The sequence below is a fragment of the Streptomyces clavuligerus genome (genome assembly GCF_005519465.1).
Taxonomy (GTDB): domain Bacteria; phylum Actinomycetota; class Actinomycetes; order Streptomycetales; family Streptomycetaceae; genus Streptomyces; species Streptomyces clavuligerus.
Window position 1 is genome coordinate 1,033,242 of the sequence record NZ_CP027859.1, and the last position, 115,343, is coordinate 1,148,584.

A 115,343-nucleotide genomic window follows, 5' to 3' on the forward strand; every position below is an offset into this window, starting at 1 on the left:
GGGACAGCAGTCTTCCGCTCTATGAGCGTGCCATTCAGGAGATCGAGAAGATCCGTTCGGCCGTTCACTGGTTCCCGGCCTTCGAGAGGGAACTCCCTCCCGAGGCCGTGTACAGCAGCCTTATATCCGCACTGGGGAAGGCAAGAGACGATGGTGCGCTCCCGGCGGGGCTTGTCCACCGTCTTGCCGACTTGCCGGAGAATATCCGCCTTGTGTATTTTTCGGGAGATCCCGGTGAACTGTCGTCACCCCGTCGAATCGGTCTCCCTCCTGAGGGAAAACCCGCCGGACAGGTGCATGTGGTGGTGCCCTTCCGGGCGCGTCACTCCACTCTGCGTCTGCGGAACATCCTGGCCTGCCTGCACTCTGTCCGCTCGCAGTCCGATGCGAACGTAAAATTCTATGTGACGGTGGTGGAGAGCGATGAAAGTCCGGTACATCGGGACCGTCTGGAACCCTGGGTGGACAATTATGTCTTCCAGTACCAGCCCGGACCCTTCAACAAGTCTGCTTCCCTTAATGCAGGTGTGGCTTGCACCAAGGAGGACAGCGATGTCCTGTGCCTTTTGGATGCAGACATAGTGGTGGACCGGGAGTTTGTCTCACGTATATTGTGCGAGTCACAGAATGCAAGTGCTTTCCTTCCCTATGAAGATGCGTTCTACCTCGATCTCGAATCGTCCTCCCGTGTGGTCGACGGCCTCGATGCCGACGGGGCGGATTTCGTGGGAACCCTGTCCGGGTGTCTGCTGCGCCGTCCCCCCGGTGGGTGTGTCGTCGTATCGAGCGAACGATTCCGCTCCGTCGGAGGGTTCGATCCCTCTTTTGTGGGCTGGGGTGGTGAGGACCGAGATTTCATCACTCGCCTTGAACGGGAAAGCCCCGTTCCGAGAACGCCTCACACCCTGCTCCATCTGATGCACGAACGCCCGGAGATGGCCAACGCGGCACCGAGGGCGACGCATGATCCGCAGGCACCGGGTGCCTTGGCGTAGACCGAACAACAGGAAGACTTCATGGAGCCCCACATGACTTCGCAGCCTGTAGGACGACCCCGCGTCTCGGTGGTCGAAACCGTCGAACGCATGGCCCGCGACGCGTCCACGGCGATCGCACGGCATATCGGCCAGACCCTTGAACAGCGAGATATCTGTGTCCTCGCACTGACGGGCGGCAGCACCCCGGCGGCGACCTACGAACAGCTCGCCCGTATGCCCGTGCCGTGGGAACGAGTGCACATCGTGCAGACGGACGACCACATCACCGATGAGGCGCACGGGCCGTCATGGCAGGTCATCCGGAAGCATCTGCTCGATCCTGCCGCGGTACCCGCGGGGAACCGGCACCCCATGCCCACGGGGTCACGTCCGGACCCTGGTGACGCAGCCGAGTCCTACGCCCGTCTTCTCGGTCTCCTCCTGGTCGGCGGCGCCCCCGATGTCGTGGTCGCGGGCTTGGGGGAGGACGGCCACACTGTTTCCCTGTTCCACGGCGACCCCGCGCTGGAGACGGACGACTGGGTCGCTGTCACCCAGCCCTACCAGAACACCGTCCGCATGACGCTCACCCTTCCCGTCCTCAGCGGGGCCGGTCTCCGTATGGTGCTCGCCGCCGGTGGAGGCAAGGCATCAGCTGTGCGCGCGCACCGCCAGGGAGACGATCCCCGACTGGCCGCCCTTCGGGGGCTGTTGGGGCCGGACGGGACGTTGCTGGTGGACAGGGCGGCATTCGGCCCGGAGGCACCGGTGGCGGACCCGCACGCTCCGCCGCCGCGGTGAACTCCACCGACGGCTCGGCGGGGCGCGTCCTCTGCCTCGATCTCGGTGGAACCTGGTTCCGGTCCGCGGTACTGGACGGGAACAACGAACTCCATCTGCTGACGCGCACGCCCGCGCTCTCCGTCCACACCCATGCCCAACCGCCCGAAGTCCTCCAGGAACTGCTGGTCGAGCACATCGTGGCAGCGGCCCGTACGGCCCGGACGGACCACGACTGCTCGGCCGTCGCGATATCCCTCGGCGCCGCGATGAACGGGCGTTCCGGCCTGGTGCTCGGCAGCGGCCCGCTCTGGGGGCCGGGCCGGTACCCCCTGCCCCTCGCGGAGATCCTGCGGGCCCGGCTGCCGGGCCTGTGCGTAGGTGTGATCAACGACGTCTCCGCACTCGCCCACGCGGTCCGGTCACAGGGCGGACACCCGCCCGGTACCCGCAAGGCCGCCGCCGTCACGATCAGCAGCGGAATCGCCAGTCGCACCATCCACCTCGACCGCGGGACCATCCCTCTCGATGAACGACACGGAATGCAGGGGGAGATCGGCCATCTGCCTGTTCCGGTCCGATGGCGTGACCGTGTCCTCCGGACCGTTTGCGACTGCGGTGGTGCCGACCATGTGAGCGCGGTCTCCTCAGGGCGGGGAATCGCCGCACTCCTGAACTCCCTCCCCGAGGCGGCCCCCTTCCGCGTCGGTGATCCCCGCACCACCCTCGGCCTCTTCACCCGCCGGGTCTCGCAGAGCGACCCGCTCGCGAGGGAGCTGCTGGACCTGTTCACCCTCCCGCTGGCGCACGTACTGCTCCACCAGGCCACGCTCGACCCCGAAGTCTCCGCCACCTATCTGTTCGGCGGTGTGGTCGAAGGTCTGGGCGATCCATACCTGCACAGCCTGCTCAGAAACCTGAACACCCTGGGTCTGTACGAGATATCCACCGAGGACGACACCTATTTCGCCCGACGGGTCTTCCGCGGAGCCGACGACGGTCTGGCGGCGCTCCGAGGCGCAGGGCTTCATCTGCGGCGGACCCGGGTCACATATAACCCGTGAGGAGTCATTATGGCCTGGACGGTGCGATCCACACAGGACGTCACCTACCGAGTACAGCAGACCGATTCGATCTTTGACCCGGGCAACAGCACCCTGGCCGATGTGGCCGGCCTCCAGCAGCGCAGCCGTCGCCTCGTCGTCGTCGACCGCAATGTGGACCGGCTGTTAGGCAGGGCGATACGCGGCTACTTCACCGCCTGGGGGCACGACCACGCCACCTTCCTCGTCCTGGAGCCGAACGAGGCGGCGAAGTCCAGCGACGCCCTGCTGTCGATCGCTCAGGCCGCCGACCGCGCCGGCATCAAACGACGGTCGGAACCGATTGTCGCGATCGGCGGCGGGGTGGTCACCGACCTCGCGGGACTCGCCGCCAGCCTCTACCGGCGCGGCACGCCTTTCGTACGTATCCCGACGACACTGATCGGCCTGGTCGACGCCGCCGTCGGCGCCAAGACGGCGATCAACTTCAACGGCCACAAGAACCGGCTGGGCACCTACTTCCCAGCCACCCACACACTGCTCGACCACTCACTGCTCAGAACCCTGCCCGAGCGGCACATCCGCAACGGGCTTGCCGAGATCATCAAGATGGCCGTCATGAAGGACAGCACCCTGTTCTCCCTCGTCGAGCAGGACGCCGACCAGCTCGTCGACCGCCGATTCGACACCCCCCTCGCACAGCAGGTCATCGAGCGCAGTGTCTCCGGCATGCTGGAGGAGCTCGAACCGAACCTGTGGGAGCACGACCTCAAGCGACTGGTCGACTTCGGCCACACCTTCAGCCCCGTGATCGAGATGCGCGCGGAACCCCAGCTTCTGCACGGCGAAGCCGTCTCGATCGACATGGCCCTGTCCTGCGCCATTGCCCACGACCGCGGAATCCTCGGGCGCGAGGCGACGATGCGCGTCATCGGGCTGCTCCACAGGGTCGGCCTGCCCACATGGCACCCCGTGTGCGACCTCAGTCAGCTGTGCAGCGGTCTTGAGGACTCCGTCCGGCACCGTGACGGCCACCAGCACCTCCCCGTTCCCACCGGGATAGGACGGGCCCGCTTCCTGGAGGACGTCACCCCCGAGGACCTCGGACGCGCCACCACCCTGCTGGCGGACCTCGCTCTGGAATCGGCCGGCCGGTGAGCCCCGAAGCCACCAGGGCCGACCTGCGCATCCTGCGCGCCGGGGTATGCGGCACCGACCTTCAGATACACCGCCGGGTCCGGTCCGACCAGGCCCGGATACTGGGACACGAAGGCGTGGCCGAGATCCGCGGGGAACCCGGCACGCCTCGCCGCTTCGCCCTCTTCAACCCGGTCGACCCGACCGACCAGGAGCGCATCCTCGGACACAGCTACGACGGGATCTTCCAGCGGACCTACTCGGCGGACAGCGCACCGGGGGAGGGGCCGGACCTGTGCCCGGCGGCACCCGAACTCATCGCGGACCTGGCCGCTCTGACGGAACCGCTGGCAACGGTTCTGTACGGCTGGGACCTGGTCTCCGCGGCGGGGCGAATCCAGACCGTGGCCGTCTGGGGCGCGGGGACCGCTGGGCTCCTCGCCGCCCTCGTGGCCGAACTCCACGGCTGCGCGGTGGAGGTGATCCACCACCGCCCTGCCCGGCTGGAGTATGTCGAACGCCGGGGCCTGCTCCACCGGAGCAGGCTCAGAGGGCCCCGGCGCGGGGTGCCCGCGGCGGACGGTCTCTTCGACGCGGCCTTCCTCTGTCTGCCCAGGGAAGCGGCGGGCGCGGGACTGGCCGAAGCGGTCGGTGCCGTGCGCGCCGACGGGGTCATCGACCTGTTCGGGGGCTTCGGCCCGGGGGACACCCACGAACGGCTGCCCGGCTGCGACCTCGGCTCGATCCGCCGGGGCAATGTGTGCGGACACCCGGCTGCCGGAGCCGTGCGCGACACCAGGAGCGACGACGGCAAACCACTCAGGCTCACCGGGCACCGGGGCACCTCCCCCGCACATCTGGAACGCGCACAGCGGCTTCTGCTCCAGGAACCGGAGCGATTCGGCGCCCTGGTCACCCACGTGGTCTCCCTCGACGGTCTGGAAACGTGCCTCGCCACGATGTCGGCCGCCAGCGGACCGTCCACCCTTCTCGGGGAGTACATCAAGGTGGTCGTCGACCCCACCCTTGACCATGCCTTCTCCCGGTCCCCCGATCTCACCACCCCACTGGGCGCACTGAGTGAGGTGACCACCGCATGGTGAGCACCTATCGCCGACTGGAACACCGTGACGCCACGGTGCGCCTGACCCACGCGGAGATCGGCTCCCACCCGGAGGCCGAGACCACCGTGCTGCTGGCTCCCGACGCCATCGGTGTGTGCCGATCCGATCTGCGGGAGATCAACGGGACCCGGCACCTGCGGAGAGACTTCGGACACGAGATCGTCGGCACGGTCGTGTCCAGCGATCCACCAGGAACCGTCCCCACGGGACAGCGGGTGGTCCTCGATCCCCATCCGGCAGTGGGCCGCACCTCAGGATTTGCCGATCTGGTCGAGATCTGGGGCAGCCGGAGCGACGTCACGGCAGCGCTGGTCCCCCTGCCCGAAACCAGCGGGACGGTCCGCTCGGTGTTCGTCGAACCCCTGGCCTGTGTCTGCCACTGTCTGGGACGCCTGGACAGCGCGACCCAGGAGGCCGGCGCGGACCCGATCGGACCTGTCGCGATCCTCGGCGCCGGTATGGCGGGCACCCTGATGGCCACCGTGCTCGACACGAGCTCGGTACCGGTGACACTGATCAACCGCAGCCGTGGACGTCTGTCGTTCCTGATCGACCGCGGAGTGCTGCCACCGGCGGCGCTCCACACCGCGGACGGCCCGCTGGGGCCGGCGGTGCCACGTGTCATCGTCGCCACCGCGGCCACCGACACCGGCCTCCTCGACCTGGCCGCCGAACGCGTCACCCCCGGGGGCGTCGTGCTGCTCTACGCGGGAACCCGGCCGGGACAGACCTACGCGGGCGTCGACCTCGACAGCCTGCGCAGGGAGGAACGGACCGCTCGCATCACACGGGCAGGGAAGAGCTTCCACATCGTCGGGTCGCACGGAGCGACCCGCGAGGACTTCGTACGGGCCATACATCTGCTCGATCCACGCACCCCGGGCCGCCAGGAGCTCCCACGGCGTCTCGACCGCATGGTCACCACCGTGCTCTCCCTCGACGAGAGCGCCGACCTGCTCAACCGACTGGCCCGGGGCCCCTTCATGGGCAAGGCCGTCATCCTGCCAAGCCCATCCCCGGACTCGACCAAGGGACTCGGTCAGTGATCGTCACCAAGTACCACCACGAAGGTCAGTTCCCCGACCTCCCCGCCCTTCTCACCCAGCTCGACGGGCTGCTGCGCTCGGGGGAGTACATCCTGAGCGCCCCGGTGGAACAGTTCGAGGAAGACTTCGCCGCGTATGTCGGAACCCGCCACACCGTGGGCGTCAACTCGGGAACGGACGCCCTCGTCCTCGCCCTGCGCGCCCTGAGCGTCGGCCCCGGCCATGAAGTCATCACCGTCGCCAACACCTTCCACGCCAGCGCGCTGGCCATCACCTCGGTCGGCGCCCGACCCGCCCTGGTGGACTGCACACCGGACGACTTCCTGATGGACCTCGATCGTGTCGAAGCGGCCATCAACGAGAAGACCAGGGCCATCCTCGCCGTCCACCTGTTCGGCAAAGCCCTGGACATGGACCGCCTGCGGGACATCGCGGACCGCCACGGACTGGCCGTGGTCGAAGACTGCGCGCAGGCCGTCGGAGCACGCTGGGCCGGGCGGCGCGTGGGCTCCTTCGGGGACGCGGGCTGCTTCAGCTTCCACCCGTCCAAGAACCTGGCGGCGGCGGGAGACGCCGGAGCCGTCACCACCGACCGGGCCGACATCGCGGACGCCCTGCGCGTACTGCGCGGACTCGGCCAGCGGACACAGAACAACCACGTGGTCCGCGGCTACAACTCAAAACTCGACGCCGTTCAAGCCCTCGTCCTGCGGCACAAGCTCAGCAGACTGGACGCGTGGAACGACCGCCGCCGCGAACTGGCGGCCCGCTACTCCCAAGATCTGTCGCCCCACGCGGCCGTCCCGCCGCCGGCGGGCGAAGAACACGTCTTCCACCTGTACCAGGTCGCCGTACCCGGGCGGGACGCCGTACTCGCCGGACTGACCGCGGCCGGTATCGAAGCCATCGTCCGCTACCCGGTACCGATCCACCGGCAACCGGCCTTCGCCGACCTGTCACTCGGACAGAGCTTCCCCAACGCCGAACACCAGGCCGCGAACACCCTGTGCCTGCCCATCCACCCCGACCTGACGACCGCCGAACTCACCTATGTCATCGACCGGTTCAACGAGGCCGCCGCCACAACCCGAGGAGCACACCGATGACCCAGATACTTCCCGCCCTTCTCGGAGCCGACCCCCTCGCTCTGGGCGAGGCCATCGACGCGCTGGCCGACACCCGGGCGGACCTGCTGCACCTGGACGTCATGGACGGCGCCTTCGTCCCGGAGATCAGCTACGGCACCCGCACGATCGCCGCCGTCCGACGGCGGACGACCCTCCAGCTCGACGTGCACCTCCAGGTCGAGCGGCCCGAGACCTACCTGGACGCCCTCATCGAAGCCAGGACGGACCTCGTCACCGTCCACGTCGAGACCACACCTCACATATCGCGGCTGCTGCGCACGGTGACACAGGCCGGACTCCAGGCGGGAGTCGCCCTCAACCCGGGCACCCCCCTGGCACAGGTGGAAGAGGTCCTGGAGCAGGTCGTCCAGGTCACCGTCATGACGAGCAGCCCCGGCACCAGCGACTTCATGCCACACGTCCTGGACAAGATCCGCCGCCTGCGGACCCTCCTGGACTCGCGCGGCCTGAACCACCTGGCGATCGCGGCGGACGGAGGCGTGACCGTGGCCCGTGCCGGTGCGCTCCGCGCGGCAGGGGCGGACCGCCTCATCGCCGGCTCCGCCGTGTTCCAGGCGACCGGCGGGGTGGCCGCGGGAATCGAAGCACTCCGAGAGGCAGCTCAGTGATCCGCCTGACCGTCGGCGCCGTGCTCTTCGACCTCGACGGGGTACTCGTCGACAGCACCGAGGGCAACCGGCGGGCCTGGCACACCTGGGCGGCCTCCCACGGGATCGACGGCACAGCCACCTTCAGCGTGGGCCATGGTCTCCAGACCGTGGATCACATCCGCCTCGTCGCCCCCGGTCTCGCCACCCGGACGGAAGTGGAACGCCTGGACGCACTGGAGGAAGAGCATTCTGCCGCCGTCACCGCGCAGCGAGGCACCGAAGACCTGGCCTCCCGGCTGGCGGGGATGGACTGGGGGATCGTCACCTCCTGCTCCTCGCGCGCCGCCGCCCAGCGACTGGCGACCGCCGGACTGCCGTACCCCCCGACCCTGGTGTGCGCCGATGACGTCTCCGAGGGCAAACCCTCGCCCGAGGGCTACCTCCTCGGCGCGCGGCGGCTGGGGGCCGACCCTTCGGCGGTCGTCGTGTTCGAGGACGCACCGGCGGGTGTGACGGCGGCCAAGAAGGCGGGCATGCGCGTCGTGGCACTGACCACCACCCACGCCTCGGCCCGGCTGACGGCTGCCGACTGGCAGGTCGAAGACCTGTCCGGCGTGGGTTTCGACACCAGGGTGAACGGCCGCGAACACACCCTCACCCTCCACGCGCCAGGGGAACGCGCGTGATCGAGCGAGGAACGCTGACCGACGAGTTCGTCCGCTTCAACAAGGCGTCGCTACGCCTGCACTACGGCATCCACCACAGTGACGCCACCATCCAGACCAAGCTGGGCCTGGCGGAACCGAAAGGCTTTCTGACCGTCCACGACCAGGAGATCGTCGCGGGAGCGGTCGGCTATCGGTGGCCCATCACCCTGCGACGGCACCGCGCGCTTCCCGCGGCGGGGATCGGGGAGATCGCGGTCCTGCCGTCCCATCGGCGGCGCGGGCTGCTGCGCGCGCTCCTGCGGGAACACCTCCGGGAGTCCGCGGAGGAGGGCTGCGCCGTCGCGGTGCTCAACGCCAGCGAAGGAGGTATCTACGGCAGGTTCGGATATGCCCCGGTGACCGCGGACTGCACCCACTCCTGGGACACCCGGGGTGCGGGGCTGAGGCCGTCACCGTCCGGCCCGGCACCGGGGTACACCGTCGACATGCCCGGCGCGGAGCTCCTTCGGACCGTCCTCCCGGGTCTGTTCGCCGCGTACCAGCGAGCCACCCCCGGGGAGCTGGAACGATCCGCTCCGTGGTGGCGCGCCCGCTGGGACAGCCCGGAAGCGGTCGGCGCCGCGCAGGACACACACCATGTACTGGTGCGCGCCCCGGACGGAACCGCCTCGGGTTACGCCTGCTGGCACCGGCCCACCGCCTGGAGCCTCGGTTCCGGCGCGGGGCCGGTCGTCGTGGAAGAGCTGGTCGCACTCGACCATCACACGGTGCGGGCCCTTCTGACCTGCTTCGCGGAGCTGGATCTCTGCTCCGAGGTCATCTTGCGGCGCAGACCACTGGCGGACCCGGTACGCCGACAGCTCGACGACCCCCGGCGCATGCGCGTGGCCGAGGTGAACGACCGTCTGTGGGCCCGGGTCCTCGACGTACCGGCGGTGGCGGAGGCATGCCTCACCCTCCTCGACGCACCGCTCACCCTCCTGGTCCATGACACGGACGGACGCCCACCCGCGCAGTGGGACATCGTCCCGGGCGCGGACGGTCCGCGGTGCGTCGGCTCCGTTCGGCGCGCCGTGGACCTGGAGCTGGCGATCGACGACCTCACCGCCGTCCTGCTGGGTGCGGCGACCGCGCCCGAACTCGCCGCAGTCGGCCGGGTGGTGGAGCACACCGACGGCAGCACCCTCATCCTGGCCCGTGCCCTCGCCGCGAGCAGCCGACCACACTGCTCGACGGCCTTCTGAGCGGGCCCGGCACCGACCTCAGCGACCCATCGACAGGGAGAGAGCCTCTCTATGTCCATGACTTCCGCCATCACGCACACACCTACCCGAGCCTGCCTCGCCGGGGAGGATCTTGACTGGCTGGGCCATCGATCCGTCTGCGTGGCGGCCGATCTGCCCACCCGGATTCAGGTGGCGGCGAGCGGTGCCCAAGATCCTCACCCGGAGGTCGAAGCCACCGCCACCGCTGTGTGGAACCATATGCGTCGCTCCCTGCCTGGTCCCACCGTCACACGACGGCCCGCGGTGTCGGTCGACGCGTCCGCGCCACTGGCGAGCGGCCTGTCCTCGTCCTCGTCCCTGGTGATCGGGCTCCTGCGGGCTTTTGCCCGGTATCTGGGGGTCGAGGTCGACGGGGCCGCGCTGCTGGAGTGGTCCTACACCTATGAGTACGAGATCTACCACGGAGGAGGCATGGACCAGACGTCGATCATCGCGGGCGGCGCGGTCCGTACCGAGGGCCGTGACGGCTCCGTGCCGGTCCTGACCGGCTGCGTTCCCTTCCCGGAGGAGTGGCGGATCGTCGTCGTCGACTCGGCCACACCCAAGTCGACCGTCCGGCACCTCGCCGACGTGCGCCGTCAGAGCCAGGAAGGCGATCGCCGTCTCGACGACTACATCACCGCGGCGGACCGGTGTGCCGCTCAGGTCTGGTCGGCGATCGCGGACTCCGACCTGACGCTGCTGGGGTCGGCCATGGAACAGGCCCACACCGCCATGCGGGACATCCAGCACATGTCGTCCTCCGTTCTGGAGGACATCCGGCAGATCACCCGGCGAACGGTCGGGCTGCCGCTCAAGGTGACCGGTGCCGGTGGCGGCGGCTCGATGATCGGCGTGTGCCCGAGGGGGGACGCGGGGGAGATCCAGCGGTCGCTCTCCCGGAGCCTGAAGGAGGCGTACCCCCGGGCACAGGTCCTGATCGCCGATGCCGTGCCGGTCACGGGGGAACTGGAGGTCGCGCGGCCGCACACCCGGTCCGGGGCCACCGGCTTGATCCTGAAGTGATCGTTTCGGGGGTGTTGTCCCTGGCGGTCGGTGAGGTGGTCTGCCCGTTCGGGCGGGTCGGGCGGGTCTGCCCGTTCGGGTGGGTCGGGCAGGTCCGGCGGGGCGGGCAGGGAAGGTGAGGCCCCCATGTGCCGTGTTCCGCCCCTGCCCGTCCATAAGACATCTAAGGTGTGATCGCATGACCACCCCTGAATTCATCCTGCGGCTCCGCGAATTCATCGGCCACGATCCGCTCTGGCTGTCCGGCGTTACCGCGGTCGTGCTCGACGGAGAACGCGTGCTGCTGAACCGGCGTACGGACACCGGGAGGTGGGCGCTTCTGCACGGCATCCTGGAGCCGGGCGAGCAACCGGCCGCGGCTGTGGCCCGTGAGGTGTACGAGGAGACCGGCATCGTGGTGAGCCCCGAGCGGATCACCAGCGTCTACACGCTTCCGCCGATGGTGTGCGACAACGGCGACCAGGCCCAGTACCTCGACATCACCTTCCGCTGCCGCGTGGTCTCCGGCACGGCGCAGGTCAACGATGACGAGTCCCTCGACGTGGCGTGGTTTCCCCTGGACGCGCTTCCTGAGCTTCCCGAGAACGACAGACTCCTGCTGTCCAAGGCGACCGGGGACGGCGCCGAGCCGTGGTTCGACGGCCTGTCCCCGGCGACCGCCGGGCAGAGCTGACCCGGCCCTGAGACACCCACCCGGCGGGCAAGAGATCCGCCCCGTCCTGGGAGCAGCCGTGATCACAAACCTGATCGTCATCTACACCGACCAGCTCGAAGCCTGCCGGGACTTCTACTCCCGTCTCGGCCTGGACCTCCAGCGGGAGCAGCACGGCACCGGCCCGGAACACTACGCCGCCGAACTCGACGGCGGAACGGTGTTCGAGCTGTACCCGGCTGGCCGTCGCCCCGCCACCGGTTACCTCCGTCTCGGCCTCACCGGAACGGGGCGGAGCGGCCACGCCCCCGGCCGGAGCACCCTGACCGACCCCGACGGCCGCACCGTCGTCCTCGCCGTCTGAGACCACAGGAGCAGCGCACATGCCCGCCGGCCACGAAGAGTTCGACATACCCTTCCCGTCCCGAGTGAACCCCTTCCACGCCCGGGCCGAGGACCGCCATGTGGCCTGGATGCGCGCCATGGGTCTGATCACCGGCGACGCCGCCGAAGCGACGTACCGCCGCTGGAGTCCCGCCAAGGTCGGAGCCCGCTGGTTCTATCTCGCACAGGGTGAGGACCTGGACCTGGGCTGCGACATCTTCGGCTGGTTCTTCGCCTATGACGACCACTTCGACGGACCCACCGGCACCGATCCCCGGCAGACCGCCGCGTTCGTGAACCGCACCGTGGCCATGCTCGACCCCCGCGCCGACCCGACCGGCGAGCACCCCCTCAACATCGCCTTTCACGACTTATGGCAACGTGAGAGCGCCCCCATGTCCCCCCTCTGGCAGCGGCGTGCCGTCGACCACTGGACGCAGTACCTCACCGCCCACATCACCGAGGCGACCAACCGCACCCGCCACACCAGTCCCACCATCGCCGACTACCTGGAGCTGCGCCACCGCACCGGCTTCATGCCCCCGCTGCTCGACCTGATCGAACGGGTCTGGCGCGCCGAAATCCCCGCCCCCGTCTACACCACCCCCGAAGTGCAGACCCTTCTCCATACGACCAACCAGAACATCAACATCGTCAATGACGTCCTGTCCCTGGAGAAGGAAGAAGCCCACGGCGACCCGCACAACCTCGTCCTGGTCATCCAGCACGAGCGGCAGAGTACCCGACAGCAGGCCCTCGCCACCGCCCGGCGCATGATCGACGAGTGGACCGATACCTTCATCCGCACCGAACCCCGGCTCCCCGCCCTCTGCGGCCGCCTCGGCATTCCTCTCGCCGACCGCACATCCCTCTACACCGCCGTCGAAGGCATGCGCGCCGCCATCCGCGGCAACTACGACTGGTGCGCCGAGACCAACCGCTACGCCGTTCACCGCCCCACCGGCACGGGGCGGGCCACCACCCCTTGGTGACCCGCCCGTCCCTCCGCCCCCAGGGCCCCGCCGACCGCTGCCGCAGGGCTCCGGCTCCCCCGGGAGGGAATCCCCGCCCACCCCGATATGAAGAGAAACTGATGATGTGTCAGGGGCTGGCGCGACTCCCGATTGGCGAGAATGGCGTGTTGCCCACCGGCCCCGGGGTGCGGCAGCGTCCCGGGGTATGGACAGTGAACGGAGCACTCACGCCCTTCCCTTCCCTCTCTCCCGCCGGGGGCTGCTCACCGCCGCCGGAGCGGCCTGCGCGCTCGGCGCGGTCCCCACGGGAACAGCCGCGGCGACCGGAACGGCGGCCGCCACCTCGTCCGCCGCGGCGACCGGGAGAGCAGCGGCCGGGACGGCGACCACCGCCGTCGCGCTGCGCCTCACCGAGGCCACCAACGGGGCCGCGAGCCTCGCCCCCGGCGGCGGAGGGCTGATCGCGGAGGTGCAGAGCACCCTGTGGTCGCTGCCGGCCGACGGGGGCCGCGCGACCCCGCTCACCCCCGCCGACCTGGAACCCGCCCGGCCCACACACTCCCCGGACGGGGAACTCGTCGCCTTCAGCGCGTACCGGGACGGCAACCACCACCTGTGGACGGTACGCCCGGACGGCACCGGACTGCGCCGCCGCACCGAGGGCCCCTGGGACGACCGGGGCCCCGCCTGGTCACCCGACGGCACCCGGATCGCGTTCGCCTCCGAACGCGGCGGAGACCCCGCCACCGGCGCCCCCTACCGCATTCACGTCCTCGATCTGCGCACCGGCAACCTCACCCGTCTCACCGGCCTCTCCGGACAACAAGGCCCCCTCCAGGACGGACCCTGGGAGGACTACGACCCCACCTGGTCACCCGACGGCACCCGGATTCTCTTCGTCCGGGGCCAGGGCGTCACCACCGCCACCGGCCCCGCCCTCGACGCCCGTACCGTCGCCGCCGTATCCGCCACCGGCACCGGAGCCGTCACCACCGTCCACACCGGAACCGCCGACGGCCAGATCATCGCCCCCGCCCTCGCCCCCGACGGCCGACGGCTCGCCTATCTGCGCACCACCCCCGCGCCCCGCGCCGGGTGCGTCCTCGTCCTCGACGGCGCACCCGTGCCCGTCACCGGCGACCTCGCCGCCGTACCCCCGCGCTGGACCGCCCGGGGAGAGCTGCTGCTCACCGTCGATGGATGCTTCACCCTGCTGCGCCCCGACCGGCCGACCGCCCCGAGGACCCTCCCCTTCGACGGCACCCTCACCGCACGACGGCCCCGCTACCGCGTCAAGGAGTACGACCTCGGCGAAGCCCGCGTCCAGCCGGTGCGCGGCATCCATCTGCCCGCCCTCTCCCCGGACGGCGGGAGGATCGCCTTCGCCGCCCTCAACTCCCTGTGGCTCGCGCACACCAACGGCGAACGCCCGCCCCGACGACTGCGCACCGCTCCCGCCACCCGCTATCTCCTCGGCCCCGTCTGGGACCCCGCGGGCCGCTCCCTCCTCTACGCCGACGACCGCGACGGACTCCTCGGCATCCGCCGCCTCGACCTCGCCACCGGCGCCGAGCAGACCCTCGCCGCGGGCGGCCGGGCCTTCCCCGCCCTCTCCCCGGACGGCACCCGGCTCGCCTGCCTCGACACCACCGGCCGACTCCTCGTCCGCGACCTCGTCACCGGCGCCGAACGGGTCCTCGCCACCCCCCTCAGCGGCGGCGGGCTCCCCGGCCGCCCGAGCTGGTCCCCGGACGGCCGGTGGATCGCCCTCTGCGACCGCAACCGGATCAGCCTCCGCTTCCGCGAGGGCTACAACCTGCTGCGGATCGTCGACGCCGGGACCGGTGCCGACCGGCTGCACACCGTCGCCCCCCACACCTCGATCTCCGACCGCCACGCCTCCGGACCCGTCTGGTCCCCCGACGGCGCCTGGCTCGCCGTCGTCGTGGAGTCCGCGCTCTGCCTGCTGCCCGTCGCCCCCGACGGCACCCCCACCGGGCCCCTGCGCCCCCTCACCGACGAACCCGCCGACCACCCCTCCTGGTCGGGCGACTCGTCCACCCTGCTCTACCTCTCCGGCGCGAGGCTCCGCACCATCCCCGTGACCGGCGGCGCGCCCACCACCGTCCGCGTCCCCCTCGATCTGCGCCCGCCCACCCCCGCCGACACCGTCGTCCACGCGGGCCGGCTCTGGGACGGCACCGGCGAACACGTCCGCGACGACGTCGACATCGTCATCCGCCGGGGACGGATCACCGCCGTCGAACCCCACCGGTCCGGCCGTACCCCCGCCCTCCGCCGGATCGACGCCTCCGCCCGCACCGTTCTCCCCGGGCTGTGGGACACCCACACCCACCCCTGGCCGAGCAGCTACGGAGGCCGCCAGACCACCGGGGCCCTCACCTACGGTGTCACCACCACCGTGTCCTTCGGCGGCTTCGCCCATGAACAGGTCAGGATCCGCGAGGCCGTCCACTCCGGACAGCTCGCCGGACCGAGGCTGCTGACCTGCGGGGAACCCCTCGACGGCAGCCGGGCCGCCTACAGCATGTGCCGCGTCCACCGCACCCGGGCCGGGCTCCGGCGCACCCTGGAACGCGGCGTCGCCCTCGACTGGGACACCGTCAAGACCTATGTCCGCGCCCCCGCCTGGGTCATGGAGGAAGCCGCCCGCTTCGCCCACGAGCGCCTCGGGGTGCGCTCCGGCAGCCACTTCCTCACCCCGGGAATCCTCCTCGGCCAGGATCTGACCACCCACCTCCAGGCCACCCAGCGGGCGGAGGCGGGGCACGCCACCACCGCCTCCGGCCGCGCCCACCAGGACGTCATGGCGGTCTACAGCGCCCGGGGCGCCGACTTCTCGCTGGTCGCCACCCCGTTCACTGCGGCCCCGCTGATCGGCTCGGCGCCCGAACTCGCCGACGACCCCCGTGTCACCGTGGTGATGGCGCCCTGGGACGCGGCCCTGGTGAGACTGGCCGCCGCCCAGCCGCCCACGGCGGACCAACTGGCGACCCTCGACACGGAGATCGACGTCTACCGGCGCGTCCTCGCCGCCGGAGGGGCGGTCGCCCTCGGCACCGACGCGCCCCTCGGCCCGGCGGGCCTCTCCCTCCATCTGGGGTTGCGCGCCCTGCGCCGTTCCGGCCTCTCCGCCGCCCGGGCGCTGAGCACCGCCACCGTCATCCCCGCCCGCGTCTTCGGCCTCGGACAGCACCTCGGCACCGTCGAACGGGGTCGGCTCGCCGATCTCGCCATTGTCGACGGCGACCCCTTCGAGGACTTCGACACCCTCATCCGCACGGTCTCCTGCCTGCGCGGCGGGGTGGTGTACGAGACCGACGACCTCATCGCCGCCACCGCCGCCCCCACGACCGCCGCCGCCGAACCCCTCGCCGCCGACCGGACCGACTGGCTCTCCGTCGGCACGCGGATGCACCGCGACGGCTGCTGCGACCCCGGCGTCTGACCCGTCGTCCGGCACCCTGTCGTCCGGCGTCTGTCGTCCTGCCCGCCGTCCGATCCGCCGTCCGATCCATCGGAGGAGGGGGCGGGCCCTCCCCCCGGCAGCCGCCGAACGGGGAGGGCCCGTACGGGCCTCGCGGGAGAGTGCGTCAGCCATCCGCTGACGCGGCCGGGTTCGCCCCGGCCGGACAGTCCGGCAGGGGCACGGTGCCGCTGACCCTCCCGTCCGGCCTGAGCATGCCGTTCGCGGACAGGGAGCGCGCGAACAGGGTGCTGCGCAGGCGCGCGCCTGACGCAGGTCCACTGTCGGCCACGGCCGGACCGCGTACTGTACGCCGCGGCCCGGCGAAAGTATCGTCGGTCTCCCCGGGCACAGGGGTGCGATGGCGGCACAGCCGCCTCACCCGCTGCTTCCGTCTCCGGCTCGTCGAACCGAGCCGCCGACGGCGGCCCGCTCCCGGGGACGGACATGGTCGGTGGGCTGCTCCCGGAATGTCCCACGTGCCTGTCCGGCGATCTGTCCGCCGCGGTCGTGAGGAGTGAACCCTGTGGTCCGGTTTCCCGAGTTCTTCATGCCGTTCCCCGCCCGCCCGCTGAACGCGGGAATGGAGCAGGCCAGGCAGCGGATGTGGGCATGGATCGACCACTTCGGCCTCGGCCCTTCCGAGGCGTCCCACCAGCGCCTGTCACAGCTGCGGTTAGAGGTGATCACGGCCCGCTACTACCCCTTCGTGGAGCCGTCCGCCCTGCCCCTGCTCGCGCTGCACATGGCATGGGCCTGGTGTGTCGACGAGCAGTTCGACGACGGGCCCGCCGGTCGTGATCCGCGCTGGTGTCTGACGGCCCTCCGCGGTCTGCGGGACGCCGTACTGGGCGGGAGCCACATACCGGGCAACCCCCTCGAAGCCGCCGCCGCCGACTTCCACCGGAGACTGGGAGAGGTCCATTCGCCCCGGTGGGTCCGGGACTACACGGACGTCACCACCCGCTGGCTGTGGAGTTACTACGCCGAGAGCCTGGACCGGGCCACCGACCGGCACCAACCGCTGCCGGACTACCGGCGCCATCGGCAGGTCACCAGCGGCGAGCACATGTTCTTCATGCTCGCCGAGCACGGAGCGGGCAGGGAGCTTCCCGACAGTGTGAGCAGGCTCCCGGCCTACATCGCGTTGCAGGACGCGGCGGCGGAGCACATGGGACTGCTCAACGACATCGTCTCCCTGCCCAAGGAGGAACCCATCGGCGACGTGCACAACGCGGTCACTCTTGTGTCGCGCCACTCCCGTGTGCCCGCCGCGGAGGCGGCCGAGGCCGTCAACGACATGCTGACCGACTGCGTCCACCGGATGCTGGCCGCGGAGGACGAACTCCCGGGACAGCTCGACGCCGTGGGCGTCACGGAGCGGACCCGGGCGGACGCGCTGGCCATGGTCGAGGCGATCAAGGCCCATACCCGGGGAAACTTCGACTGGCACTTCGAGGTGAGCCGCTACGCGGGGCCAGGACAGCTCGACGAAGCCGGAAGCCCCGCGTATGTGGCCGATGTGCTGGGCGGCGCACGCACCGGTGCCGACTGACCGCGCCGCCGCGCCGATGTGCCGCCGCGGTGTCCGGGCACGCGGTGTCCGGTCGCGCCGCCGCCCCGCCCGCCGAGGTCCGGGAGCCGGCCCGGTCGCCGCACCCGGGACCGCGCCTGCTGCCGGCCCGGCGGCGTGACCTGCCCGCCGGGATACGGGACGTGCTCGCCGCCGCCCCCGACGCGAAGGTCGTCACGGCCGTGGCCTCCCACCCGGGGCTCTCCGGGGAGCTGCCGCGCTCCCTGCTGCACCGGCACGCGCCCGGGTCGCCGCGGGGGTGGCGGCCGATCCGGACACCCCGCCCGCGCTGCTGGAGGAGCTGACCCGGTGGGACCCCCGGCCCCCCGGCCCGCCGGGCCCGCCGGGCCCGCCTGGGGGTGGCCCGGCCCGCCGGGGCGCCCCCGGGAGCCCTCCCCGGCTGCCTCGCCGACGAACAGGCCCGCCGCGCCGCCGACCCTGACCCGGCTCCTCACCGACGACGACCACGAGACCGCCGAGGCCGCCGCGACTGCGGAGACCGCCGAGGCCAACCCCGCGCTGCCCACCGCCGCCATGGCCGGACTCATCGCGGAACACGCAGCGGAACGTGTCGCCCGGCGCGCCACGGGCCCGTCACAGCGCCGGGCCCGGAAGCGCTCCGGGGTCCGCCGGGCCGTCCGGACGGGGGCTGCCGCCGGAGGGGGCGGTCGGGGCCTCTCCCGGGGCCTCCTCCCCGACCGGGAACCACCGTCCGGCGCGGGTGTCATACAGATGGGCGGGCCCGTCCTGGACACCGCTCGTACGGAACGGCCGCCCGGCGTCGTCGATCCGCGCGGTCCCCGAACGGTCGCCGCTGCTCCACTCCAGCTCCAGGTACCAGTCGCAGTCGCATGCCACGGTGCGGCCGGTGACGAGCAGGACCTCCGGGTCCCGGACCGAGACCCGGTACGGGAACGAGAGGGCGGGGATCTCCACCCCGGCGTCGTTGCCGGGCATGGGACGGGCCGCCGGGCGGGCGGCGTCGAGGTCGACGTCGAACGTCCGGGGGGTCATCGTGCCTCCGCAGCTCATGCCCATGCCGTAGACGTTCCGGCGCAGCGGCGGGCGCTGGGCGACCACCCGGACGCGCAGCCCCTGAAGCACCACCGCCTCCTCACCGCGGCCCTGAAGGGTCACCCTGAGCAGGGTGTCGCCTCCGTGCACCGCGTCCAGGGAGCGGGCCCAGGGCTCGGCGTCGGACACCGAGGGCGGCGGGGGGACCGCCGCCGGTGCGCGGTCGACGATGTAGGAGTGGTTGCAGTCGCCCGCCCACAGATGCTGGTCGACGTCCCAGGCGAACGGCAGCGGGCCCGCTGGGCGCCCCGGGGCGCCGCCGGGCTCCGGGGATACGGCGGGGCCGCCGGTGCGGCTCGGACCCACGGAGCCGGAGGGACCGGCCGACGGCCCGGAAGCAGCCGTTCGCGACGGAGCGGACGGAGCGGAACGAGCGGCCGGTGAGGACAGGGCGGACGGGGCGGACGAGGCGGACGGGGCGTGCGGCGCGGACCGCGAGGGCGGAGCCGATAAGAAGGGCGTGGGCCCGGTGACCGCGAACGGGACGGCGCCGTCCGGGTACCGGGGGGCGGCGGCGCGCTCCGGGCCCCCCGGGCCTCCCGTCCCGCCCGAAAGGAACGGCGAGTGCTCGAACGCGGGCAGGACGAGGAGCGCGAGGACGGACGCGACGGCGATCAGTCCAGTCGCGCGAGCGGTCCGGTGCCGACGCCGCAGCACCCCCGGCGGCACGGTGTACCCGGCCGCCTCCGGCCGCTCCTCCGGGACGGTGCCGGCCTCGCGGGAAGCCCTCACGGCGGCGGTCCCCGCACTCCCCGAGGCTCCGGCGACGGCTTCGGTGATTCCGACCGCTTCGGTGATTCCGGCGACTTCGGGGGCTTCGACCGCTTCGGCGGCTTCGGGGGCTCGGGGTTCTTGGGATCTTCGGCGCGCTTCGGGCACCGCCGCCGCAGCGCCGTCCCCCGGCGCGACCCCGCCGCGCCCCGCCCCTGACGACATCTCCGGTGATGTGCCCGAGCCCCCGGCAGCCGCCGCCTGACGTCTGCGGCGCTCCCCGTCCGCCAGCACCCAGAGGCGGTGCAGCGGGACGAGTTCCTGGTCCCGGCAGCCGCACAGCCGGGCCAGCCGTTCGACCGGGGCGAACTCCAGCGGCACGGTCCGACCGGAGCAGTAGCGGTACAGCGTGGCGGGGCTGACCCCCACCCGGCGGGCCAGAGCCGCATAGCTGCGCCCCGACGCCTCCCGCATCTCCCGCAGCCGACGTGCGAACGCCTCGGTGTCCGATTCCAGCGCGCTCAACCGTTCCAGCCCCCCGGCGTTTCAGGGCGGCGTTCCACCCTTGTTGAGTATTCCCACGTCAGTAGGGGTGGAATGGTTCCACCGTTACACCAGTGCCCCCAGCGCTTGTCGTGTTCCGCCGGGCTCCCGAAGCTGTTGATCGTCAAGCCGACCACTCGGCAGAAGCGACCATCGAGGAGTCCCTGTGGCCCGCTCGTCCCTGAGTTCACTGTGTTCCCCGCGGTCTCTGCGTTCTCCGCGGTCTCTGCGTTCCGTCGCGGTGGCTGTCACCGCGACGGCATGCCTCGTCGGAGGCGCAGCGTCCGCCCAGGCGGCCCCGGCCGGGGCCGCCCCGCAGAAGTCCGTCGCCGTGGCCGAGGTGCGGACCTTCACCGGCTCCGCCATGGGCGTCTCCCAGAGCCAGGCGGTGAGCGCGGCGGTCGGCATGGCCTACGGGGTCGCCCAGTCCTCCGGCTGGCAGGCGAACCAGTGCTATGTCCGCGCGACCAGCGTCAGGGCGGTCGGCGGAGGTCTGTACTCCGCGGTCGCCGAGTTGTTCTGCCAGCGCTGAATCACCCTGTATCACACCGATTTTCACCAAGAAGGAGATATCGATATGACCTCGACACTCATCCGGGGCGGCGTCACCCTGGCTCTCGCGGGCCTCGCCGCGTTCATGCCGTCCGTCGCGCACGCCGGTTCCGGTGCGAGCGCCGGTGCTGGCGTCGGCGTCCAAGAGACGCAGACCTTCACGGGCTTCGCGTACGAGAACAGCCCCAAGGAAGCCAAGCGGGAAGCCGAGAACATGGCCCGACGGTCCGCGCTGATCAGCGGATACCTCCATGAGCAGTGTGTACTGCTCTACGCCGAGTCCTACCGGCTCGCACCCGGCTACTACGGGGGCAACGCCGCGATCCGATGCACCCGCTGATCCATTGATCCATTGATCCGCTGAGATCGCGCAGGGGCCATGACTCCGCCCAGGAGGGGGGAGTGGAGCCGGGACCCCTGTCCGATCGCCCATGTCCTCCGACAGCCAGGCGGCTCCGCCGCGGCGAGGCTTCCGGAGGCCATGCAAAGGGGTGTCCGACCGGCGCGCACCGGTCGGACACCCCTTCGCGTGCGAAGGCCGGTGGCGGCCGGGCGGATCGCTCGACCCGACCGCTCTCCCGTACCGCTGTCAGGGCACGGGATGACGGGTCAGGGCACGGTGATGACGATCTTGCCGCGCGCGTGGCCGGTGGCGCTGGCGTCATGGGCCGCGGCGGTCTCCCCGAGCGGGAACACGGCGTGCAGCGGGACGGTGAGGCGGCCCTGGTCGGCGAGGCCGGCGGCCAGCGGCAGCCCCGCCCAGCCCGGGGACTCCCCGGCCGCGTCCCGCCGCCTGCTCGCCTACTTCCTCCAGTCCTGCCCGCCGACGGACGGCACACCCCTGCCCCCACCCGCGCCGCTCCGCCTCGACGACCTCTACTAGCCCCTGGTCCCGGCCGATTGTCAGTGGCCGCCCCTACGCTTTCGACCAATTGCCGACAAGCGCTGGAGAGGCCGCCGTGACCACCGAGGACAAGACGATGAAGCGCATCGAGGAAGCCATGGAGCTCCAGCGCACGGGCGACACCGACGGTGCCCGGGAGCGGTTCGGCGAGATCTGGGCGGAGATCGCCCCGGACGGGGACCCGTTCCACCGCTGTGTCCTCGCCCACTACATGGCCGATCTCCAGCCGGACCCGCGGGACGAACTGGCCTGGGACCTGCGTGCCCTGGACGCCGCCGCCTCGGTGACCGACGACCGGGCCAGGCAGCACGACGCCTCCTTGGCCATCCGCGGGTTCTACCCGTCCCTGCATCTCAACCTCGCCGCGGACTTCCACAGGCTCGAAGACACCGCGCAGGCCCGCACCCATCTGGCCCGGGCGCAGGAACACCTCGACGCGCTCGGCGACGACGACTACGGCCACGGCATCCGGTCGGCGATACAGCGGCTCGCCGACCGGCTCGCCGAGGAAGCCCCACGGCACCGATGAACGAGGGACCGCAGTAGTCGATCACCGGTACCGCCCCGTGTGGCCCCGTGTGCCCGATTGGCGGATGTTCATGGGGTTGGCGGCATGAGGTGATGTTACGTTCGCATTCTCATGACTTTTCGTGAAAGTGATACGTCATGGCTCGAACGGTTGAAGCATCCGAAGCGTCCGAACGAGGTGAAGACCGGCGGCACGGCACGTCACGGCGGCGCATACTGGCCGCGGGCGCGCTGACCCCCGTGCTGGCGGGAATGGGCGGTGGTGCCGCCCACGCGCTCCCCGCCGCCATGCCCGCCGGGGGCGGCCCGGGGGGCCATGCGCTGATCGAGCCGGTGCCCTCCGCCAAGGCGGACTGGGCGGCGGTGGCGAGGGTCCTGGGCCGCGACGGCAGTCTGCTGCGGGGCGTCACCTACCACACGGCCTTCAACCGCTCGGACCTCCGCGTGTTCTCCCACGGCGTCAGGGTCACCCCGGGGCTCGCGCTGGGTTCGCACGTGGCCTTCGCCCGGTACGCCGACGGCTCCACCATGGCCATGGGCGACATCGTGGTCACCGAGGACGAGCTCCAGGCGGTGACCGACGCCTTCCAGCGGCACGGGATCGCCCAGACGGCCATCCACAAACACCTGCTCGCCCACCACCCCGACATCTGGTGGACCCATATCCACGCCCATGGCAAGGACCCGGTGGCCATCGCCCGCGGCGTACGCGCCGGGCTCGACCGGACCGCGACCCCGCCGCCCGCTCCACCGCCGACCGGACCGATCGACCTGGACACGGACGGAATCGACACCGCACTCGGAATCAAGGGCTCCGGCGTTGACGGAATCTACAAAGCGGCCTTCATCCGAGCCGAGAAGGTCGTGGACAGTCATCTGGTGCTGCCTCCCGGGCTCGGGGCGACCACGGCGTTCGTCTTCCAGCCGGTGGGCGGTGGACGGGCGGCCCTGCACGGCGACTGCGCGGTGACCGCCGACGAGGTCGACGACGTCATCGGCGCCCTGCGGCGCGGCGGGATCAGCCTGGTGGAACTGCACAACCACCATCTGCGGGACACACCACGGCTGTTCTTCATCCACTTCTGGGCGGTGGACGACGCCGTGCGCATCGCCCGTGCCCTGCGCCGGACGGTGGACGTCACCAACGTGATCGCGCCGCCGGAGTCCCCGCCGCGCGGCCCGGCCTGAGACACGGCGGGGAGCGGCCGTTCCGCTCCCTCGGCCGCTTCAACGGGGGACAGGCACCCGCCGGTGGCCCAGCAGGAGGCGGAGGCAGCCCGTCCACCGCCGTCACCCCGGGCCGACGGCCGGCTTCAGCCCGGGCCGGCGGCGGGCTTCAGCCCAGGTCGACGGCGAGATACTTCGTCGACAGATACTCGTCGATCCCCTCGAAGCCCCCCTCGCGGCCGAGACCCGAATCCTTGACCCCGCCGAACGGGGCGGCGGCATTGGACACCAGGCCGCGGTTGACACCGACCATGCCGCACTCCAGGGCGTCCGCCACCCGCAGCGCCCGGCCGATGTCGCGGGTGTAGAGGTAGCCCACAAGACCGGACCCGGTGGCGTTCGCCCGCCGGACCGCGTCCGCCTCGTCCGTGAAGCGCTGGACCTGAGCGACCGGACCGAAGATCTCCTGCTGGACCATCAGGGCGTCCCCCGGCACCCCGGAGAGTACGGTCGGCGGGAAGAACCAGCCCCGGCCCGCCGGTTCGGCCCCGCCGGTGTGGACCTTCGCGCCCCGGTCGACGGCGTCGGAGACCAGGAGGGCGATCCGGTCCCGCTGCTCTTCGCTGATCACCGGCCCGAGCCGGGCCAGGGGGTCGGTGCCCCGGGCGAGCCGGACCGCGGACATCTCCTCGGTCAGCCGTTCGACGAACTCCTCGGCCGCCGTCTCGTGCACGAGGAAGCGGTTGGCCGCCACACAGGACTGTCCGCCGTTGCGGAGCTTGGCCAGGAGCGCGCCCGCGACGGCGGCGTCGAGGTCGGCGTCCTCGAACACCAGGAACGGGGCGTTGCCGCCCAGCTCCATCGAACTGCGCAGCAGCTGTTTCCCCGAGGCGGCGGCCAGCTCCCGGCCCACCTCGGTCGAGCCGGTGAAGGAGAGTTTGCGCAGCCGGGCGTCGGCGAGCAGCGGACCGACCAGTTCCGCCGGTTTGCCGGTGGGCAGCAGGCCGATCACACCCGGGGGCAGGCCCGCCTCGATCAGCACCTGGGCGAGGAGCAGACAGCTGAGCGGGGTCTCCTCGGCGGGCTTGAGCAGGGCGGTGCAGCCCGCCGCGAGGGCCGGTCCCACCTTGCGGGTCATCATCGCCAGGGGGAAGTTCCACGGGGTGATGAGCAGACAGGGCCCGACCGGTTGCCGGGTGGTGACGAGTCGGCTGCCGCCGTCGGGGGCGAGCCGGTACTCGCCCCCGATCCGTACGGCCTGCTCGCTGAACCAGAGCAGGAAGTCGGCGGCGTAGCGGACCTCCCCCTGGGACTCGGCGAGCGGCTTGCCCATCTCCAGAGTGATCAGCAGGGCGAAGTCGTCGGCCCTGGCCAGCAGCAGATCATATGCGCGGCGCAGCAGCTCGGCGCGTTGCCGGGGCGGGGTGGCGGCCCAGCCCGGCTGCGCCCGGCAGGCGGCGTCGAGGGCTTCGGCGGCCTCGGCGGGGGTGGCGTCGGCGACCTGGGCGAGCACCTCGCCGGTGGCCGGGTCATGGACGTCGAAGACGGTGGCGGTGGGCCGCCAGACGCCGTCGATGAGGCAGCCGTCGGGGACGGCGGCCAGGACGTCTCGCTCGGTGCGGAGGGTCATGGGCGGGGTGTCCTCCTGCTCGGTCGGGGGTGGAGTCGTGGCGTCGGGGCGGTGCGGGTGGCGGTCATCGCGCATCTCCCGGTCCGGCCGGTATCCGCAGTTCGATCCCGGCCAGCTCCTCGTAGAGCCGGACCGGGATCATCTCGCCGGCCGGACCGCCGTACTGGGCGAGTCCCCGCCGGTAGATCTGCTCGACCAGGGCCGACAGTTCGACCGGGACGCCGACATCGCGGCCCAGATCGACGGCGAGTCCGAGATCCTTGCAGGCGAGGGCCATCGCGAAGGACTCGTCGTAGTCACCGGCTGTCAGCAGGTCCTGGATGTCGTGCTCCAGGAAGTTGCTGTTGGCGGGGCTGGCGATCAGCGAATCGCGCAGCACCGCCAGGTCCACCCCGGCCTTGACCCCCAGGGTGAGCACCTCGGAGGTGGCGACCAGATGGGAGAACCAGAGCAGGTTGATCATCAGCTTGACGGTGTAGCCGGTGCCGCGCGGGCCGACGTGGAAGATCCGTTCCGGATCGCCCATGGCGGTGAGGACCGGCCGCAGCTCCGTGTACACAGCGGCGTCCCCACCGGCGAAGATTTGCAGGGTGCCCGCCTCGGCGCCCTTGGCCATGCCGCTGACCGGTGCGTCCAGATGCCGGACGCCGCGCCCGTCGAGCTGCTGCTCGGCGATGCGGCGGGCGGTCGCCGGAGCGGAGGTCGACATATCGATCCAGGTGCTGCCGGGCCGCAGTGCGGCGGCGGCCCCGGCGTGCAGGAGGACGGCCTCGACCTGCCGGGGGCCGGGCAGCATGGTGATCAGGACATCGACGGCGGCGGCGCAGTCGGCGGCGCTGTCGGCCCAGTCGGCACCGGCGGCGAGGTGGGCGGCGGCGGCCTCGCGGCGGATGTCGTGGACGGTGACCGGAAATCCGGCCGTGAGCAGATTGCGGGCCATCGCCCCGCCCATATGGCCGAGTCCGATGAATCCGACGGTGGGAGGGGTTCCGGGTGTGTCGGACCTTCCCGGGGCCCTGGGGCTCTCAGATGTCTCAGCGGTCTCAGCGGTCTCGGAAATCTCGGAAGTCTCAGGGATTTCAGGGGTCTCAGACAAGGCCGATCCAGGTGGTCTTGAGGACGGGGTGGCCGTCCAGGGCGGACAGGGATGTGTCGTGACCGGGGCTGGAGCTCTTGGACCCGCCGAACGGAGTGCTGGTGTCACCGGCGTCGAAGCTGTCGTTCCGGACCGTTCGACGCCGTCCCGCCGCGTGGCTTTCGGCGGAGCCGGTGGGCGGTGGTGAGGCCGCGGGGGCTTCGTGGGCTTGGTGGGCGATCTGTGGGCATTCCCCCTTCCCGGGAGGAGGGTCACCGCGGCACCGGGCGGGGATCTCCGCGCGCGACCTCCGGACAGCGCCGTACGGGCCAGGCCGACGCCCGCCCACGAACGGACCACGGTGACGCTCCCGTACCGCGTGAGCGGAGCTGCCCGGCCTGGACGTGTGCGACGTGTGCGACGTGTGCGATGTGCGGGACGTGTGTGCGGGTGGGGCCGGTGAAGGCGGCCCCGCGCGCCTCGGGGGGCGGCGGGGCGGGTGCCCGGCCCCTCACCTCGCCGTGGCCGGGCAGCACCCGGAGCCAGAGCCAGAGCCAGACCCGGAACCGGAACCGGCGGCCCCGGCCCCGGAGCGGGCCCCGCCCCGGGCGGTGGTGGCGGTCGGGCGGCCACGGGGGACCGGACCCCGGGCCGCCGGGAGCGGCCGCCCGGCGCCGGGCCCCGCCCGGTCCGGCCGTGACGCGGCGGTCGTCACCCGCCTTCTCCGGGATCGGCTCCGGTCTGCCGTCCGGGCCCGGCCGGGGTGAAGAAGGGGTTGGACACCTGGTCACGCGCGGCCAGCACCTCGGCGATGCCGGGGGCGCCCGCGACCCCCGCGGCCAGGGCGGCCCGGGTGGCGGCCCGGTTGTTGCGGTAGACCTCCTCGGCGTCCTCGGCCGCCCAGTCGACCCACACCGCCGCGATCAGCAGCAGATCGTCGGCCGCTTCGGCCGGGACGATCCCCTCGGCCACCGCGTCGGCGACCCCACCGGCCACCCCGGCCTGGGCTGCTCCCCAGGTCAGCGCGGCATGGGTGTCCCCCCGAACCTCCGCCTTATTGACGAACAGGGTCAGCGGTTTGACCGGCAGGCTGGGCCGTAGCACCGTAACAAACGGGGTGAAACCGGCCCGTGGGGTGGCCAGCGCGGTGGCCCAGGCGGTCTCGGCGGCGGTGCCCCGCCCGCCGAGCACGGTATTGATATGGGCGGCGTGCGGGCCGCTGCCGACGAAGGACTCGCCGATCATGACCTGGTGGCCGAAGCGGCCGGACTTCTCGTCGCTCATCCGATGAAACCGTTCTTCTTGAGCCAGCCCTCGGCGACCCGGTCGGGGGGCAGGCCATCGACGGCCACCTGGGCGTTGAGGCCGCGCAGGGTGGCGTTGTCGAGCCTGGCCGCGATCGGCGCCATGATCTGGCCGATGGACGGATAGCTGTCGGCGGTCTCCGTGCGCAGGGTGAGCGCCGGGTTGTAGACCGGGAAGAACTGCCTGTCGTCCTCCAGGGTGGTCAGCTTGAGGTTGGTGATGCGCCCGTCGGTGGCGAAGACCTCGCCGAAGTTGCAGGTGGTGCCCTTGGCGGTCTCGGTGTAGACCACACCGGTGTCCACCAGTTTGATATTGCTCTTGGGGATGTCGATCCCATAGGCGCGGATCAGGCCCGGCCAGCCGTCGTTGCGGGTGGAGAACTCGCTCTCCAGACAGACGGTGGCGTCGGCCGGGCGGCTTCTGGCGAAGGCGGCGAAGTCGCTGAGGGACGTCAGCTTCCACTGCCGGGCCTTGGCCGACAGCACCGCGAGGGCGAAGGTGTTGTCGGCGGGCGCGGGAGTCAGCCAGCGCACGCCGTTCTTGGCCCTGTCCTCGTCGGCCACGGCCTTGAACTGGGCCGCGGCGCCCTTCACCGGGTCGGTGTGCTTGAGGTAGATGATCCAGCCGGTGCCCGTGTAGTCCCAGTACAGATCGACTTCCTTCGAGGTCAGCGCCGCCCGGGTGTTGGCGCTGCCCTTGATGTTGGTCTTGTCCTTGACCTTGGCGCCGGCCGCCTGGAGGGCGAGTTTGGTGATCTGGCCGAGGACGATGCTCTCGGTGAAGTCCTTGGAGCTGACGGTGAGGGTCCGGCCCGTCAGCGCCGCGTCGGCCTTGATCGAGCCGGAGCCCACGGCCGCCGTGGCACCGCTGTTGGCGTCGGTGGTGACATGGGTGGAGCAGGCGACCGGCAGCAGCGGAAGGGCCAGCACCGCGAGGGCTCCGGCGGTACGGCGGCGCAAGGGCATCGTGTCCCCTTCACAGATGGGCGGCGAGTTCACAGACGGGCGGCGAGTTCACAGATGGGTGGCGAACGGGGGGAACCGCGGGCTCAGCGAGTACGGAAGCGGTCCTCGACCACGGACCCGAGCCAGTCGATGAGCAGGGCCAGCGAGGCGACCAGGACCGCTCCGGTGACCAGGACAGGGGTGCGCTGGAGCTTGATGCCGTTGACGATCATGTCGCCGAGCCCACCGGCGTTCACGAAGGTGGCGAGCGTGCCGACGCCCACGTTGAACACCAGCGCCGTACGGATACCGGCCAGGATGACCGGCACGGCCAGCGGGAGTTCCACCCGGAACAGAACGGCCGACGAGCCCATCCCGAGCCCCCGGGCCGCGTCCACGACCGGGGCGTCCACCTGCTGGATGCCGACGATGGTGTTGCGCAGCACCGGGAGGACGGAGTACGCGACCATGCCCATGACCGCCGTGCCGAAGCCGATGCCCCACCAGAGCGAGAGCAGCACCAGGAGTCCGATGGCCGGGGCCGCCTGGCCGATGTTGGCCAGACCGGTGACCAGCGGGGCGAGTCGGCGCAGGGCGGGCCGGGTGAGCAGGATGCCCCCGCCCAGGGCCAGCACCAGGACCAGCACGGTGGAGACCGAGGTCAGCCACAGATGCTGGGTCACCGCGTCGGTGATGTACGTGGGGTTCAGGGTGCGCTGCTCGATGGAGTCCAACGGGCGGGCGTGCACCCAGACGTAGAGCAGGGCGAGCAGGGTCGCGATCACGGCCGGAGTGGTGAGGTGGCGCCGTAGCCGGGTGCTCACACCGCACCGCCGGACGGCAGGGCCGCGGGTTCCGCGACCGCCCGCATCAGCGCCTCGATCCCGACCTCTCCGCGCAGACGGCCCTCGGCGTCGAGGACGCCGATCCGGGTGGAGGCGGTGGCGACCATGGTGTCCAGCGCCGTGTGCAGGGTGGCGTCGGCGCCGAGCACGGCGGGCGGGGCCTGCGCGGGGACCGGGTCCCAGTCGACCTCGGAGAGCCGCCGCAGCCCGAGCCGTTTGAGCGAGGAACCGGCTCCGGCGAAGCGGGCGACGACCTCGTCGGCGGGGCGGGCGAGGATCGCCTCCGGGGTGTCGAGCTGGCGTATCCGCGAGCCCTCGGCGAGGACGGCGATGCGATCACCCATCCGGATCGCCTCGTCGAAGTCGTGGGTGACGAAGACGATGGTCTTGCGCAGGGTCTCCTGGAGCCTGAGGAACTCGCTCTGCAACCGGTCCCGGGTGACCGGGTCGGTGGCGCCGAACGGCTCGTCCATCAGCATCACCGGCGGATCGGCCGCCAGGGCGCGGGCCACGCCCACCCGCTGCTGCTGGCCGCCGGAGAGCTGGCGCGGCAGCCGGTCGCGGAACTCCGGGCCGAGGCCGATCAGATCGAGCAGCGCGTCGACACGTTCCTCGATCCGCTTGCGGTTCCAGCCGAGCATCCGGGGGACCAGGCCGATGTTCCTGGCGACGGTCATGTGCGGGAAGAGGCCGACCTGCTGGATCGCGTAGCCGATGCCGCGCCGCAGCTCGTTCTGGTCCAGTGCCAGCACATTGCGGCCGTCGATCTCGATGGAGCCCGAGGTGGGCTCGATCATCCGGTTGACCATCCGCATGGTGGTGGTCTTGCCGCACCCTGACGGGCCGACCAGGACCAGGATCTCCCCGGCCGCGATGTCCAGGGTGAACCCGGCCACAGCGGGGGAGGGCTGGCCCGGGTAGGACTTGGAGACCTTCCGGAGGCTGATCATCGGCTGGTCAGGCATGCACGCTCCTGCGCGGGTTGGGGGTCCGGATACGGCGGGGCGCGAGCCCGCGCGGGACGGTGAGCCGCCCGAAGAGCACAAGGACGAGGTCGAAGAAGAGGGCCAGCAGCACGACACCGACCGTGCCGACCACGGCCCGGTTGGTGGAGTTGACGCCACCGAGGCCCGCGAGCCCGTCGAAGATCTGATGGCCTAGGCCGGGGCCGCCGACATAGGCGGCGATGGTCGCGATACCCATGGTCATCTGGGTGGAGACCCGGACACCGGCCAGGATCACCGGCCAGGCGAGCGGGAACTCGACGGTGGCCAGCATCCGCAGACGCCCCATGCCCACGCCCCGGGCGGCCTCGGTGAGCGCGGGATCGACCTCCGCGAGACCGACCACCGTATTGCGGACGATCGGCAGCAGCGCGTAGATCACCAGCGCGACGACGCTGGGCACATAGCCCAGGCCGAGCGGTCCGATGAGAAGCCCGAGCAGGGCGAAGGACGGAATCGTCAGGGCCGCGGCCGAGAGCGACACCGCGAGCGAACTCAGGCGTGGCGTGCGGTAGGTGAGGATTCCGACGAGCACGCCGATCGCCGTCGCGATCCCCATCGACACGACGACGACACCGGCGTGCTCCTGGGTCTGGGCGACGAGGACGTCCTGTCGGCTCTGCAGATACTCCCAGAGCGTCACGCCACTCCTTCCTGTCCGGTACCCGGTGACGGCGGTGTCGCGCGGGCCTGGCGGGCAAGGTAGGCACTGGCGGTCACCACCGCAATAGGTCGCGCCAGAATCAGAACATCAGTTCAGCCCATGACAACTCTGCCGTCCGGAAGAACGTCCGAAACGCTCGTCGACGATCGGCCGGTATACGCCGGTGATCGGTGTGGTGACACCCGTCACCGGCGTATACCGCGTGGTCGGCGGTCGGCGGCCGTCGGAGCCGGACGCCGGACGCCGGACGCCGGACGCGGCGGCAGGGGCCCGGCCCGCGCCCCCGGGTCCGGACGTGCGCCTGCCCCGGGCTCCGGGCTCTGCACGTCCTCAGAGGGTCTTGATCTGACCCCCGTCGATGATGAACTCGGCGCCCGTGATGTTCCCGGCGTTGGGGGAGGCCAGGAAGACGGCGAGATCGGCGACTTCCCCGGGCTCGGTGATCCTGCCGGTGGAGATGCCCATCGTGCGCGGTACGACCTCGTCGAGGGCCGCCTCGGCGGTGCCTCCCGCCTCGGAGGCCACGGCGTCGGCGAAGCCGCCCGGGTCGGTCCAGAACGGGGTACGGACCGGGCCGGGCGCGATGGCGTTGACCCGGACACCGCGCGGGGCGAACTCCTCCGACAGCGCCTTGGTCAGATTGGACAGCGCGGCCTTCGCCGCGGAGTAGTCGACGACCATGGGGAAGGGCAGCCGCGCGTTGACGGAGGTGATGTTGACGATGGCTCCGGCCCCGCCCGCGAGCAGATGGGGCAGCGCCGCCCGGCTCGCGCGGACCGCGCTGAAGAAGGTGAGCCCGAACACCCGCTCCCACGCGTCGTCGTCGATATCCAGGAAGCCGCTGCGGGGGCTGGTGACACCGAGGTTGTTGACGAGCACGTCGACCCGGCCGTGCCGGTCCGCCGCGGCCCCGATCAGCCGGTCCGCGCCGTCGGCCGCGGCCAAGTCCACCGGGACGAAGACGGTGTCGTACCTCTCCCGCAGAGCGGCGAGCCCGGGTGTCCCGGTACGGCTGCCGACGACGACACGCGCGCCCTCCCGGCCGAACGCCTCGGCCACGGCGAGCCCGATGCCCTTGCTTCCCCCGGTGACCACGGCGACCTTGTCCTTCAGACGCAGATCCATCGGCAGCCATCCTCATGACGTCGCCCGCGCGGAACACCACCCGCCTCCCGGATGGCCGGACCCAGTATCACGTCCCCCACCGCTCCGCGCACGCATCGGCAGGACATCGGCAGCGGGTGTCCGGGCCGGGTGCCGATGGTTCAGGGCAGGGGCGGACGGGTAGATGCCCGGACTCGCGGGTGTCCCGACTGCGGCGGCCCGCGGCAGCGGACGGTGACCACTCGCCCCGGGCGAAGAGGCGGCGCCTGGGGCGCCGCGCGCCGTTGCCAGCCGATGGGGGAGGCCGAGGGTGTCTGCGGAGTACGAGTTACGGCTGCCGGAGCAGACCATGCGGACGCTCGGGTACCGGGTGGTGGACGCGATCGTCGAGCATCTCACCGGGCCCGGGGGAGGACCGGTGGCGGACCGGGCGGCCGGTGACTGGGCCGAGCGGCTGCTCACGGAGCCGCTGCCGGTGGCGGCGCACGACCCGGAACGGCTGCTGGAGGAGGCACTCGGCCTGCTCCGCCGGGGCAACGCGCACCCGGACCACCCGAGGTTCCTCGCGTTCGTCCCCAGCCCCGGCACCTACGCGGGCGTGCTGGCGTCGGCGCTGGCGACCGGGTTCGCGGTGCCGACGGGCTGGCGGCTGACCGGCCCGGTGTCCAGTGCCGTCGAGGTGACCGCGATCCGCTGGCTGGCCCGGCTCATGGGGCTGCCCGAGGGGACGGGCGGACTGCTCGTGCCCGGCGGTTCGACCGCCAATCTGACCGCCCTGACCGTGGCCCGGGACGAGATCCTGGGCGAGGAGGGGATCGGCGAGGGCACCGCGTACTGTTCCGACCAGACCCACTTCTCGGTCCCGCGCGCCCTGCGCCTGCTCGGAGTCGGCCCCCGCCGGGTGCGGTGCCTGCCGACGGGCGGCTCCTCCCGGCTGGACGCGGTAGCGCTGGCGGCGCGGGTGGCGGCGGACCGCCGCGCCGGGCTGCGGCCCTTCGCCGTGATCGCCAACGCGGGCACGGTCAGCACCGGCGCGATCGACCCACTGCCCGAACTCGCCGCCCTCTGCCGGGCCGAGGGGCTGTGGCTGCACGTGGACGGGGCGTTCGGCGCGGCGGCGGCCCTCACCGAGGAGGGCAGGTCCCTGCTCGGCGGCCTCGACCTCGCCGACTCGCTCACCGTCGATCCGCACAAGTGGCTCTTCCAGCCCGCGGAACTCGGGTGCGTACTGCTCCGTTCCCCCGCCCTGCTGCGGCGCACCTTCGGCATTTCCCTGCCCCCCTTCCTGGGCCCGTCCGGGGAGCACCCGGACGCGGAGACGGGAACGGAGACGGAGACGGGAACGGGGACCGGGACGGGCGGCGGGGTCGACTTCCTGCACTTCGGCATCCAGCAGACCCGTGAGTTCAAGGCGCTCAGACTCTGGCTCTCGCTGAAGATGTTCGGCTCCGACGCCTTCGTCCAAGCCGTCGGCCGGGGTCTCGCCAACGCCCGGGAACTGGGCCGCTTCATCGCCGCCCAGCCCGGCGTCGAACTGGTCACCCCGCCGAGCCTGGCCGTCCTGACCTTCCGCTGTGTACCACCGGACGGGTACGAGGTCCCCGAGAGCTGTGTGGACCTGGCGGCCTCCGACCTGGCGAACGACGGCGGCGCGATGGTCATGCCCACCACCGCCACCGGCCGCCGGGCCTTCCGGATCTGCACCGTCAACCCCCGCACCAGCCCCGCCGACCTGCGCGATGTCGTCATCCGGCTGCGCGACCTGTGGCGCGCCAGGGCACGGGAAGCAGCCCGGAAGCACTCCGGAGGCCGTGCGTGAAGCCGCTGGACCCGGCGGACCTCCATGCCCGGGCCACCGCGGCCACCGGCCTGGACGACTTCGGCGACCCCTCCTACCGCGAAGCGCTGGACCGGCTCACCGAGGCCCTGAACGCCGAAGCCCGCCTGAACGCCCACGGCCGCGCCGAAGCCCGTACGACACTCACATCGGCCCTGGTCAACCGGCTGCTGCTGCACCGCCCTCCCGCCCCGCCGACCCCTCCACCTACCCCTCCACGGATCCCCCCGCCGACACCCCTGCCCGGCCGCCCCGTCGTCATCACCGGCCCACCGCGCAGCGGCAGCACCTTCCTCCACACCCTGCTGGCCCATCACCCCGGTCTGCACGCGCCACGGCTGTGGGAGCTGATGCACCCGCTCTGCCCGCCCGGTGTCACCGACTCCGCGCTGATCGAGGCCACCCGCCACCATGTCACCGCCTACTACACGGCGGCCCCGGCCATGCGGGACATCCACCTCATGGCAGCCGAAGGGCCGGAGGAGTGCGAATACCTGATGACGACGGCCTTCCACAACACGGTCCTGGGCCTCTTCGGCTACCGCGTCCCCAGCTACGCCGACTGGCTGCTGGAGCAGGACCTCACCAACGCCTACCGGCTCCACCGCCGCCAGATCGGGACGATCCTCGCCCGCCGCCCGGCCGCCCTCCGCGCGCGCCTGCTGCTCAAATGCCCCTCCCACATCTGGTACCTGCCGCACCTGGCCGCCGCCTACCCCGATCTGACCCTCATCGAGCTGCGCCGCGACCCCCGGCACGCCACCGCCTCGACGTGCAGCCTCACCCTGCACGCCCGCCGCAAGCGCAGCGACCGTACCGATCCCCATGAGATCGGCCGGCAGATCGACCGCGCCCTGCGACTCGGCGCCGCCCGGCTGTCCGCCTTCACCGCCGCGCCCCCACCCGGCGTCACCCACATCCCCGTCGACTACGACGACCTCGTCCGCGCCCCGGCCGCCACCGCGCAGCGCCTCTTCACCCTGCTCGGCCTCCCCGGCCTGCCGCCCGCCACGCTGCGCCGCCATCTCGCGCAGCCGGCGCCGCGCGGACGTCATGTCTACTCCGGCGCGGACTTCGGCCTCACGCCCTGACCGTCCGGGGGAAAGCCCCGCGGCGACCGCCGTTCCGCCCGGAACGCCCTTCGGCCTTCCGCCGACGGCACCTCATGCGGCGCGAAGGCGTCCGACCGGGTGTGCGGTGGTCGGACGCCTTCGCCTGTCCTGCTGGGAGCGGGGCTCAGCCGGTGGTGCGGTGTGTGTCGATGAAGGCGGCCAGTGCGTGCAGCGGGCGTCCGTCCAGGATGTCGGCGGGTGAGACCCGCACGCCGTACCGTTTGCGTACCGCCGCCACGATCTGGGTGGCCGCCAGGGAATCCCCGCCCAGGTCGGGGAAGCGGTCCTCACGGCCGACGCGGTCGAGCCCGAGGAGGTCGGACCAGATCGCGGCCAGGGCCTCCTCCGTCGCGCCGTTCGGTGTGACGCAGTCGTACGGCAGCGGGGGCCGGTGCTGCGCGGATGCGGACGGCCGGCGGTCGAGGATCTGTTCCGCGACGAGGAAGTCGTCCTCGCGTGCGGCGGCGCCGCGCCGGCTGACCAGGACCTGGGGCCGGGCCAGGGCGAAGGCGTCATGGACGGCCCGCACGCCGATCGCGTTGGTGATGCCGTCACCGAGCGGGATGAGCCCCCCTCCGCCCGGGCGCCCGGCGGCCGTCCCGTCCGCACCGGGCCGAGTGACCACGATCTTTCCGATGTGGCGTGCCCGGGACATGTACCGGAACGCCTCCGTCACCTCGGTTTCCGGGAACGCGCGGACCGGCAGCGCGGGCAGGGCGCCGGTGCGCAGCAGCGCGGACACCTCGGCCCAGCACTCCGCGAAGTCGGTGCCGTACACATCCGGGTAGTAGACGCTGAAGGTCGCTCCCTGTTCCAGCAGCCGCAGGTCGAGCGCGGTGCCCGAGGCGACGTCCCGCTTGCCGATCTCGACGAACCGGCCGTTCGGGCGCAGCGTGCGCAGACCGGCCGTGATGCGGTCACCCGCCAGGGAGTTGAGGACGACGTCGACGCCACCCGCTTCGACGGTCTCCCGCTGGAAGTCGAGGGTGCGCGAGTCCATGACCTTCGCGATGCCGAGACCGGTGAGGTAGGCACGTTTCTCCGGGGAGCCCGCCGTCGCGTGGATCTCGGCGCCCAGCCGCTGGGCGACCTGGACGGCGGCGAGGCCGACGCCGCCCGTCGCGGCGTGGATCAGCACCCGTTCGCCGCGGCGGAGGCGGGCCCGGCGCACCAGGCAGTCGTACGCGGTGGCGTAGGCGACGGGCAGGGAGGCCGCCTCGGCGAAGGCCATGCCGTCCGGGACCGGGTGCGCGAGCCGCGCGGGGACGGTGACATACCGGGAGAAGCACTCCGCGCCCATCACCATCACACGATCGCCGACGGACACCCCGCAGACCTCCGCGCCGACGGCGGTGACGGTCCCGGCCGCTTCGAGGCCGTAGGCGTGGTCGGGGGTGTCGGCGTCGAGCATGCCCGTGGCCGTCAGCACCTCCTTGAAGTTGAGACCCGTCGCCCGGACCTCCACTTCCACATCGCCGGGTCCGGGTGCGACCCGCGGTCCTGGTACGAAGCGGAGGGAGTCGAGGTCGGCGGGTTCGGTGCTGACGAGGCGCACATTGGGGCGGGCGCCGGTGGGGTGTGCGTCCGGTCCGGTACCGCCCCGGTCGGCACGGCGACGGCCGCTGGTCTCCCGCCGCAGGGTGTATCCGCTGATCGCGACCAGGGCGCGGCCCTCGTCGTCCGTGATCAGGCTGTCGATGCGGACCGCCGGGGCATCGGGGTCCGGGTCCTCGTGCCCCCGCACCCGGCCGTGGACCCGGGGGCCCAGCCGCCCGTACACCGCGATCCGCTCATAGGAGACGGGCAGGTGGTCGTCGTGCTCGCCGTCCCAGAACGGTTCGCCCGCCGCGTTGTCGAGCAGCGCCGGATGCAGGGCGAACCGTTCGGTGTCCGGGGTGAACGGGGCGTCGAGTTCACAGGTGATGAGGGCTTCACGGGGGCCCGTGCGGCTCACTCGGCGGATGTTCTGCCACCGGGGGCCGAAGACGAGCACGCCGGAGCGGAGGGAGGCGCCGACACGCCCTGTGCTGCCCGTGTCGTCTGTGCTGCCTGGGTGATCTGTGTGGTCTGTGCTGTCTGTGTGTTCGGGGCGGGGCGCGGACGGGACCGGGGCCTTGGCGGGCAGGGGCCTGACGCGGGCCTGGGCGTAGGTCGTCCAGGGCCCGTCGGAGGTGGCGCGGGCGCGGAGGGCGGCCTCCAGTTCGGGCACCGGCTCCGCGGCGGCGGGCTGTCCGGACGGCGGTGCCGTCTCTTCGAGCCGTACCGCGAACTCGGCCGCCGTACCCATCGGCACGGTCAGCGGCGCCAGGATGTCCAGTCCGAGGATCTCCAGGCGTTCGGTGCCCAGTCTGCGGGCACCGGCCGCCCGCAGGAACTCGACGGCGGCGGAACCCGGCAGCAGACCGTCGGCACCGGCGCGGTGGTCCCGTACCAGCCAGGCGGTGTTCTCGTCCCGGCCCAGGGTGCCCCGGTACTCGACCGAGGACGCGTGCACGCTCTCGGTGGTGAACACCGGGTCGTCGACGGGCAGATGCTGCCCGTACACCTCCGGTCCGCCGCCCGCCGCGCGCGCCGCGTCGACCGCCATTCCCGCCTCGCTCCACGCGTCGAAGTTCAGCGAGAGGGTACGCCGTCCGCGCGCGGTGCGGGCACGGGCGAACGCGTCGAGGAAGGCGCTGGCCCCCGTGTAGTCCGCCTGGCCGAGGCCACCGAAGACCGCGACCATCGACGAGCACAGGATCAGCCAGCGGGTGGCGTCGTCGGCGACCGCCCCGTCCAGGACGAGGGTGCCGCGGAGCTTCGGGGCGAGGACCCGGCGCAGATGCCCGTCGTCCATCGCCTCGATGAGCCGTCCGCCGGGGACACCGGCGCAGTGGGCGACGCCGTCGAAGGGACCGTGCTCCGCGCGGACCCGGCCCATCGCCTCCTCGTCGCAGACATCGGCCCGTACGCACACCACCGAGGCCCCCGATGCCGCGATCCGGCCGAGCGCGGCCAGTCGGGCGCGCAGTCCGGGCGGGGTCGACGGGTCGGCGGCGCGGTCGCGCCAGAGGTGGCGCGGGGGCAGCGGGGCCCGGTGGGTGAGGACGAGCCGCACATCCCCGGCCGTCCGCGCGGCGTCCTCGGCCAGCGCGAGGCCGATGCCGCCGAGCCCGCCGGTGATCAGATAGGTGCCGCCGTCCGTCCACAGGGGCTCGGCTTCCCCCGGGACGGGGACGGGGACGGGGGCAGCGGTGGGGGTAGCGGTGGGCGCGGGCAGCGGGGCCGGAACGGGCTCGTGCCCGAGGGCGTATCGCGTGCCGTCGCGGTGGGCGATGACGCTGTTGGGGACCAGGCCGTCGAGTTCGGCGGCGATCCGCGCGCCGGGGTCCGCGACCGGGTCGAGGTCGACCTCGGCCAGCCGGACGTGCGGATACTCGTGGGGGATCACCTTGGCCGCGCCGTCGAGCAGCGCGAGTTCGGGACGCTGTTCCGTACCGTCCGCCGGGTCGGTGTGGTGGCGGCCACGGGTGACGAGGAGGACGTCCAGGGGCGCGGACCGTTCGCGCTGTGCCACCGCGGCGACGATCCGCAGCAGGGGCAGGAAGCTCTCGACGACAGCGTCGGCGCGTTCACCGAGTGTGGCGTCCGGGTCGGCCGGGGCGAGTCCCCACGCGCAGACGACGGAGTCGAAGGGGGGCTCGTCCCGCACCCGTTCGAGAAGCCGGTCGAGGCCGTCCGCGTCACCGGGGCCGATCCGCGTCGGGACGGCGGCGGCAGCCGGGGCGGCGGGAGCGGAGGCCGGGGCACCGCCGGTGGACGGCCCGGTGCCGGTCGGCACGGACCACGGGACCGCGACGGTCTCGTGGCCGCGGGCCGTCAGCGCCTCGCCGATGCCCAGGCCGTCCGCCGGGACCAGCGCCAGGACCCGGCGGGCGCGCCGCCGCGCCGGTTCCTCCGGCAGCGGCGCCGGTGACCAGCGCGGTGTCTGGAGCCAGCCGCGGGCCTCGCGGTCAGGGGCCTGGGGCGCGCCCCCGCCGGTGACCGCTCCGCAGGTGAGGGCCCTGTCCGTGACGGCTCCGCCGGTGGCTGTCCCGTTGGTGGCTGCCCTGTCGGTGGCGGCTCTGCCGGTGGCTGTCCCGCCGGTGATCGCTCTGTCCGCGGCCGTCCCGCCCACGACCGTCCCGCCCGCGGCGGCTCCGCCGGTGGCCGTCCCGCCGATGGCCGACCGGTCCCTGACGGCCCCTTCCGCGAGGGGCCGGCCGGTGGCCAAGGGCGCGTGCGGCGGCGGCTCCGGCGGGTCGATCCAGTACGTCGCCCGCTCGAAGGGATAGCCGGGCAGCGGCACCCGGCGCGGGGAACGCCCGGCGAAACAGCGGTCCCAGTCCACATGGCCGCCCCTCGTCCACAGGCCGCCCACCACATCCAGGGCGGACGCGGCGTCGACGGTCGGGCTCCACGGCGCCAGGGCGGGCAGGGCCGCGGTGCCGTCCCCCGGCGCTGCGGTGCCACCGTTCCGCGCCGTACCCTGCCACCGCGCCGTGCCGCCGGGCGCCGTGCCCTGCCGCAGGGTTCTGCGGGCCATGGCGGTCAGGCCGCGCCCGGGGCCCGCCTCCAGCAGGACCACGGGGCCCAGATCCCTGACGACCGTGGCCAGAGCGTCCATGAACCGCACCGGGTCACGGGTCTGCCGCACCCAGTACTCGGGGTCGGTGAGCTGGTCGGGATCGGCCCAGGTCCCGGTCGCGGTCGCGGCCATCCGACGGGTGGGCCGTTCCCGCCGGGTGCCCGCGACCACCTCACGGAACTCGTCGAGCACCGCGTCCATCGACCGGGAGTGGAACGCGTGCGAGGTGCGCAGCCGGGTGTGCGCGACCCCGGCGACGGTGAGCGCGTCCTCGAAGCGTCCGACGGCGTCCGGCGCGCCGGAGACCGCGCACCGGTCCGGCGCGTTGAACGCCGCGATGTCCAGCTCGGGCGGCAGGAGTTCACGCAGCTCGGCCTCGCCGACGCAGACCGCCGTCATCGCCCCGGGCGGGGTGGACCCCATCAACCGCCCACGGGCCTCGACGATCCGCAGGGCGTCGGCCAGGGGGAACACCCCGGCGACGCAGGCCGCCGCGTACTCGCCCACACTGTGGCCGAGCATCGCGGCCGGTGCCACACCGGCCGCGAGCACCGCGCGGGCGACGGAGTACTCCATGGTGAACAGGGCGAGCTGGGCCCAACGCGTCTTCCAGGGAGCCCCCGGTCCCGCGCCCGCCGCCCGCCCCGCCACCGGACCGAACATGACCTCGCGTACGTCCTGCCCGGTCAGCGAGCGGATGATCTCCGCGCAGCGGTCGACCTCGGTACGGAAGGTGACGTCCCCCTTGTAGAGGGCGCGGCCCATGCCCTCGTACTGGGCGCCCTGGCCCGGGAAGGCGAACACCACCGGCAGACCCGTGCCCGTGGCGGGGGACTCCGGGAGCGGGGCGGCGGCCAGCCGGGCCGCCGCCTCGCCGGTGCTTCCGGCGGCCACCGCCATCCGGTACGGGAAGGCGGCCCGGCCCCGGGCCAGGGTGTGGGCCACCGCGGCGGGGGTGAGACCGTCGTGGGTGTGGAGGTGGGCGCTGAGCCGGGTGCGCTGCGCGTCGAGCGCCGTGATGGTACGGGCGGACAGGACATACAGCTCGTCGCGGGGCACGGAACCGGCCGTCCCCCCGGCGTCGGCCGCGCCGGGCGCCAGATGCCCCGCGCGGTCCGGCGCCTGCTCGATCACCGCGTGCGCGTTGGTGCCGCCCACACCGAAGGAGCTGACACCCGCCCGCCGCGTTCCGTCCCACGGCCGCGGCTCACGCGGCAGATAGAACGGGGAGCCCGCGAAGGGCACATGCGGGCTGGGCTCGTCCACATGGACCGCCGCCGGGATCAGACCCCGTTCGACGGCGAGGAGCGCCTTGATGAGACCCGCCGTGCCCGCCGCCGTGGTGAGATGCCCGATCTGGCCCTTCACCGAACCGATGGCGCAGAACGGCCGCTCCACGGGGCCGAGACCGAACGCGGCCGTCAGGGCGGCGATCTCGATCGGGTCGCCGAGCGGTGTGCCGGTGCCGTGGGCTTCGACGAATCCGATGGTGCGCGGGTCGACCCCCGCGATCCGCTGCGCCCGGGCGATGGCACGGGCCTGGCCGTCGACGCCGGGAGCGGAGTAGGTCATCTTGTCGGAGCCGTCGTTGTTGATGGCGGTGCCCTTGATCACGGCGATGATCCGGTCGCCGTCCGCCAGCGCGTCCGCGACCCTCTTGAGCAGGACGACACCGCCGCCGTCGCCGAACACGGTCCCGCCCGCTGCCGCGTCGAACGGCCGGCAGCGCCCGTCGGACGAGGTGATCGACCCCTCCTCGTGGACATAGCCGCTCCCGTGCTGCGCGTTGACGGCGACCCCGCCGGCGAGGGCCATGTCGGATTCGCCGGTCAGCAGGGACTGGCAGGCCAGATGCACGACGACGAGCCCGGAGGAGCAGGCGGTCTGCGCGGTGACGCCGGGGCCGCGCAGCCCCAGCCGGTAGCTGACCCGGGTCGCCAGATAGTCGCCGAGGTTCCCGATGTCGGCCTGGAGCCCCAGGACCGACCCGTCCTGGCGTGCGGCGGCGCCGAGCGTCGGCAGGACGTTGTTGCGGAAGTAGGTGTCCCGTGCGGAGGTCGCGAAGACGCCGATCTGTCCGGGGTACCGGGCCGGATCGTGGCCCGCGTCCTCCAGCGCGAGCCAGCACAGCTCCAGGAACAGCCGTGCCTGGGGGTCCGTCAGCTCGGCCTCGCGCGGGGAGATCCCGAAGAACGCCGCGTCGAAGGCGCCCGGGTGCTCCAGCGGCCGCCCCGCCCTGACGTAGTCCGGATCGGCGAGCAGCGGCCCGGGCACCCGGGCGCCGCGCAGTTCCTCCTCGCTGAAGAAGGTGACGTTGTCGGTGCCCTCGCGGATCAGGCGCCAGAACGCGTCCACGTCCGGTGCGCCGGGGAAGCGGCAGGACATGCCGACGACGGCGATGTCCATGGGCCGCGTGCCGTCCTGCGTCCGGTGCACGGCCGTGACGTCGGCGTCCTCGTGCGTCGGTCCGTGGCCGCCCCGTCCGCGCGCCGCACCGGTCCCGGGACCCGTCCCCGCTTCCGCTTCTGGCCCTGTCCCCGCCCCTGCCTCCGCTCCCGTCGCCGTCTCCCGTTCCCGGACGAACTCCGCGAACGCGGCGGCCGTGGTGTGCCGGAACAGCTCATGCAGGGGGAACTCGATGCCGAAAGCGGTACGCAGCCCGAGGTAGAGCCGCATGAGCAGCAGTGAGTTGCCGCCCGCGGCGAAGAAGGTGAGCCGGGGTGAGGTCACCGGACGGCCCAGCACCTCCTCCCACACGCGCAGCACCTGTGCCTCGACCGCTCCGACGGGGTGGGGCGCGGCCGTGGCCGCCTCGTGCGCGGGCCGGGCGGTGATCCGCAGCGCCCGGCTGTCGATCTTGCCGCTGCGGGTGAGCGGCAGCCGGTCGAGGATCTCGACATGGGCGGGCACGGCGTACTCGGGGAGGGCCTCCCGCAGATGCTCCCGCAGTTGTTCGGCGGTCAGCCCCGGCGCGGAGGGTTCGACGAACGCCACCAGATCCAGCCCGGCGCCGCCGACCGGCAGGGCCCGGACGGCACAGTGCCGTACGCCCGGGTGGCGCAGGAGCACGGTCGCCACCTCGGCGGGCTCCACCCGGTGGCCGCGTATCTTCGTCTGTTCGTCGGCGCGCCCGACGAACACGACCGCGCCGTCCTCCTCCCTGACCCGCACGATGTCCCCGGTCCGGTACGAGCGGCCGCCCCCGGCCGCGTCGTGGGTGAACCGCTCGGCGGTCAGCGGGTCCGTCCCGCCCGCGTCCGCGTATCCGTCGGCGACGCTCGCTCCGCCGATGTGGAGTTCCCCCGGGGTGCCCCGGGGGACGGGCCGTCCCAGCGGGTCGAGGATGCGCAGGGTGGTGTTGTGGATGGCGTGCCCGATCGGCGGGCGGTGCGGCCAGGCGGCCGGATCGGGGCCGAGGCGGTGGCACAGGGTGACATGGGTCTCGGTGGGGCCGTACTGGTTGATCAGCTCCGCGCCGACGGCCTGGCAGAAACCGCGGACGGAGCCGGTCACGACAAGGGCCTCGCCCGCGGTGACGACATACCGCAGCCGCCCGGGGGTGATACCGAACGCCTCCCAGGCGACGGTGAGCTGATGCACCGCGGCGACCGGCAGGAACGCCACCTCGATCAGCTCATGGCCGAGGAAACCGAGAAGTTCCTCCGGGTTGCGGCGTACCGCGTCCGGTATCACCACCAGGGTGCTGCCCGACGCGGCGGCACAGGCCATTTCCTGGACGGACACGTCGAAGGAGAGCGCGGCGAACTGGCTCACCCGCCGGGGACGTGCGAACTCGGGCTCGGCGAGCTGCCAGGACACCAGGTTGGCGACGCCGCGGTGCGGCATGCTCACCGCCTTGGGCCGGCCGGTCGAACCGGAGGTGAACAGGACATACGCCTCGCTGTCCGGCGCGGGGACGGTCCAGCTCCCCAGCTCGGCGGTCCAGTCGTCGTGGCCGTTCTGGCCGTCCGGGACGGAGGCCGGGCCGTCGGCGCCGATGGGCCGGTCGTCCGGGCCGGGCCCGACCCGCGCGGCGGTCGCCGGGGCGGTGGTCAGGACGGCCTCGGGCCCCTCCCACACACGGGCGTCGGGAGGGACCCCCGGGGAGCGCAGGGCGGCGGCGCAGCCGACGAGGGCGAGCAGGGCGCGCTGCCGGTCCGGCGGGAGGGCCGGGTCGATCGGGACGTACGAGGCCCCGACGCTCCACACCGCGAGCAGGGCGACGAGCGGATCGGCGCCCCGTTCCAGGAAGCAGGCGACCCGGCGACCGGGGCCCGCGTCCGCGGCGAGCAGGGCCCGGCGGGCACGGCTCACGCGGACGGCGAGGCCATGAGCGGTCTCCCGGCGACCCGCGTACTCCTGGACGATGTCGGTGTCCGGCGCGGACCGCAGCCTGCGGACGATCTCCGCGAGAACGGGGGTGCCACCGCCCCTGGTGGTCTCCCCGGTGGCCGCGCGGGCCGTCAGCCCCTGCTGCTCGGACCAGTGCCCGAGCGCGTCGACGGCCGGTTCGTCGGGCGCCCCGACGGCGTGCCGCAACAGCCGCCCGTACAACTCGGCGTAGTGCTCGGCCTGTTCGGAGGAGATCAGGGCGGGCGGGTAGTGCAGCGTGACCCGCGTACGGCCGGTCGAGGGCTGCTCCAGAACGGACACCAGCAGATGGAAGTAGTCGGTTCGCTCGTGCAGGTGGACGCCGGTGACACGGACACCCGTCGCGGGCGGCGGGTCCATGTCGGGGAGTTCCGTATGGGCGAACTCGGTGGCGCAGAACCGGGCCCCCGCGTCCGCCTCGATGAGGGCGAAGGGGTAGCGGCTGTGGGGCCGCGCGGCCTCCTCGGCGTCCGCCACGGCCTGTATCAGGTCCTGCCAGGCACGGCGGCCGACGTCGAGTCGGCAGGGCAGGATGTTGACGAAGAAGCCCAGCTCTCCGGTCTCGGGCGGCAGGTCGGCGACCAGACCTGTCACGACGTCCGGCTCGCCGGACACATAGGAGAGCAGCGCGAGATGGGCGGCTGCGTGGACGCTCCGGGAGGTGACACCCGTACGGGCGGCCAGGGCGCGGATGCCCTCGGATAACTCGGGCGGGACGGGGACGGAGGCTTCCGCTTCCGCCGTCGTCGGCCGTCCGGGCGGGCGGCCCGGGAGCGGGATCTCCGTGGGCTCGATGCCCTCCAGGACATCCGCCCAGTAGGCGCGCTGGTCGGCGGAGCGCTCGGCCGCGCGCTCCAGGGCGAGGTGCGCGGGCGAGGCGTCCACCTCCGTGCGTACGGCGGGTTCCGATCCGGTGGCCCGGCTCAGCAGTTCGGCGGCCAGGGCAGCCGCGGAGCGGGTGTCCAGGAGGGCGTGATGGTAGGAGAGGGACACGACCGACCGCCGTTCCCCCGTGCGGTGGACGGCGACCCGGAGCAGGCCCGGGACCGTGATGTCGAACGGGGCCGCCCGCTCGGCGGTCACCCACCGCTCCACCGCCACCGGGCCCTCGTCCCGCACGTCGAAGAACGCGCAGTCGATCTCCGCCTCGGGGTGCAGCACGTGCAGCGGGCTGCCCGCTCCCTCCACGACAAAGCCGGTACGGAGCACCGGATGGGCCGCGACGAGTGAGGTGAGGGCGGAGCGGAAGGCCGTCTCGTCCAGGCACCCGGTGCCGGGCGCGTGCTCGACGGTGCAGCTCAGGACGTCGTGGTAGACATGGGCGTCCCCCTTGACGTTGTGGTAGAGAACGCCCGTCTGGAGCCGTGACGCGGGACAGGCGCCGACGGCGCCCTCCGGCACCCACCGCAGGTCCCTCTGGTCCACGGGGAAACGGTCAACTCGCTCGGGCATGAGCACACCTCCGGCGTCGTCGGGCAGGAACGAGGCGGATTACAGCAGGCTGACTACCGAGTTTCCATGCCCATGCCAGGATTGCGTCAAGCATGGGCCAAGCGCTAAGACCGCGCCAAGAGTACGGTGTACTCTTCTCCCCGCAGTGAGGCAAGAGAGTGACGCCTGTTACCTGAAGTGGCTGACTCGCCCGCATGAGTGCCATGGTCCTGCCGTCCCCCGGGCCGGGTGCCTGCGCCCTGAGTCAGGAGTCCCGAACCGCACATCGTCCGGTCATATGCCCAATGCACTGCTACCTGACGGTCCTTCGCGCGAGCCGGGCGGGCCGGACCTCCCCGCCGCACGGTAGGGACGGAAAAACGAGCGGGACCGGACCGTGCCGCACGGGCACAGGGTCCGATCCCGCTCCAGGAGCACGATCAGAGATGGGGCTTGACCAGTTCCGCCACATTCGCCTTGCTGGCGGGCCCGACCCGGGTGGCGACGATCGCGCCGCCCTTGAACACATGCAGCGTGGGAATGGCGGTGACGTTGTACCGGGGTCCCGTCTGCGGGCTCTCGTCGATGTCGAGCCGCGCCACGACCAGACGGCCGCCGAAGTCCTTGGCGATGTCCGCGAGAACGGGATCCAGCGCCCGGCAGACACCGCTCCACTCGGCGCGGAAGGCGACGAGGACCGGGAGCTTGGCCTTCAGGACGTCGTTGCCGAAGCTGCTGTCGGTCACGATGACGACGACACTCATACGGAGACTCCTCACAGGAGAGGACGGCGGGATCGGATCGACACGCTCCGGGCCTACGGGAGGGTCAGGCCGAACCAGTAGTCGAAGGTGTCCAACAGGTTGTTGAGGGTGTCGAACGGTTCGATGGTGCCGGTGTCGATGATGAGCTCGCCGTTGGTGGCCAGTTCGTCGGGGGTGGTTTTGCCGACGGCGAGGTTGTTGAGGCCGTCGCGGGTGATGGTGTACGTGGCGTCGGCGGTGTCCGCGTCGGCGGCCGTGGGGGTGTAGACGAGGACGCCGGTGCGGACCTGGACGGTGACCTGGTCGGGGTCGGTGGCGAGCCCGCCGGTGACCGTGAGGCCGATCGTGAGCACGGTCTCGGCGGCGTCGGGGCCGTTGAGACGGATGCCGACGTAGTCGAACAGCATGTCCAGCGGCATCGCGGCGAGCACGGCGGGGGTGATGATCTGCTGGGACGGGGTGCCGGGCGGGACGCCGTTGCCGGGGGTGCGCAGTTCATGGGCGGCGGCGAGGTAGAAGTTGCGCCAAGGGCCGCTCTCGGCCTGGTAGCCGAGCTGTTCGAGGACGTCGGCCTCCAACGTGCGGGCGTCGCGGTTGTTCGGGTCGGCGAAGACGGCGTGGCTCAGCAGTTCCGCCGCCCACCGGTAGCCGGTCGCGTCCTGCGCGTTCTCGTACGCCTGCCGGGCGAGGGCCACGACCTTGTCCGCGCCGCCGATGGCTTCGACGTACCGGTGGCCGGCCTCCTCCGGCGGCAGGGTGTGCAGATGGGCGGCGTTGCCGTCGTACCAGCCCAGATAGCGCTGGTAGACGGCCTTGAGATTGTGGTTGACGGTGCCGTAGTAGCCCCGGTTGAACCATCGGTCGGCCAGACCCAGGGGCACATTGGAGTCGAGGTCCTCGGCGATCTCGATGATGGTGCGGCCGTGGTTGGCCTGCCGCAGCGCCTGGTCATGCAGGTAGCGGTACAGGTCCGCCTGGCTGGTGAGGAACGAGACGATCGCGTCCGGGTCCTCCTTGGTGTTCCAGCGGGGCCAGAAGTGGGAGGCGAACAGCACCTTCGAACGGTCCCCGTACCACTCCACGGACTGCCGCAGATACTCCGACCACGCCTTCGCGTCGCGGACCTGTGCCCCGCGCAGGGAGTACAGGTTGTGCAGGGTGGGGGTGGCGTTCTCCGCCATGCACACCGTGTCGATGTCGGGGAGGTAGAAGTTCATCTCCGACGGGGCCTCGGTGCCCGGAGTGAGCTGGAACTCCATCCGCACCGGCCCGAAGCGGTGCACCTGCCCCTTCTGCGCAATGTCCGAGGTGACGTTGAACGTCGGGGCCAGCACCCCCGAAGTCCCCGTGGAGTTGGTCTTGCCCAGACCCGCGTCGACCTGCCCCTTCGCCGAGCGCTCCAGCAGCGCCCCGTACATGAACAGCGCCCGGCGCTGCATCGGGTTCCCGGCGTAGACGTTCTCGCTGATCGCGTGCTCCAGGAACCCGTCCGGCGCGATGATCTCCACGCCGTCCGGCACTGTGCCGTCCTCGAACAGCCCCAGCACACCGCCGTAGTGGTCGATGTGGGAGTGGGTGAAGAGCACCGCGGTGATGACGCGGTCCTCACCGCGGTTATCGCGGTAGAGCTTGAGCGCCGCCGTCGCACACTCCTCGCTGACCAGCGGGTCCACCACCACGATCTTCTTGGAGCGGCCGGTGGGGTCCTCCAGGAAGGAGATGTTCGACAGGTCCATGCCCCGGACCTGGTAGACCGCGTCCTTCACGACCTCGAACAGGCCCGTGTACATGTTCAGCCGCGCGTTGCGCCACAGGCTCGGATTGACCGTGTCGGGCGCCGTCTTCTCGGTGTTCAGGAACTGGTACGGCTCCAGCCGCCAGATCGGCACCTTGGTCCCGGCCTTGTAGACCGTGAAGTCGTCCGGCAACGGCACCAACTGCCCCTTGGCGGCGAGCCGCCGCTCCGGATCGGCCACCCACGGCGGAACGGCGATCGCGTCGTTCAGGTCCTTCGTCAACTGCGTCGCAGGCTGGGGCTTGCGCTCGGAATCCGTCAACGGACACTACCTTTCACTCGGCCGGGCACGCCCGGCACACACTCGGCACCCCGTCGACCGCCGCCGGGCCGGAACGGTGGTTGTGCCCACGGCACCCGTGGGCCGACGGTTTTCGACAGCCCGGATCATGACACTCCGTGACCAGGCATCACCAGAATGAGAACTGGACAAAAACGCTTCTGTGTCCACTCGGCCGACGATGGCCTGTATGTGTATGTCATGCCCTGCCGCCGCCCTGGTACGGCATCGCCCCACCGGTGTGCGGGCGTACCGGTGGGGCGCGCGGGGTTGGTGCGCGCCGCCGTCGCCGTGGGCGGGGAACCGGTGGATGCCTCCGGCCGGTGGGGAGCGGCGCGGCCCGTGTCCCGAACGGGGCCGCACGCGGGGTCCCGCACGGGTATCGATCCCGCGCGGGTCTCACACGGGCTGCCACATCCGGGCGACCGCCTCGGGGGTGAGCAGTTCCCCGGGGTGCCCCTGCCCGGTCAGGCGCCCCTCGCACAGCACCAGGCAGGCGTCGGCCGAGCGCGCGGCGTCCAGGTCGTGAGTGGCCTGGACGACGGTCACGCCGTCGGTGACCAGCTCGGTCAGCAGGGCCGCTATGCGCGCCCTGGCCTCGGGGTCGAGTCCCGTGGTCGGTTCGTCCAGCAGGAGGAGGTCCGACTCCTGGGCCAGCCCCTGGGCGATCAGGGCCCGCTGCCGCTGCCCGCCGGACACCTCGCCGAGCTGGCGCGGGGCGAGGTCGGCGATGCCCAGCCGTTCCATGATCGAGTCCACCGCCGCGCGGTCGTGCCGGGTGAGCCGGCGCCAGGGGCCGCGGATGCCCCACCGGCCCATCTCCACGGTCTGCCGCACCGTCAGGGGAAGCGTGTCGCCGACGGCGCCGCGCTGGGGGACGAAGGCGGGCGGCCGGTGGCCCGCGCTGTGCAGCTCGCCCGCTGTGGGCCGGATCACTCCGGCCAGAACGCCGAGCAGGGTGGACTTTCCGCTGCCGTTGGGGCCGACCAGCGCCGTGGCGGCCAACGCCGGTATCTCTGCGTCGAGTTGGTGGAGCACCGGTCGGCCCGGGTAGCCCGCGGACAGCCCCGAGAGCCGGATGCGGAAGGCCGGGCCGTCATCGGCGGCGGATGGGGAGAAGTGTGTTTTGAACATGATTTTCATTGTAGTGTGCTCGTCATGGAGTGGTTGACAGGCCCTTTCGAGGTGGCCTTTGTGCAACGGGCCCTGTGGGGCGGAGTACTGGTGTCGGCGATCTGCGCCCTGGCGGGAACCTGGGTGGTGCTGCGGGGGATGGCCTTCCTCGGGGACGCGATGTCGCACGGACTGCTGCCCGGAGTCGCGATCGCCGCGCTCCTGGGTGGGAATCTGCTGGTGGGGGCGGTGGTGAGCGCGGCCGTCATGACGGCGGGAGTGACCGTGCTCGGCCGCGGGCCACGGCTGTCCCAGGACACCCGGATCGGTCTGCTCTTCGTCGGAATGCTGTCGCTCGGTGTCATCGTCGTCTCGCGGTCGCAGTCCTTCGCGGTGGACCTCACCGGAATCCTCTTCGGCGACGTCCTCGCCGTCCGGGAACAGGATCTGTTCCTGCTGGGCGTGGCCCTGCTGGTGGCGCTGGCCGTGTCGCTCCTCGGACACCGGGCCTTCCTCGCCCTGACGTTCGACCCGCGCAAGGCGGCGACACTCGGCCTCCGCCCCCGCCTGGCCCACGCGGCGCTGCTGGGGCTGCTCGCCCTGGCCATCGTCGCCTCCTTCCACATCGTGGGAACACTGCTGGTCCTGGGCCTGCTCATCGCACCGCCCGCGGCGGCGCTGCCCTGGGCGCGCGGGGTACGGGGGGTGATGGCGCTCGCGGCGGCAATCGGAATGACCGCCACCTTCCTCGGTCTGCTGCTGTCCTGGCATCTGAGCACCGCCGCCGGGGCGACCGTCTCGGCGCTCGCGGTGGGCCTGTTCTTCCTCTCCCACCTGGCATCCGGCATCCGCGGGCGCCGACGTGCCCGCCGGTCCGCCCACGGTCGCGCTCCGGGCACCCCGGCGGCGGGCGTCGCTTCCCTGTCCGGCCCCGGACCCCGCCCCGGCGCCGCCGCCACCGGCCGACCGCGCGACCACTGACCGAAAGAGAGCGGAGCATGGTGTCCTTGCTTGTTCGAAGAAACGTCCACTCTGCGGCGCCGGATACCGGCCCCGGGGCACTGAACGCCACCGCCTGGGCGTCGGCCGCCGCACTCACCGCCCTCACCCTGCTCACCACGGGCTGCACCGGGCAGGACGGCGAGACCTCCGGCGCGAAGCCGGGCCCCCCGGCCTCCGCCGCCCCGCACGGATACGTCGAAGGGGCGCAGGAGGCGGCCGAGCCACAGCCCCGGCTGATGCTCAACGACCCCGGCACCGGCGACACCCGGGTCCTCGACCTGGTCACCGGGAAGGTGCACCGGGCACCCCGGTCCGACGGCGCCACCGCCCTCGGCACGGACGGCCGGTTCGGCTATCTCCACTCCGCCGACGGCCTGCACGCCCTCGACAGCGGCGCCTGGACGGTGGACCACGGCGACCACGCGCACTACTACCGCGCGGCCATCCGCGACCTCGGCCGTCTGCCCGGCGGAGCGGGCGCCCGATATGTCCGCGGCGACGCCGCCGTGACCGCCGTGACCGGAGCCGACGGCCGGGCCTCCGTCCACCGCCGCACCGAGCTGGAGAAGCTGGAGAAGACCGGGACCGGACAGCGGAAGAACGCGGACACGGCTGCCCGGCCACTCGCACTCACCGGAGTGCACCGGGCCGCCGTCGTCCCCTACGCAGACCATCTGCTGACCCTCGACGACGACGGGACCGGGACACCGAAGGTCGCGGTGTACGACCGTGCGGGCAAGCGCGCCGAGGCCCCGGACGCGCCGTGCGCCGACCCCAGGGGCGACGCCGTCACCCGGCGCGGTGTCGTGTTCGGATGCGCCGATGGTGCCTTGCTGATCCAGCGGGCCACGAAGGACGGGAAAGGCGACAAGGGCGGGAGTGGGGGAGGGTTCACTGCCGTGCGGATTCCGTACCGTACCGAAGTGCCCACGGCGGAACGGGCCGTCTCCTTCCGGCACCGGCCGGGGAGCGACACGCTCACGGCGCCCTCCGGGGACCGGGCCGTCTGGGCGCTGGACGTCGGCGCGCGCACCTGGACCCGGGTGCGGACCGGGCCCGTCGTCGCCGTCAACACCGCGGGCGAGGGCTCGCCGCTCCTCGTCCTCCAGAACGACGGAGCCCTGCACGGCTACGACATCGCCACCGGCGCACGGGTGTCCAGGACGGAGCGGCTGCTGACCGGCGCCCCGGACGGCGGCGGCACCGGCCCCGTCGTCGAGGTCGACCGCAGCCGGGCCTATGTCAACGACCCGGCGGGCAGCCGTGTCCACGAGATCGACTACAACGACCGCCTGCGTCTCGCCCGTACCCTCGACGTCGGCATGAAGCCCGTCCTGATGGTGGAGACGGGCCGATGAACAAGCCGCCGATACCGATACCGATGCGGCCGGGTGCGCGGCTGCGCCGCCTGCGCTGGCGCCTGCTGTCCGCGCTGCTCACCCTCGTCCTGGCCGCCACCGCCACCGCCTGCGCGGGCGGCGACGAGGACCGGCCCCGGGTCGTAGTGACGACCAATATCCTCGGCGATGTCACTCGGGAGATCGTCGGCGACCAGGCCGAGGTCACGGTGCTGATGAAACCCAACGCCGACCCGCACTCCTTCGGCCTGTCGGCCGTGCAGGCCGCCGAGCTGGAACGCGCCGACCTCGTGGTCTTCAACGGACTGGGGCTGGAGGAGAACGTCCTGCGGCACGTGGACGCCGCGCGGTCGTCCGGCGTCGAGACCTTCGAGGTCGGCGAGGCGGTCGGCCCGCTCACCTTCCGGGCGCCCGACGACGGCGGCCCCGGCGCGGCGGCCGGACGGCCCGACCCGCACTTCTGGACCGACCCGGACCGGGTGCGCAAGGCCGCCCGGCTCATCGCCGACCGGGTCGTCGAGAACGTGGCCGGTGTGGACGAGAAGGCGGTCCGGGCCAACGCCGCCCGGTACGACGGGCGGCTCGCCGACCTCACCACCTGGATGGAGAAGTCCTTCGGCCGCATACCGGAGCACCAGCGCGCACTGGTCACCAACCACCATGTCTTCGGCTATCTCGCCGAACGCTTCGGCTTCCGGGTCATCGGCGCGGTCGTCCCCAGCGGCACCACGCTGGCCTCGCCCAGCTCGTCCGATCTGCGCTCGCTCACCGAGGCCGTGCGCGAGGCCGGGGTACGGACGGTGTTCGCCGACTCCTCGCAGCCCAAGCGGCTGGCCGAGGTGCTGCGCGCGGAACTGGGCGGCCGGGTGGGCGTCATGGAACTGCACTCCGAGTCCTTGAGCGAGAAGGGCAAGGGCGCGGGCACCTATCTGGAGATGATGCGCGCCAACGCGACCGCCATCACCGCCGGTCTGACCGGCGGCCCCACACCCCCCGCCCCGGCGGACGGCTGACCCGGCGCGCCACTGAGGCGCCGCCCCCGCCGCCCCGTACCCCCGCCGTCCAGCGGCCCGTACGGCACCCGGCACCCGACATCTGTACACCCATATGTCTCTCCACCCGCCATATGTCTTCACCCGACCACAGAGGAACACATACAGTGATCACATCGATACGCACCAGTACCGCCGTCGGAGCGGCCCTCGCCCTCACGGTCTCCCTGGCCCTCACCGCCTGCGCGGGAGAGGACGGCTCCCCGTCCGACGACGGAGCGGCCGGGGCGTCCGCGGCGGCCAGGACCGCCGGAGCGGCGGACGTCAAGGACCCGCTCGTCGCCACCTTCGACGGCGGCCTGTACATCCTGGACGGCAAGAGCCTGAAGCGCGCCGCGACGATCGGACTGCCCGGCTTCAACCGGGTCAACCCCGCGGGCGACGACTCCCATGTCTTCGTCTCCACCAGCACCGGCTTCCGGCTCCTGGACGCCCGCCGCACGGCGTTCACCGACATCGCCTACGAGGGCGCGAAGCCCGGGCACGTCGTACGGCACGCGGGCAGGACGGTCCTGTTCAGCGATGGCACCGGCGAGGTCAACGCCTTCGACCCCGCCCTCCTCGCGGGCGGCGAGAAGCCCCGGGGCCGCACCTACACCGCCGCCGAGCCGCACCATGGCGTCGCTGTCGAGCTGAGCAATGGCGAACTCCTCACCACTCTCGGCACCGAGGAGAAGCGCACCGGCGCCATCGTCCTGGACAAGGCCAACAAGGAACGTGCACGCAGCGAGAACTGCCCCGGTGTCCACGGGGAGGCCGCCGCCCAGGGCGAAGCCGTCGCCGTCGGCTGCGAGGACGGCGTCCTGATCTACAAGGACGGCGAGTTCACCAAGGTCGACGCACCCGACACCTACGGCCGTATCGGCAACCAGGCGGGCAGCGACAAGTCCCCGGTCCTCCTGGGCGACTACAAGACCGACCCGGACGCCGAGCTGGAACGGCCCACCCGGATCTCCCTGATCGACACCAGGACCGCCCGGCTGCGCCTGGTCGACCTGGGCACCAGCTACTCCTTCCGCTCGCTGGGCCGCGGACCCCACGGCGAGGCGCTCGTCCTCGGCACCGACGGCGCCCTCCGCGTCATCGACCCGGCCACGGGCAAGGTCGAGAAGAAGATCCCGGTCGTGGACGCCTGGCAGGAACCGCTCGACTGGCAGCAGGCCCGCCCCGCCCTCTTCGTCCGCGGCCACACCGCGTATGTCTCCGAGCCGGGCAAGCGCGCCCTGCACGCCGTCGACCTCGCATCGGGCGACAGGACCGCGTCGGTGACACTGCCGAAGGCCACGAACGAACTCTCCGGGGCCGTCGCCGGGCACTGACCCCGGCGGCCGGAGGACGAGAAGGCCCGCCCTGTGTCCGGAAGGTGTTCCGGACACAGGGCGGGCCTGTGGACCGTATGACGTGAACGTCAGCGGGTGACCGCGGCGGTCGGCCCGCTGGTCGCGGTGCCGTTGTCGTGGCCGGTGCGCAGGGCGGTCACCCTGACGGTGATCCTCTTGCCGCGCTCGGCGGACTTCAGGGTCAGCGCCGACGCCGTCGCCCCCGCGATCGTCCTCCCGTCCGCGTACCACTGGTACCGGTACGAGGACGGCGCGGGCGACCACGCCCCCGGCGCGGCCGTCAGCTTCCGGCCCACCTTCGCCGTACCCGGGGTCGAGGAACATCGGAACGGAAACCGGCGCTAAGCCGGTCCGGCCTCTGAGAGGGCTTTGACCTGGGGTTCTGTGGGGGATGAACCTTCGGCAGTCGTTGTTGATCGACTGTTTGGAGGTCCGGGGTGCCGATCGAGTTTCTGACGGATGAGCAGGCTGCCGCGTACGCGGCGTATCGCGGGGCGCCGTCCCGTACGGAGCTGGAGAGGTTCTTCTTCCTGGACGACGCGGACCGGGAGCTGATCGAGTCCAAGAGGCGGGCGCACAACCGCCTGGGGTTCGCGGCCCAGCTCACGACCGCGCGGTATCTCGGGGTGTTCCTGGACGACCCGGCCGACGTACCGCCGGAGGTCGTGGACTACCTGGCCGAGCAGCTGGACATCGGGGACCCGTCGGTTCTCAAGGCGTACGGCGAGCGGGAGAACACCCGGCTGGAGCACGTACGCGAGCTGCGGCAGATGCTGGAGTACCGGGAGTTCGCAGAGGCGGAGGGCGAGCTGCGGGAGTGGGTGGACGCGCGGGCCTGGACGACGGGCGAGGGGCCGAAGGCGTTGTTCGACGCGGCGGTGGGGTGGCTGCGCGAGCGGCGGGTGCTGCTGCCGGGGGTGACGACGCTGACGCGGCTGGTGGCCTCGGTGCGGGAGGCGGCGAACCAGCGGCTGTGGGACACCCTGTACGGGATGCTCGGGGTGGGGCAGCGGGCGGTGCTGGACTCGCTGCTGACCGTGCCGCCCGGTGAGCGGGTCTCGGAGCTGGACCGGCTGCGCCGGGGGCCGGTGCGGGTCTCGGGCCCGCAGATGAAGCGGGCCCTGGAGCGGGCGGAGGAGATCGCCGCACTGGGGATGGGCGCCGTGGACGTGTCGGGGATACCGCCCTGGCGTCTGGCGGAGCTGTCGCGGTACCGGGTGGACGGGAAGGCGTCGCTGCTGCGCCGGCACTCCGATGCCCGCCGGCTGGCGACGCTGCTGGCCACCACCGTCTACCTGACCTCGCGGGCGGTGGACGACGCACTGGACCTGCTGGAGGTCTTGATCGCGACGAAGCTGCTGGCGAGGGCGGAGCGGGAGAGCGCGAAGGAGAAGCTGAAGACGCTGCCGCGGGTGGAGCGGGCGTCGGCGAAGCTGGCGACCGCGTTCCAGGTCGTGTTCGACACCACCAGCGAGCAGGTCGACACCGACACCGGGGAGATCACTCGGCCGAAGGTGGAGAGCCTGGACGCGATGTGGGCGGCGATCGAGCAGGTGGTGCCCCGCCACGAGCTGGCCGCGGCGATCGCCGCGCTGTTCGAGCTGACCCCGCCCCTGGACTCCGACGCGGACGAGGCATGGCGGGCCGGTTCGGTACCGTGCGGCCGTTCCTCAAGCTGCTGATCACCGTGGTGGACTTCGACGCCACCCCGGAGGGCGAGCCGGTGCTGGGCGCACTCTTGTCGCTGCCGGAGCTGATGGGCCGCAAGAAGGTCGGCCCCGCCGAGATCGACACCGGCCTGCTCACCGGCTCCTGGCGGCGCCTGGTCCTGTCCGCCCCGCACCTGGAACCAGGGACGGTGGACTGGAAGGCGTACACGTTCTGCGTGCTGGAGCAGCTGCACCGGATGCTGCGCAGCAAGCAGGTCTTCGCCCGCAACTCCTCCAAGTGGGGCGACCCGCGGGCGAAGCTCCTGACCGGTGAGGCGTGGCAGCAGGCCCGCCCGACCGTGCTCGCCTCCCTGAACCTGCCCGGGGAGGCGGGCGCCCACCTGGCGGCGCGGGCGGCGCTGCTGGACGGCACCTACCGGGAGGTCGCCGCCCGCGTCCCGGACAACGCGCAGATCGTCTTCGACGACGACGGCCGCCTGCACTTCGCCGCCCTGGAGCCGGAGCCCGAACCGGCCTCCCTGCTCAACCTGCGGGCGGCGGTGAACGCGATGCTGCCCCGGGTGGACCTGCCTGAGGCGCTGCTGGAGGTGATGTCCTGGACCGGCGCCGACCAGGCGTTCACCTCGGTCACCGGCGGCGAGGCGAGGCTGAAGGACCTGCACGTCACGATCGGCGGGCTGCTGGTCGCCCACGGCTGCAACGTCGGCTACACCCCGGTGATGGGCGGCGCGGACGCCCTGAAGTACAGCCGGTTGTCCCACGTGGACCAGACGTACCTGCGGCTGGCGACCTACCGGGCGGCGAACGCGGCCCTCATCGAGCACCAGGCGTCCATCCCGCTCGCCCAGGCGTGGGGCGGGGGCCTCGTGGCCTCGGTCGACGGGATGAGGTTCGTCGTCCCCGTCCCCAGCGTGTACGCGCGGCCGAACCCGAAGTACTTCGGCCGCCGGGGCGGCGCCACGTGGCTGAACATGATCAACGACCAGGCGGCGGGGCTGGGCGGGAAGGTCGTGGCCGGCACCCCACGCGACTCCCTGTACGTGCTGGACGTCCTCTACGACCGCGACGGCGGCCGCCGTCCGGAGATGATCGTCACCGACACCGCCTCCTACAGCGACATCGTGTTCGGGCTGCTGACCCTGGCCGGGTTCGCCTACGCCCCCCAGCTCGCCGACCTGCCGGACCAGAAGATGTGGCGCATCGACCGCACCGCCGACTACGGGGCCTTCCAGGACGCGGCCCGCGGCCGGGTCGACCTGGCCCGCATCGAGCGGCACTGGGAGGACATCCTGCGGATCATCGGCTCCATCCACACCGGAGCCGTCCGCGCCTACGACGTCATCCGGATGCTGTCGCGCGACGGGCGGCCCACCCCGCTCGGGGACGCGATCGCGCACTACGGGCGGATCGCGAAGACCCTGCACATCCTGCGCCTGGCCGACGAGCCCGGCTACCGCCGCCAGATCAAGGTGCAGGCCAACCTCCAGGAAGGCCGCCACGCCCTCGCCCGGAAGATCTTCCACGGGCGATCCGGGCAGCTCTACCAGCGCTACCAGGACGGCATGGAGGACCAGATCGGCGCCCTCGGCCTGGTCCTCAACGCGATGGTCCTGTTCACCACCCGGTACATGGACGCCGCCGTCACCCGGCTCCGAGCGGACGGCTTCGACGTCCGCGACGAGGACGTCGCCCGCCTCTCGCCGTTCGTCCGCCACCACATCAACGTGCTGGGCCGGTACTCCTTCCAGCTCCCCGACCTGCCCGGCGGGCTGCGGCCCCTGCGCGACAAGCACGCCGCCGACGACGAGTGAGCCGTGCTCGCACCGCCGCCGGGGGCGTGGGGCGGGGGTCACTTCCCGGCAGCGCGCGAGCCCTTCGCCGCGGCGGACTGCGCGCGGGCCGGGAAACCGGTCTGCGCGGTCCGGCCGCCGGGGTTCTTCGCGCCGGCGGACTGCACCCGGGAGGCCGCCTGCGGCGTCATCGACGTACGCCGGGCGCCGGTGCCGCTGCTCCTGCCGCTGCTCTTCCCCATGCCGATCGCCTCCTCGGCCCTGAGCTCGCAGTAGCTACGGCGAAGTGACAAGTAGCTCTCTGTAGCCGATGTGACCTTCTGCGACCTGCTGAGTGCGCGGGTCGGCCGGCCGGTCAGCAATACGGGACGCCGTCCTCGTCCTCATGGACGCCGTGCTCATGGTCGTCGTCTTCGGCGAAGGTGCCGAAGGGGCCCGGCTCGCCGTGCTGGGCACCGAGCAGCAGCGCGCCGCCCTTGCGCCGCCAGTCGGAGGGGATCACCGCTCGCTCCCCGTCTCGGCCTGGGCGGGGATGGCGGCCCGGATGATCTCGGGGGTGGCGACGGTGGGCCGGCCGCCGACGTTGCCGCGGGCGCGGGCGGCGTCCAGGCCTTCGCGGGTGCCGGAGACGATCAGCTCGCGGATGAACTCGGCGAGGGCGGCGAAGACGTGGAAGACGAGCCGGCCGCCCGGGGTGGTGGTGTCCAGGCGCTCGTTGAGCGAGGAGAAGCCGATCTCGCGCTGGCGGAGTTCGCCGACCATGTTGACCAGGTCCTTCAGTGAGCGGCCGTAGCGGTCGAGTGCGGGCACCACCAGGGTGTCGCCGCGCTGCAGGAAGGCGTGGCAGGCCTTGAGCTCGGGGCGCAGGTCGTCCTTGGCGGACTTCTTGTCGGCGAAGATGCGCCGGCAGCCGGTGGCGGTGAGGGCATCGATCTGGCGGTCGAGCTTCTGTCCGCCGGTGGAGACCCGGGCGTAGCCGATGAGGATCTCGGTCCGCATCGCGGGCTCGTCGGTCAGGAGTTCGAACGGGTCGGGTTCAAGTGGCACGCTCATGCCCGGAATTCTTCTTGGTGCCGTTCTGGGAACCTTGCTGGGTGTGCGGAGAGAGAAGGTGATACGGCCCGGTGCGGGCGTGAGTGAGGAGATGGGATGCGGGAGCGGATACGCGCGGGCGATCGCGAGGCGTTCGGCGAGCTCTATGAGCAGTATGCGAAGGCGGTGTACAACCATGCCTTCCGACTGACCGGCGACTGGTCGGTGGCCGAGGACGTCATGTCGGCGACGTTCCTGGACGCCTGGCGGACGAGGGAGAAGGTCGGAGAGGAGGGGGGATCGCTGCGGCCGTGGCTGCTGGGGATCGCGACGAACAAGGCGCACAACGCCAGACGCGGTGTCCGTCGGCGTTTCGCCTTCCTGGCCCGGGTGCCCGCCCCGGAGCCGGTGGAGGACTTCGCGGACGAGGCGGCCGGGCGGATCGACGACGCCCGTCGCCTGGACGCGGTTCACCGGGCGGTGAGGGGCCTGCGCCGTCAGGAGAGGGAGGTGCTGGCGCTGTGCGTGTGGTCGGGGTTGGACTACCAGCAGACCGCTGACGCGCTGGGGGTACCGGTGGGCACTGTGCGCTCACGCCTGTCGCGCGCCCGGGTCAGGCTGCGGGACCTGACCGACCGGCAACTGGCCGAGGAAAAGCGGGAACCGCGCCCGGGGCGCGGAGAGGTAGAGAGTGAGGCCGCGTTCACGGCCCTGTCCGTCCAGGAGGGAACCCGATGAACGCCACCCCGTACCGGCCCGCACAGGCCGAGCGCGAGGAGACGGCCCGGCTGCTGCCGGTCCCGGCCGAACGGGACCTGCCGCCGGGCCGCCACCTCCACCACAAGGAACTCCTCATGCGACAGATCGACCAGGACACCACCCACACCTCCCACCAGCCAGGCGGACTGCGCCGGCGCTTGGTCGACGCGGCCGCCCCCGGCCGTCCCCGGCGCCGACTGGTCCTTGGGGCGTCGCTGGCCGCGGGGGCGATGGCTGCGGTCATCGCGGTGACCGCCGTCGGTTCCAATGCCCCGACCACGGTCCCTCAGGCGGCCAGTGCTCCGGACAGCTCGGTCAGCGAGCGCGGGCCCGGCGGCGCGTCACCCCAGGCCGTCCAGCTGCTGACCCGCATCGCCGCCGTCGCCGCCAGCACCTCTGCCCCGCAGGTCCGTGACGACCAGTACATTTACATCGCCAGCCAGGTCTACGGCGCGAGCAAGAAGATCGGCGCCGACGGCGACGGTGCCAAGGCCCAGTACAACGACGACGGCACCGGGACCACCCACCCCCGACAGGCATGGTTCTCCGTCAACGGCAGCCGCGACGGTCTCCTCACCGGGCCCCTCAACCCGGGCTTCCGGCCCGGTGAGGGAGGCGTCAACCTCGGCAAGAACACCAAGCCCTCCCTCCAGCTGCCGACCTACACGTACCTGGCCTCCCTGCCCACCGACCCCGACGCCCTGCTGACAGCCGTCTACGCCCAGAACACCGGCGTGGACAAGAACCTCAACCCCGACCAGGAAGCGTTCCAGACGATCGGCGACGCGCTGCGCGAGTCCCTGATGCCCCCGCAGATCGGGGCGGCGCTCTACAAGGCCGCGGCCAAGATCCCCGGGGTGAACGTCGTGGACGACGCCGTGGACGCGTCCGGCCGGCACGGCGTGGCCGTCAGCCAGGACCACGGCAACCAGCGCACCGAATGGATCTTCGACAAGGACAAACTCACCTACCTCGGCGAGCGGACCGTCCTCATCAACGACGACAGCGCCGGTGGCAAAGCCGGACGCATCCTCGTCAGCACCGCCGTGACCGAACGCGCCGTCGTCGACAAGGCCGGCCAGAAGCCTTCTCCTGGTACAGCCACCTGACCTTCGACACCGGTCCCGGTGCCCGCCCGCCCAGCAAAGTGGCAGGCGGGCACCGGGACCGGTTCTTCCTCAACAGACCACAGACCTGCCCGGGAACACTCACGTGACGCTCCTTCCGAACCGCACAACCGACCGGCCGCAACCCGCCGGGCCGGGCGCCGTGACCCGTCATCGACGCGCAGAGAGGTCCGGGCGCAGCGCGCTGCGAGAACTTCAGCAGCAGCGCGAACCCGAGGCGGTTCGCCCCGGACTTGTTCCGCAGCCGCCCCATGTCCTCTTCAAGCAGCGTCCAGACGGAGATCAGCTCCTCGGCTCCCACTCCTGCCGCACGACCAGGGCCCTTCCCTTCTGCATCGACCAATCCGACGTGATCAAGATGCCGACGACCGACCGGGCCGGGACGGGAACACCGAAACCCGGGACAACACGCCGTCACATCGGCCACAGAGAGCTGCTTGTCACTTCGCCGTAGCTATGCGAGCGCAGGGCCTCCTCTTCCAGCATGGGCAGCACCGCTCCCGGCCGCCACCGGGGCCCGGAGCAGGCCGCGACGGTCAGTGCGGGGTGTGGCAGTTGGGATCGGTGCAGGCCCCGGCCAGAGCGAGGGTGCGGTCCTGGGGCGGGGAGCCCAGCCACTCGGCGCGCATCGCCTGGAGCCGGTCCAGGTCCGTGGACAGCTCGGGGACCTGTGTCCGCAGTTCGTCGGTCCACTGCCGGGTGAGGGCCTGCCCGTTGACGTACAGCTCCCCGTCCCGGCCGCCGACGGCGAACAGCACGCCGCCGCGCGGGGCCGGGATCACCATCGCGCCGACCGGCTCGGCGACCTTGTCCTGGCGCACCAGCACCGCGGTGGCGGCCTGCGCCTCGGCCAGGGCCTCCTCGTCCAGCGCCGGCATCGGGTCGGGCCCGCGCGGCGGAGCGAGCGGCATCACGCCGTCCTCGGGCGCTCCCGCGAGGCCGCGGCCGGCGAGCTGGTTGTTCTCGTAGAAGGTGACCATCGGCGCCAACAGCGGCATCTGCTCCCGCAGCCGCTCGGCCACTGAAGGCGTCAGCCGCTCGCCGTTGACCAGCACCTGCCCGCTGCGGCCCTCCGCCACGGACAGCACCCCGACGTCGGGGGCGAAGTGGTACTTCGTCTCCGCGCCGTCCGCCATCAGCCCCGCGTCGATCGCCCGGTCCCAGGCGGCCGCGACCCGGACGAACTCCGCCCGGAAGATCGGCGGCACCCCGTCCAGGCCGAGGCCGTCCTTGCGCCGGCGCTTGTCCCGCCGGGCCTGCTTGGCGCGCTTGGCGTCCCGTCCCGCCGCTGTCCTCCTTCTGCACGGCCCCCGCCACCGGACAACGAGCAGGCGGGGCAGCGGGTAGCGCGTTCTCGCCCGGACAGCCGGACGCGGGGCCGTCCGGTCAGCGGCGTGCGTCGCCGGGTGCGAGGAGGCTGGTCAGCTCGGAGATCGCCTCGTGGGAGGGCTTGAAGTAGCGGCGGACGTTCTCCGGCTTCTTGTGCCGGGACTTCGCCATCAGCATCAGCAGGGAGGCGCCTTGCACACCGAGTTCGGTCAGTCCCGAGTGGCGGTACTCGTGCAGGTCCCAGCCGGTTCCCGGCCCGCGTACGGCGGTGTGCTCATCGAGGAGGGCGCGGGCCTGGCCGTAGGAGAGGCGGGCCATGCCGGTGTCCGGGCACACGTCGCGCGGGCTGACGGCCTTCCCCGGGCCGGGGCGGCGGTGGGTGACGAAGACCGGGCCCCGGGTGCGGCCCTTGAGCAGCCGGGGCAGGAGCCGGGTGGTGCCCGCGTCCCAGTAGACGGTCTCCAGCACGAAGTCCTCCCGGGCCTGCCCGCGCCGGCGGGCCTTGCTCCGGGCGCCCTTGGCCTTGACCGGGCAGCGGCGGGCGGCGAGGTCCAGGTCCTCGATGTTCACGCCGAGGATCTCCTCCGCGCGGGCGCAGGTCTCGTAGAGCATCCGCCACAGCGTCTTCTCCCGCAGATGGACCTCACGGCGGGCGATGAGCCGGTCCACGGCCATCTTCGAGCGGGCCGGGGTCTCCGAGTCCGGCACGGCCAGCCGTTTCGTCCAGGCCGGGACGGAAGGACTGTCGTAGCCATGCTCCGCGCACCAGCCCAGCCAGGACAGCACCGCCGCCCGGCGGGCGTTCCAGGTGTTGACCGCCGCGGTGCCCCACAGCAGTTCCAGGGCCTCGCCGATCTCGTCGTCCGCGACCGACCCCAGCGGGCGGGTCTCCCCGATCCGCTCGGCGGTCTTGCCGACCCCGGTCGAGTAGCTGCGGACGGTGTTCGGGTTCCGGAGCGAGTCGAGGAAGGCGTCGGCCGCCGCGCGGACGGTCAACACCTTCCCGGCCGACAGTTGCACGACGGTGGGCGCCACTTCCCCCTTGCCACGGATAACAGGGCCGCTTTACGTACGGCCCGGAGAACGTCACCGCAGGTGACGAACCAAGATCCCCCAGATAATAGGGCGTTATCTGTGGAACGACTTCACGGCCGCCCCGGCGCCGACGGTCTGTCAGCGCCCACCAGCGGCGATCGAGGCTTAGCGCCGGTTTTCGTTCCGATGTTCCTCAGCCCCCTACCCGACACCACCGGTGTCTTCGACGCCTTCGGCGCCACACCCTTCCCGACGGTCACCGCCGCCGACGACACTGCCTTGCTCACCGGAGCACCGGTGCGGTGCGCGGTGACCGCCACACCCACCCGCTTCCCCAGCAGCGCCGCCGGGACCGTGTACGCCGAGCCGGTCGCCCCCGCGATCGGCTGCCCGTCCGCACGCCACTGGTACGAGAACGACGACGGAACGGGCGACCACACCCCCGGCCGCGCGGTGAGCCGCGCGCCCACGCGGGCCGTGCCACCGACCGAGGGGGCCTTGGTGTTCACCGACGCCTGCGGTGCCGTCACGGTGAACGGCCGCATGCCGAACTCCATGCCGTGGGCGAGGACGCTCATGCTCCACGCGCCCACGGGGACACCCGTCAGATCGAGCAGCGCGGTGAGCGTCCTGCGGTCCGGGGCGACCGAGACCGTCGTCGACTCGACCGTCCTCCCGCGCGCGGACAGCCGTATCCGGTCGCTCTCGCGCAGGGCGCCGCCGGAGATCTGCACCGTGACCTTGGAATCACTTGCTCCGGTCAGTGGGGCGACACCGGTGACGGTGGGGGCGTCACTGCCGCACGGGGCGTACGAGCAGTCCAGGCGGACCCGGTAGGACGTCGTGGACGCCTCCTCCGGCAGCCCCAGGACCAGGAGGGTCGGCTCGGGCGTCCGACGCGTTCCGGAACCGTTCACCGCGCACTCGTAGCCACTGGGGAAGAATCTCGTGCAACTGCTGGCCAGAGCGGTGTTGTAGAGCGCGGGTACCGTGGTCGCGGTCCCGCCCGCCGTGTCCTCGATGTCGAACCGGAAGCGGTCGCCGACCGCTGTGGGCAGCGCGGCGCAGTACGCGGTGCGGCGCTCGTCCAGCACACCGGTGACGGGCCCGTAGCCGTAGCTGACATTGGGCACCGTGACGCACTCGGGCGCGGGCTTGTTCCCGCTGCGGATGCGCAGCGCGTCATAGCGGTAGGTGTCCGGCTTCTGTTTGCCCGCCGGGACGCTCAGGACCACCTGGTACGTGGTGGAGCCGGTGGCGGCGCAGGCGGCGAGGCGGCTCCAGCCGCAGTCGACCCATGAGCCGTCCGCGCGGAACACCCTCTGGAGGAGGGCCTGCTGCGCGTCGCGGACATTGAGGTACAGCGCGTCCTCGGCGCTGCCCGTGCCGACCTGGCGGCACACCATCGAGCCCCGCTCGGCGGGCACACCACCGGTGGAGGGGCCGCCGACCGCGGTCACCGGGGCGGCGGCGCAGCCCTTGGCCGAGCCGGTGATGTCGCGCCGGGTGACGGTGAACGCCGCGGGCTCGTCCCGCCCGCCGAACAGCACGGTGTACGCGGTGCCGGGGGCGAGAGCGCAGGAGGCCCAGGTGCCGCCGTAGGCGCTGTCGATCGAACAGACCTCCGTGCCGTTGGGGCGTATCACCGTCAGATCGGCCCGGTTGGGGGTCCCGGTCAGGGTCCTGAGCTGGATGATCTCGCCCGCGCTGTGGTCCGCCGCCGGGATGGCCAGGCACTCGGCGAAGGAGCCGCCCCCGGTGCGGATCGGCACGGAAGGACTCCGGTCGGTGAAGTCACCGGCGGGCAGCACCCGGCAGCCGGCGGGGTCGTCCGTGCGGATCAGGGAGAGCGAGTAGGCCAGGGTGGGCTCGTCGTCGGACGCGTCCTCGGCGGAGACGATCGCACGGAACGGCGCCTTCCCGGTCAGCTTGCAGGTGCCGTTCCGGAGGTTCGTCCAGTCGCACACATAGCCGCCGTCGGCGGTGAAGACCATGGTGTCGGTCCTCAGCTCGTCCGCCGCGTACGACTCGTTGACCGCGATCGACGCGCCCTCGGGGAACGGCAGGGTCAGACAGTCGGCGGAGGCGGGCGCCGCCAGCGAGCCCCGCGGCGTCCCGGCGGCGACAGGCTCGCAGCCGCTGTCGGACGCCCGGTTCAGGACCAGCGTGTCCGCGCCGGTGTGCAGGGTGTACGTGGTGCCGGGCGTCAGCGCGCACGGCTGCCGGTACGGCTCGCAGACGGTCCTCCCGTCGCCGTCGTACACCCGCACCTTGGTGCGGGAGGCGCCGCTCACGGCGTACAGCTCGTGGTGGCCTGCGGCGGTGGCGGTGAAGATCTTGCAGCCGACGCCCGGGTCACCGGGGGTGGGAGCGGAGCCGTAGCTGTTGACGGGGACGGTCGCACAGCCCTCCGGCTGCGAGAGCCGGTGGATTCCCATGCGGTACGCGGCGGGGAAGCCGCCCTCCGACTTTGTGACCCGGGCGATGAACCGGTAGGGGCCGGTCCCGGGCAGGACGCACCCCTGGTTGTCGTCGCCGTCGTTCAGGTCGACGGGGCAGATGTTCCTTCCGCTGTCGTCGGTGATCCAGCCGTCGCCCCAGCCGTATCGCTCGGTCCTCACCTCGGTGACGATCCGCTCGCCCGGCCGGGCCGTGAACGGCTGGCAGATCAGGGCCAGCGGAGACGGCGAGGAGCCCGCCGCCGGGGGTGTGCCCAGTGCGGTCCCCACCGTGGGGAGGCAGCCCGCGGTGCCCGCGCCCACCGGGACGACCGTGGTCAGGAACTCCTGTTCGTCCCAATCCCGGTTGACGATCCGCAGGGTGAACGCGCCCGTCCGGGGCAGGTCGCACCAGCCGTTGTCGCCCCAGGCCGTGCCGTCCGAGCAGTTCAGCGCGGTCTCGCCGTCGAAGACCTGGAGATGGCCGAGACCGGGGGCGCCGCCCAGCAGGACCCGGTGCATCCCGGCGCGCTCGGCGGTGAAGACGAAGCAGGCGTTGCCGTAGCCGGGCACGCTCACCCGGCCGACGGCGGAGCCGGGGTCGCCGAAGGAGGCGAGGGGAAGCGCGGCGCACTCCGCGGGAGCGGGCACCCCTTCGGCCTCCGCCCGCGCCAGCGCCTTCGCCCCGGACTCCTTGAGCCGGGCGGCACGCTCCTGCGCGGCCTTCCGCCGCTTCCCGTCGGCCTTCCCGGCCTGCTGCTCCTTCTTCTGCTCGGCCTGCTTCTTCTCGCCCCTCGCCCTGGCCTCCGGATCGGCGTCCGTGGGCACCGCGGTCCGGCCCGACGGACCCGAGGACTCCGGGACGGGGACGGGGGCGGCCCCGGCCGCGTACGCGGTGCCCGCCGTCGCCAACGGCAGCAGCAGGGAGACCAGAACGGACAGAGCGAGCAGAAGCGCGGTGTACGCCGCGGGTCTCGCGGCCGTACCCGGTTGACGGAACATCGATTCCCCCAGGAATACATATCGACGAAACACATATCGACGGAGCTGAGTTGGGACGAGCGGAGACGTCCGAACGCGCTCGCGGGGCAGCGGGCCGCCGCGGCGCACATCTGTGCGAGGCGTGAGAGCTGTCGTGATAGTCCCACAGGGGTACGACAGTCGGGCAGACATATCCCGCGATACGCGCGCTGACCGGCGCGGCGGTCGATGTGCCGCTCTTCGGGCGGGAGGGGTGCCGGTCCGCCGGGGCTGATGCCCGCTCGTCGTCCGGGCCGGTCTTCGGCGGGGCGCTCCCCATAGGAGTGACCGACAGTGTACGGAAGTTGACGGACTGTCGGTCGAGGTGGCTGCCGCGGGGTAGGGTGCTGACTGCGCCTCGCGGCGCGCCTCCCCTCATGGAATCAGTCCGGGCCCCTTCCCCTCGGGGCCCGGCCCGAGTCCGAAGAAAGGGTCGTCGTCCGGGATATCGGCGGCCGATTCTGAGGGGAGGCGCCCATGGGGCGTCGCGGAAAGCCGAAGCCGACTCTGCGGCAGCGCGTCGAGGACCTGCTGGTCCGTATGGCGTGGAAGCTGGGGAGGTGGTTCAAGGGCTGACCTGAGCCTCCACATACGAGGCTCAGGCCGAGGCCCTCGGTTTGACGCGGGGCCCCTGTCCTGGAAATCCCGTCCAGGGCGGGGGCCCTCTCCCCTGGGGGAGGTGGTTCAAGGGCTGACCTGAGCCTCGCTATATGAGGCTCAGGCCGAGGCCCTCGGTTTGACGCGGGGCTCCCGTTCTGGATATCCGGTCCAGAGCAAGGCCCTCACTCAAGGTACACGGCTACCCGCGCCGATGGCGACACGAACGCCGGGTGACACGTCCGCCGTTGACACATCCGGCGGCCGGGTCGGTCAGTGCGCGTTCTCGGTGGGGCGGATGCCCCGGGGAATCCACGCCCACACGGCCGCCGCCGCGGCCAGCGCCAGGACGCCGCCCAGGGCGAACGCGGGCGTCATACCGTGGGTGAAGGCCCGGGCCACCTGCTCCAGGAGGGAGGCGCCGTCCGTGCCGCCGAGTTCCTGGGCGATATACGCGGCCTCGCCCACCGAGTCCCGCGCCGCCTCGGGGACGGAGGCCGGCAGATCGCTCCGGTACAGGGCTCCGGCCAGCGAGCCGAGAGAGGCCACACCCAGCGCGGCCCCGAGTTCGTAACAGGTCTCCTCGATCGCGGCGGCGCCGCTGACGTGCTCCGTGGGGGTCGCGGCCATCAGCGTCACCGAGGCCACCGTCATCGCCACCCCGGAGCCGAGGCCGATCAGCGCCAGCGCGGTCGCCACGACCGGGTAGCCCAGGTGTCCGTCACCGTCCTGGGCCAGCCAGGGCAGGGCGAGCCCGGCGGCCATCGCCACCAGACCCGTTCCCATGACATGCCGGATCGGCAGGGTCCGCATCAGCGCCGGGGCGAGCAGCGAGGCGACCATCAGGGCCAGTGGCGCGGGCAGTACCCGCAGGCCCGCCTGGAGCGGCGAGTAGCCCTGGGCGTACTGGAACCACTGGGTGAGCAGGAACAGCACGGCGCCGAGCGCGATCATGCCCAGGAAGAGCGCCAGGGCCGAGACGCTGAAGGCGCGGCTGGTGAACAGGCGCACCTGGAGCAGCGGGTGGGCCAGCCGGAGCTGACGGCGGACGAACAGGGTCAGCACCACGGCGGCGATCGCCAGCAGCAGCCACGGCAGGGGAGTGTTCAGCCCGCTCTTGCCGAGCTGCTTGATACCGGCGGCCAGGGCGATCATGCCGACGACGGACTGGACGACACCGGTCCAGTCCCAGCGCTCGGCGCTCGGCGCGAACGACTCCGGCAGCAGCCAGGCGCCGAATCCGATCACGGCCAGTGCGATGGGGATGTTCAGCAGGAACGCGGAGGTCCAGCCGTGGTTCTCCACCAGGAGCCCGCCCACGACCGGCCCCAGTGCCATGCCGCCGCCCATGACGGCGGCCCATACCGCGTACGCGAACGCCCGCTCACGGGCGTCGGTGAAGACATGCCGGAGGATCGACAGTGTGGCGGGCATGATCGCGGCGCCGCCGACGCCGAGCAGCGCCCGGGCGGCGATCACATGCCATGCCTCGGTGGCGAACACCGCGCCGAGCGAGGCCGCGGCGAACAGCGCGAAGCCGGACAGCAGCAGCCGTTTGCGGCCCCATCGGTCACCCAGGGCACCCGCCGTGACCAGCAGTCCGGACAGGGCCAGCGCATAGGCGTCGATGATCCACAGCTGTTCGACGGACCCCGGCTGGAGATCGGCGACCAGGGAGGGGAACGCGACGTTGAGGATCGTGGTGTCCATGGCGATCAGCAGCAGGCTGCCGGAGAGGATCGTGAGGACGATCCAGCGGCGCGCGTGGACACGGTCCGCGTCCGGGATTGCGGCGGGGCGGTACATGGAGGGCTCCCAAAGAAGACGCGAATGATACGTGCATGTCTGAGGTGAGACATCAATGTATCATTTTTCGCCGAGTGCACAGCAGGGGTCCTGATGGGTTGGCCGTGCTTCCGGTCAAACCCAACCGGTGAACCTCAGCCGGGGCGCAGCCGTGGGAGTGGGCGCGGGGCACTCGTTCCTCAAGGTCGGGCAGGCGCACGCCGTGCTTTTTGGCCAGATGAACGGGCGTAATGAACTGATATGACCTGTCTGGGGTAATGACTCGCGCCTTGCCGCGGCTGGTCATCGACCACAGCATGGGCCAACCCGCATGCGTTCCCCCGAAGCACCGGCCATCAGGGAGCGTCCGTGCCGTCCGCGCCCAGCGCGTATGACGTCGGGCGACCTGGAATCGAAAGAAGGTCACAGCGATGCGCAAGATGAAGAAGGGTGCCGCGGCACTGGCCACCGGTCTGCTGGCCCTGTCCGGCGGAATGGCTCTGCTGAGCCCCGCCACGGCCTCCGCCGCCCCGGCCACGCCCACCGCCACGCCCGCCGCCGCACCCGCCGCGGCGAAGGGGCGCTGCACCACCAAGGGCTGGGAGTGGGTCCACGGCAACCGGGTCTACGCCACCTGTCTGGACACCATGGTGAACGTCCGGGTGTTCTGTTCCAACGGTGGCAACTACCAGAGCAACCCGGCCTGGAAGCGCGAGAACAACGAGGTCAGCTGCCCCTCGGGGACCAACGTCCTCTCCTACACGACCGCCTACCGCAGCTGACCCCTCTCCGGGGGACGCCGCTGCCGGCGTCCCCCGGACCGCACCACCGCGGCGGCCCCGCTCCGAACGGGGCCGACATGTATATGCGCCGCTGGCACGACCTCCCCCTGAAGGCACATGTGATCGGAGCGACAGGAACCATCGGCAACGCGGACGCGGATGCGCTGACAGCCCCCGCCACCCGCCCTAGACAGCAGGACGCGACCCTCGTCACGGGCCGCGTCAGGAGGTACCGACGTGCAGACCTTCATTGATCATGCTCGTTCCTTCGGCCGTTCGGCAGGCCGCTCGGAGGAGCTGGCCGCCCTCGCGCGGGGCCAGGCCCCGCAGGCTCTCTTCATCACATGCTCGGACTCCCGGGTGATCCCCTCGCTGATCACGGGCGCCCGTCCGGGGGAGCTGTTCGAGCTGCGGACGGCGGGCAGTATCGTTCCTCCTTACGCTCCGGGCCGTCCGTCGGCGGAGGCCGCGACGGTGGAGTACGCCGTCGATGTGCTCGGTGTGCGTGACATCGTGGTGTGCGGTCATTCCCACTGCGGCGCGGTGGGTGCGCTGGTGCGCGGGGACGACCTGACAGCGGTGCCGGCGGTGCGGGAGTGGCTGGCGCACGCGGCCGACGGACCGGGTTCGCCGGGTGGGCCGGGTGGTGGGGACGACCCTGCGGTGGAGCGGGCGGTGCAGCACCATGTGCTGACGCAGGTGCTGCGGCTGCGCTCGTACCCGTGCGTCGAACGGCACGAGGTGCGGCTGCACGGCTGGTACTACGAGGTCCACACCGGAACCGTGCTCGCCCACCAGGGCGGCAGCGACATGTTCGAGGCGCTGTGAGCAGCGGCGTGAAAGACCCGCAGTCGGCACCCCGTCCCTCGGAGTCCGCACCCCGTTCCTCCGGGAGGGCGTGGGGGCGGTTGGCGGTGCCGCGTGAGGATGTCGGGGCCTCGTTGGTGGTGTTCCTGGTGGCGCTGCCGTTGTGTGTGGGGGTCGCGGTCGCGTCGGGTGTTCCGGCGGAGCTGGGTCTGATCACGGGGATCGTGGGCGGTCTGGTCACGGGGCTGCTGCCGGGTTCCACGCTCCAGGTCTCCGGCCCCGCCGCCGGGCTGACGGTCCTGGTCTTCGAGGCGGTGCAGGCCCACGGGCTGCCGATGCTCGGGGTGATCGTCCTCGCGGCCGGGCTGCTCCAGCTGCTCATGGGCGCCCTGCGGCTGGGCCGCTGGTTCCGCGCGACCTCGGTCGCGGTCGTGGAGGGCATGCTCGCGGGCATCGGACTCGTCATCATCGCCGGACAGCTCTACGCACTGTCCGGCCAACAGGCCCCCGCCTCCGGCCTGGGCAAACTCGCCGGACTGCCGCAGGCCGCCGCCGGTGCCCTGGCCTCGCCGCAGGCGGTGGCGTCCCTGGCCCTGGGCGTGGGAACCCTGCTGATCCTGACGGGCTGGAAACGGCTGCCCGGCCGTCTGCGCGCGATACCTGCCGCGCTCGGCGCGGTGGTGCTGGCGACAGCCGCCTCCTACCTGCTGTCCCTGCCGGTGGCGACGGTGGAGATCCAGGGGCTGCTGGACGCCGTCCACCTGCCCGGCGCGGATACGTTCGGCGGGCTGCTGAGCGTCGGGGTCATCGGGACCGTGCTCGCCTTCACCCTGATCGCCTCCGCCGAGAGCCTGTTCTCCGCCGCCGCCGTCGACCGCCTCCACGACGGCCCGCGCACCCGCTACGACCAGGAACTCATGGCCCAGGGCGCGGGCAACACCGTCTGCGGCCTCCTCGGCGCCCTGCCCATGACCGCCGTCATCGTCCGCAGCTCCGCCAACGTCCAAGCAGGCGCCAAAACCCGCGCCTCCCGCGTCCTCCACGGCATCTGGCTCCTCCTCTTCGCCGCGGTCCTCCCCGCCGCCCTGGCCCTGATCCCCCTGCCCGCCCTCGCAGCCGTCCTCGTCCACGCCGGCTGGAAACTCCTGCCCCTGCGACAATTCGTGTCCATGTGGCGCGAACACCGGGGCGAGGCACTGATCCTGCTGGCCACCGCGGTCTCGATCGTCGCGGTCAACATGTTCGAAGGCGTCCTCATCGGACTCGCCCTCTCGGTGGTCAAGACCGCATGGGAGGCATCCGCGGTGAAGCTGCGCGTCCTGGACCCCGCACCCGGTGAGGACGACCAGCCCGACGCCCAGGCCCCGATCCGGGTCCAGCTCAGCGGCAACGCCACCTTCCTGCGACTCCCCAAGATCCTGGACAGCCTGGAAGCCCTCCCCCCGGGCCACCCGGTCGAACTCGACCTCACCCGCCTCCACCACGTCGACCACGCCTGCCGCGTCGCCCTCCACAACTGGGCCACAGGCCACACCGCCCCCCACGACCCACCCGTACACGTCAAACAACCCGTACTCACCTGACGGCCCCACCACCCCGCACCGAACACCCGGCCCCGCCCCCCGGCCCACCGACCATGGCCAAGGGGGCGGGGCCCACCCGCGCCGTCACCACCCGAACGGGGCTGCCGTGTGGGGGTGTTGCTGACATGATCTCCCCATGAAGGTATTGGTGATCGGAGCGACAGGAACCATCGGCAACGCGGTCGCGGACGCGTTGGCAGCCGCGTCCCACGATGTCGTCCGGGCCTCGCGCGGCGGGCCCGTCACGGCGGACCTCGACGATCCGGCCACCCTCGACGCGTTGTTCGACGAGGTCACCGACCTCGACGCGGTGGTGTGCTGTGCCGCGAGCGGACCGCTCGTGGAACTGGCGACGGTGACGGACGACGCGTTCGCGGCCGGGCTGCGGGCCAAGCTGCTGGGCCAGACGGCACTGGCCCGGCGGGCCGCGCGCCACCTCCGGGACGGCGGCTCCATCACCCTCACCGGCGGAACGTTCTCCGCCCCGCTCACCGGCGGATCGCTGGGGGCGCTGATCAACGCCGGCCTTGAGGGCTTCGTCCGCAACGCCGCCGCCGAACTGCCGCGCGGGCTGCGCATCAACGTCGTCAGCCCCGGCTGGGTCAGGGAGACCCTGGAGCACCTGGGCGCGGACGGGGCCGACGGCACCCCCGCGTCCGAGGTGGCACGGGCCTATGTGGAGGTCGTCGAGGGCACCGCCCAGGGCCGGACCATCCGCCCCGCGGGGCCTCGCCCCCGGTAATCGAGTCGACGCCGTTCCGCCCCGGACCGTACTCTCTGCTCCCATGACCACGGTCCAGGAGTTCCACGGCGTCCCGGTGATGATGCACCCCTCCGACGGCGACATCGTCGCCACGGAGCAGGATGCCCTGGACCTCATCGGCAACGCCGGGTATCAGGGCGCCCGCTGGACCGCCGTCCCCGCCGACCGCCTCGACACCGCGTTCTTCCAGCTCCGGACCCGTCTGGCCGGGAGCATCGTCCAGAAGTTCGTCCAGTACGGGATGGGACTCGCGGTCGTCGGCGACATATCCCGGCACACGGAGGAGAGTTCGGCGCTGCGGGACTTCGTCCGCGAGTGCAACCGGGGACAGCAGACCTGGTTCGTGTCCGACCTCGACGACCTCGGCGAGCGGCTGAAGCAGGGGCGGCGCTGACGCCGTCGGCCCGCCCCCGGGCGACGGGGACCCCCGTCGAACCCTGACGGTCACCCTCCGGTGACGGTACGTTCCACCGCGCTGGGACGGAGGTCGGCCCGGCCTCACTGAGACCCTTTGGCAATACTGCCCATAGGGGTCTAATTTGGTTGATGTCAAGCAAGTAATCGCGGGCCCCACCGGACCCCTGTGGAAGTGATTCCCATGGGAACAGCCGTCGGCCCCCGCTACAAGTGGGTCGCCCTCTCCAACACCACGCTCGGTGTCCTGATCGCCACGATCAATATGTCGATCATGCTGATCGCCCTCCCCGATATCTTCCGGGGCATCGGCGTCGACCCGCTCCAACCCGGCAACACGGGGCTACTGCTCTGGCTGATCATGGGATATCTGGTGGTCACGGCCGTGCTGGTGGTCTCGTTCGGACGGCTCGGCGATATGTACGGCCGGGCGCGCATGTACAACACCGGCTTCGCCGTCTTCACCGTCTTCTCCATACTGCTCTCGGTGACCTGGGCACATGGCACGGCCGGGGCGCTGTGGCTGATCGCCATGCGGGTGCTCCAGGGGGTCGGCGGCGCCATGCTCATGGCCAACTCCAGCGCGATCCTCACCGACGCCTTCCCGCCCGGGGAACGCGGGCTCGCCCTCGGGCTCAACCAGGTCGCCGGGATCACCGGCTCGTTCCTCGGACTGGTCATCGGTGGACTCCTCGGGCCGATCGACTGGCGGCTGGTCTTCCTGGTCTCCGTGCCCTTCGGGCTCTTCGGCACCGTCTGGGCCTTCCTCCGGCTCAAGGACACCGGAATCCGCACCCCCGCCCGCCCCGACTGGTGGGGCAACATCACCTTCGGCGCCGGGCTGATCGCCGTCCTCGCCGGGATCACCTATGGCATCCAGCCCTACGGCGGACACCCCATGGGCTGGACCAATCCGGCCGTCCTCGCCGCCATCACCGGGGGCATCGCCCTGCTGGGTCTCTTCTGCCTGGTGGAGACCCGGGTACCCGAGCCCATGTTCCGGCTGGACCTCTTCCGTATCCGCGCCTTCACGGCGGGAAACCTCGCCAGCCTGCTCGCCTCGCTGGGCCGTGGCGGGCTGATGTTCATCCTGATCATCTGGCTCCAGGGCATCTGGCTGCCCCGCCACGGCTACGGTTTCGCCGAGACCCCGCTCTGGGCGGGCATCTATATGCTCCCGCTCACCCTGGGCTTCCTGGTCGCGGGCCCCGTCTCGGGCTGGTTCTCCGACCGCTACGGCGCACGGATCTTCACCACGGGGGGCATGCTCCTCGCCGCCGGGACCTTCGCCGCGCTCCAGGCGCTGCCCGTCGACTTCGACTATCCCGCCTTCGCGCTGATCCTCCTGCTCAACGGGATCGGCATGGGCCTGTTCGCAGCCCCCAACCGGGCCGCGATCATGAACAGCCTCCCGCCCGACCAGCGGGGTGTGGGGGCGGGGATCAGCACCACGTTCCAGAACTCCGCCATGGTGCTCTCGATCGGTGTCTTCTTCTCACTGATGATCGCGGGACTCGCGGGCTCCCTGCCCACCACTCTGACCAGCGGGCTCACCACCCAGGGTGTGCCCGCCGCCGACGCCGTCCGGATCGCCGCGCTGCCGCCGGTCGGTGTGCTCTTCGCCTCGCTCCTCGGGTACAACCCGGTGGGGACGCTGCTCGGCAGCCAGGTCCTGGACCGGCTGCCACCGGGGCACGCGGCCTATCTGACGGGACGTGAGTTCTTCCCGCAGCTGATCTCGGGGCCCTTCGCCCAGGGGCTCTCCGTCGCCTTCGACTTCGCCATGGTCGCCTGTCTGGTGGCCGCGGTCGCCTCGCTCCTCAGGGGCGGCAGGTACATCCACGGCACCGACGGCGACGGCGCCACCCCGCCCGGTGCCACGGCGGAAGCGCCCGGGAGGGCTTCCGCCGGAGGCGGCGACGGCCACGGAGGAGGGGGCGAGGACGGGGACCGGCGGCCCGCCGGCCGCACCGGTCTCTCCGGGTGTACAAGGCGTACGAGTCACCTGGACCACACCGGGCGCGAGGACCACACCGACCGCACCAGGCGTGCCGATCGTGCTGACCACGTCGACCACACTGACCACACCGACCAGGCCGTGGGCACCGGGACCGCTGAACGGCCACCGCCCGGCGGCCCCGCCCCCGTACCCCGTACCGACACCCGGAGCCCCCGGTGACCGCCGCCGACCCACTGCCCCGTCCCGGCCGGGAACAGAACGAGCGGAAGGACCCCGACCGGAAGCGGGCCGGCCAGGGCGGCGGGGCCGGACCCGCCGCACCGGATCAGTTCGCCGGGCGGCTGCGCGCCGCGCTCCACGGCATATTGCCGCTGTTGCGGGGCGGTCGGCGCATCCATCCTGACCTCACCCCGAGCCGCCTCACCGCTCTCGCCGAACTGCACACGGCCGAACGGCCCCTGCGGATCTCGGAACTGGCCGCCCGGACGGGTATCGCCCTCTCCACCGCCTCCCGCATGGTCGACCTCCTCGCCGCCTCCGGCTGGATCGACCGCCACCCCGACCCGGCCGACCAGCGCGCCAGCCTGATCAGCCTCAGCGAGGAGGGCGATACGCTGCTCCGGACGGTGCGCCGGGAGACCGAGAGCGCCCTGTGCCATGCGATCCTCCGTCTCGACCCCGTACGGAGGGAACAACTCCGCCAGGCCCTGCCCGTGCTGGAGGCCCTGGCCCGACAGGCGCGCCACCCGGAACCCCCGCGCTGAGCACCGGCCGCACGGGCCGCACGGACGACTCCGCGCGGGTCGTCCCCCGCCGTCGGCCGTGACCCCCGCCGGAGGCGGCCGTTATCCCGGGCATGACCAAGAGACATCGCATCCTCACCGCCGTCGTCCTCGCCGCCGGGGCCTCCGTGCTCTCCGCGGGCACCGCGGCTGCCGCCCCCGCGCCGCAGCCCACCCCGTCCCCCGCCGCGGGGATGACGAACGGTGCCCAGGATCTCAGCCAGTTGAATCAACTCGGCCAGCTCGGCCAGCTCACCCAGGTACTGGGGGCGCTGGGGCAGCTCACGCCCCTGACGGACCCGGTGACCATGCTGGCCGGCGCCGCGATCGAGTAGGTCCTCGAACCAGTGGTCCGGCGGTCGGAACCCGCCGTGGACCCACCCGACCCATCCGGCCCGCCGGACCCGCGCGGCCGTGCCGGACCCCGTTGACCCCTGTCGATCCGGGCAGCGTGAGCCGCCCGGATCGACAGGGGTGCACGCCCTGTGGCGGGCAGCGCGCCGTTACGCGTCCGGACGCCAGTCGAACGGGAAGTGCTTACTGGAGCCGCCGCGGTACTCGGCGGAGAAGTCGAAGCCCTCGGCGTGGTCCTCGCTCACGACACCCCAGGTGGCGACCTGTCCGGGACCCACCTCCGCCCCGGGGGCGTTGATGAGCTGCACCCGGCGGCCGGGGTCCGACGTGGGGCCGGTCAGCGCCTTGGCGCCGACGCTCACCTTGTCGGAGACGGTCGCGCGCCAGTGCGCCAGATCGGCCGCGGCGTCGAAGTGGATCGGGGCGTACCGCACATCGCGCACCTCGGTGATCAGCGAGCCGAATGTGCCCGGCCAGCCGCCCGCGTTGCCCCGGAAGATCTCCTCCAGGGCGTCCCGCTGCTCCTGTGTGCCCTTCGCGTCTATGTAGAACATCGCCGTCATCGTGGCATCGGGGTCGTTCACCCACATGTTCCCGGTGAACTCGCCGAGCGCCACGACGCCCAGGCCGTCGAGGCGGACGCCCCCGAAGTGCCCCTCGTGGATCTGCCAGACGAGCGTGAACCGGCAGCAGCCGTCCGTCGGGGCCTGCGCGAAGGTGCAGGGGCAGGGCAGCGAGCAGCTGCATACGTCGAACCACTCGCCCTTGAGGTGCCAGTTCGTCTCGCTCATGGCCGTTCCCTCTCTCACCGATCTCGCTGATACCCCGGTGGGGTATCGATCTGACGAGAGGCTAACCCGCTGCTCACGGCCGCGTCAAATACCCATGGGGGGTATTTCTGGGGTGACTTCACCGGCGCGTCCCCCGAACACGCGCCGACGGCGCGGACGCATGGGGAGTGCGTCCGCGCCGCCGAACGGGGTGCCGGGGGTCGGTCAGGGAGCCGGAGTGGAGGGAGCGGGAGGCAGTGGACGCTTCATGAGGAACGTCCAGTAGCCGCCGGTGCCCTCGGAGACGGGACCGACGACGTCCCAGCCCTCCGCGCCGAACTCGGCGAGTTCGCCGAGGTCTTCGCCCCGGGGCCGGGCGAGGGCCCAGCGGTACTCCCAGGTGTCGAGCGCGGCGACCTGAGCCGGGGCCGGGGGCGGAGTGCCCGGTTCGGGGGCCGCCGCCACGGCGGTGCCCGCGGCGGCCAGGCCGATCAGGGCGGCGGCAGCCGCGATCCGGCCCCAGCGGCGCGGCCGGTTCCGCTCATGGGGCCCATCCGCGGCAGCGGACGGTACGGGTGGTGATGCGGGCGTGGTGCTCACTTGCGCCTCACAGGGTGTCAGGAGGTGATCGTGATCTCGAAGCCGACCTGCGCGTGGTCGTTGGCGGACGCCGTGACCAGGTCGGGGCCGGGCGCCCCGGCGGCGGTCAGCTCGGGGGCGACGGCCATGCCCTCGGCGTCGGTGACGACGGTGGCATCGTCGGTGCCGTCGGGGAACTTCAGCCCCGGGCCGGGAGTTGAGAAGGTGACGGTGGCGCCTTCGACGGGCTGGTAGTCACCGTCCAGGGCCTGGACGGCCAGTTGTACGGGCGCCTGCGTGCCGGTCGGCACCTCCTGGCTGTCCCCGGCGACGGCACGCAGATGGTCGACCCGGGCGTTGGCGTCGGCCGGGGCGGCGCCCCGCAGGGCGGAGGTGGCAGCGGAGGTGGTGGCGGCGGGAGTGGCGGTGGCGGCGCTCGCGGTCAGGAGGCCGAAGGCGACGGCCGCGCCGAGCAGCACGGCGGAGCCACGGCGGAGGACGATGGGCATGGACAGACCCCCAGATGATGTGGTCGGCATGCCCTCAGCACACCTTGACGGACTTGTACTCGGACGTATCCGCTGTCTCGAAGGGCTTCAGCGTGGTCTTCGTCCCGGTGTAGTCGTTGCCCTCGAACCCGCAGTAGGTGACGGGCGAGTTGTTGACCCAGCTGTAGACGCCTCCCATGGAGCCCTCGTTGGCGAACCTCAGATCCTCGACCCTCGGGGCGTCGGCGCCGGGCAGCAGGGCATAGGAGCCGTACTTGAGGTGGTAGCTCCCCCAGATGCAGAACCACCCCTGGGGGCAGGAGGGGCCGAACTCGTTGTGCTGATTGCTGTTGAGGGTGTGGACACCGGGCACATTGACCGGGCCGTCGGCGGCCGTCGAGGCCGTTGCCGTACCGGCCAGTACGGCCGCCGTCCCCACGGCGAGCAGGGCGTGGACCACCCGGCGGCGGGCCGTGCGGCCGTTCTTCGGCGTCACCCGGTCCGCCGGGCCCAGCAGGCTCATCAGACGTGTCGTGCTCATCGGGGCTCCTTCGTCACATTCCGGTTCGCGGCCGGGGCGGGCAGCGCCTCGGTCCAGACGGCCTTCCCGACCCCGGGCACCTCGACGGTGAGGGGACCGACGCGCTGATAGCGCTGGCTCGGCCGGTCGCAGTCGAGGATGCGCTCGTAGTAGCCGGACTGCGCCACGGTCTGGATGCCGACGTTGTAGGTGTAGCCCTTACGGGGGCCGACGGTGTGCCGGACCTCCGTCTCCTTCTCGATGGAGTTGGTCTCGGTGAAGGAGAACTTGTAACTCGCCGACAGGGTCGTCTTCATGCTCGCGGCGAAGATGTCGAACCCGGCCTCCACCGAGATCCCGATCTCCGCCGAGTGGGAGAAGGACCGTGTCAGGGTCTCCTTCACCCGCTCGGTCCGCTCCAGCGGCTCGTTCCCCTGCCGGTTGTCGAAGGTGAACGAGTCCGCGACGACACGGTCGAAGACCGGATCACCCACGGGGTCGAAGTGCCACTTGCCGTCGCACTCCACGTCGTACGCGTCGGCGACCGCGGGTGCGGCGGCGGGCATGGCCACCAGTGCGGACGCCGCCAGCGAGCAGGCCCCGAGCAGCGCCCCGGTGCGGCGGGTGAAGGACGAGGCGAAGGACGTGGCGAACGAGGAGCCGCGCGAGGCGGTGAGCGAGGTCAGGAGTTCCACGGCGTCCCCAGGAAGGTCAGGTCACTCGCACCGGACGGCTTGTCGGCGGTCCACCACACCTGCGCGCCGGGGTGGCTGAGCTGGAGGTCCACACTCACGGACTGCTTGGACTTCACCACGGGCCAGACGACGTTGTAGGTGCCGGTCAGGTTCTCGGCGCACGCCTGCGGCGTGGCCTCGGTGCCCTTGCCGCCGTCGCAGTCGTACACGACGACCGAGAGATTGGCGTAGGCGCGGTTGGGGTTGGTGAAGATCAGCCGCTGTCCCGGCTCCCCGTCGATCGACACCGTGCACCACGAGAGCGTGCCCCCGGTGACCTTCACCGGGGCGCTGGTCTCGCCCACGCAGCTCACGGCCTTCGGCTTCGGCTGCGGCTCCGGTGCCGCGGGCGCGGGGCCGCTCAGGGCCACCACGCTCAGCGGCGCCGCCAGCAGGGCCGCTCCCCGCACACCCCATGTTCTGTTCCGCTGGGTCCGCGCGGCGGACAACTCATCAGGCATGACTCCTCCAGACATCTCGGGCATGGTTGATTCGTTCGTCGAGTTGTGGGTTCTCCGGCTGCCCCCGGCCGTGCGAGGTCACAGCCGGACAGGGCCACCCGGACAGGGGCTGCCTGCGCGTCAGCGCCCTGTCCGCGGTGGTCGGCGTCCACCGTGGTCGATTCACCCGGCTTCCGCCGGTCCCCACCGTGAGCCTTTCGCCTGTGGGCTGCGGCTTCGGTGTCGCATGCCGGTCAACCAGCGCGGAGGCGCTCCGGTTACCGACCAGCTCATAGGATCACCCCTTCAGGGGAGCCGCTACGGAGGCCCTGGCCCGCCCGGTGCGGAGCTGGTAGACACGGGTGTGCGCGGGCGCGCACGGGAAGGGGACGGTGCGGGTCCGGTGCAGGCCCGTCGCCCCGGGAAGCATCATGTTCCCCCTGGACCACGCCTGTTAGCGTGAGCCGTATGCGCGCTCCCCTCGGTGACTTCGACGACGCCCGGCCCGCTCTCGACTGTGTCGACCTGCTGACCCCACCGGTCGCCGACGCCGTACGCGCCGGTGCGGGCGACCTCCCGCCCGACCAGCTCATCTTCGTGGACACCGACCCGGAGATCGCGGACACCGCCGCGTTCGTCGCGCACTACGGCGCCGGGCTGCTGGACGCGTCCGCCAACTGCGTGGTGGTGGCCGCCAAACGCGGCGGCGGGACGACGTTCGCCGCCTGCCTCGTCCTGTCCAGCGGCCGGGTCGACGTCAACGGGGTGGTCCGCAAACACCTCGGCGCGCGCAAGGCGTCGTTCGCCCCGATGGACACCGCGACCGGACGGACCGGGATGGAGTACGGCGGCATCACCCCCGTCGGACTGCCCGGCGACTGGCCCCTGTTGATCGACACGGCGATCGCCGGGCTCCCCTGGGTACTCGTCGGCAGCGGACGCCGACGCGGAAAACTGATCCTTCCCGGAAAGGCGTTCGCGGCGCTGCCGGGCGCGCGGCTGGTCGACGGCCTCGGCGTCTGATCCCCCGGCGGCCACCGCCCGTTCGAACGGAATTCCTGTTCCGTCCGTCCTCCGCCCCTGCCATCCGCCGCCGCTCCCGTGACACCGCCGCGGCTGTGGCCAGGGCCCTCCGCCGCCGTCCCGGTGCCCCTGCGCGGGGCCGCCCCCGACCCGTTGCCCCCGTTCCTCCTCCTCCGTTCCTGTGACGATGAGTGAACGGGCAACAGCGGTGCGCCGCGATCGGCAAGATGGGGCCATGAGCCATGGAGAGATGGGGCCGGTGCGAGGGCGGCCGATGGTGGTGCGTGTTCCCGTGGAGCCGGTGGAGGCCGCGGTGGAAGCCGACGCGGCGGACGCCGCCGCCCGGGTCGGCGATCTGGCGGTGCGCGGACCGCTGTTCGGCGTGGCCGTGCAGCACGCCGGGGACGGGCAGCGCTGGCAGGTCGTCGTCCCGGTGATGGAAGGCTGCCCGCAGCGGGCGCGCGACAATCTGAACTCGCTGCTGTGGTTCCGCGCCAGGGACGACGCCCAGGACAGAGCGGAACGGCGCGCCCTGCTGGCGGCGGTCGCCCGGCTGGAGACCGAACGCGTCGACGACCTCGTGGTGGGGGAGTCCCGCTACCGGATCGTGCGCGCCGAGGAGTACGCGTGCACGGGCCCCGACGGCATGGAGCTGCCCCGGCCCACCGATCCGGAACCGCCCCACCCCGACTGGTCCCTCGACGGCCGTGACCCGGAGATCGACGACGGCCTGCTCCTGGACCCGGACGCGCCGGTCACCCCGACCCAGGCCGCGGAACAGCTCGCGCTGCGCGATCTGCACTACACCGGCGACCGCTTCCCCGGCAGTGTCCTCGCCGACTCGCTCCATGCCCTGGACACCCACCCGGACATCCTGCTGATGCCCGCCACGTTCACCGTCGTCCAGCAGTCCGAGAACGGATGGAAACCGGTCACCTGTCTGCACGCCAGCGTGCACGCCGCCCGCAGATCGCTGGACTTCACCCTGAGGTGGTCGTGGCCGCGCATGCGCGGGCTCATTCCTTTCGAGGCCATCAGGGAGATCGATCCGCAGACCCTCACCACCCCGGACGCCGCGGACAACCCGGAACTGGCGCCCTATATGGAGGCCGCCGCCAGACTCCGGAACGGCCGCGTCAACCGGCTCGAATTCCAGGGCACCGCCTACCAGATCGCCCGCACCCGCCGTCTGCTGCGCTGGGGCCCCGACGGCCCCGAGGGGCCGCGCCCGTCCGACACCAACAGCCAGGACCCCGAGCGCATGCACCCGCCGATGGACGAGGACGGCAACATCCTCCCCGAGGACGACTTCGACGAGGACTTCGAGGACTTCGGGGACTTCGAGGGCGAGTTCGAGGGCTCCGCCGGAGGCGGGATCACGGACGGCGTCGCCCGTGGCGTCAAGGGCGAGGACGAGGGCACGCTCTCCGAGCGCTGACGGGTCGGGTACCGAGGCGCCGGGTACCGAGGCGGGCCGGTCGGAGGCGGGACGAGGGGGGCGGGAACGGTGGCGGGCCGGTCGGAGGCAGGAGCGCGGCGCGACCGCGGAACGACCGGAGGACGACCGGCCGCCGCCCCTCCGCCCGGCCCCGGCGTCACTAGAGTGTCGAGCCCCGGACAACCGACTTGTGACCGGCACCGGATACGCCGGATCATGGCCCCATGCCGCTGGGTGCCCGGGACGTCCGACCGTTCGATGCCGCGTCGATCCTCCGGGAGGTGAAGATGGTGCGGGCGGAGGGACTGGTCCGGCTCCGCGACCTCGACCTCCCCGCTCTCCGCCGGGCCGCCGCGCTCGTCTCGCCCGACATCACCGACGCCTGGCCCGTCGAGGTGGAGAACGTGCTGCGGGAGGCGGTGTCCCGGCTGGGCGGCGGCCATCTCCAGGAGGCGGCCGGTTACTCGCTCGGCCTCGCCCCCGGTATGCGGGACCTGGTGGCCGGTGACCGTCGCAAACGCGCCGCGAAGGTCTACGACCTCAGCGTCGAGCGCTTCCGCAAGAGCCAGGAGGAGATGATCCTCGGGCAGGTGGCCGAGCAGGTGTGCTGGCTGGCGGAGACCCGGGTGCACAGCGCCACGGCAACCGGGATACCCCTGCTCGCACCGCATGTGCAGCACCGCGTCCTCCAGGTCGGGCCGCTGCGGGCGACGGTCCATGTCCACCCCGTCGAGCTGGTGCGGGACATCGATGTGATCGTGTCCCCCAGCAATACCCACCTCGGCCTCCCCGAGATGTACAAGGCGTCCGTGGCGGCGTCCCTGCGCCGGGCCGGGGCGGTGCGCGACGCGACGGGCGGCGTGGTCGACGACCCCGTGCGCGACTCCCTCCTCGCCTGGCGCCGCGAGAACGGTGTGCTCGGCCGCCCCGTCCAGCCCGGCACCGTCGCGCCGACCGGCCCCGGTGCCCTCGTCGGCCGGGGAGTGCGCCGTATCTATCACGCGGCGGTCGCCGTGCCCCGGCCCGGTACGAGCGACTACGACGTCAATCCGCAGGACGTCGTCGCGGCGGCGGGCGCGGCGCTGGCGCTGATCGACGAGGAGCGTGACACCTTCGCGCCGCCGCTGCGTTCGATCTGCTTCCCCCTGCTCGGCGCGGGGCGCGGCGGACTGCCGACCCGGACGAGCGCGACCGCGCTGTGGACCGCGCTGGCGGCGGGTGCCGGACCCGGACGGGAGATCCACCTCGTCGTACGGCGGGCGCGGCAGGCGGACGAGGTCGCGGAGGCCGTCGGCGGCGTGTCCGTTCCTCCGCCCTGTGGAACCGAACCACCTGAACAGATGCAGAGAGGTCACAGGTGCGGGTGAACCCCTTCGCGGTGCTCGCCGCTTTCGCGGCCGACTGGAACAGACTGGCACCCGTGCTCGACCCCGCGGCACGTCGATCGCTGCGGGGGCGGCTCACCGAACTCAGATCACTGATCGCGAACGGCGCCGCCGTGTCCGACCGGGAGTCCGCGGCCGGCCGGGCGGTGGACGGAGTCCTCGGCTCCTTACCGGCGGACGAGGCCGCCCGGCTGCGTCACGAGGGCGGGACGGCGCGTTTCGCGGGCGCGTCGGCGGCCACACTTGAGCCGGGATTCCAGGGCTACAGCGCCATCGATCTGTGCCTGCTGGTCCTCGACGACAACCCCATGGTCGGCCCCGACCTCGGCCCCATCCGGGACCGGCTCCTCGCAGAGCCCTCGACCCCCTGGCACCTGGCGGCCGACCCCCGTCTGATCGTCCTCTCCGACCGGAACGGCCGAAAGTCACTGCCGCTCTTCCAGTTCGAGGCGGGCGCCATGCCCCGGCAGCCCCGGCAGACCTGGCGGCCCTGGCGGCCCTGGCGGATCGTCCTGGAGGTCAACACCCTTCTGGGCGCCGACCGGGACCCCTGGGGCGCGGCCGACTGGTGGCTGTCCCGTACGACCTGGTGGGAGGGGACACCGGCCGCGCTCCTCGGCGGCGGCCGGGACACCGAACTGCGGGGCGCGGCCGAAGCGCTCGTCGCCCCGGACGGGGAGTGAGGGCCATGGGAAAGTGTCCGCCTCCCGACGCCCTGCCGGGCGAGCCGGCCCGTGCTGTCCTGCGCGCCGGGACCCCGGTCTACCGGGTGCACACCACTGGCCGCGAGCCGACCGCGTACAACACCCGCCTCAGCCACCCCTTCTACTACGGCGGGCGCTTCGACAGCACTCCGTATGACACATATGGCTTTGTCTATGTCGGCTTCGGTGTCGGCGCCGCCCTCTGCGAGGTGCTGCTGCGGTCCCTCCCGTTCGAGGACGACGGAAGCCACGGAAGCAGCGGGCCCCGACGGCTCCTTCCGCGCTCGGCGTTCGAGCGGCGCAGCCTCGCCTTCCTCCAACTCACCGAGGACGTGCCGGTGGTGTCCCTGATGTCCGCGGCGGAGCTGGCGGCGGTGGCACAGGACCCCTGGCTGATTCACGCCGAAGGAAGGGACTATCCGCAGACACGCGACTGGGGTCACTGGATTCGCCGCCGGACGGCGCCCTGGGCGCGGGGTTTCGTCTGGCCGTCGAAACGGGACCCCGCCGACCGGGTCGCCGTCCTCTTCGACGACCGGGGCGGCGGAACCGGGGCACTCGAAGCGGCCGGATCCGCGTCCGTGGACTTCGGTACCCCGGAGGGCGAGCAGTGGCTCAACAACGCCCTGGCGCCCTATCTGACCCGGACCGCTCCGGAGGTCGGGGGAGCCGTGTCCGGGGAACGGTGACGTGGTGAGGACAGGGGTGAGGGCGGGGTGAGGAAGCGATGAGGAAACCGTACGACCTCCAGGCCCTGATGCACGAGATGCAGCAGTCGGCACGGCAGGGCCTGGTCTCCATCGAGGACATGCGCCGGATGACCGATCTGGTCCTCGACCGGCTCGGCTGCACGACGGGGGCCGAGGCGTTCGACAGGCTGTACGGGGACTGGCGGCAGTTGCCGCGGGGCACGGTGATGTCCGGGCTGCGCGCCGGACAGATCCTGGGCATGCTGCCGATGCTCCGCTTCGACGAGGTCGTCGGGGACCGGCAGCGGGAGGACGAACTGCGCGATGAGGCGCGGCGGTACGGCCCCGAGGGCGGAAAGTGGCAGAGCGCCGTCATCTCGATGGGCGCGTCGGCCGGGGCACAGCGGATGGCGGACCCCGGGGAGATGGAGGCGGCGATCGGCCGGATGGAGGAAGCGCTCGCCCTGGTGGAGCCGGGGAGCCGGGAGGCCGACGCCCTTGGAGTCCAGCACGCCGTCCTGCGGCTCCATCTCGCCCAGCTCACCGGGGGCGAGGACGACTTCGACTCGGCCGTCGACGATCTGGCCCGGCTGATCGGCTCGCCGATCTGGGACGACGGCCAGCGCACCGGTATGACGGCCCAACTGGCGGTGTTCCGTTCGCACCAGGCCATCCGGCACCAGGACGAAGCCGCGCTGGCGGAGCAGATCCGCGTCCTGGAGTCGGTGCTCCCCACGCTCCCGCCCGACCACATGGACCGCGTCGGACTCCAGTCCCAGTTGGAGGCGTCCCGTTCCCATCTGGCGATCCTGCGGGCCCGCCGCACGGGGGAGTGGCCCTCCGAGGACGCGGCGGTGTCGTTCACGGCGGACGCGGTACGGCGGGAGATCGCCGGGCTGCCGCGCGAGGCACGGATCGACCGGCTCGTCGAGACGGGCATCATCCTGGGCGGCCGTGCCCAGATGGCCAAGGACCACGCGGGGCTGGTCGAGGCGCAGGGACTGCTCAGGGAGGCGCTGGACCACCTCCAGCCCGACGACGAGCGCTGGACACGGGCCGCCTTCACCCTGGGGCTGAGCCATATGATCCAGGCGGTGCTCTCCCTCGCGCCGCGCAGGGACCGCACTCCCCACCTCGACCAGGGCATCTCCTGGCTTCGGCATGCCCGGCGGCTGGTCCGGGGCCCCGAGCACCCCCTGTGGGGGAACATGAGCATGGGTCTCGCCGACGCCCATCGGGTCCGCGGCGATGTGGTCCACGCGGTCGACCCCCAGGCCAAGCGCCGCCACCACGCCGAGGCCCGGCGCCTCGGCCTGGAATCCCTCACGGCCTCCGTCTGGGCGGTCCTGCTCCAGACCGGTACCGCCCACGCCGCGCAGACCGCCCGTTACGCCAGCGAACGGGCTTTCCAGGTGGCCCGCTGGTGCCTGGACGACGGCGCCCCCGCCGACGCCGTACGGGCCCTGGACTCCGGACGCGGGCTCACCCTGCACGCGGCGACCGTCGCCACCACCGTGCCGGACATGCTCGACGCCCTGGGCCGGTCCGACCTCGCGGACGAGTGGCGCCGGGCCGGTCCCGCCGCCGTGCCCGAACAGGGCCCGGGGACGGCACCGAACGCCCCGGTCACCGGCCCCGGCAGCAGGCTGCGCCGCCGCGTCCTCCAGGCGCTCGCCGCCTCACCGCTGCGCCGACGGCTGCTGAACACGCCCACGCCCGAGGAGATCGGGGCCGCCCTGCGCACCCTGGGCGCGACCGCGCTGGTCTATCTCGTCCCCGCCGACGACGAGGAACGGAGCATGAAGGACCAGGTGTTCTTCGGGCTGCGGGCCCTGCCGGGGATGGCCGTCCTGGTCCGTGCCGACGGGTCGGTCCGGACGCTGGAACTGCCCGATCTGTCGGTGTCCGCACCGGAGTTGGCGGAGTACCGGGCCCTGGGCACCCCGGGCCGCGACGCCGGGGGCCCGCCCACCGAGGCCGCCGCCGCTCCCGTCCCGCCCCGCCGCACCGGCGAGAGCCGCGCCGCCCTCGACCGGCTGTGCGACTGGGCCGGTACGGTCGCCATGCGGCCGCTGCTGCGGGAACTGGCCCGCGACGGCGGCCCGGCGCCGCGGCTCGTTCTCGTCCCCATGGCGGAGCTGGGACTCGTCCCCTGGCACGCGGCCCGGCTGCGGCGGCGCGGCACCACCGGGGTGTACGCCTGCCAGCAGGCCGACATCTCGTATCTGCCGTCGGCGCGCCTGCTCTGCGAGGTGGCCGCCCGGCCCGCCGCCGGGATCCGGCAGCCCCTCGTCGTCGGCAACCCCACCCGCGATCTGCACCACGCGGGCGAGGAGGCCGAGGCCATCCACCGCGCCTTCCACCCGGGCGGGGACCTCCTCGGCCCCGGCACCGCGACGCCCGCCGCCGTCACCGACTGGCTGCGCGGGCAGCGCGGCGGACTGCTCCACCTCGCCTGCCACGGAGTGGTGCGCCGGGGCGAGCGCCGCAGCTCCTCCCTCGTGCTCGCGGGCGGCGACCTCGCCGCCGAGGAGCTGACCGAGGGCGGAGCACGTTGTGAACGGCTGGATCTCGTCGTGCTCGCCGCCTGCCGCACCAGCGTCTCCGGGCACGGTTACGACGAGGCGTACAGCCTGTCGACGGCCTTCCTCGTCGCGGGCGCGCGATCGGTGATCGGGTCGCTCTGGCCGGTGCCCGACGAGGCCACATCGCTGCTGATGTACATGACCCACCACTATCTGAGCCGGGAGCGCCTGACGCCGGGGCAGGCGCTGCGCAGGGCCCAGCTCTGGATGCTCGACGACCGGCGCGAGGCGCCGCCCGGGATGCCGTACCGGCTTCAGGAGCGGATACGGCGGATCACGAGCGACGACCTGACGGCATGGGCGGGCTTCACCCACCTGGGGTGGTGAGCGCCGCGCCCTGCCGCACATCGGCGGGTGACCGGGCCCGGGGTCCACGGGCTCACGCGGGCACATCCGCACGTCGACGGGTTATGGCACCTCGGTGTGCAGAAGCACCTGGGCGGTGCCCCAGCGGCCGGGCTCCGGCGCCGGTCCGCCCGCGTCCCGTGCGCCGTCCGCCGGGGGCGCGGTGAGCCGGAGCAGCCCGCTGCCGCTACCGGTGCCGGGGGTGCCGTCACGGGAGGCGGAGGCGGAGTCGTACGACCACCGGGGGAGCCGGAAGGGCGCGAGATTCAGCTCGTTCTCGGCCACGACGACCTTCAGCCAGTCACGGGTGAAGGCACCGCTGACCACCGAACGCCCCGGGGGGAGGGTCAGCCACACCGGTTCACCGGCGCGCGCGAGCCCCGCGCGGCCGGGGCCGACGAAGTCACCGTCGAAGAGGTGCGGGGAGGAGCCGTAGCTGTCGGTGAGATCGAGGAGCACGCACCACAGCTCGTGCCCCGTGTCGTTGTGAATGCTCACCCGCACCTGCGGAGGCGCGCCCTCCGGGGTGTACGAGCAGACGATCGGCCCCTCCGCCGTGTACCGCACCCGTCCCACCGGGGTCTCCCGGACCGTGACACGCACCAGCGACGACAGCCAGGGGTCGGGGTTGGCGAGATCCCGTAGGTGCTGCCAGCGCGCGACATGCGTCAGACAGTCGACGACACGGCGCGCGTCTTCGGGGGTACGGAGCGGCAGCGGGGGTATGGACCGGCCGCCGCCACCGGAGACATGGGCGTGACCGCTGTTCACGACGGTCCGGAGCGGGTCCCCGTCGCGCTCCGTTCCGCTCAATGTCAGCAGGGGCGCGTCGGCGATCATCCGTTCGAGGGGTTTGACGGCGGCCGGCTCGCCCATGAGGGAGACCGCGACGGGTGGGAAGGCGAGCGCTGAGGGCGTCACCTCGTACACCCTGTCCGTGCCGACGGCTCCGGGGCGCCGGCCGACCGGCTCCACCAGGGCGGACTCGGCGCGCAGCGTACGGACGACGACCGTTCCGGGGCCGTCGCCGCGGGCGCCCCGTACGGTGAACTCGGCACCGGTCGCGCGCAGGCCGTGGGCCCGGCCGCAGTTGACCTCCCAGCCCGCCGCGGTGTGCCGCAGCAGGAAGGGGGAGGCCATGGCGGAGTCGCCGCGCAGGAAGCGGCCGTCCTCCGGGCCGCGCAGCTCGGGGTGCTGCCAGGGCATGCGGCTGTTGACGCGTTCCTCGGTGAGCGCGTGGACCGCCCCGTAGGTCGCACCGGGGCCCAGCCGGTCGAGGGTGGCGAGCACCGCATGGCTGAAACAGCCGCGTACCTCCCCGTACACCACGTCCTCGTAGGCGCGTTCATGAGGACGGCAGGCGGCGAGCAGGACATGCCGGGACGGCGCGGGCCCCTGGCCGCCGCCGTCGCGTGCCCCGCCGCCACCGCACGCACCCTCCGTGCGCCACCACGGCCGCCACTCCACCCCACGGGCGACGGCGCCCGGGGCGACATCGCGTGTCGCGCCGCCCGAGTGACAGCAGTCGAGCACGGCGAGGACATGGACACCGCGCGCGGCGATCCGGTCGAGGAGGGCGCCGAGTTCGGTGTCGCGCAGCAGGGGCTGCCCGCCCGGACGGAGACTGTCATGGCAGACGAGGGACCGTGACCGGCCGGTCGACGCGCGCGGGTCGTCGGTGTCCTCCTCGCTGCCGTGCCCGCTGAACCACAGCAGCGCGGTGTCCCCGGGCCCGCCCCCGGACAGGTGCTCCTCGATACCCGCCCGCACGGCCGCCCGGGTGGCCTCGGCGTCGTACAGCCTGCGGGAGCGGACCGGCAGACCGCTGCGACGGAGCCACTCCTCGGCCGCCCGGACGTCGTTCACACAGCCCCGCAACGGCTGCTCAGGGTAGTCGTCGATGCCCACGAACAGGGCGTACACGGTGTGCATGCGGGGATTCTGGCAGGGGCGGGCGGAGGCTGCGGGGCGTCGAACGGTCGTTGTCCGGGCGGGTGTTGGGCGTGGCGCGAAAACTTCGGCGACGCGATGCCTCCGTCCGATTGACTGGTAACCAGCCGGGCGGGACAGCCGTCCCGAGCGGAATCCCGAAACAGCAGGAAGGGCATGTGTGTGAACACCGGGGGAAACCGTCCGTATCCGCCACAGGGGCAACCGGGGCCGCAGCCCGGCCCGTACGGCTCGAACAACCCGTACAGCTCGAACAGTTCAAACGGCCCGTACGGGCCGCCGCAGCCGACGCACCAGCCGTCGCATCCTTATGCGGCACACCCCAGCAGCCCCTACAGCCCCTTCGCCCCACCGGAGCCGCACCGCTCCTCCTGGCAGCGGCTGCGCGAGGACGACTGGCCACCGCTCAGACAGGTCCTGCGGGTCGGCCGACAGCGCATCCCCGTCCGGATCTGGGCTCTGGTGCTGCTGCCGTGCACCTCGTGGGGGGTCCTGCCGCCGATGATGTGCTACGCGCTCGCCCGCACGGCCCGGCGCAGGGCCCGACAGGTCTTCCCGCCGTGGCGGGAGCGGCGGGTGCAGGATCTCGACGTGCTGCGCGTCCAGCGGGTACGGGCCTGGACCGCCGCGGTGATATCGCTCCTGATCCTTGTCGTGTACGGCGAACCGGGCGACTTCCAGGAGGCGCGGGACCAGTACTGGCAGCGGCTGCTGATCACACCGTGGCTGCTGCTGCTCAGCGCCCCCGTCGCGATCGCCGTCCTGTTCCGGATGGCCTCCCCCGCAGCCAGGGCCACGATGCGCCCCCGGCTGCGCGCGGCCGGGAAGTCCGCGCTGATCTACTTCGGCGCGCTGATGGCGGTACCGCTGCTGGGGGTGGCGGTGGTCTGGGCCCTGGAGTGGACGGGAGGCTTCGTCACCAACCCGTTCCTTCTCCTGCCGACCTACATGGCCCTGTGGGCCCCGGTCCTGTGGGTGTTCTTCTTCGTGGCCTTCGCGTCGGCCCCGGCCGTGCGCGGAGCCTTCAACACGGCCGAGGCCCACGCGGCACTCCCCGCGCTGCTCACCGCCGTGCTGGTGTGGGAGCTCACCCTCGTCGGCCTCCTGACGGCCGGCCTCCCCCCGGGCCCACCCCTGCTCCAGGCGGCGGTCCTCGCGGGCGGCCCGCTCTCGGTGACGGCGGTCGCCTGGTGGGAGATCCACCGCCTCCGCACCCGCCACGGAGTGGAACTGCGCGCCTGAGGTCCCGGCGGCCGGGGCCGAGGTGACCTCCGCGCGGTGGGCGGCGCGACCGAACGGCGGGGACGGGTGTCAGGAGGCGGTGCCTCCGGGGAACGCGGTGTCACCGCCGTCGGGCCTGCGGCTCAGCTCCTGGTCCAGCTCGTCGAAGACCAGGCCCTCCCGTCCGGCGTATCCGGTGCGGTACGCCACCCGCGCCACCAGATGGGCCGCGACCGGGCCGGTCAGCAGTTGGAAGAACCCGATCAGCCCCAGGGTCCCGAGGTCGATGCCGCTGCGCAGCCGCAGTGCGACCCCGCCGAGCACCAGCAGCATGCCGAGCGACTGGGGGTTGGTGGCGGCGTGGCTGCGGGAGAGCACATCGGGCAGCCGCAGCACACCGATCGCGCCGAGCAGGGCTACGGCCGCCCCCAGAAAGAGGAGGACGGCTCCGGCGGTGTCCGCCGTCTGCTCCCAGCCGCTCATCGCGCCCCCTCGCCGGAACCGGAACCGGAACCAGCCCTGGAACCGGAACCGGCGTCGGCCCCTGCCCCGGGTTCCGGATTCGGTTCGTCCGGGGCGCGGTCCCGCACGGCGATGAAACGGGCGATCCCCACCGACCCCGTGAAGCCGAGAAAAGCCACGACCAGCATGACCGGGAAGTACGAGGCGTCACGGGTGAACGCCGACCGCACCCCGATCCCGGCGATCATCAGCGCGGCACAGACGTCCAGGGCCATCGCCCGGTCCAGCATCGAGGGACCGCGCCCGATCCGGATCAGGACGAGCGCCCCCGCGACGAGGATCATCACCCCCGCCGCCGTCAGCAGGACCTGGTCCACGGTCCGGGCCACGCTCATCGTCCGTCTCCGCGGGAACCTCGGCCACCGGCCCCGGGCGGAGCTTCGCCGGGCCGCCCGGTCCCTGACCGCCGCTCCCACGGCCGGGGGTCCGCGGCGACCCGGGCGATCTCGTTCCGGTCCCCGAAGGCCCGGACGACCAGCTCCTCCATCCGCCAGACCGACCGCCGGGCACGGTCCGCCGCCTCCGGATCGTCGGCCTCCAGGATGTGCACATACAGGGTCGCGCTGGAACGCCGCACCTCGACCACCGATCCGTCGGGGACGTTGGAGACGGCGACCGCCGTAGCCGTGAGCATCAGATCGCCCCGGCAGCGCAGGGGCACCGCGAGCACGCCCGCCCGGTACGGCCTGCTGTCGAGCATCTGGCGGGCGACCATCAGGCCGGAGGTGTACATGTCGCCCAGCAGATGGACCACGAGCCGGACGATGCCCCAGGGACGCAGCCGCAGCCCCAGATCGACCGCGGGCAGCGGGAAGACCAGACACAGGACCACCGCGACGAGCACCCCGTTCAGGACATTGGCCCAGCTCACATTCCCCCAGAGCAGTACCCAGACGACGGCGAGCCAGCCGATCAGCGGCAGATCCAGGACCCGGCGCCGGCGGCCCACCACCGCGAAGCTGAAGGGCGAGAGATCGGGGTCGCGGAATCTCAGGGAAATCATGGGGATGTCACCGGCCGAGCACCGCCTCGATGTAGGGGGAACGTTCCAGGAGTTCCGCCGCCGCCCGGTCGGTCAGCGAGGTGAGCGGGCCGCCCAGGACCGTGTACGCGAGCGAGAGCAGGACCAGGGCCGCGGCCGCCCAGGTCATGGCGGGCGGCAGCCGGTCGGTGGTGACGGTGATCGCGCGGCCTGCGAGAGTCGCGGTCACCGCCTGCCCCGCAGGGCCTCCTCCGCCCCGGCGCGCACCCTCGTCCCCCTCCCCGGCTCCATGGGTCCCCCCGTCCCCGCCCTTGTCCCCGTACCCGTATCCGTTCTCCTCGTTCTCGTTCTCGTTCCGGTTCTCGTGCCCGCGAGGGGGACCGCCCGCGTGGACGTCCCCGCTCTCGTCGCCGCAGTCGTCATGTGTGTCCCCCTGCTCCAGGACCGTGCCCCGCTCGGGCCGTCCCGGCGGCGCGGAGCGCCAGAAGGCCAGATTCCAGACCTTGGCCATGACGTACAGCGTGAGCAGACTGGTCAGTACGGCGGCGCCGACCAGGGTGTACGACCAGCCGTCGGCCTGTGCGACACCGGCGCGCAGCAGTTGCAGCTTGCCGATGAAACCCGACAGCGGGGGGATACCGGCCAGGTTCAGCGCGGGCAGCAGAAAGAGCACGGCGAGTGCTGGAGCCGCCTGCGCCAGTCCGCCGACCCGGGTCAGTTCGGTCGTTCCGGTTCGGCGCTCGATCAGCCCGGCCACCAGGAACAGGCCCGTCTGCACGGTGATGTGGTGGACGACGTACACCATCGCGCCGCCGAGTCCCTCGCGGGAGCCGACCCCGATCCCGAAGATCATGTAGCCGATATGGCTGACCAGGACGAACGACAGCACCCGTTTGAGATCGGTCTGCGCCACCGCCCCGAGCACCCCGATCACCAGCGAGGCGAGCGCGGCGGCCAGCAGCAGATGGCTCAGCCGGTTGCCCGGGAAGAGCAGGGTCTCCGTGCGGAGCATGCAGTACACGCCGACCTTGGTGAGCAGTCCGGCGAAGACGGCGGTGACGGGCGCGGGCGTGGTGGGGTACGAGTCGGGCAGCCAGGCCGCGAACGGGAACACGGCCGCCTTGACGGTGAACACGGTCAGCAGGGCTCCCTCCAACAACGTCCGGACCCCGAGCGGAAGTTCCGTCAGCCGGACCGCGAGTTGCGCGAAGTTGACGGTGCCCGCCGCCGCGTAGGTCAGGGCGATGGCGGTGAAGAACACCATGGAGGAGACCAGGGAGACCATGACGTAGGTGGAACCCGCCCGCAGCCGGGACTCGGTACCGCCCAGCGTCAGCAGAACGAAGCTCGCCACCAGCATGATCTCGAAACCGACATAGAGGTTGACCAGGTCCCCGGCGAGAAAGATGCAGGAGACACCGGACACCAGCACCAGATAGGCCGGGTGGTAGACGGCGAGCGGGGCGCGTTCGTCCCGGTCGGCCATGCCCTGGCCGAGGGAGTACACGAGGACGCACAGCGTCACCGCCGACGACACCGTGAGCATCAGACCGGAGAGCCGGTCCGCGACCAGCGTGATCCCGAGCGGCGGGGCGAAGCCGCCCAGATGGACGGCGAGCGGCCCCCGGGTGTCGGCGGCGATCAGCAGAACGACGGACAGGGCCAGGACGGCGGAGAGGACGACGACGCCGACCACCCGCCGACCGCGCGGGAAGCGGGTGCCGAGGGCCAGTTCGAGACCGGTCGCGAGCAGCGGCAGCAGCACCGGCAGGGGAACGAGCGCGTTCATCCGTCACTCACCTTTCTCCGGTTGCGCCGGTTGCGCCGGTTTCTCCGGGCCGTCGTGTGCGGCAGGTCGTCCTGTCCGCCGTCCGGAACGTCATGACTGACGTCCCCCGGCCGGGTCCTCGCCGTCATGAGCGCTGTCCGGGACGCCGTCGTCGCGCGTGTCGTCGTCATGTCCTGCCGTCCAGGACGTCGTCCGGGTCCTCGCCCAGAATGTCGTTCCAGAGGTCCCCCGACGCGTCCCGTGCTCGCGCCTGGAGGGCCCGGTCCTCCCGCAGAACCGTGCGCAACCGCCGTCGTTCCGAGCGGTACGCGGCCCGGCTCCCCTCCGGGCGGTGGCCCCGGGGCGCGCGCCGCTCCTTCAGCGCGGCCCGCTCCTCCTGCACCTGGGCGCGGAGCGCGATCCTCCGGTCCTCGACGTCGTCCTGGACCTCGTCCGTTCCGGTCACCCGCAGGGTGCGGTACGCCATCGCCAGCAGGAACGCCGTGGTGGCGAGGGTGATGACGATGGCGGTGAGCGCGATGGCCTGGGGCAGCGGGTCGGTCACCCGCGTGAGGTCGACGCCCGGGTACAGCAGCGGCGCCGTTCCGGCGGCCCCACCCGCGGCCAGCATCAGCAGATTGATGCCATTACCGAGGATCACCGCGCCGATCAGAATGCGGCTGAGAGCCCGCATCAGAATCAGAACGCCTCCTACGGCGCACAGCACTCCGGCGGTCACGAGGAGGGTGAGACTGACACTCATGAGTCCGCCTCCGCTCCGGCGGCGTCGGGTCCCGCGGACCTCCGCGGCGGCGGGCCCTGCGCCGCGGCCTCCCGCGCCGCGGCCTCCCGTTCGATCTGCCGGTCCACGCGGGCGCCGAGCGACCGCACCACATCCAGGACCACACCGAGCACCAGCAGATACACCCCGGCGTCGAAGAGGACCGGCGTTCCGATGTGGATGTCGCCGAGCAGCGGCAGCCGCCCGTGGTGGGTGAGCACGTCCAGAACGGTGCCTCCGGTGAGTCCGAACAGTGCGACGCCGGTGGAGAGGACGAGGCCGCAGCCCGTGAGGAACCCGGGGTGCCAGGGGGCGGCCTCCCCGAGTTCGAACCGGCCGCCCGCCAGATAGCGCACCGTCACCGCGGTGCCCGCGACCAGTCCGCCCACGAAACCTCCGCCCGGCAGGTTCTCCGCGCAGAACAGCAGATAGACGGAGAGCACGAGGATGGGGTGGAAGACCAGCCGGGCCACCACCTCGAAGACCACCGAGCGGTGCTCGGGGGCGAGGGTGCGGCCCGCGGCGAGCCAGGTGCGCTCGGGCGCGTTGTCGTCCGGCGCGAAGACGGGGGCGCGCGCCCGCGAGCCGAACGACCACGCGGTACGGCCGCCCGGCGCGGCACCGACCGCAGATCCGTTCTCGCCCTCGGGCCCCGTTCTGCGATGGAAGTAGATCAGACTGGTCACTCCCACGGCGGCGACGGCCAGAACTGCGGATTCGCCAAGGGTGTCCCAAGCGCGGTACTCGACCAGAATCGTCGCCACGACATTCTTCACCCCGTGCCGCGCGGTGTCGTACACCAACTCCCGGCCCGCCGGATCCGCCCGCCGGGCCGCGGCCACCACCCACAGGGTGAACGCGACCGCCGCCGACAGCGCCAGCGCCAGCGGCACCCTGACCCGCAGCCGCCACGGGCTGATCGTCTCCTGGAAGTACACCGGCATCCGCCGCATGACCAGTACGAGCACCAGCAACGAGACCGTCTCCACGGCGAACTGGGTGAGCGCCAGATCGGGCGCGCCCTGCACCACGAAGAGCAGCGCTGTGCCGTACCCGGTGAGACCCGCCATGACCACGGCCTTCATCCGCCGCTTCACCTGGAGGCACATCAGCGCCGCGGCCCAGGTCAGCACGGCGATCGCGCCTTGGGCGGGCGAATCCCACAGCCGTGGCGGGACGGCGCCGTGCCACGGCCGGTCCACGGCCAGTACCGCGAGCAGCCCGCCGAGCATCACCAGGAGCACGGTGGACAGGTAGACCGGGAGCGAACCGCGCTGGAAGAAGCCCGTGACCTGGAGGGCCAGCCGTTCGAGCCCCAGCAGCCCCAGTCCGTAGACCCGGTCGGCCGTCGGCCACGCCACCCGCCGGGACAGCCGGACCACCCGCTCCCGGGCCAGGAACAGCACCAGGCCCACCGCCCAGGCGGCCCCCGACAGCAGCAGCGCGGTGCCGAGCCCGTGCCAGAGGGAGAGCCGGTAGGGGTGGGCGGGCGCCGGGAAGGCACCGGCGTACGCCCCCAGCAGGCCGTTCAGCCAGACGACGCCGGGCCCGAGGACCACACAGCCCGCCGCGAGCAGCGCGGGCGGCCCCAGGAACAGCCCGTCCACCCGGTGGACGGGGGTGTCCGCGAGCCCCGGTTTGCGGGCGAACGCCCCCCAGAGGAAACGGAGGGTGTACGCGGTGGTCAGCGCCGATCCGACGGTGACGACGGCCAGGGTCCAGCGGTCGGCCGTCCCGCCGTGGCCCAGCGCCGTGAACGCCGCCTCCTTGGCGGCGAAGCCGAGCAGCGGCGGCAGCCCCGCCATCGAGGCGCCCGCGAGGGTCGCGACGACGGCGACCCGGGGGAGCGCCCGCCCCACCCCGGAGAGCGCGCGCAGATCCCGGGTGCCCGCCGCGTGGTCGACGATCCCCGTCACGAGGAACAGCGGTGCCTTGAAGAGCGCGTGCGCCAGAATCATCGCGGTGGCGGCCAACGCGGTGTCCCGGTCCCCGGCACCGGCCAGGACGGTGAGAAAACCGAGCTGGCTGACCGTTCCATACGCGAGCACCAGTTTGAGGTCCCCGAGCCGCAGCGCCCGCCAGCCGCCCAGCAGCATGGTCAGCGCCCCGAGCACCAGCAGCACGGGCCGCCACGGGGGCGCGTCCGCGAACGCGGGTGCCAGCCGGGCGATGAGATAGATCCCGGCCTTGACCATCGCGGCGGCGTGCAGATAGGCGCTGACGGGCGTCGGCGCGGCCATGGCGTTCGGCAGCCAGACGCTGAACGGCCAGATCGCCGACTTCGACAGCGCGCCGACAAGGACGAGCAGCACGGCGACCGACACGGTCGTGGACGGCGCGGGCGGGTCGGCCACCAGGGCGGAGATCCGGTAGGTGCCCGCCGCGTGCCCCAGCATCAGAAAGCCGACGAGCATGACGAGACCGCCGAAAGCGGTGACGGTCAGCGCCTGGAGTGCCGAACGTCTGCTCTGTTTGCGCTCGCTGCCGTGCCCGATCAGCAGATAGGAGAAGACGGTGGTCAGCTCCCAGAACACATACAGCAGAATGAGATCGTCGGCGAGGACCAGGCCGAGCATGGCCCCGGCGAACGCCAGCAGATGCCCTGCGAACCGCCCCAGCAGCGGGGTGCCGTCGGAGAAGTACCGTACGCAGTAGACGAGCACCAGCGCGCCCACCCCGGCGGCCAGCACCACCATGAGCAGCGACAGCGCGTCCAGGCGCAGCGCGATCCAGACGTCGTACGCGGGCAGCCAGGCGATCTTCCAGTTGACCGTCCGTCCGGCGGCGGCCCCCGACCAGTGCGCGGCGGCCCACGCCGTGGCGGCGAGGGGCGGCAGCGCCAGCACCAGGAAGGCCCGTACGCCGAGTCGGCCCACCAGCGGGCCCGCGCAGGCCGCGAGGAGGAAATGGCCGAGGATCAGCGCTGCCATAGGGCCCCGGACCTGGACCGGGGCGCCGGCCCGGGGACGGACCCGCGCTCGGAGGCGGGCCCGGGCCCTGGGACGGAGCCGCGCTCGGAGGCGGACCTCCGCTCGGGGACGGAGCCGCGCTCGGAGGTGGACCCGGAGGCGGACCCGGGCCCTGGGACGGTCCCGGGCCCGGACACCGATCCGCGAAGACCGCGGGTCACCTTCTTTCGGACAGGAGGCACCCGGTATTGCTATAGGGGTTCGGCCCGTCATACGCACCGGCACGCCGAAGAACCTCCGACTGAGCCCCGACTGAGCCCCGACCGGAGCCGGGGCGGCTCCCCGCCGACCCGGCGTCGCCCCGGTGTGCTCCCCGCGCGGCCCCTCGCCGTTCGGCCCCGCGGTCAGCCCCCGCGCGGCACGGTGTAGTAGCCGTACGCGGTGGAGCCTGATCCGCCGAGTTCGAGGACCATGACGGTGCCGTACCGGGCGCGGGCGGCGGCGACGGTCCCCGGGGACGGCGGGGTGGTCTCGCAGCGCTGGTAGGGATGGGCCCCCTTGGCGGGACACGGCGTCGGCTCCTCGGCCAGGTACCGCAGGGGCAGGTCCGGCCGGTCCCAGTCGAGCCGCAGCCCCGGGGCGGTGAGTGTCGGCGCGGGCAGGAGGCCGCCGTCCCGGTCGCGTCCACGGCCGCGGTGGTAGTCGAGGGCGTACGTCACCGTTCCGGCCGCGTGCGGCATGTCACCCCCCGACCCGTCCCGCACGCCCCAGTCCGCGATCCCGGCGGCCTTGATCCGCGGCAGCACCGCGGTCACATCTCCCCGGACACCGACATACGTGAACGTCCGTATCTCGCAGTGGAGGGCGTCCGAGGGCCGCTGCGGGTCGAAGAGCGACCCGTCGGAGGGCATTCCGCAGGTGTCGGTGAGACGTGTGAGCACATGTTCCACCCCCTCGACCGCCGTCAGCCGCTCGACCAGGCCGCGCGCCTTCCGCTCCTCCGCGTCCCTCCGGGATTCGGCGGCGGACGACGTCGCCTGCTGCCGCAGTTCCTCCCGCGACGGTGACGGCTCGGACGAACAGGCCGTCACCAGCCCCACCAGAGTGCCCACCAGGAGCAGCCGACCCGCCCGGCCCCACCGCCACCGCGCCACGCTGTTCTTCATCCGCGCACCTCCGGTGCCCCACTCTTCGCCAGGGTGATCATGGACAGCATGAGTACACCTACTCAGATCCCGCTGTCGACAACGCTGTCGGACCGGCCCGCCGCGCGATCCGGAGATCCGGCGCGCCGAACGGGTGAAGCTCTCGAACCCGCATGATTCCTCCCTTCTCTCTCTGCTGTTGGTTGGCCGAAAGCCGACTCATCACCGCCTCCACCCCACGCCATAATTGCGTCCACTTCTGGAGGCTTTGCTCAGGCGTAACACCTGCGCGGCAACAGGGGCTCTTGCGTACGCGGACCTGAAGGGAGCCCGGTCCTTCCGCACCTGAGCGGTTGTTCAGCGGGGGGCTGACAGTGGACCGAGGCGGAACTCAGGAGTTGGCGGCACGCCTTTTCGTGCCTTCTGAGCAGTGGGGCTGGGAGTACACCCCGCCCGCGCCTCTCGCCCCCAGCCCGGAAGCGGAACAGGCACCCGTGTGGCAGGAGCCCGTACCCCCGGACCTGAACGAGCTGGAACAGCGGCTGGAACGCGGCAGGCGCCGATTACCGTTCCGCGTCCTCCTCACCGTGATCGCCGCCGGAGGAACCGCCTCCATGGTGTCGGCGCTCGCCGGAGCCTTCGCCGTCGTCCTCGGCGGCATGCTGTCCTATGTCCTTCCCGTGACCCTCCCGTCCCACCAGATCAAAGCGGCCACACGGCACGCGGCAGCGGACCGCGACGCCCGGTACGAGCAATTCCAGCGCGTACGCCGACTGTGGCGGGACCGCGTCGAAGCCCACGACCGACAACAACGGGCCGAGCGGTACGAGAGCCTCCTGTGGCACCCCGTCCGGCTTCCGCAGGGCCCCAGCAGGGTCGATGTCTTCGGCGGCACCAGCGATGGATGGGCCAGCCTCCTGGCGACCTGGGGAGCCTCCGTCATCCAGTCCGGCTCCCGTCTGGTCGTCTTCGACCTCACCGAACAGGACGTCGTGGGCGGCCTGGAAAGCCTCTTCCACAGCCGGGGCAGGACCGCGCGCCTCGACCTGCCCGCCGGAGCCGGACGCTTCAACGTACTGGGCGGACTGGACGCGGACGAGGCCGCCGACCTGCTCGCCCAGGCCGTTCACACCCTGCGCCCGACGGAAGGCCAGGGCGACCTCCGTACGATCCACGCCGACCTCCTGGAGACCGCGATCCGGGAACTGGGCGGAATCCTCACCTTCCAGCGCGTCACCGCCGCCCTGGATGTGCTGCGCCGCACGTATGACGCCGCCACCGACGGCCCCCTCAGCCTCGACGAGCTCACCCGGCTGACCGCCGGAGTGGACCGTATCGGCCAGGGCGAACGCGTCCAGAACGAGCTGCACTTCCTGATCAGCACCCTGAGCCTGCTCGCCCGCGACGAGGACACCGCCCCGCCCCCGCCCTCCCCGCCCAAGGGCACCAACTCCCTTCTGTGGCCACCGACCTGCCTGGCCGTCATCTCCACCGCCCACCGCCGCCACCGCTGCAAGGACTTCCTCGACCGCGTGGTCCTCCAACGGCTCCTGCACGACCTCCGCAGCCAACCCGTCACCGGCCACGACAGCATCCTGGTCATCGCGGGCTGCGACCACCTCGGACTGGAGGGCCTCGAAGCCCTCGCCCGGCACTGCCGCCGCGCGGAGATCCGCCTCATACTCCTCATGGAACGTCTCCGCGGCGAACTGCGTGAACTCCTCGGCAGCTCCGACAGCGCCGCCGTCCTGATGCGCCTGGGCAACGCCCAGGACGCCACCGCTGCCGCCGAGTTCATCGGCCGCGGTCACCGACTCGTCCTCAGCCAGCTCACCGCCCAGATCGGCAAGAGCTTCACCACCGGCACCGGCCACTCCGAGGGCACCAACGACAGCACCGGATGGAACACGGGCACCGCCACCAGCCGCAGCGGAAAGGACTGCTCCCACTCCACGAACCGGTCCCTCACCGAGTCCCGTGCGCAGTCCTGGCAGGAGACCGTCAACCACTCCTCATCCGACTCCACCGGCCACAGCGCGACCCAGGCCCGGGTGTACGAGTTCACCGTGGAGCCGACCACGCTTCAGGCCCTGCCCACCACCGCGTTCGTCATGGTCGACAGCAGCGCCCCGGGACGCCGTGTCACCCTCGGCGACTGCAACCCCGGCATCGTCCTCCTCAACCGTGTCGCCCGACCGCACCGGACCGGCTGAGGAGGCGACCGTGACCCTCCTCGACGGCTTCGCCTTCTACCAGTTCCACTCCGTTCCCCGGCCCCCGGACGACCCGGCCCGGCCGGACCCTCTGCCCGAGCAGCTCTTCGCGGCCCTGACCGCCGCCCACACCGAACTCCTCCACCACGGGGCTCCCGCACCCGCGGTCGCCGTGCTGTGGCACCGTCCACCGGGGGAGCACCGGCTCCGCTTCCTGGTCGGAGGCCGTCCCCTCTTCCCTCCGGTCACCCCCGCCGGTGCCGCGCACCCCGGTACCCCCGGTGCGCCGCTGGGCATCCTCTACCCTCCAGGCAGTGAGGGCGTCGCACTTCCCGACGGCGAGGCCCAGCGGACCCTTCAGACTCTCCCCGCCTGGCTCCGCTGCTCAGGACACTCCGATCCGCTGTGGACGGCCGACGACCAGGAAACCACCCGACGTGGCGGTTTCGACGACTACACCGCACAGCTCGTCCACCCCTTCAGCTGGCTCGTCCTCGCCGAGCCCCTTTCCGCCCAGCACATCGACCGCGAACTACTCACCCTCGCCACCGCCATCCCCCGTCTGCGCCGGAGCGAGAACTCCGAGGCCGACCGCGTCGCCCTCACCCGCGCCCAGGACCGTTACCGCGAACTCAGCCGCGCCCGTACCGCAGGCATGTGGAACATCCACATCCTGGTCGGCGGAGCCGACGCCACAGCCGCCCGCCGAGCCGCCGCACTGCTGTGCGCGTCCAGCGACCTCAGCCGGCTGCCCTACACCCTCCAACCCGACAGCACCGTTCTCCCCCTGCACGACGCCGCCCGGCACCGCGTCGGAACCCCCGACGCACCGCAGTCCCCCTTCACCGCGAGCACCGCCCTCCTCGCCGCCATCGCCCGTCCTCCCCGCCGGGAACTCCCCGGTATCCGTCTCACCGAATCCGCGGTCTTCGACACCACCCCCGAACGCGAAGGCCCGATACACCTCGGCACCATCCTCGACCAGCACCACACCCCCGCCGGCCCGTTCGGCGTCGACACCGCGACTCTCAACCGCCATGCGTTCGTCGCCGGAGCCACCGGCGGCGGAAAGTCGCAGACCGTGCGCCACCTGCTGGAACAGCTCCACCACCACGGCATCCCCTGGCTGGTCGTCGAACCCGCCAAAGCCGAGTACGCGGCCATGGCCGGACGCATCGGTTCCGACCAGCTCACCGTCATCCGTCCCGGAGACCCCGATGCCCCCGCCGTCGGGCTCAACCCCCTCGAACCCGAGCCCGGTTTCCCCCTCCAGACCCATATCGACCTCGTCCGTGCCCTCTTCCTCGCCGCGTTCGAAGCCACCGAGCCCTTCCCTCAGGTCCTGAGCCAGGCCCTCACCCGCTGCTACACCGATCTCGGCTGGGACCTCACCCTCAGCGAGTCCCGCCTCCCCGGCGTCACCCCGCGCTACCCCACGCTCACCGATCTCCAGCGCACCGCCCTCGACGTCGTCGAGCACATCGGCTACGGCAAGGAGATCACCGACAACATCCGCGGCTTCATCGATGTCCGCCTCGGCTCCCTCCGGCTGGGCACCCCCGGCCGCTTCTTCGAGGACGGCCATCCCCTCGATGTCACCGACCTCCTCGGCCGCAACACCGTTCTGGAGATCGAGGACGTCGGCAACGACCAGGACAAAGCCTTCTTCATCGGTGCTGTCCTCATCCGTCTCCACCAGCATCTCCGAGGCCGCCGCGCCGACCGGACCGGAACCCCCGCCCTCCGCCATGTCACCGTCGTCGAAGAGGCCCACCGGCTTCTGAAACGTGTGGACCCCGGCTCACCCGCGGCCCACTCCGTCGAACTCTTCGCCGCGCTCCTCGCCGAGATCCGTGCCTATGGCGAAGGCATCGTCATCGCCGAACAGATCCCCGCGAAGATCGCTCCTGACGTCATCAAGAACACCGCGCTCAAGATCATCCACAGACTGCCCTCCGCTGACGACCGCGCCGCCGTCGGTGCCACCATGAACCTGGACGAGGCCCAGTCCCGCCATATCGTCTCGCTTCCGCCGGGCCGGGCCGTCGTCTTCACCGACGGCATGGACCGCCCCCTCCGTATCGAGGTCCCGTACGGAGAGGGCCGGGAGAAGCACCACCCCGGCGCCCCCGCCGCCATCCGCGCCCCCCGGAGTGTCGCCTGCGGACCCCTCTGCCAGGGCCGTCCGTGCGTCCTGCGGGAGATGAACCATGCCGCCCGTCTCGCCGACGACCCCCGCCTCACCCTCTGGATCGAACTCCTCACCATCAGCCATCTCGTGGGCCAGCCCGCTCCCCGGCCCGACCGCGACTGGCTCACCGGTCTCACCGGACGCGGTGACCGCCGCACCCTGGAATGCGCCCTTGCCCATCGCGTCGACTCCGCCGTCGACACCCGCTATATCGGTCTTGAGCCCCACTACCAGCCCGAGCGCCTGGCAGAGCATCTGACGGACTCGGCCCTGGCGACCCTCGACGGCCGCCCCGCCCCGTGCGACGGCGCCGAATACCAGTGGCAGGCAGGCCGCTACCGGTGGGCCGACGTCTTCCACGCCCTCAAGACAACGGACAGCGCCACGGGCCCGCACCCCGGCACCGAGGCGTGGGCAGCACGCGGACTGGTACTGAGCGCTGCCACCACGGCTGACCAACTCACAGAACTCCGCGCCCACCCGGACTCCTGGCTCTTTGACGACACCGTCATCACCGGCCGCGACCGCTGCCCCTCCTATCTGCGGGCACTGGCCCGTCTTGACCGATCGCCCAACGCGAAAAAGCAATTTCTCAACGCAACGAGATTTCTCCGCCTCGGTACGACCTGGCCTCTCCTCGTTCTCCGGATCACCGACTCGTCTGAGAGCAGCGTATGAGCACCGATCGGGAAACCATTTCTCCTCCGCCGGAAAGCACTGCCCTGTCCGAGGTGCCGCACCAGCCGGGCGATTCCGACTGGCAGGGCGGCGGCCCGGACAGCCTTGCCGAGGTGCTGCCGCTGGATTCGGACGACAACCCCGGCAGCGATCCACCGGGCGAGTCCCACGAGGACGGCCCGGACGGCCTGGCGGCTGCGGTGCCCCTGGAGGAGCGCGACGGAGAGAGCGAGGGTGAGGGTGTAGCGGGCGAGGGGGAGGGAAGAGAAGAGGTCGACGACAGCGGCCTCCCCCTCAGACCGGAGGAGGAACAGGATCGATTACCCCTCACCGAGCAGCGGAAGATCGCGCTTTCCGGGATCTCTCGCGGCACGGTTGCGTTCGGCAGCGACCAAGAAGCTGTCGAGTATGCCCAGGATCACTGGAACCCTTATGTGGAGAGCTTGCCGGTGCGGCAGAAGGAAGCGCTGCGTGAGTACACGAGCGAGCATGTGTCGTCCGACTCCCCGCCGACTGCGGACGGGCGGGCCACATACGTGGAGATCAACGGAACCCTCCGAGGCGATGCATCGCAATCGAACCCCCGTGTCCAGGAGAACATCCGCGAACTCGATGCGGTTGTGAACGTACGGCCCACCGCGGAACCCATGATTGTCACCCGTGGCACCGGACTCGGCCACTTGAACATGGATATGGATGAACTTGTCGGGGAAGTCATCGAAGAGCGTGGCTATATGTCCACCTCCGTGGGAAGCAGCCCGCCCGAATCCTTTTCGGGCAGAGAAGCAATTACTCATCTAAGAGTACCGGAGGGGACGCCTGCCGTCTGGGTCGAAAAGGTGGGTGAATTTGGTTCGGATGAGCGAGAGTTGCTGCTGGCGCGCGGTCTGAAATACCAGGTCGAGAGTGTTGTCATGGATCAGGGTTCGCAGGGGCCTCGGTATTTCATATACGCTGAAATCGTAAATCCAGTTGTGAAGGGTGAGGGAGAATAGTGTCCGAAGGAAGCGAGCGTCGTACCTCTCCTCGGTTTGCTGAGGATCTCGAATTCAGGTCGGTCTCTGGTCCTCTGCGTTACACCAACAGCACGGACAAAACGGTGAAATACCTTACGGTGGCCGACGCGGACGGAGAGACCATCGGCTACATCTGGGGCAACGATGAAGACGATGCCGCAGGCTGGTGCCGCCGACTCTCAGGCGGAGGGCATGCGTTCAATCTGGGGCAGAGGTGGGTCGCCGCGCTCCGCGACGCGAGGAGCCGGGGCGTCGCGCCGACAGAAGCCCTGGCCGAACTGCTCAGGAACTCCGACCCCCGCCTGCCGAGTCATATCGCCTCGACCGCCGTCGAGGAAGCCCCGACCCTCCAGACCGTGAAAGACCTGGCAGCCCATGGCTGACGGCTGATATCTGATCCCGGCCCCGGGCAGGGCCTCGACCCGACGGGCAGCGGGCCACCGCTCACGGGCACCACGCGGCCGCACCGGCCCGCCGTCACGCCGCCGTCGAGGTCGACCGCGGCAGTCTCTCGATCGACAACGGCGCTCTGATCACCTCGGCGGGCGCCGTCGCCGCGCTGCGCCTCCCGGCCCGCCCTGCGCCGGTCAAAGGCCCATCTGCGGCAGGGGCCACTGGAGGCGACGACGATCCCAGTGGAGCGGATCGAGCCCAGAGCCGACAGTTCATTTTTCCTTGACAAATTTTTTTGTCCGACCCATGCTGGAGGTGTGCTGGACGTAGCTGTGATCGAAGAACCCGCCGCGGCCGAGGCTTCGCTGGACCCGATACGGTCCCGGATCCTCGCCGCCCTGGCCGAGCCCGGCTCGGCTGCCATGCTGGCCACGCGTCTGGGGCTGGCGAGACAGAAGGTCAACTACCACCTGAAGGAGCTGGAGCGGCACGGTCTGGTCGAGCTGGTCGAGGAGCGGCGCAAGGGCAATGTCACCGAGCGGGTGTACGGGGCGACCGCCGCCTCCTATGTGATCTCGCCGAGCGCCCTGGCCGCTGTCAGCCCGGACCCCTCGCGCTCCCCGGACCAGCTCTCGGCCCGCTGGCTGCTGGCGCTGGGGGCCCGGCTGGTGCAGGAGGTCGGTTCGTTGCTGACCGGAGCGGCCCGGGTCCGGCGGCGGGTCGCCACGTTCGGTATCGACGCCGAGGTGCGGTTCGCCTCCGCGGCGGACCGGGCGGCCTTCGCGGACGAGCTGACCCGGACGGTGACAGCGCTCGTCAGCCGCTATCACGACGAGTCCGCGCCGGCGGGGCGGAGCCACCGGGTGATCGTCGGGCTCCATCAGATCCCCGCGGCCCGGCCCGGCACGGAAGAAGACGCGCCGGTCTCGCGGCAGCAGCCCGAGGGGACCCGGGCGACCACGGCACCCGTGGCATCAACGACATCCGAAGCCCCCGACGCACGACAGGAACACCGGCCATGACGCACCCGTTCGAGATCACCCTGGAGACGACCCTGCCGGCGAGCCCGGAAGAGGTCTGGGAGGCGATCGCCACCGGACCGGGGATCGACTCCTGGTTCATGGGGCGCAACGAGGTCGAGGCGCGCGAGGGCGGAGTCGCCGCCATGGAGACGGGCGGTCACCGCGAGGAGGCGGTGATCACCGCCTATGAGCCCGGCAGCCGCTTCGCCACCCGCACGGCCACCGCCGCCGACGGCCGGTTCATGGCCTTCGAGTATCTGATCGAAGGACGCGACCGGGGCAGTACGGTGCTCCGCGTCGTCCACAGCGGCATGCTCGGCGAGGACTGGCAGGACGAATACGACGCGCTGCGCCGTGGCTGGCCCTTCCACCTGCACACGCTCCGCGAGTATCTGACGCACTTCGCGGGCCGTACCGGTGTCCCCGTCTTCGCCATGGCGCCGTCGGGCGGGCGCCCGGTGCGGGAGATCCGGGCGGCGCTCACCCGTGGACTGTCCCTGGCCGAGCCGGTCGCCGTGGGCGCGCGGGCGCATGCCGAGCCCGCCGGGCTGCCTCGGTTCGACGGTGAGGTGGTCTGGGCGGACGACGAGCGCTTCGAGGTCCGCACCGCCGACGGGATCTACACCTTTCACCACTCCGCCGCCGTCGTACTCATGTTCCACCACCTCTTCGTGACGGGCACGGGCACGGGTACGGACACGGACGGGGGCACGGACGGGGACGGGACCGGGTCCGGGGGCGCGACCGGTGACGGGGTCGGGGACACGACCGTGGCCGGGGATCGGGCCGAGGCCGCCTGGCGGGAGTGGCTGACCGGGCTTCTTGCCTGACATTCCCTCGCATACGCCATACGCCATACGTCATACGCCATACGTCACGTTGTGGCGGCGAAAATTCATCATGAGCAGAGAGACTTCACGGAGACCCACCATGCGCACCCTGATCAGCACCGCCTTCATCTCGCTCGACGGCGTCGTCGAGGCCCCCGGCGGCGAGCCCGGCTATCGGAACTCCGGGTGGACCTTCAAGGAGGTCGAGTTCGTCCCCGAGGCGTTCGAGATCAAGGGCGCAGAGCAGCAGGAGGCCACCGCGGTTCTGCTGGGGCGGGTCAGCTATGAGGCGTTCAGCCCTGTCTGGCCGGACATGGAGGAGTTCGCCCGTTACCGGGAGATGCCCAAGTACGTCGTCTCCAGCACCCTCACCGACGCGGACCTGGTGTCGAACTGGGGCGAGACCACCATTCTGCGCTCGCTCGACGAGGTCACCGCCCTGAAGGAGACCGAGGGAGGCCCGATCATCCTTCACGGCAGCGCCTCCCTGAACCGTGCCCTCTCGGACGCCGGTCTGATCGACCGCTACCACCTGCTTGTCCACCCGCTGCTGCTCGGCGCCGGAAAGCGCCTCTTCAGCACCTCGGACAGGGACGCTCAGAAGCTGGAGCTGGTCGAGCACGAGGTCTACGCGAACGGTGTGCAGAAGCAGATTTTCGACGTCGTCCGCTGAGTGGGACGTGGGACTCCTCGTCCTCGTCCACCGTGAACGGCATGCCGAGCCCGCGTCCGCTGGGGTCGCCCGGGTTGCGGAGCAGCATGCCCCGGCGCCGGTCGGGGTCGCCCGCCGCGCGGTCTCACACCCTCGCGGGGGCGTTCGGCGTCCGGGCGCGAGCGCCGGTCCCGGTCCCGGTCCCGGTCCTGATCCCGGTGCCGATACCGGTATCGGTACCAGCGGCGGTGCCTGAGCCTGTGGCTGTGTCCGTGCCGGCGTCGGGGGAGGGGCACCCGGCGGCCCGTCCGGCGTCGGCCGAGCGGGCGAACTCCTCCGCCAGCAGCCGCGCCAACGTGGTGAGCTGCCAGGACGTGCGGTCCTCGCGCCAGATCAGACCGAGCTGGGACGGTTCGTCGAGCCCGTCGACCGGCAGGAAACGGACGTCGTCGCGGACGGCGCGATCGGCCAGCGGACGGCAGACCAGCAGACCCTGGTCACCCGTCGCGACGAGTGCCAGGCCCTCCTGGACGGTGGTGATCCCGGCGGTGGAGCGGATCGGCACACCCCCCGGTGTGGCGGGCGGCACCCGGGCCGCGCGCCAGTACTCCGGCGCGTCCCCCAGCGGATGGAGGATGTCGAGCGTCGCCAGCTCCTCGATGTGCACCCGGTCGCCACCGGCCAGGGGATGCCGGGTGGCCACGGCCAGCAGCCGCTCCTGCGGAGGGAAACGGAACCCGGTGGTCAGCGTGGGCTCGTTCACCGGCAGCTCCACCACGACGGCGTCCACCCGGCCCTCCAGCACGGCCGTGAACGGTGAACCGAGCGGGATCTCGCTCGGCACCAGCGCGACGCGGTGATGGGCGCGAAGACGGCGGAACGCCTCCGTCACCTCCTCGTAGACGCTGCCGTGGAAACCGATCCGCAACTGGCCCAGCGTGCCGCTGCGCGCGCGGTCCCGCGCCTGGGTGATCACCGTGTTCAGCGCCTCGTACGCCGGGCGCACCTCCTCGACGAACTGGGTGCCGAAGCGGCTGAGGGCCACGCTCCGGCTGGTGCGGTCGACGAGCCGGACCCCGATCCGCCGCTCCAGTCCGGCGACGAGCTGGCTGACCCGGCTCTGCGAGCACCCCAGCCGTTCGGCCGTCCGACCGAAGTGCAACTCCTCGGCGAGCACCAGCAGACATTCGATCTCCTGGACATGGACCTGGTTCACCGCGTCTCCCTTCGTCGGACGGAGGTCCCGTGGACTGCTCCCGTGGACCGGCCTCATGGACCGCTCCTGTGGACCGGCCTCGTGGATCGATGACCCACACTGATCAATCGTTGAGGAGATCGCCGTTGTTCCGGCACCGGGGCGTTGATTGGTTTGTTGTCATGGTTTCGCAGACGCCGGTAGCACACACCGGGCCCCCATCGATACGTACGACCTCTTGGCAGTGGCTGTCGGTCCTTGTGCTCTCGCTGAGCACATTCGTGGTCGTGACCTCGGAGATGCTGCCCGTCGGGGTGCTCACGCCGATGGCCGACGGGCTGCGGGTCACCCCGGGCACCGCAGGGTTCAGCCTGACCGTCACCGGTCTCGTGACCGCCGTCACCGCGCCCGCGGTTCCCCGTCTGCTGGGGGCGCGCGACCGGCGCGCGGTGCTCGCCGCCGCGATGGTGGTCCTGGCCCTGGGCAATGTCCTCACCGCGCTGGCGCACGGCTTCGGCCTGCTCGTCGTCTCCCGGATCGTCCTCGGTATCGGCATGGGCGCGGTGTGGGGGCTGGCCGCCGCCGTGGCGCCACGGCTCGTCGCGCCCCGTGACATCGCGCTCGCGGTCTCCGTCACCGTCGGTGGCGTCGCGGCGGCGTCCGTCGTCGGTGTGCCGCTGGGCACCCTCGTCAGCAACGCCTTCGGCTGGCGCGCCGCGTTCGCGACGCTCGCCGGGGGCGCCGTGCTCCTCGCCGCCGGGCTGCTGCTGGCGCTGCCCCGGCTGCCGCGCCCCGAGAACCCGGCGGGCACCGGCGACAGGACGGCCGACCCGTCTGGGGAGACCCGCGGCGGTGATGTGTCGCTGCCGCGCGGCCGCCCCGTGCTCGGCGGGCTGCTGCTCGTCCTGCTCCTTGTCACCGCGCACTTCGCCGCGTACACCTATGTGCGCCCCGTCCTGGAGGAGCGCACCGGGCTGGACCCCGGCGCCGTCGCCCTCGTCCTGCTGGTCTACGGCCTCTTCGGCCTGGCCGGAAACTTCGCCGCCGGTTCCCTGGCGGTCCGGCGCGCCCGCGGCACGGTCCTCGGGCTGACGGCGGGCATCGCCCTGTCGATCGCGCTGCTGGCCCTCTTCGGTGCCACCGCGGGCGCGGCCGGTGTCGCTGTCGCGCTGTGGGGGCTGACATACGGCGGCCTGTCGGTGGCCGGACAGATCTGGATGACGCGGGCCGCACCCCACCGTGTCGAGCAGGTGACCGGCGTCTATGTGGGTGTCTTCACCGGCGCCATCGCCCTGGGTGCCTTCCTCGGCGGGACCGTCGTGGAGGCCGCCGGAATCACCACGCTGTTGTGGAGTGCCACGGCCCTGGCGGTGGTGGCGTTCGGTGTCGGTCTGACCGGCGGCCGTCCGGCGGCTGTGAAACGGCACCCGTGAGAGCGGCACCCGCGCGTACGGCGTCCGCGGGTAAGTCTTCGACGGGTAAGGCGTCCGCGGGTAAGGCGTCCGTGCGTACGGCACCCCGCGGGTACGGCTTCCGCCGCACGGCGGGGCTGAGCCCCGGGCCCGGGCCCGGGCCCCGGCTCGGGAGTCCGCCGGTCTACGCGGGGCGGCGCCGGGTCGTTCCGCCGCCGGCTCCGACACGGCGGAGCGCCTCCAGCGGATAGGGGGTCGTCCTGCTCTCCTCCTGGAACCGGCGGTAGAAGTCGCCCATCACGTCGGCGACCGGCGCGTCACGGAGCAGGGCCGCCGCGACCGCCGCCGGAACGCCCCGCGGAGGCACCCCCTGGGCGCAGGCGCGGATGAACGCCGCGCGCTCCTCCCGTCCATATCCGTGGAGCGCGACGGTCAGCCAGTTCACCAGATGTGTGGCGGTGTAGGAGCGGTCGTAGGAGCGGTGCCCGTCGAAGAAGTCGGCCTCGTCCCGGGCGAGTTCGAAACGGGAGGAGAGCGCCAGGCCGTAGTCGGTGAAGAAGAGCCGTCGGCCGTCGGTCAGGATGTTCTGGAAGTGGGCGTCGAAGTGCAGCAGCCCGCGCGTGTTCATGAACGAGACACCTTCGGTGAGCCGGCTCTCCACCAGGGCACAGGCCCGTTCGGCGGCCTCGGCACCGGCCTTGAACCGGGCGCCCAGCCAGTCGTGCAGATTCTGCGGGATGTACTCCAGGAAGAGCGTGAGGCTTGCCGAGGACTCCTGGAGTGCCTCGATCCGGTGGCGTATCCCCGGTCCGCCTCCCCAGTGGGCGACGGCCCGTTCCACATCGGCGAGTTCCTCCGGAAGCGGCCGGTCCGGGGCGGGCAGCACCCGCCAGTGGTGCATCAGCGGGAAGCCCTCGTGGTGTCCGGCGATCACCCAGTCCGTCGTCATGGTGTGCGCGGCCAGCTCCCGCCAGGCCCCGAACCCCGGGCCGCCGATACGGCCGACACCGTAATGGCAGAAGAGCGGCAGCCCGAACAGATTCGCCGTGGAGCGGACGTTCTCCGGTCGGCGCTCCAGATCGGTCAGACGTATCCGCTTGACGAAGACAGGGGTCCCGCCCACCTCCAGCAGGACCGTTTCCCCGCCGATGCCGGAACCCGCCGGAGTGCCCGCGTCCACGAGTTCGCCCAGCCTGCGGTCGTCGTAGAGCGCCAGGGCGGTGGAAACGGCGCCGTGGGTGGCCAGCCGGGCGCCACGGGACATGTCAGGACTCTTCACCTGTGCCTCCATCGTCGGGCCACCCGCCTCTCGTGCGACCACGTCAACGGACACCCGGGCAGAAGCCGTTGCCAGCCTCTCATGCCGGGAACGGTGACCCCCGTGCCGTGCGCGCCCCCGCCTCTCCGCCCGCTTGACGTGGCTCCGTCGCCGCCGCCAAGGCCGCTTCAAGCGGGTGACAAGGCGGGCTCGGCAGACTCGCCGGGATTTCGCGTCGACGAGAGGGCGGGTCATGCCGGGGGAGCAGCGAAGGCGACGGGGCGGCGGAGTGCCGCCGAAGCCGGGCGGGCCGGGGCGGGGGGAGGCCCCGGGGCCGGACGGGGCGGAGGTGGCGCGGCAGATCGTCGCCATCGGTCTGGGGGTGGTGGCGATAGGGGTGTCCTTCGGCGCGGTCGCGGTGACGTCCGGGGTTCCCGGGTGGATGGCGGTGGCGCTGTCCGTCTTCGTCTTCGCGGGCGGCGCGCAGTTCATGGCGGTGTCCCTGGCCACGGCGGGCAACCCGGTCGCGGCGGTCGTCGCGGGGCTGCTGCTCAACGCGCGGCATCTGCCTTTCGGCCTCGCCCTGGGGGACATGTTCCGCCCGGGGCGGGGCCGGATGCTCCTCGGTGCCCATCTGCTGAGCGACGAGAGTGCGGCGCTCGCGCTGTCTTTACCACCCGGCCCGGCACGGCGCCGTGCGTACTGGCGGCTCGCCTGGGTGCTCGTGTTCGCGTGGAACGGGGGGACCGTCCTCGGTGTGATCCTCGTCGACGCGGTCGGCGACCCGGCGGCGCTCGGCCTGGACGCGGCGAACCCGGCGAGTCTGCTGGCGCTCACCCTGCCTGCGCTGCGCCACCGGGAGATGCGGGGCCCCGTGCTGACCGGCGCTCTCGTCTGTGTACTGACCACTCCCTTCCTGCCCGCCGGGCTGCCTGTGCTCCTGGCGTCGGCGGGGCTGCTGCTCCTCGTGCCCTCGCCGTTCCGTTTCCGTTTCCGTCCCGGAGGGCGGCCGTGACACTGACCGTGCTGGTGGTCCTCGCCCTGGGGACGTTCGCCTTCCGGCTCGCCGGGGTCGTGCTCAACGACCGGCTCGTCCTGACGGAGCCGGTGCGGCGGGCCGTGTCCGTCTCGGCCATCGCCCTGATCTTCGCGCTGGCGGTCCAGTCGGCGGTGGCGGAGGGGACGGCCTTCGCCGGGTACGCGCGCCTGGGCGGTGTGGTCGTGGGCGCGGTGCTCGTATGGCGCCGGGCCTCGTTCCTGACCGTGGTGGTCGCCGCCGTCGCGACGACCGCGCTGCTCCGCTTCCTGGGGGTGGCCTGAGTCTTCGGCCCGGCAGGACAGGGCGCCGCCGTGCCGCCGCGCCGGTACGCCGTCCTGCCGGGTCGTTCGCGCCGTTCGCGCCGTTCGCGCCGTTCGCGCCGCTCGTGCCGTTCGGGCTCAGGGCACGGCGTTCGCTGAGGAGGCCGCGTCCCCCAGCGCCCCGAGCGAGGTGTTCCCGCCGGTGGCGATCAGTACCACGGTCGCGCACTCCGGCAGCCCGATCCGCCCGGACCGCAGCGCCGCGACCGTCACGGCCGCGGACGGTTCGACGAGGAGCCGGGTCTCGGCCGCCATCAGGGGCCAGGCCCGGCGGATGTCCTCCTCACCGACGGTGACCAGCTCGACCGCGTGCTGCCGTACATGGGCGAGCGGCAGCGCCCCGGTGCGCGGCGCGTTGAGTCCGTCCGCCGCCGAACGGGGCGGGACGGGCAGCGGCTCGGGCGTCCCCCGCCGCAGCGCGTGGCCGACGGTCGGCGCCGTCTCGGGCTCGACGCCGATGACGCGCGTACCGTCCGACAGCGCGGCCGTCACCGCCGCCACGCCGCTGATCAGCCCGCCACCGCCGACGGGGACGAGGATCACGTCGGGGTGCGGCACCTCCTCGAAGATCTCCAGGGCGGTGGTGCCCTGCCCGGCGATGACGGCCGGGTCGTCGAAGGGATGCAGCACCGGGCAGCCGCGCTCGGCGGCCAGGGCGGCGGCCGAGCCGATCAGGTCGTCCGTGAAGACGATCTCACCGCCGTAGCGGCGCACGGCCCCGACCTTGGCGGCGACGGCGCCGGGCGGCATACACACCGTGACCGTCACCCCCAGGGCGCGGCCCACCAGGGCGACCGCCGCGCCGTGGTTCCCGGCCGAGAAGGTGACCACGGAGCGTGGCCGCGGGTCGAGCGACAGCAGGGCGTTGGCCGCTCCCCGCACCTTGAAACTGCCGGTGCTCTGGAGGTTCTCGGCCTTCACGAACACCCGGTGGCCGCCGTGGAGCCCGTCGCACCGCAGCAGCGGGGTGCGCCGGGCCACCTCGGTCACCCGGCGGGCGGCGGCCCGTACCTCGTCGAGCGTGACCAGGTCCGGTTTCCTCGTGACGGCTGCCCCGGCCGGACCGGTCGGGTCGTTCGGGTCAGCCGTACCAGCGGTGTCGGCCGTGGCGGTCAGGTCTTTCGGCTCGGTCATGCCCACACCCCTCCGTCCGGTTCCGCGAGGAAGGACTCCATCGCGTCCAGCGCCTTCGTGAGCGTCGCGAGGTCCTTGACGAAGGTCGTGCGAATCCAGCGCTGTCCCTCGCCGGTGTCCGCGAAGAACGGGGTCGCGGGCGCCACGAGTACCCCCGCGCGGACGAGCAACCCCTCGGCGAGCGCGTCGGAACGCAGACCGAGCCGCCGGGTCCCGGCGAGCAGGAACCAGCCCCCCTCGGGGGTCGTCACCTCGAAGCCCATGGCGGCCAGACGGCGCACCATCTCGTCCCGCCCGTTCCGGAACTGCTCGGGCCCCGAGCCGGCGCGCGCGAGGACCGCGGCGCCGTGCTGGAGCGGGACGGCCGCGCCGAACGTGGTCCGCTCATGGACATGCCGCAGCGCCGTGGTCAGCGCGGGGTCGGCGACGCAGTAGCCGAGCCGCCACCCCGACATCTCGTCCGCCTTGGACAGACTGCCGACCACGACGACGCGGGGCCGGTGGCGGGGAAATCCCAGCGCCGAGACATGCGGCCCGCCGTCGAAGACGAAGTCGGCGTACACCTCGTCGACGACACAGGTCACACCCCGCCGCTCGCACAGGTCGAGCAGCCCGCCCAGCTCCTCGGCGGTGAACACCCGCCCGGTCGGGTTGTGGGGGGTGTTGACGATCAGTGCCGCCGTCCGCGGGGTCAGGACCGAGGCGATCCGCTCGGGGTCCAGCCGCCAGCCGGACGGGTCCAGCGGGGCCGGGACGCGGGTGCAGCCGGCGAGTTCGACGGCGCCCCGGTACAGCTCGAAGGCGGGCTCCACCACGACCACCTCGTCACCGGGGTCGGTGACGGTCAGCAGCGCGACGAGCAGCCCCTCGGTGGCCCCGGCGGTGATGGTGATCTCCGTCTCGGGGTCCACGCCGACACCGCTCGACGCCAGGAGCCGCCCCGCCACTGCCGCCCGCAGCTCGGGCACCCCGGCGGGGTCGGCGTACTGGTTGCGGCCCG

Annotated in this window: 93 protein-coding genes and 2 pseudogenes (2 of these 95 cut by a window edge); 55 read left to right on the top strand and 40 right to left on the bottom strand. The window is 72.0% G+C overall.

Translation table 11 applies throughout. The annotated features are described in order from the left end of the window. The 17 genes from CRV15_RS32770 to CRV15_RS32855 all read left to right on the top strand — a co-directional run. Positions 1–995, top strand: partial view of a glycosyltransferase family A protein gene (locus CRV15_RS32770; RefSeq protein ID WP_003952905.1) — the 3' portion only. The gene continues 85 nt to the left of window position 1, outside the view; only the last 995 of its 1,080 coding nucleotides appear in the window; its start codon lies beyond the left edge, outside the window; its stop codon occupies positions 993–995. Between the two features lie 33 nt (positions 996–1,028). After that, positions 1,029–1,778, top strand: coding sequence for a 6-phosphogluconolactonase (gene pgl, locus CRV15_RS32775; RefSeq protein ID WP_230864300.1), 750 nt, complete (start codon positions 1,029–1,031; stop codon positions 1,776–1,778). Further along, the gene (locus tag CRV15_RS32780) at positions 1,775–2,821 is read left to right on the top strand and encodes an ROK family protein (protein WP_003952907.1); all 1,047 of its coding nucleotides are present in this window, start codon (positions 1,775–1,777) and stop codon (positions 2,819–2,821) included. Before pgl ends, CRV15_RS32780 begins: the two co-directional genes overlap by 4 nt. 9 nt (positions 2,822–2,830) lie before the next feature. Then, the gene (locus tag CRV15_RS32785) at positions 2,831–3,958 is read left to right on the top strand and encodes a sedoheptulose 7-phosphate cyclase (protein ID WP_003952908.1); all 1,128 of its coding nucleotides are present in this window, start codon (positions 2,831–2,833) and stop codon (positions 3,956–3,958) included. Continuing rightward, entirely contained in the window at positions 3,955–5,040 is a 1,086-nt protein-coding gene (locus CRV15_RS32790; protein WP_003952909.1) for an MDR/zinc-dependent alcohol dehydrogenase-like family protein, read from the top strand. Before CRV15_RS32785 ends, CRV15_RS32790 begins: the two co-directional genes overlap by 4 nt. Further along, positions 5,034–6,107 (top strand): alcohol dehydrogenase catalytic domain-containing protein, encoded by a 1,074-nt coding sequence (locus tag CRV15_RS32795; protein WP_003952910.1) that lies wholly within the window; start codon positions 5,034–5,036, stop codon positions 6,105–6,107. The genes CRV15_RS32790 and CRV15_RS32795 overlap by 7 nt, the downstream gene beginning before the upstream one ends. Further along, positions 6,104–7,213 (top strand): DegT/DnrJ/EryC1/StrS family aminotransferase, encoded by a 1,110-nt coding sequence (locus tag CRV15_RS32800; RefSeq protein WP_003952911.1) that lies wholly within the window; start codon positions 6,104–6,106, stop codon positions 7,211–7,213. Before CRV15_RS32795 ends, CRV15_RS32800 begins: the two co-directional genes overlap by 4 nt. Then, entirely contained in the window at positions 7,210–7,863 is a 654-nt protein-coding gene (locus CRV15_RS32805; protein WP_003952912.1) for a ribulose-phosphate 3-epimerase, read from the top strand. The genes CRV15_RS32800 and CRV15_RS32805 overlap by 4 nt, the downstream gene beginning before the upstream one ends. Continuing rightward, a complete protein-coding gene (locus CRV15_RS32810; RefSeq protein ID WP_003952913.1) occupies positions 7,860–8,531 on the top strand; it encodes an HAD-IA family hydrolase in 672 nt (223 codons plus the stop codon). Before CRV15_RS32805 ends, CRV15_RS32810 begins: the two co-directional genes overlap by 4 nt. Next, positions 8,528–9,757 carry a GNAT family N-acetyltransferase gene (locus CRV15_RS32815; RefSeq protein ID WP_003952914.1) on the top strand — a complete coding sequence of 410 codons (1,230 nt, stop codon included), beginning with the start codon at positions 8,528–8,530 and terminating at the stop codon, positions 9,755–9,757. Before CRV15_RS32810 ends, CRV15_RS32815 begins: the two co-directional genes overlap by 4 nt. Positions 9,758–9,808: 51 nt before the next feature. Continuing rightward, positions 9,809–10,804, top strand: a complete 996-nt coding sequence (locus CRV15_RS32820) for a GHMP family kinase ATP-binding protein (protein ID WP_003952915.1) — start codon at positions 9,809–9,811, stop codon at positions 10,802–10,804. 178 nt (positions 10,805–10,982) lie between these two features. Then, positions 10,983–11,477 carry an NUDIX hydrolase gene (locus tag CRV15_RS32825; RefSeq protein WP_003952916.1) on the top strand — a complete coding sequence of 165 codons (495 nt, stop codon included), beginning with the start codon at positions 10,983–10,985 and terminating at the stop codon, positions 11,475–11,477. A 58-nt stretch (positions 11,478–11,535) separates the two neighbouring features. After that, entirely contained in the window at positions 11,536–11,820 is a 285-nt protein-coding gene (locus tag CRV15_RS32830; protein ID WP_003963389.1) for a VOC family protein, read from the top strand. 19 nt (positions 11,821–11,839) lie between these two features. Continuing rightward, positions 11,840–12,832 (top strand): 1,8-cineole synthase, encoded by a 993-nt coding sequence (gene cnsA / locus CRV15_RS32835; RefSeq protein WP_003952918.1) that lies wholly within the window; start codon positions 11,840–11,842, stop codon positions 12,830–12,832. 187 nt (positions 12,833–13,019) lie between these two features. Continuing rightward, complete coding sequence (locus CRV15_RS32840; RefSeq protein WP_003963390.1) at positions 13,020–16,283, top strand: amidohydrolase family protein; 3,264 nt, start codon at positions 13,020–13,022, stop codon at positions 16,281–16,283. A gap of 544 nt (positions 16,284–16,827) precedes the next feature. Next, positions 16,828–17,856: a terpene synthase family protein gene (locus CRV15_RS32850; RefSeq protein ID WP_009999397.1), complete on the top strand. Its 1,029-nt coding sequence runs from the start codon at positions 16,828–16,830 to the stop codon at positions 17,854–17,856. A gap of 29 nt (positions 17,857–17,885) precedes the next feature. Continuing rightward, positions 17,886–18,179, top strand: a complete 294-nt coding sequence (locus tag CRV15_RS32855) for a hypothetical protein (RefSeq protein ID WP_003952922.1) — start codon at positions 17,886–17,888, stop codon at positions 18,177–18,179. A gap of 289 nt (positions 18,180–18,468) precedes the next feature. Here CRV15_RS32855 and CRV15_RS32860 read toward each other — a convergent pair whose 3' ends face one another. After that, positions 18,469–20,184: a transcriptional regulator gene (locus CRV15_RS32860; RefSeq protein WP_009999398.1), complete on the bottom strand. Its 1,716-nt coding sequence runs from the start codon at positions 20,182–20,184 to the stop codon at positions 18,469–18,471. Positions 20,185–20,443: 259 nt separating this feature from the next. Here CRV15_RS32860 and CRV15_RS32865 point away from each other — a divergent pair, with 259 nt between their 5' ends. Further along, positions 20,444–20,734 carry a hypothetical protein gene (locus CRV15_RS32865; RefSeq protein WP_003963392.1) on the top strand — a complete coding sequence of 97 codons (291 nt, stop codon included), beginning with the start codon at positions 20,444–20,446 and terminating at the stop codon, positions 20,732–20,734. A 45-nt stretch (positions 20,735–20,779) separates the two neighbouring features. Next, on the top strand, positions 20,780–21,094 hold the full coding sequence (locus CRV15_RS32870; protein ID WP_003952925.1) for a hypothetical protein: 315 nt from the start codon (positions 20,780–20,782) through the stop codon (positions 21,092–21,094). A 269-nt stretch (positions 21,095–21,363) separates the two neighbouring features. Here CRV15_RS32870 and CRV15_RS32875 read toward each other — a convergent pair. After that, positions 21,364–21,543 (bottom strand): annotated as a pseudogene (locus CRV15_RS32875) (zinc-binding dehydrogenase); the annotation flags it as partial. 170 nt (positions 21,544–21,713) lie between these two features. Between CRV15_RS32875 and CRV15_RS32880 the strand changes: the two are divergent. Both CRV15_RS32880 and CRV15_RS32885 read left to right on the top strand, forming a co-directional pair. Beyond that, entirely contained in the window at positions 21,714–22,187 is a 474-nt protein-coding gene (locus CRV15_RS32880) for a hypothetical protein (protein ID WP_003963393.1), read from the top strand. A 137-nt stretch (positions 22,188–22,324) separates the two neighbouring features. Continuing rightward, positions 22,325–23,374 (top strand): DUF1259 domain-containing protein, encoded by a 1,050-nt coding sequence (locus CRV15_RS32885; protein WP_003952928.1) that lies wholly within the window; start codon positions 22,325–22,327, stop codon positions 23,372–23,374. A 148-nt stretch (positions 23,375–23,522) separates the two neighbouring features. On the opposite strand, the gene CRV15_RS32890 is transcribed toward CRV15_RS32885, so the two are convergent. The 8 genes from CRV15_RS32890 to CRV15_RS32930 all read right to left on the bottom strand — a co-directional run bounded on the left by CRV15_RS32890 (position 23,523) and on the right by CRV15_RS32930 (position 31,945). Next, a complete protein-coding gene (locus CRV15_RS32890; RefSeq protein ID WP_009999402.1) occupies positions 23,523–24,983 on the bottom strand; it encodes an NAD-dependent succinate-semialdehyde dehydrogenase in 1,461 nt (486 codons plus the stop codon). 64 nt (positions 24,984–25,047) lie between these two features. Continuing rightward, positions 25,048–25,950, bottom strand: coding sequence for an NAD(P)-dependent oxidoreductase (locus tag CRV15_RS32895; protein ID WP_078564620.1), 903 nt, complete (start codon positions 25,948–25,950; stop codon positions 25,048–25,050). An 819-nt stretch (positions 25,951–26,769) separates the two neighbouring features. Next, a complete protein-coding gene (gene fae, locus CRV15_RS32905; protein ID WP_003952931.1) occupies positions 26,770–27,342 on the bottom strand; it encodes a formaldehyde-activating enzyme in 573 nt (190 codons plus the stop codon). Then, on the bottom strand, positions 27,339–28,322 hold the full coding sequence (locus CRV15_RS32910; protein WP_003952932.1) for a glycine betaine ABC transporter substrate-binding protein: 984 nt from the start codon (positions 28,320–28,322) through the stop codon (positions 27,339–27,341). Before CRV15_RS32910 ends, fae begins: the two co-directional genes overlap by 4 nt. 89 nt (positions 28,323–28,411) lie before the next feature. After that, positions 28,412–29,131: an ABC transporter permease gene (locus tag CRV15_RS32915; protein WP_003952933.1), complete on the bottom strand. Its 720-nt coding sequence runs from the start codon at positions 29,129–29,131 to the stop codon at positions 28,412–28,414. Next, entirely contained in the window at positions 29,128–30,102 is a 975-nt protein-coding gene (locus tag CRV15_RS32920) for an ABC transporter ATP-binding protein (RefSeq protein WP_009999404.1), read from the bottom strand. Before CRV15_RS32920 ends, CRV15_RS32915 begins: the two co-directional genes overlap by 4 nt. Positions 30,103–30,109: 7 nt before the next feature. After that, positions 30,110–30,799 carry an ABC transporter permease gene (locus tag CRV15_RS32925; RefSeq protein WP_003952935.1) on the bottom strand — a complete coding sequence of 230 codons (690 nt, stop codon included), beginning with the start codon at positions 30,797–30,799 and terminating at the stop codon, positions 30,110–30,112. 351 nt (positions 30,800–31,150) lie between these two features. Next, the gene (locus CRV15_RS32930; RefSeq protein WP_003952937.1) at positions 31,151–31,945 is read right to left on the bottom strand and encodes an SDR family NAD(P)-dependent oxidoreductase; all 795 of its coding nucleotides are present in this window, start codon (positions 31,943–31,945) and stop codon (positions 31,151–31,153) included. 289 nt (positions 31,946–32,234) lie between these two features. Between CRV15_RS32930 and CRV15_RS32935 the strand changes: the two genes are divergently transcribed. Both CRV15_RS32935 and CRV15_RS32940 read left to right on the top strand, forming a co-directional pair. Beyond that, complete coding sequence (locus CRV15_RS32935) at positions 32,235–33,743, top strand: pyridoxal phosphate-dependent decarboxylase family protein (RefSeq protein ID WP_003952938.1); 1,509 nt, start codon at positions 32,235–32,237, stop codon at positions 33,741–33,743. Beyond that, positions 33,740–34,852 carry a sulfotransferase family protein gene (locus CRV15_RS32940; protein ID WP_003952939.1) on the top strand — a complete coding sequence of 371 codons (1,113 nt, stop codon included), beginning with the start codon at positions 33,740–33,742 and terminating at the stop codon, positions 34,850–34,852. The genes CRV15_RS32935 and CRV15_RS32940 overlap by 4 nt, the downstream gene beginning before the upstream one ends. A gap of 145 nt (positions 34,853–34,997) precedes the next feature. Here the strand turns inward: CRV15_RS32940 and CRV15_RS32945 are convergent, their stop codons facing one another. The 4 genes from CRV15_RS32945 to aztA form a co-directional block, all read right to left on the bottom strand. Further along, positions 34,998–45,302, bottom strand: a complete 10,305-nt coding sequence (locus tag CRV15_RS32945) for a hybrid non-ribosomal peptide synthetase/type I polyketide synthase (RefSeq protein ID WP_106432074.1) — start codon at positions 45,300–45,302, stop codon at positions 34,998–35,000. Positions 45,303–45,721: 419 nt separating this feature from the next. Then, positions 45,722–46,045, bottom strand: a complete 324-nt coding sequence (locus CRV15_RS32950; protein ID WP_003952944.1) for a thioredoxin family protein — start codon at positions 46,043–46,045, stop codon at positions 45,722–45,724. A gap of 53 nt (positions 46,046–46,098) precedes the next feature. Continuing rightward, the gene (locus CRV15_RS32955) at positions 46,099–48,102 is read right to left on the bottom strand and encodes an alkyl/aryl-sulfatase (protein ID WP_009999409.1); all 2,004 of its coding nucleotides are present in this window, start codon (positions 48,100–48,102) and stop codon (positions 46,099–46,101) included. Between the two features lie 417 nt (positions 48,103–48,519). Further along, positions 48,520–49,263: a zinc ABC transporter ATP-binding protein AztA gene (gene aztA, locus CRV15_RS32960; protein WP_003952947.1), complete on the bottom strand. Its 744-nt coding sequence runs from the start codon at positions 49,261–49,263 to the stop codon at positions 48,520–48,522. Between the two features lie 15 nt (positions 49,264–49,278). On the opposite strand from aztA, the gene aztB reads away from it, so the two are divergent. The 4 genes from aztB (at position 49,279) to aztD (ending at position 53,964) form a co-directional block, all read left to right on the top strand. Continuing rightward, positions 49,279–50,214 carry a zinc ABC transporter permease AztB gene (gene aztB / locus CRV15_RS32965; protein WP_003952948.1) on the top strand — a complete coding sequence of 312 codons (936 nt, stop codon included), beginning with the start codon at positions 49,279–49,281 and terminating at the stop codon, positions 50,212–50,214. Positions 50,215–50,231: 17 nt separating this feature from the next. Continuing rightward, positions 50,232–51,593, top strand: a complete 1,362-nt coding sequence (locus tag CRV15_RS32970; RefSeq protein ID WP_003952949.1) for a hypothetical protein — start codon at positions 50,232–50,234, stop codon at positions 51,591–51,593. Beyond that, positions 51,590–52,606 carry a zinc ABC transporter substrate-binding protein AztC gene (gene aztC / locus CRV15_RS32975; RefSeq protein WP_003963403.1) on the top strand — a complete coding sequence of 339 codons (1,017 nt, stop codon included), beginning with the start codon at positions 51,590–51,592 and terminating at the stop codon, positions 52,604–52,606. Before CRV15_RS32970 ends, aztC begins: the two co-directional genes overlap by 4 nt. Positions 52,607–52,752: 146 nt before the next feature. After that, positions 52,753–53,964 (top strand): zinc metallochaperone AztD, encoded by a 1,212-nt coding sequence (gene aztD / locus CRV15_RS32980; RefSeq protein ID WP_009999412.1) that lies wholly within the window; start codon positions 52,753–52,755, stop codon positions 53,962–53,964. An 89-nt stretch (positions 53,965–54,053) separates the two neighbouring features. Here aztD and CRV15_RS32985 read toward each other — a convergent pair whose 3' ends face one another. Then, on the bottom strand, positions 54,054–54,281 hold the full coding sequence (locus CRV15_RS32985) for a hypothetical protein (RefSeq protein ID WP_003963405.1): 228 nt from the start codon (positions 54,279–54,281) through the stop codon (positions 54,054–54,056). Between the two features lie 141 nt (positions 54,282–54,422). Here CRV15_RS32985 and CRV15_RS32990 point away from each other — a divergent pair. Next, positions 54,423–57,466, top strand: a pseudogene (locus tag CRV15_RS32990) (Tn3 family transposase). Positions 57,467–57,504: 38 nt separating this feature from the next. Here CRV15_RS32990 and CRV15_RS32995 read toward each other — a convergent pair. The 3 genes from CRV15_RS32995 to CRV15_RS33000 all read right to left on the bottom strand — a co-directional run bounded on the left by CRV15_RS32995 (position 57,505) and on the right by CRV15_RS33000 (position 58,498). Beyond that, positions 57,505–57,738 carry a hypothetical protein gene (locus CRV15_RS32995; RefSeq protein WP_231631715.1) on the bottom strand — a complete coding sequence of 78 codons (234 nt, stop codon included), beginning with the start codon at positions 57,736–57,738 and terminating at the stop codon, positions 57,505–57,507. Positions 57,739–57,800: 62 nt separating this feature from the next. Beyond that, complete coding sequence (locus CRV15_RS36170) at positions 57,801–57,947, bottom strand: hypothetical protein (protein WP_003952955.1); 147 nt, start codon at positions 57,945–57,947, stop codon at positions 57,801–57,803. Beyond that, complete coding sequence (locus tag CRV15_RS33000) at positions 57,944–58,498, bottom strand: recombinase family protein (protein ID WP_003952956.1); 555 nt, start codon at positions 58,496–58,498, stop codon at positions 57,944–57,946. Before CRV15_RS33000 ends, CRV15_RS36170 begins: the two co-directional genes overlap by 4 nt. Positions 58,499–58,594: 96 nt before the next feature. Between CRV15_RS33000 and CRV15_RS33005 the strand changes: the two genes are divergently transcribed. Both CRV15_RS33005 and CRV15_RS33010 read left to right on the top strand, forming a co-directional pair. Continuing rightward, on the top strand, positions 58,595–59,215 hold the full coding sequence (locus tag CRV15_RS33005; protein WP_003952958.1) for an RNA polymerase sigma factor: 621 nt from the start codon (positions 58,595–58,597) through the stop codon (positions 59,213–59,215). Next, a complete protein-coding gene (locus CRV15_RS33010) occupies positions 59,212–60,345 on the top strand; it encodes a CU044_5270 family protein (RefSeq protein WP_003952959.1) in 1,134 nt (377 codons plus the stop codon). Before CRV15_RS33005 ends, CRV15_RS33010 begins: the two co-directional genes overlap by 4 nt. A gap of 554 nt (positions 60,346–60,899) precedes the next feature. Here the strand turns inward: CRV15_RS33010 and CRV15_RS33015 are convergent. From CRV15_RS33015 to CRV15_RS33030, 4 genes are all read right to left on the bottom strand, one after another. Next, positions 60,900–61,571 (bottom strand): hypothetical protein, encoded by a 672-nt coding sequence (locus CRV15_RS33015; RefSeq protein WP_003952961.1) that lies wholly within the window; start codon positions 61,569–61,571, stop codon positions 60,900–60,902. Between the two features lie 178 nt (positions 61,572–61,749). Further along, on the bottom strand, positions 61,750–62,727 hold the full coding sequence (locus CRV15_RS33020) for a site-specific integrase (RefSeq protein ID WP_003952962.1): 978 nt from the start codon (positions 62,725–62,727) through the stop codon (positions 61,750–61,752). 110 nt (positions 62,728–62,837) lie between these two features. Continuing rightward, positions 62,838–66,167, bottom strand: a complete 3,330-nt coding sequence (locus tag CRV15_RS33025; RefSeq protein ID WP_003952964.1) for a cell envelope integrity protein TolA — start codon at positions 66,165–66,167, stop codon at positions 62,838–62,840. An 888-nt stretch (positions 66,168–67,055) separates the two neighbouring features. After that, positions 67,056–68,588 (bottom strand): MFS transporter, encoded by a 1,533-nt coding sequence (locus tag CRV15_RS33030; RefSeq protein WP_003952965.1) that lies wholly within the window; start codon positions 68,586–68,588, stop codon positions 67,056–67,058. Between the two features lie 410 nt (positions 68,589–68,998). Here CRV15_RS33030 and CRV15_RS33035 point away from each other — a divergent pair, with 410 nt between their 5' ends. From CRV15_RS33035 to CRV15_RS33070, 8 genes are all read left to right on the top strand, one after another. Beyond that, positions 68,999–69,349 carry a hypothetical protein gene (locus CRV15_RS33035; protein ID WP_003952966.1) on the top strand — a complete coding sequence of 117 codons (351 nt, stop codon included), beginning with the start codon at positions 68,999–69,001 and terminating at the stop codon, positions 69,347–69,349. Positions 69,350–69,586: 237 nt separating this feature from the next. Continuing rightward, entirely contained in the window at positions 69,587–70,177 is a 591-nt protein-coding gene (locus tag CRV15_RS33040) for a carbonic anhydrase (protein ID WP_003952967.1), read from the top strand. 80 nt (positions 70,178–70,257) lie between these two features. Then, on the top strand, positions 70,258–71,739 hold the full coding sequence (locus CRV15_RS33045; protein ID WP_003952968.1) for a SulP family inorganic anion transporter: 1,482 nt from the start codon (positions 70,258–70,260) through the stop codon (positions 71,737–71,739). Between the two features lie 136 nt (positions 71,740–71,875). Next, the gene (locus CRV15_RS33050; RefSeq protein WP_003952970.1) at positions 71,876–72,481 is read left to right on the top strand and encodes a short chain dehydrogenase; all 606 of its coding nucleotides are present in this window, start codon (positions 71,876–71,878) and stop codon (positions 72,479–72,481) included. 43 nt (positions 72,482–72,524) lie between these two features. After that, positions 72,525–72,896 (top strand): DUF4180 domain-containing protein, encoded by a 372-nt coding sequence (locus tag CRV15_RS33055; protein ID WP_003952972.1) that lies wholly within the window; start codon positions 72,525–72,527, stop codon positions 72,894–72,896. 204 nt (positions 72,897–73,100) lie between these two features. Beyond that, positions 73,101–75,095, top strand: a complete 1,995-nt coding sequence (locus CRV15_RS33060) for an MFS transporter (RefSeq protein WP_003952973.1) — start codon at positions 73,101–73,103, stop codon at positions 75,093–75,095. Beyond that, entirely contained in the window at positions 75,092–75,640 is a 549-nt protein-coding gene (locus CRV15_RS33065; RefSeq protein WP_003963415.1) for a MarR family winged helix-turn-helix transcriptional regulator, read from the top strand. Before CRV15_RS33060 ends, CRV15_RS33065 begins: the two co-directional genes overlap by 4 nt. Before the next feature lie 92 nt (positions 75,641–75,732). Next, positions 75,733–75,993 carry a hypothetical protein gene (locus CRV15_RS33070; protein WP_003952976.1) on the top strand — a complete coding sequence of 87 codons (261 nt, stop codon included), beginning with the start codon at positions 75,733–75,735 and terminating at the stop codon, positions 75,991–75,993. A 168-nt stretch (positions 75,994–76,161) separates the two neighbouring features. On the opposite strand, the gene CRV15_RS33075 is transcribed toward CRV15_RS33070, so the two are convergent. The 6 genes from CRV15_RS33075 to CRV15_RS33100 form a co-directional block, all read right to left on the bottom strand. Next, positions 76,162–76,803 (bottom strand): DUF1326 domain-containing protein, encoded by a 642-nt coding sequence (locus tag CRV15_RS33075; protein WP_003952977.1) that lies wholly within the window; start codon positions 76,801–76,803, stop codon positions 76,162–76,164. 204 nt (positions 76,804–77,007) lie between these two features. After that, positions 77,008–77,382 (bottom strand): hypothetical protein, encoded by a 375-nt coding sequence (locus CRV15_RS33080; protein ID WP_009999418.1) that lies wholly within the window; start codon positions 77,380–77,382, stop codon positions 77,008–77,010. Positions 77,383–77,399: 17 nt separating this feature from the next. Then, positions 77,400–77,870, bottom strand: coding sequence for an Ig-like domain-containing protein (locus tag CRV15_RS37610; protein ID WP_009999419.1), 471 nt, complete (start codon positions 77,868–77,870; stop codon positions 77,400–77,402). A gap of 34 nt (positions 77,871–77,904) precedes the next feature. Further along, positions 77,905–78,390, bottom strand: a complete 486-nt coding sequence (locus CRV15_RS33090; RefSeq protein WP_003952979.1) for a peptidase inhibitor family I36 protein — start codon at positions 78,388–78,390, stop codon at positions 77,905–77,907. Beyond that, complete coding sequence (locus tag CRV15_RS33095) at positions 78,387–79,064, bottom strand: hypothetical protein (RefSeq protein ID WP_003952980.1); 678 nt, start codon at positions 79,062–79,064, stop codon at positions 78,387–78,389. Before CRV15_RS33095 ends, CRV15_RS33090 begins: the two co-directional genes overlap by 4 nt. Then, on the bottom strand, positions 79,052–79,564 hold the full coding sequence (locus CRV15_RS33100) for a hypothetical protein (protein WP_003963418.1): 513 nt from the start codon (positions 79,562–79,564) through the stop codon (positions 79,052–79,054). Before CRV15_RS33100 ends, CRV15_RS33095 begins: the two co-directional genes overlap by 13 nt. Positions 79,565–80,011: 447 nt before the next feature. Here CRV15_RS33100 and CRV15_RS33105 point away from each other — a divergent pair, with 447 nt between their 5' ends. The 6 genes from CRV15_RS33105 to CRV15_RS33130 all read left to right on the top strand — a co-directional run bounded on the left by CRV15_RS33105 (position 80,012) and on the right by CRV15_RS33130 (position 87,694). After that, positions 80,012–80,566 (top strand): YbaK/EbsC family protein, encoded by a 555-nt coding sequence (locus CRV15_RS33105; RefSeq protein ID WP_003952982.1) that lies wholly within the window; start codon positions 80,012–80,014, stop codon positions 80,564–80,566. 235 nt (positions 80,567–80,801) lie between these two features. After that, the gene (locus CRV15_RS33110; protein WP_044954830.1) at positions 80,802–82,004 is read left to right on the top strand and encodes a DUF5954 family protein; all 1,203 of its coding nucleotides are present in this window, start codon (positions 80,802–80,804) and stop codon (positions 82,002–82,004) included. A gap of 224 nt (positions 82,005–82,228) precedes the next feature. Beyond that, positions 82,229–83,371: a macro domain-containing protein gene (locus tag CRV15_RS33115; protein WP_003952984.1), complete on the top strand. Its 1,143-nt coding sequence runs from the start codon at positions 82,229–82,231 to the stop codon at positions 83,369–83,371. Then, complete coding sequence (locus tag CRV15_RS33120; RefSeq protein ID WP_009999423.1) at positions 83,362–84,072, top strand: hypothetical protein; 711 nt, start codon at positions 83,362–83,364, stop codon at positions 84,070–84,072. Before CRV15_RS33115 ends, CRV15_RS33120 begins: the two co-directional genes overlap by 10 nt. A 5-nt stretch (positions 84,073–84,077) precedes the next feature. Further along, on the top strand, positions 84,078–84,782 hold the full coding sequence (locus tag CRV15_RS33125; protein ID WP_003952986.1) for an RES family NAD+ phosphorylase: 705 nt from the start codon (positions 84,078–84,080) through the stop codon (positions 84,780–84,782). 38 nt (positions 84,783–84,820) lie between these two features. After that, a complete protein-coding gene (locus CRV15_RS33130) occupies positions 84,821–87,694 on the top strand; it encodes a CHAT domain-containing protein (protein WP_003963422.1) in 2,874 nt (957 codons plus the stop codon). Positions 87,695–87,775: 81 nt separating this feature from the next. Here CRV15_RS33130 and CRV15_RS33135 read toward each other — a convergent pair whose 3' ends face one another. Next, on the bottom strand, positions 87,776–89,644 hold the full coding sequence (locus CRV15_RS33135; RefSeq protein WP_003963423.1) for a caspase family protein: 1,869 nt from the start codon (positions 89,642–89,644) through the stop codon (positions 87,776–87,778). 174 nt (positions 89,645–89,818) lie between these two features. On the opposite strand from CRV15_RS33135, the gene CRV15_RS33140 reads away from it, so the two are divergent. Beyond that, positions 89,819–90,904: a hypothetical protein gene (locus CRV15_RS33140; protein WP_003952991.1), complete on the top strand. Its 1,086-nt coding sequence runs from the start codon at positions 89,819–89,821 to the stop codon at positions 90,902–90,904. A 69-nt stretch (positions 90,905–90,973) separates the two neighbouring features. Here CRV15_RS33140 and mnhG read toward each other — a convergent pair whose 3' ends face one another. From mnhG to CRV15_RS33175, 7 genes are all read right to left on the bottom strand, one after another. Beyond that, a complete protein-coding gene (mnhG, locus tag CRV15_RS33145) occupies positions 90,974–91,366 on the bottom strand; it encodes a monovalent cation/H(+) antiporter subunit G (RefSeq protein WP_003952992.1) in 393 nt (130 codons plus the stop codon). Further along, positions 91,363–91,740 carry an MrpF/PhaF family protein gene (locus CRV15_RS33150; protein ID WP_003963424.1) on the bottom strand — a complete coding sequence of 126 codons (378 nt, stop codon included), beginning with the start codon at positions 91,738–91,740 and terminating at the stop codon, positions 91,363–91,365. Before CRV15_RS33150 ends, mnhG begins: the two co-directional genes overlap by 4 nt. Beyond that, positions 91,737–92,408, bottom strand: coding sequence for a Na+/H+ antiporter subunit E (locus CRV15_RS33155; RefSeq protein WP_003963425.1), 672 nt, complete (start codon positions 92,406–92,408; stop codon positions 91,737–91,739). Before CRV15_RS33155 ends, CRV15_RS33150 begins: the two co-directional genes overlap by 4 nt. Positions 92,409–92,415: 7 nt before the next feature. Continuing rightward, entirely contained in the window at positions 92,416–94,176 is a 1,761-nt protein-coding gene (locus CRV15_RS33160) for a Na+/H+ antiporter subunit D (protein ID WP_003963426.1), read from the bottom strand. 166 nt (positions 94,177–94,342) lie between these two features. Further along, positions 94,343–94,918, bottom strand: coding sequence for a Na(+)/H(+) antiporter subunit C (locus CRV15_RS33165; protein WP_003952996.1), 576 nt, complete (start codon positions 94,916–94,918; stop codon positions 94,343–94,345). Beyond that, a complete protein-coding gene (locus CRV15_RS33170) occupies positions 94,915–97,866 on the bottom strand; it encodes a Na+/H+ antiporter subunit A (protein WP_003952997.1) in 2,952 nt (983 codons plus the stop codon). The genes CRV15_RS33165 and CRV15_RS33170 overlap by 4 nt, the downstream gene beginning before the upstream one ends. 383 nt (positions 97,867–98,249) lie before the next feature. Continuing rightward, positions 98,250–99,011, bottom strand: coding sequence for a hypothetical protein (locus tag CRV15_RS33175; protein ID WP_003952998.1), 762 nt, complete (start codon positions 99,009–99,011; stop codon positions 98,250–98,252). A 377-nt stretch (positions 99,012–99,388) separates the two neighbouring features. Here CRV15_RS33175 and CRV15_RS33180 point away from each other — a divergent pair, with 377 nt between their 5' ends. The 7 genes from CRV15_RS33180 (at position 99,389) to CRV15_RS33210 (ending at position 108,006) form a co-directional block, all read left to right on the top strand. After that, positions 99,389–101,203, top strand: coding sequence for a hypothetical protein (locus CRV15_RS33180; protein WP_230864298.1), 1,815 nt, complete (start codon positions 99,389–99,391; stop codon positions 101,201–101,203). 10 nt (positions 101,204–101,213) lie between these two features. Continuing rightward, positions 101,214–104,072 (top strand): ATP-binding protein, encoded by a 2,859-nt coding sequence (locus CRV15_RS33185; RefSeq protein WP_003953000.1) that lies wholly within the window; start codon positions 101,214–101,216, stop codon positions 104,070–104,072. Continuing rightward, positions 104,069–105,067 carry an ADP-ribosyltransferase gene (locus CRV15_RS33190; RefSeq protein ID WP_003953001.1) on the top strand — a complete coding sequence of 333 codons (999 nt, stop codon included), beginning with the start codon at positions 104,069–104,071 and terminating at the stop codon, positions 105,065–105,067. The genes CRV15_RS33185 and CRV15_RS33190 overlap by 4 nt, the downstream gene beginning before the upstream one ends. Then, positions 105,067–105,471 (top strand): hypothetical protein, encoded by a 405-nt coding sequence (locus CRV15_RS33195; protein ID WP_003953002.1) that lies wholly within the window; start codon positions 105,067–105,069, stop codon positions 105,469–105,471. The genes CRV15_RS33190 and CRV15_RS33195 overlap by 1 nt, the downstream gene beginning before the upstream one ends. A 327-nt stretch (positions 105,472–105,798) precedes the next feature. Further along, positions 105,799–106,503: an ArsR/SmtB family transcription factor gene (locus CRV15_RS33200; RefSeq protein ID WP_003953003.1), complete on the top strand. Its 705-nt coding sequence runs from the start codon at positions 105,799–105,801 to the stop codon at positions 106,501–106,503. Further along, positions 106,500–107,333 (top strand): SRPBCC family protein, encoded by an 834-nt coding sequence (locus CRV15_RS33205; RefSeq protein ID WP_003953004.1) that lies wholly within the window; start codon positions 106,500–106,502, stop codon positions 107,331–107,333. Before CRV15_RS33200 ends, CRV15_RS33205 begins: the two co-directional genes overlap by 4 nt. Positions 107,334–107,433: 100 nt before the next feature. Continuing rightward, positions 107,434–108,006: a dihydrofolate reductase family protein gene (locus tag CRV15_RS33210; protein ID WP_009999432.1), complete on the top strand. Its 573-nt coding sequence runs from the start codon at positions 107,434–107,436 to the stop codon at positions 108,004–108,006. 124 nt (positions 108,007–108,130) lie between these two features. Here CRV15_RS33210 and CRV15_RS33215 read toward each other — a convergent pair whose 3' ends face one another. After that, positions 108,131–109,201, bottom strand: coding sequence for a LysR family transcriptional regulator (locus CRV15_RS33215; RefSeq protein ID WP_003953006.1), 1,071 nt, complete (start codon positions 109,199–109,201; stop codon positions 108,131–108,133). A gap of 161 nt (positions 109,202–109,362) precedes the next feature. Here CRV15_RS33215 and CRV15_RS33220 point away from each other — a divergent pair, with 161 nt between their 5' ends. After that, positions 109,363–110,613, top strand: a complete 1,251-nt coding sequence (locus CRV15_RS33220) for an MFS transporter (RefSeq protein WP_003963431.1) — start codon at positions 109,363–109,365, stop codon at positions 110,611–110,613. 163 nt (positions 110,614–110,776) lie between these two features. Here CRV15_RS33220 and CRV15_RS33225 read toward each other — a convergent pair whose 3' ends face one another. Next, complete coding sequence (locus tag CRV15_RS33225) at positions 110,777–111,856, bottom strand: protein kinase family protein (RefSeq protein WP_009999435.1); 1,080 nt, start codon at positions 111,854–111,856, stop codon at positions 110,777–110,779. A 247-nt stretch (positions 111,857–112,103) separates the two neighbouring features. On the opposite strand from CRV15_RS33225, the gene CRV15_RS33230 reads away from it, so the two are divergent. Continuing rightward, a complete protein-coding gene (locus CRV15_RS33230) occupies positions 112,104–112,865 on the top strand; it encodes an AzlC family ABC transporter permease (protein ID WP_003963433.1) in 762 nt (253 codons plus the stop codon). Then, entirely contained in the window at positions 112,862–113,170 is a 309-nt protein-coding gene (locus tag CRV15_RS33235; RefSeq protein WP_003953010.1) for an AzlD domain-containing protein, read from the top strand. Before CRV15_RS33230 ends, CRV15_RS33235 begins: the two co-directional genes overlap by 4 nt. A gap of 117 nt (positions 113,171–113,287) precedes the next feature. Here CRV15_RS33235 and CRV15_RS33240 read toward each other — a convergent pair whose 3' ends face one another. Further along, entirely contained in the window at positions 113,288–114,343 is a 1,056-nt protein-coding gene (locus CRV15_RS33240) for a threonine ammonia-lyase (protein ID WP_003963434.1), read from the bottom strand. Further along, positions 114,340–115,343, bottom strand: the 3' portion of a protein-coding gene (locus CRV15_RS33245) for a pyridoxal phosphate-dependent aminotransferase (protein ID WP_003963435.1). The gene runs 178 nt beyond the window's last position; the window shows 1,004 of its 1,182 coding nt (coding positions 179–1,182); the start codon falls outside the window, past its right edge; it ends in the stop codon at positions 114,340–114,342. The genes CRV15_RS33240 and CRV15_RS33245 overlap by 4 nt, the downstream gene beginning before the upstream one ends.

What these genes read in the sequence shown, in the direction of transcription:
- pgl (WP_230864300.1), top strand. Translation starts at nt 1,029, where the DNA reads ATGACTTCGCAGCCTGTAGGACGACCCCGCGTCTCGGTGGTCGAAACC.
- CRV15_RS32785 (WP_003952908.1), top strand. Translation starts at nt 2,831, where the DNA reads ATGGCCTGGACGGTGCGATCCACACAGGACGTCACCTACCGAGTACAG.
- CRV15_RS32795 (WP_003952910.1), top strand. Translation starts at nt 5,034, where the DNA reads ATGGTGAGCACCTATCGCCGACTGGAACACCGTGACGCCACGGTGCGC.
- CRV15_RS32805 (WP_003952912.1), top strand. Translation starts at nt 7,210, where the DNA reads ATGACCCAGATACTTCCCGCCCTTCTCGGAGCCGACCCCCTCGCTCTG.
- CRV15_RS32820 (WP_003952915.1), top strand. Translation starts at nt 9,809, where the DNA reads ATGTCCATGACTTCCGCCATCACGCACACACCTACCCGAGCCTGCCTC.
- CRV15_RS32825 (WP_003952916.1), top strand. Translation starts at nt 10,983, where the DNA reads ATGACCACCCCTGAATTCATCCTGCGGCTCCGCGAATTCATCGGCCAC.
- cnsA (WP_003952918.1), top strand. Translation starts at nt 11,840, where the DNA reads ATGCCCGCCGGCCACGAAGAGTTCGACATACCCTTCCCGTCCCGAGTG.
- CRV15_RS32840 (WP_003963390.1), top strand. Translation starts at nt 13,020, where the DNA reads ATGGACAGTGAACGGAGCACTCACGCCCTTCCCTTCCCTCTCTCCCGC.
- CRV15_RS32870 (WP_003952925.1), top strand. Translation starts at nt 20,780, where the DNA reads ATGACCTCGACACTCATCCGGGGCGGCGTCACCCTGGCTCTCGCGGGC.
- CRV15_RS32885 (WP_003952928.1), top strand. Translation starts at nt 22,325, where the DNA reads ATGGCTCGAACGGTTGAAGCATCCGAAGCGTCCGAACGAGGTGAAGAC.
- CRV15_RS32890 (WP_009999402.1), bottom strand. Translation starts at nt 24,983, where the DNA reads ATGACCCTCCGCACCGAGCGAGACGTCCTGGCCGCCGTCCCCGACGGC.
- fae (WP_003952931.1), bottom strand. Translation starts at nt 27,342, where the DNA reads ATGAGCGACGAGAAGTCCGGCCGCTTCGGCCACCAGGTCATGATCGGC.
- CRV15_RS32920 (WP_009999404.1), bottom strand. Translation starts at nt 30,102, where the DNA reads ATGATCAGCCTCCGGAAGGTCTCCAAGTCCTACCCGGGCCAGCCCTCC.
- CRV15_RS32930 (WP_003952937.1), bottom strand. Translation starts at nt 31,945, where the DNA reads ATGGATCTGCGTCTGAAGGACAAGGTCGCCGTGGTCACCGGGGGAAGC.
- CRV15_RS32945 (WP_106432074.1), bottom strand. Translation starts at nt 45,302, where the DNA reads ATGCCCGAGCGAGTTGACCGTTTCCCCGTGGACCAGAGGGACCTGCGG.
- CRV15_RS32950 (WP_003952944.1), bottom strand. Translation starts at nt 46,045, where the DNA reads ATGAGTGTCGTCGTCATCGTGACCGACAGCAGCTTCGGCAACGACGTC.
- aztA (WP_003952947.1), bottom strand. Translation starts at nt 49,263, where the DNA reads ATGAAAATCATGTTCAAAACACACTTCTCCCCATCCGCCGCCGATGAC.
- aztB (WP_003952948.1), top strand. Translation starts at nt 49,279, where the DNA reads ATGGAGTGGTTGACAGGCCCTTTCGAGGTGGCCTTTGTGCAACGGGCC.
- CRV15_RS32970 (WP_003952949.1), top strand. Translation starts at nt 50,232, where the DNA reads ATGGTGTCCTTGCTTGTTCGAAGAAACGTCCACTCTGCGGCGCCGGAT.
- aztC (WP_003963403.1), top strand. Translation starts at nt 51,590, where the DNA reads ATGAACAAGCCGCCGATACCGATACCGATGCGGCCGGGTGCGCGGCTG.
- CRV15_RS33000 (WP_003952956.1), bottom strand. Translation starts at nt 58,498, where the DNA reads ATGAGCGTGCCACTTGAACCCGACCCGTTCGAACTCCTGACCGACGAG.
- CRV15_RS33005 (WP_003952958.1), top strand. Translation starts at nt 58,595, where the DNA reads ATGCGGGAGCGGATACGCGCGGGCGATCGCGAGGCGTTCGGCGAGCTC.
- CRV15_RS33010 (WP_003952959.1), top strand. Translation starts at nt 59,212, where the DNA reads ATGAACGCCACCCCGTACCGGCCCGCACAGGCCGAGCGCGAGGAGACG.
- CRV15_RS33025 (WP_003952964.1), bottom strand. Translation starts at nt 66,167, where the DNA reads ATGTTCCGTCAACCGGGTACGGCCGCGAGACCCGCGGCGTACACCGCG.
- CRV15_RS33030 (WP_003952965.1), bottom strand. Translation starts at nt 68,588, where the DNA reads ATGTACCGCCCCGCCGCAATCCCGGACGCGGACCGTGTCCACGCGCGC.
- CRV15_RS33035 (WP_003952966.1), top strand. Translation starts at nt 68,999, where the DNA reads ATGCGCAAGATGAAGAAGGGTGCCGCGGCACTGGCCACCGGTCTGCTG.
- CRV15_RS33050 (WP_003952970.1), top strand. Translation starts at nt 71,876, where the DNA reads ATGAAGGTATTGGTGATCGGAGCGACAGGAACCATCGGCAACGCGGTC.
- CRV15_RS33055 (WP_003952972.1), top strand. Translation starts at nt 72,525, where the DNA reads ATGACCACGGTCCAGGAGTTCCACGGCGTCCCGGTGATGATGCACCCC.
- CRV15_RS33060 (WP_003952973.1), top strand. Translation starts at nt 73,101, where the DNA reads ATGGGAACAGCCGTCGGCCCCCGCTACAAGTGGGTCGCCCTCTCCAAC.
- CRV15_RS33070 (WP_003952976.1), top strand. Translation starts at nt 75,733, where the DNA reads ATGACCAAGAGACATCGCATCCTCACCGCCGTCGTCCTCGCCGCCGGG.
- CRV15_RS33075 (WP_003952977.1), bottom strand. Translation starts at nt 76,803, where the DNA reads ATGAGCGAGACGAACTGGCACCTCAAGGGCGAGTGGTTCGACGTATGC.
- CRV15_RS37610 (WP_009999419.1), bottom strand. Translation starts at nt 77,870, where the DNA reads ATGCCCATCGTCCTCCGCCGTGGCTCCGCCGTGCTGCTCGGCGCGGCC.
- CRV15_RS33090 (WP_003952979.1), bottom strand. Translation starts at nt 78,390, where the DNA reads ATGAGCACGACACGTCTGATGAGCCTGCTGGGCCCGGCGGACCGGGTG.
- CRV15_RS33100 (WP_003963418.1), bottom strand. Translation starts at nt 79,564, where the DNA reads ATGCCTGATGAGTTGTCCGCCGCGCGGACCCAGCGGAACAGAACATGG.
- CRV15_RS33105 (WP_003952982.1), top strand. Translation starts at nt 80,012, where the DNA reads ATGCGCGCTCCCCTCGGTGACTTCGACGACGCCCGGCCCGCTCTCGAC.
- CRV15_RS33110 (WP_044954830.1), top strand. Translation starts at nt 80,802, where the DNA reads ATGAGCCATGGAGAGATGGGGCCGGTGCGAGGGCGGCCGATGGTGGTG.
- CRV15_RS33115 (WP_003952984.1), top strand. Translation starts at nt 82,229, where the DNA reads ATGCCGCTGGGTGCCCGGGACGTCCGACCGTTCGATGCCGCGTCGATC.
- CRV15_RS33125 (WP_003952986.1), top strand. Translation starts at nt 84,078, where the DNA reads ATGGGAAAGTGTCCGCCTCCCGACGCCCTGCCGGGCGAGCCGGCCCGT.
- CRV15_RS33130 (WP_003963422.1), top strand. Translation starts at nt 84,821, where the DNA reads ATGAGGAAACCGTACGACCTCCAGGCCCTGATGCACGAGATGCAGCAG.
- CRV15_RS33135 (WP_003963423.1), bottom strand. Translation starts at nt 89,644, where the DNA reads ATGCACACCGTGTACGCCCTGTTCGTGGGCATCGACGACTACCCTGAG.
- CRV15_RS33140 (WP_003952991.1), top strand. Translation starts at nt 89,819, where the DNA reads ATGTGTGTGAACACCGGGGGAAACCGTCCGTATCCGCCACAGGGGCAA.
- mnhG (WP_003952992.1), bottom strand. Translation starts at nt 91,366, where the DNA reads ATGAGCGGCTGGGAGCAGACGGCGGACACCGCCGGAGCCGTCCTCCTC.
- CRV15_RS33150 (WP_003963424.1), bottom strand. Translation starts at nt 91,740, where the DNA reads ATGAGCGTGGCCCGGACCGTGGACCAGGTCCTGCTGACGGCGGCGGGG.
- CRV15_RS33155 (WP_003963425.1), bottom strand. Translation starts at nt 92,408, where the DNA reads ATGATTTCCCTGAGATTCCGCGACCCCGATCTCTCGCCCTTCAGCTTC.
- CRV15_RS33160 (WP_003963426.1), bottom strand. Translation starts at nt 94,176, where the DNA reads ATGAACGCGCTCGTTCCCCTGCCGGTGCTGCTGCCGCTGCTCGCGACC.
- CRV15_RS33165 (WP_003952996.1), bottom strand. Translation starts at nt 94,918, where the DNA reads ATGAGTGTCAGTCTCACCCTCCTCGTGACCGCCGGAGTGCTGTGCGCC.
- CRV15_RS33170 (WP_003952997.1), bottom strand. Translation starts at nt 97,866, where the DNA reads ATGGCAGCGCTGATCCTCGGCCATTTCCTCCTCGCGGCCTGCGCGGGC.
- CRV15_RS33175 (WP_003952998.1), bottom strand. Translation starts at nt 99,011, where the DNA reads ATGAAGAACAGCGTGGCGCGGTGGCGGTGGGGCCGGGCGGGTCGGCTG.
- CRV15_RS33190 (WP_003953001.1), top strand. Translation starts at nt 104,069, where the DNA reads ATGAGCACCGATCGGGAAACCATTTCTCCTCCGCCGGAAAGCACTGCC.
- CRV15_RS33205 (WP_003953004.1), top strand. Translation starts at nt 106,500, where the DNA reads ATGACGCACCCGTTCGAGATCACCCTGGAGACGACCCTGCCGGCGAGC.
- CRV15_RS33210 (WP_009999432.1), top strand. Translation starts at nt 107,434, where the DNA reads ATGCGCACCCTGATCAGCACCGCCTTCATCTCGCTCGACGGCGTCGTC.
- CRV15_RS33220 (WP_003963431.1), top strand. Translation starts at nt 109,363, where the DNA reads ATGGTTTCGCAGACGCCGGTAGCACACACCGGGCCCCCATCGATACGT.
- CRV15_RS33225 (WP_009999435.1), bottom strand. Translation starts at nt 111,856, where the DNA reads ATGTCCCGTGGCGCCCGGCTGGCCACCCACGGCGCCGTTTCCACCGCC.
- CRV15_RS33230 (WP_003963433.1), top strand. Translation starts at nt 112,104, where the DNA reads ATGCCGGGGGAGCAGCGAAGGCGACGGGGCGGCGGAGTGCCGCCGAAG.
- CRV15_RS33240 (WP_003963434.1), bottom strand. Translation starts at nt 114,343, where the DNA reads ATGACCGAGCCGAAAGACCTGACCGCCACGGCCGACACCGCTGGTACG.